111 protein-coding genes and 1 tRNA gene (2 of these 112 only partly in view) are annotated in these 115343 nt (G+C 37.2%); 66 read left to right on the forward strand and 46 right to left on the reverse strand.

Features of this window, described 5'->3' with window-relative positions:
* The 14 genes from ABLB96_RS12610 to ABLB96_RS12675 form a co-directional block, all read right to left on the reverse strand.
* Positions 1 to 505: the 5' portion of a TetR/AcrR family transcriptional regulator gene (locus ABLB96_RS12610; RefSeq protein WP_000375838.1), read on the reverse strand. The gene continues 104 nt to the left of window position 1, outside the view; 505 of the gene's 609 nt are visible here — the first part of the coding sequence; its start codon is at positions 503 to 505; its stop codon lies off the left edge, out of view.
* 37 nt (positions 506 to 542) lie between these two features.
* Complete coding sequence (locus tag ABLB96_RS12615; protein ID WP_348897168.1) at positions 543 to 1316, reverse strand: TatD family hydrolase; 774 nt, start codon at positions 1314 to 1316, stop codon at positions 543 to 545.
* Positions 1317 to 1333: 17 nt separating this feature from the next.
* Positions 1334 to 1675: a PilZ domain-containing protein gene (locus tag ABLB96_RS12620; RefSeq protein ID WP_348897169.1), complete on the reverse strand. Its 342-nt coding sequence runs from the start codon at positions 1673 to 1675 to the stop codon at positions 1334 to 1336.
* 11 nt (positions 1676 to 1686) lie between these two features.
* Entirely contained in the window at positions 1687 to 2667 is a 981-nt protein-coding gene (locus ABLB96_RS12625; protein WP_348897170.1) for a DNA polymerase III subunit delta', read from the reverse strand.
* 11 nt (positions 2668 to 2678) lie between these two features.
* Positions 2679 to 3440 carry a 3-deoxy-manno-octulosonate cytidylyltransferase gene (gene kdsB, locus ABLB96_RS12630; RefSeq protein WP_348897171.1) on the reverse strand — a complete coding sequence of 254 codons (762 nt, stop codon included), beginning with the start codon at positions 3438 to 3440 and terminating at the stop codon, positions 2679 to 2681.
* A 9-nt stretch (positions 3441 to 3449) separates the two neighbouring features.
* Positions 3450 to 4460 (reverse strand): tetraacyldisaccharide 4'-kinase, encoded by a 1011-nt coding sequence (lpxK, locus tag ABLB96_RS12635; protein WP_348897172.1) that lies wholly within the window; start codon positions 4458 to 4460, stop codon positions 3450 to 3452.
* A 2-nt stretch (positions 4461 to 4462) separates the two neighbouring features.
* On the reverse strand, positions 4463 to 6190 hold the full coding sequence (msbA, locus tag ABLB96_RS12640) for a lipid A export permease/ATP-binding protein MsbA (protein WP_348897173.1): 1728 nt from the start codon (positions 6188 to 6190) through the stop codon (positions 4463 to 4465).
* The gene (locus ABLB96_RS12645; RefSeq protein WP_348897174.1) at positions 6187 to 6615 is read right to left on the reverse strand and encodes a biopolymer transporter ExbD; all 429 of its coding nucleotides are present in this window, start codon (positions 6613 to 6615) and stop codon (positions 6187 to 6189) included. The genes msbA and ABLB96_RS12645 overlap by 4 nt, the downstream gene beginning before the upstream one ends.
* A gap of 15 nt (positions 6616 to 6630) precedes the next feature.
* On the reverse strand, positions 6631 to 7266 hold the full coding sequence (locus tag ABLB96_RS12650; protein WP_348897175.1) for a MotA/TolQ/ExbB proton channel family protein: 636 nt from the start codon (positions 7264 to 7266) through the stop codon (positions 6631 to 6633).
* Between the two features lie 49 nt (positions 7267 to 7315).
* Positions 7316 to 8203, reverse strand: coding sequence for a ParB/RepB/Spo0J family partition protein (locus ABLB96_RS12655; RefSeq protein WP_348897176.1), 888 nt, complete (start codon positions 8201 to 8203; stop codon positions 7316 to 7318).
* Complete coding sequence (locus tag ABLB96_RS12660; protein WP_002050124.1) at positions 8200 to 8982, reverse strand: ParA family protein; 783 nt, start codon at positions 8980 to 8982, stop codon at positions 8200 to 8202. Before ABLB96_RS12660 ends, ABLB96_RS12655 begins: the two co-directional genes overlap by 4 nt.
* A 21-nt stretch (positions 8983 to 9003) precedes the next feature.
* Positions 9004 to 9636 (reverse strand): 16S rRNA (guanine(527)-N(7))-methyltransferase RsmG, encoded by a 633-nt coding sequence (rsmG, locus tag ABLB96_RS12665; RefSeq protein ID WP_348897177.1) that lies wholly within the window; start codon positions 9634 to 9636, stop codon positions 9004 to 9006.
* 87 nt (positions 9637 to 9723) lie between these two features.
* Positions 9724 to 10413, reverse strand: coding sequence for an N-acetylmuramate alpha-1-phosphate uridylyltransferase MurU (gene murU / locus ABLB96_RS12670; RefSeq protein ID WP_348897178.1), 690 nt, complete (start codon positions 10411 to 10413; stop codon positions 9724 to 9726).
* The gene (locus ABLB96_RS12675) at positions 10413 to 11426 is read right to left on the reverse strand and encodes a phosphotransferase (protein WP_348897179.1); all 1014 of its coding nucleotides are present in this window, start codon (positions 11424 to 11426) and stop codon (positions 10413 to 10415) included. The genes murU and ABLB96_RS12675 overlap by 1 nt, the downstream gene beginning before the upstream one ends.
* Positions 11427 to 11546: 120 nt before the next feature.
* Here ABLB96_RS12675 and ABLB96_RS12680 point away from each other — a divergent pair, with 120 nt between their 5' ends.
* The gene (locus tag ABLB96_RS12680; protein WP_348897180.1) at positions 11547 to 13988 is read left to right on the forward strand and encodes an LPS-assembly protein LptD; all 2442 of its coding nucleotides are present in this window, start codon (positions 11547 to 11549) and stop codon (positions 13986 to 13988) included.
* Complete coding sequence (locus ABLB96_RS12685; RefSeq protein WP_348897181.1) at positions 13988 to 15298, forward strand: peptidylprolyl isomerase; 1311 nt, start codon at positions 13988 to 13990, stop codon at positions 15296 to 15298. The genes ABLB96_RS12680 and ABLB96_RS12685 overlap by 1 nt, the downstream gene beginning before the upstream one ends.
* A 123-nt stretch (positions 15299 to 15421) precedes the next feature.
* On the opposite strand, the gene fba is transcribed toward ABLB96_RS12685, so the two are convergent.
* The 3 genes from fba to ABLB96_RS12700 form a co-directional block, all read right to left on the reverse strand.
* On the reverse strand, positions 15422 to 16459 hold the full coding sequence (fba, locus tag ABLB96_RS12690) for a class II fructose-bisphosphate aldolase (protein WP_002121428.1): 1038 nt from the start codon (positions 16457 to 16459) through the stop codon (positions 15422 to 15424).
* Between the two features lie 121 nt (positions 16460 to 16580).
* Complete coding sequence (locus ABLB96_RS12695) at positions 16581 to 16823, reverse strand: hypothetical protein (RefSeq protein WP_348897182.1); 243 nt, start codon at positions 16821 to 16823, stop codon at positions 16581 to 16583.
* A 122-nt stretch (positions 16824 to 16945) separates the two neighbouring features.
* Complete coding sequence (locus ABLB96_RS12700; protein WP_348897183.1) at positions 16946 to 18133, reverse strand: phosphoglycerate kinase; 1188 nt, start codon at positions 18131 to 18133, stop codon at positions 16946 to 16948.
* A 138-nt stretch (positions 18134 to 18271) separates the two neighbouring features.
* Here ABLB96_RS12700 and ABLB96_RS12705 point away from each other — a divergent pair, with 138 nt between their 5' ends.
* The 14 genes from ABLB96_RS12705 to putP all read left to right on the forward strand — a co-directional run bounded on the left by ABLB96_RS12705 (position 18272) and on the right by putP (position 31924).
* Positions 18272 to 18655: a DUF2237 domain-containing protein gene (locus ABLB96_RS12705; RefSeq protein WP_348897184.1), complete on the forward strand. Its 384-nt coding sequence runs from the start codon at positions 18272 to 18274 to the stop codon at positions 18653 to 18655.
* Positions 18655 to 19248, forward strand: coding sequence for a Maf family protein (locus ABLB96_RS12710; RefSeq protein WP_348897185.1), 594 nt, complete (start codon positions 18655 to 18657; stop codon positions 19246 to 19248). The genes ABLB96_RS12705 and ABLB96_RS12710 overlap by 1 nt, the downstream gene beginning before the upstream one ends.
* A gap of 30 nt (positions 19249 to 19278) precedes the next feature.
* Entirely contained in the window at positions 19279 to 20442 is a 1164-nt protein-coding gene (locus ABLB96_RS12715) for a cupin domain-containing protein (RefSeq protein ID WP_348897186.1), read from the forward strand.
* 360 nt (positions 20443 to 20802) lie between these two features.
* A complete protein-coding gene (locus ABLB96_RS12720) occupies positions 20803 to 21366 on the forward strand; it encodes a TetR/AcrR family transcriptional regulator (protein WP_348897187.1) in 564 nt (187 codons plus the stop codon).
* 478 nt (positions 21367 to 21844) lie between these two features.
* Positions 21845 to 22153, forward strand: a complete 309-nt coding sequence (locus ABLB96_RS12725; RefSeq protein ID WP_348897188.1) for a metalloregulator ArsR/SmtB family transcription factor — start codon at positions 21845 to 21847, stop codon at positions 22151 to 22153.
* A gap of 428 nt (positions 22154 to 22581) precedes the next feature.
* Complete coding sequence (gene sstT, locus ABLB96_RS12730) at positions 22582 to 23784, forward strand: serine/threonine transporter SstT (RefSeq protein ID WP_348897189.1); 1203 nt, start codon at positions 22582 to 22584, stop codon at positions 23782 to 23784.
* Positions 23785 to 23789: 5 nt separating this feature from the next.
* The gene (locus tag ABLB96_RS12735; RefSeq protein WP_348897191.1) at positions 23790 to 24470 is read left to right on the forward strand and encodes a YoaK family protein; all 681 of its coding nucleotides are present in this window, start codon (positions 23790 to 23792) and stop codon (positions 24468 to 24470) included.
* A 3-nt stretch (positions 24471 to 24473) separates the two neighbouring features.
* Complete coding sequence (locus ABLB96_RS12740) at positions 24474 to 25010, forward strand: DUF2058 domain-containing protein (protein WP_309455670.1); 537 nt, start codon at positions 24474 to 24476, stop codon at positions 25008 to 25010.
* A 375-nt stretch (positions 25011 to 25385) separates the two neighbouring features.
* Positions 25386 to 27233 (forward strand): ABC transporter ATP-binding protein, encoded by a 1848-nt coding sequence (locus ABLB96_RS12745; RefSeq protein ID WP_348897193.1) that lies wholly within the window; start codon positions 25386 to 25388, stop codon positions 27231 to 27233.
* Positions 27233 to 27673 (forward strand): MaoC family dehydratase, encoded by a 441-nt coding sequence (locus ABLB96_RS12750; RefSeq protein ID WP_348897194.1) that lies wholly within the window; start codon positions 27233 to 27235, stop codon positions 27671 to 27673. The genes ABLB96_RS12745 and ABLB96_RS12750 overlap by 1 nt, the downstream gene beginning before the upstream one ends.
* A gap of 108 nt (positions 27674 to 27781) precedes the next feature.
* The gene (locus tag ABLB96_RS12755) at positions 27782 to 28807 is read left to right on the forward strand and encodes a helix-turn-helix domain-containing protein (protein ID WP_348897195.1); all 1026 of its coding nucleotides are present in this window, start codon (positions 27782 to 27784) and stop codon (positions 28805 to 28807) included.
* A gap of 38 nt (positions 28808 to 28845) precedes the next feature.
* Positions 28846 to 29220, forward strand: a complete 375-nt coding sequence (gcvH, locus tag ABLB96_RS12760; RefSeq protein ID WP_348897196.1) for a glycine cleavage system protein GcvH — start codon at positions 28846 to 28848, stop codon at positions 29218 to 29220.
* Positions 29221 to 29318: 98 nt separating this feature from the next.
* The gene (locus ABLB96_RS12765) at positions 29319 to 30026 is read left to right on the forward strand and encodes a Sir2 family NAD-dependent protein deacetylase (protein ID WP_348897215.1); all 708 of its coding nucleotides are present in this window, start codon (positions 29319 to 29321) and stop codon (positions 30024 to 30026) included.
* Positions 30027 to 30433: 407 nt separating this feature from the next.
* Positions 30434 to 31924: a sodium/proline symporter PutP gene (gene putP / locus ABLB96_RS12770; protein ID WP_348897197.1), complete on the forward strand. Its 1491-nt coding sequence runs from the start codon at positions 30434 to 30436 to the stop codon at positions 31922 to 31924.
* 35 nt (positions 31925 to 31959) lie between these two features.
* Here putP and ABLB96_RS12775 read toward each other — a convergent pair whose 3' ends face one another.
* A complete protein-coding gene (locus ABLB96_RS12775) occupies positions 31960 to 32448 on the reverse strand; it encodes an Lrp/AsnC ligand binding domain-containing protein (RefSeq protein WP_309455663.1) in 489 nt (162 codons plus the stop codon).
* A 124-nt stretch (positions 32449 to 32572) separates the two neighbouring features.
* Between ABLB96_RS12775 and putA the strand changes: the two genes are divergently transcribed.
* From putA to ABLB96_RS12795, 4 genes are all read left to right on the forward strand, one after another.
* Positions 32573 to 36325, forward strand: coding sequence for a trifunctional transcriptional regulator/proline dehydrogenase/L-glutamate gamma-semialdehyde dehydrogenase (gene putA, locus ABLB96_RS12780; RefSeq protein WP_348897198.1), 3753 nt, complete (start codon positions 32573 to 32575; stop codon positions 36323 to 36325).
* A gap of 105 nt (positions 36326 to 36430) precedes the next feature.
* Positions 36431 to 36904 (forward strand): GrpB family protein, encoded by a 474-nt coding sequence (locus ABLB96_RS12785; protein ID WP_348897199.1) that lies wholly within the window; start codon positions 36431 to 36433, stop codon positions 36902 to 36904.
* Between the two features lie 106 nt (positions 36905 to 37010).
* Complete coding sequence (trmA, locus tag ABLB96_RS12790; protein WP_348897200.1) at positions 37011 to 38096, forward strand: tRNA (uridine(54)-C5)-methyltransferase TrmA; 1086 nt, start codon at positions 37011 to 37013, stop codon at positions 38094 to 38096.
* 248 nt (positions 38097 to 38344) lie between these two features.
* A complete protein-coding gene (locus ABLB96_RS12795; RefSeq protein WP_002050077.1) occupies positions 38345 to 38575 on the forward strand; it encodes a hypothetical protein in 231 nt (76 codons plus the stop codon).
* Between the two features lie 35 nt (positions 38576 to 38610).
* Here the strand turns inward: ABLB96_RS12795 and ABLB96_RS12800 are convergent, their stop codons facing one another.
* A complete protein-coding gene (locus tag ABLB96_RS12800) occupies positions 38611 to 39357 on the reverse strand; it encodes a phosphodiester glycosidase family protein (RefSeq protein WP_348897201.1) in 747 nt (248 codons plus the stop codon).
* 188 nt (positions 39358 to 39545) lie between these two features.
* Between ABLB96_RS12800 and ABLB96_RS12805 the strand changes: the two genes are divergently transcribed.
* Positions 39546 to 40136 carry a lecithin retinol acyltransferase family protein gene (locus tag ABLB96_RS12805; protein ID WP_348897202.1) on the forward strand — a complete coding sequence of 197 codons (591 nt, stop codon included), beginning with the start codon at positions 39546 to 39548 and terminating at the stop codon, positions 40134 to 40136.
* 45 nt (positions 40137 to 40181) lie between these two features.
* Here ABLB96_RS12805 and ABLB96_RS12810 read toward each other — a convergent pair whose 3' ends face one another.
* On the reverse strand, positions 40182 to 40763 hold the full coding sequence (locus tag ABLB96_RS12810; protein ID WP_348897203.1) for a YceI family protein: 582 nt from the start codon (positions 40761 to 40763) through the stop codon (positions 40182 to 40184).
* 215 nt (positions 40764 to 40978) lie between these two features.
* Here ABLB96_RS12810 and ABLB96_RS12815 point away from each other — a divergent pair, with 215 nt between their 5' ends.
* Positions 40979 to 41386, forward strand: coding sequence for an OsmC family protein (locus tag ABLB96_RS12815; protein ID WP_348897204.1), 408 nt, complete (start codon positions 40979 to 40981; stop codon positions 41384 to 41386).
* A gap of 63 nt (positions 41387 to 41449) precedes the next feature.
* Here ABLB96_RS12815 and tkt read toward each other — a convergent pair whose 3' ends face one another.
* Complete coding sequence (gene tkt / locus ABLB96_RS12820; RefSeq protein ID WP_348897205.1) at positions 41450 to 43438, reverse strand: transketolase; 1989 nt, start codon at positions 43436 to 43438, stop codon at positions 41450 to 41452.
* A 524-nt stretch (positions 43439 to 43962) separates the two neighbouring features.
* Between tkt and metK the strand changes: the two genes are divergently transcribed.
* Positions 43963 to 45129, forward strand: a complete 1167-nt coding sequence (metK, locus tag ABLB96_RS12825; RefSeq protein ID WP_002049844.1) for a methionine adenosyltransferase — start codon at positions 43963 to 43965, stop codon at positions 45127 to 45129.
* Between the two features lie 120 nt (positions 45130 to 45249).
* On the opposite strand, the gene ABLB96_RS12830 is transcribed toward metK, so the two are convergent.
* Positions 45250 to 45498 (reverse strand): hypothetical protein, encoded by a 249-nt coding sequence (locus tag ABLB96_RS12830; RefSeq protein WP_004702072.1) that lies wholly within the window; start codon positions 45496 to 45498, stop codon positions 45250 to 45252.
* Between the two features lie 258 nt (positions 45499 to 45756).
* Between ABLB96_RS12830 and ABLB96_RS12835 the strand changes: the two genes are divergently transcribed.
* The gene (locus tag ABLB96_RS12835; protein WP_348897206.1) at positions 45757 to 45933 is read left to right on the forward strand and encodes a hypothetical protein; all 177 of its coding nucleotides are present in this window, start codon (positions 45757 to 45759) and stop codon (positions 45931 to 45933) included.
* A 69-nt stretch (positions 45934 to 46002) separates the two neighbouring features.
* On the opposite strand, the gene ABLB96_RS12840 is transcribed toward ABLB96_RS12835, so the two are convergent.
* Entirely contained in the window at positions 46003 to 46563 is a 561-nt protein-coding gene (locus ABLB96_RS12840) for an FxsA family protein (protein WP_348897208.1), read from the reverse strand.
* 397 nt (positions 46564 to 46960) lie between these two features.
* On the opposite strand from ABLB96_RS12840, the gene blaOXA reads away from it, so the two are divergent.
* Positions 46961 to 47785 (forward strand): class D beta-lactamase, encoded by an 825-nt coding sequence (gene blaOXA / locus ABLB96_RS12845; protein WP_348897209.1) that lies wholly within the window; start codon positions 46961 to 46963, stop codon positions 47783 to 47785.
* A 79-nt stretch (positions 47786 to 47864) separates the two neighbouring features.
* Here the strand turns inward: blaOXA and ABLB96_RS12850 are convergent, their stop codons facing one another.
* The gene (locus tag ABLB96_RS12850; RefSeq protein WP_348897210.1) at positions 47865 to 48410 is read right to left on the reverse strand and encodes an N-acetyltransferase family protein; all 546 of its coding nucleotides are present in this window, start codon (positions 48408 to 48410) and stop codon (positions 47865 to 47867) included.
* The gene (locus ABLB96_RS12855; protein ID WP_348897211.1) at positions 48407 to 49000 is read right to left on the reverse strand and encodes an XRE family transcriptional regulator; all 594 of its coding nucleotides are present in this window, start codon (positions 48998 to 49000) and stop codon (positions 48407 to 48409) included. Before ABLB96_RS12855 ends, ABLB96_RS12850 begins: the two co-directional genes overlap by 4 nt.
* 227 nt (positions 49001 to 49227) lie before the next feature.
* Between ABLB96_RS12855 and ruvC the strand changes: the two genes are divergently transcribed.
* Positions 49228 to 49773: a crossover junction endodeoxyribonuclease RuvC gene (gene ruvC, locus ABLB96_RS12860; RefSeq protein ID WP_002121356.1), complete on the forward strand. Its 546-nt coding sequence runs from the start codon at positions 49228 to 49230 to the stop codon at positions 49771 to 49773.
* A gap of 5 nt (positions 49774 to 49778) precedes the next feature.
* Here the strand turns inward: ruvC and ABLB96_RS12865 are convergent, their stop codons facing one another.
* The gene (locus tag ABLB96_RS12865; protein WP_348897212.1) at positions 49779 to 51239 is read right to left on the reverse strand and encodes an NAD(P)H-hydrate dehydratase; all 1461 of its coding nucleotides are present in this window, start codon (positions 51237 to 51239) and stop codon (positions 49779 to 49781) included.
* Positions 51240 to 51265: 26 nt separating this feature from the next.
* On the opposite strand from ABLB96_RS12865, the gene queG reads away from it, so the two are divergent.
* Positions 51266 to 52366, forward strand: coding sequence for a tRNA epoxyqueuosine(34) reductase QueG (gene queG / locus ABLB96_RS12870; protein ID WP_348897216.1), 1101 nt, complete (start codon positions 51266 to 51268; stop codon positions 52364 to 52366).
* Between the two features lie 87 nt (positions 52367 to 52453).
* Positions 52454 to 53443: a biotin synthase BioB gene (gene bioB, locus ABLB96_RS12875; protein WP_309455644.1), complete on the forward strand. Its 990-nt coding sequence runs from the start codon at positions 52454 to 52456 to the stop codon at positions 53441 to 53443.
* Between the two features lie 48 nt (positions 53444 to 53491).
* On the opposite strand, the gene ABLB96_RS12880 is transcribed toward bioB, so the two are convergent.
* Both ABLB96_RS12880 and ABLB96_RS12885 read right to left on the reverse strand, forming a co-directional pair.
* Positions 53492 to 53704 (reverse strand): hypothetical protein, encoded by a 213-nt coding sequence (locus ABLB96_RS12880; RefSeq protein ID WP_348897213.1) that lies wholly within the window; start codon positions 53702 to 53704, stop codon positions 53492 to 53494.
* A gap of 66 nt (positions 53705 to 53770) precedes the next feature.
* Complete coding sequence (locus ABLB96_RS12885; RefSeq protein WP_348897214.1) at positions 53771 to 54121, reverse strand: hypothetical protein; 351 nt, start codon at positions 54119 to 54121, stop codon at positions 53771 to 53773.
* A gap of 446 nt (positions 54122 to 54567) precedes the next feature.
* On the opposite strand from ABLB96_RS12885, the gene ABLB96_RS12890 reads away from it, so the two are divergent.
* The 7 genes from ABLB96_RS12890 to ABLB96_RS12920 all read left to right on the forward strand — a co-directional run bounded on the left by ABLB96_RS12890 (position 54568) and on the right by ABLB96_RS12920 (position 63312).
* Positions 54568 to 55104: a fimbrial protein gene (locus tag ABLB96_RS12890; protein ID WP_348898539.1), complete on the forward strand. Its 537-nt coding sequence runs from the start codon at positions 54568 to 54570 to the stop codon at positions 55102 to 55104.
* 70 nt (positions 55105 to 55174) lie between these two features.
* Positions 55175 to 55915 carry a fimbria/pilus periplasmic chaperone gene (locus ABLB96_RS12895; RefSeq protein WP_348898540.1) on the forward strand — a complete coding sequence of 247 codons (741 nt, stop codon included), beginning with the start codon at positions 55175 to 55177 and terminating at the stop codon, positions 55913 to 55915.
* Between the two features lie 51 nt (positions 55916 to 55966).
* Entirely contained in the window at positions 55967 to 58504 is a 2538-nt protein-coding gene (locus tag ABLB96_RS12900; RefSeq protein WP_348898541.1) for a fimbria/pilus outer membrane usher protein, read from the forward strand.
* Positions 58501 to 59520, forward strand: coding sequence for a fimbrial protein (locus tag ABLB96_RS12905; protein WP_348898542.1), 1020 nt, complete (start codon positions 58501 to 58503; stop codon positions 59518 to 59520). The genes ABLB96_RS12900 and ABLB96_RS12905 overlap by 4 nt, the downstream gene beginning before the upstream one ends.
* A gap of 712 nt (positions 59521 to 60232) precedes the next feature.
* A protein-coding gene (locus ABLB96_RS12910) for an IS4-like element ISAba1 family transposase (protein ID WP_085947913.1) occupies positions 60233 to 61323 on the forward strand; the annotation gives its coding sequence in 2 pieces (ribosomal slippage) (positions 60233 to 60773 and positions 60773 to 61323; 1092 coding nt in all).
* Between the two features lie 260 nt (positions 61324 to 61583).
* A complete protein-coding gene (locus ABLB96_RS12915; RefSeq protein ID WP_348898045.1) occupies positions 61584 to 62588 on the forward strand; it encodes an AraC family transcriptional regulator in 1005 nt (334 codons plus the stop codon).
* A 97-nt stretch (positions 62589 to 62685) separates the two neighbouring features.
* Positions 62686 to 63312: a sterol desaturase family protein gene (locus ABLB96_RS12920; RefSeq protein WP_348898044.1), complete on the forward strand. Its 627-nt coding sequence runs from the start codon at positions 62686 to 62688 to the stop codon at positions 63310 to 63312.
* A 77-nt stretch (positions 63313 to 63389) separates the two neighbouring features.
* On the opposite strand, the gene ABLB96_RS12925 is transcribed toward ABLB96_RS12920, so the two are convergent.
* Positions 63390 to 64241, reverse strand: a complete 852-nt coding sequence (locus ABLB96_RS12925) for a LysR family transcriptional regulator (protein WP_348898043.1) — start codon at positions 64239 to 64241, stop codon at positions 63390 to 63392.
* Between the two features lie 95 nt (positions 64242 to 64336).
* Here ABLB96_RS12925 and ABLB96_RS12930 point away from each other — a divergent pair, with 95 nt between their 5' ends.
* The 3 genes from ABLB96_RS12930 to ABLB96_RS12940 all read left to right on the forward strand — a co-directional run bounded on the left by ABLB96_RS12930 (position 64337) and on the right by ABLB96_RS12940 (position 67510).
* Positions 64337 to 65266 carry a DMT family transporter gene (locus tag ABLB96_RS12930; RefSeq protein ID WP_348898042.1) on the forward strand — a complete coding sequence of 310 codons (930 nt, stop codon included), beginning with the start codon at positions 64337 to 64339 and terminating at the stop codon, positions 65264 to 65266.
* A gap of 113 nt (positions 65267 to 65379) precedes the next feature.
* Positions 65380 to 65844: a hypothetical protein gene (locus ABLB96_RS12935; protein WP_348898041.1), complete on the forward strand. Its 465-nt coding sequence runs from the start codon at positions 65380 to 65382 to the stop codon at positions 65842 to 65844.
* A gap of 250 nt (positions 65845 to 66094) precedes the next feature.
* On the forward strand, positions 66095 to 67510 hold the full coding sequence (locus ABLB96_RS12940) for a cytosine permease (RefSeq protein ID WP_348898040.1): 1416 nt from the start codon (positions 66095 to 66097) through the stop codon (positions 67508 to 67510).
* Positions 67511 to 67570: 60 nt separating this feature from the next.
* On the opposite strand, the gene ABLB96_RS12945 is transcribed toward ABLB96_RS12940, so the two are convergent.
* Complete coding sequence (locus ABLB96_RS12945; RefSeq protein ID WP_348898039.1) at positions 67571 to 68008, reverse strand: PACE efflux transporter; 438 nt, start codon at positions 68006 to 68008, stop codon at positions 67571 to 67573.
* An 89-nt stretch (positions 68009 to 68097) separates the two neighbouring features.
* Here ABLB96_RS12945 and ABLB96_RS12950 point away from each other — a divergent pair, with 89 nt between their 5' ends.
* Complete coding sequence (locus tag ABLB96_RS12950; RefSeq protein ID WP_348898038.1) at positions 68098 to 68997, forward strand: LysR family transcriptional regulator; 900 nt, start codon at positions 68098 to 68100, stop codon at positions 68995 to 68997.
* A 595-nt stretch (positions 68998 to 69592) separates the two neighbouring features.
* Here ABLB96_RS12950 and ABLB96_RS12955 read toward each other — a convergent pair.
* Positions 69593 to 70804 (reverse strand): integrase family protein, encoded by a 1212-nt coding sequence (locus ABLB96_RS12955; RefSeq protein ID WP_348898037.1) that lies wholly within the window; start codon positions 70802 to 70804, stop codon positions 69593 to 69595.
* A gap of 158 nt (positions 70805 to 70962) precedes the next feature.
* Between ABLB96_RS12955 and ABLB96_RS12960 the strand changes: the two genes are divergently transcribed.
* A tRNA-Ile gene (locus ABLB96_RS12960) sits at positions 70963 to 71039 on the forward strand.
* Positions 71040 to 71233: 194 nt separating this feature from the next.
* On the opposite strand, the gene ABLB96_RS12965 is transcribed toward ABLB96_RS12960, so the two are convergent.
* Complete coding sequence (locus ABLB96_RS12965; protein WP_348898036.1) at positions 71234 to 72097, reverse strand: hypothetical protein; 864 nt, start codon at positions 72095 to 72097, stop codon at positions 71234 to 71236.
* 277 nt (positions 72098 to 72374) lie between these two features.
* On the opposite strand from ABLB96_RS12965, the gene ABLB96_RS12970 reads away from it, so the two are divergent.
* The 3 genes from ABLB96_RS12970 to ABLB96_RS12980 all read left to right on the forward strand — a co-directional run bounded on the left by ABLB96_RS12970 (position 72375) and on the right by ABLB96_RS12980 (position 74553).
* Positions 72375 to 72938 carry a TetR/AcrR family transcriptional regulator gene (locus ABLB96_RS12970; protein ID WP_348898035.1) on the forward strand — a complete coding sequence of 188 codons (564 nt, stop codon included), beginning with the start codon at positions 72375 to 72377 and terminating at the stop codon, positions 72936 to 72938.
* Between the two features lie 159 nt (positions 72939 to 73097).
* A complete protein-coding gene (locus tag ABLB96_RS12975; protein ID WP_348898034.1) occupies positions 73098 to 73643 on the forward strand; it encodes a 1-acyl-sn-glycerol-3-phosphate acyltransferase in 546 nt (181 codons plus the stop codon).
* Positions 73644 to 73803: 160 nt separating this feature from the next.
* A complete protein-coding gene (locus tag ABLB96_RS12980) occupies positions 73804 to 74553 on the forward strand; it encodes a YebC/PmpR family DNA-binding transcriptional regulator (RefSeq protein ID WP_016141260.1) in 750 nt (249 codons plus the stop codon).
* 43 nt (positions 74554 to 74596) lie between these two features.
* Here the strand turns inward: ABLB96_RS12980 and ABLB96_RS12985 are convergent, their stop codons facing one another.
* From ABLB96_RS12985 to ABLB96_RS13010, 6 genes are all read right to left on the reverse strand, one after another.
* Positions 74597 to 75067: an Lrp/AsnC family transcriptional regulator gene (locus ABLB96_RS12985; RefSeq protein ID WP_348898033.1), complete on the reverse strand. Its 471-nt coding sequence runs from the start codon at positions 75065 to 75067 to the stop codon at positions 74597 to 74599.
* 157 nt (positions 75068 to 75224) lie between these two features.
* Positions 75225 to 75968 (reverse strand): amino acid ABC transporter ATP-binding protein, encoded by a 744-nt coding sequence (locus ABLB96_RS12990; protein ID WP_309455624.1) that lies wholly within the window; start codon positions 75966 to 75968, stop codon positions 75225 to 75227.
* A gap of 13 nt (positions 75969 to 75981) precedes the next feature.
* A complete protein-coding gene (locus ABLB96_RS12995) occupies positions 75982 to 76659 on the reverse strand; it encodes an amino acid ABC transporter permease (protein WP_348898032.1) in 678 nt (225 codons plus the stop codon).
* 2 nt (positions 76660 to 76661) lie between these two features.
* Positions 76662 to 77504: an amino acid ABC transporter permease gene (locus ABLB96_RS13000; protein WP_348898031.1), complete on the reverse strand. Its 843-nt coding sequence runs from the start codon at positions 77502 to 77504 to the stop codon at positions 76662 to 76664.
* Between the two features lie 93 nt (positions 77505 to 77597).
* Entirely contained in the window at positions 77598 to 78491 is an 894-nt protein-coding gene (locus ABLB96_RS13005; RefSeq protein WP_004709208.1) for an amino acid ABC transporter substrate-binding protein, read from the reverse strand.
* A 536-nt stretch (positions 78492 to 79027) separates the two neighbouring features.
* The gene (locus tag ABLB96_RS13010; protein ID WP_348898030.1) at positions 79028 to 79792 is read right to left on the reverse strand and encodes a glutathione S-transferase family protein; all 765 of its coding nucleotides are present in this window, start codon (positions 79790 to 79792) and stop codon (positions 79028 to 79030) included.
* 344 nt (positions 79793 to 80136) lie between these two features.
* Between ABLB96_RS13010 and ABLB96_RS13015 the strand changes: the two genes are divergently transcribed.
* The 7 genes from ABLB96_RS13015 (at position 80137) to ychF (ending at position 87772) form a co-directional block, all read left to right on the forward strand.
* Positions 80137 to 81372: an SfnB family sulfur acquisition oxidoreductase gene (locus tag ABLB96_RS13015; RefSeq protein ID WP_348898029.1), complete on the forward strand. Its 1236-nt coding sequence runs from the start codon at positions 80137 to 80139 to the stop codon at positions 81370 to 81372.
* Between the two features lie 12 nt (positions 81373 to 81384).
* A complete protein-coding gene (locus tag ABLB96_RS13020) occupies positions 81385 to 82608 on the forward strand; it encodes an SfnB family sulfur acquisition oxidoreductase (RefSeq protein ID WP_348898028.1) in 1224 nt (407 codons plus the stop codon).
* Positions 82608 to 84020: an LLM class flavin-dependent oxidoreductase gene (locus ABLB96_RS13025; protein WP_348898027.1), complete on the forward strand. Its 1413-nt coding sequence runs from the start codon at positions 82608 to 82610 to the stop codon at positions 84018 to 84020. The genes ABLB96_RS13020 and ABLB96_RS13025 overlap by 1 nt, the downstream gene beginning before the upstream one ends.
* A 14-nt stretch (positions 84021 to 84034) precedes the next feature.
* A complete protein-coding gene (locus tag ABLB96_RS13030) occupies positions 84035 to 84865 on the forward strand; it encodes a MetQ/NlpA family ABC transporter substrate-binding protein (protein WP_199965265.1) in 831 nt (276 codons plus the stop codon).
* A gap of 5 nt (positions 84866 to 84870) precedes the next feature.
* Complete coding sequence (locus tag ABLB96_RS13035) at positions 84871 to 85947, forward strand: methionine ABC transporter ATP-binding protein (RefSeq protein ID WP_348898048.1); 1077 nt, start codon at positions 84871 to 84873, stop codon at positions 85945 to 85947.
* Positions 85928 to 86587, forward strand: a complete 660-nt coding sequence (locus tag ABLB96_RS13040) for a methionine ABC transporter permease (protein WP_348898026.1) — start codon at positions 85928 to 85930, stop codon at positions 86585 to 86587. Before ABLB96_RS13035 ends, ABLB96_RS13040 begins: the two co-directional genes overlap by 20 nt.
* Before the next feature lie 93 nt (positions 86588 to 86680).
* Positions 86681 to 87772, forward strand: coding sequence for a redox-regulated ATPase YchF (gene ychF / locus ABLB96_RS13045; protein ID WP_004642544.1), 1092 nt, complete (start codon positions 86681 to 86683; stop codon positions 87770 to 87772).
* Between the two features lie 46 nt (positions 87773 to 87818).
* On the opposite strand, the gene ABLB96_RS13050 is transcribed toward ychF, so the two are convergent.
* Positions 87819 to 88340: an Mpo1-like protein gene (locus ABLB96_RS13050; protein ID WP_348898025.1), complete on the reverse strand. Its 522-nt coding sequence runs from the start codon at positions 88338 to 88340 to the stop codon at positions 87819 to 87821.
* A 92-nt stretch (positions 88341 to 88432) separates the two neighbouring features.
* Here ABLB96_RS13050 and ABLB96_RS13055 point away from each other — a divergent pair, with 92 nt between their 5' ends.
* Complete coding sequence (locus ABLB96_RS13055; protein WP_348898024.1) at positions 88433 to 89140, forward strand: Crp/Fnr family transcriptional regulator; 708 nt, start codon at positions 88433 to 88435, stop codon at positions 89138 to 89140.
* A gap of 161 nt (positions 89141 to 89301) precedes the next feature.
* A complete protein-coding gene (locus ABLB96_RS13060) occupies positions 89302 to 89616 on the forward strand; it encodes a hypothetical protein (protein ID WP_348898023.1) in 315 nt (104 codons plus the stop codon).
* 74 nt (positions 89617 to 89690) lie between these two features.
* Here the strand turns inward: ABLB96_RS13060 and ABLB96_RS13065 are convergent, their stop codons facing one another.
* Positions 89691 to 90161, reverse strand: coding sequence for a hypothetical protein (locus ABLB96_RS13065; RefSeq protein ID WP_348898022.1), 471 nt, complete (start codon positions 90159 to 90161; stop codon positions 89691 to 89693).
* A 119-nt stretch (positions 90162 to 90280) separates the two neighbouring features.
* On the opposite strand from ABLB96_RS13065, the gene ABLB96_RS13070 reads away from it, so the two are divergent.
* The 6 genes from ABLB96_RS13070 (at position 90281) to dapC (ending at position 97070) form a co-directional block, all read left to right on the forward strand.
* Positions 90281 to 91003: an AzlC family ABC transporter permease gene (locus ABLB96_RS13070; RefSeq protein WP_348898047.1), complete on the forward strand. Its 723-nt coding sequence runs from the start codon at positions 90281 to 90283 to the stop codon at positions 91001 to 91003.
* Between the two features lies 1 nt (position 91004).
* Positions 91005 to 91346, forward strand: a complete 342-nt coding sequence (ygaH, locus tag ABLB96_RS13075; protein ID WP_348898021.1) for an L-valine transporter subunit YgaH — start codon at positions 91005 to 91007, stop codon at positions 91344 to 91346.
* Between the two features lie 128 nt (positions 91347 to 91474).
* Complete coding sequence (locus ABLB96_RS13080) at positions 91475 to 91864, forward strand: tautomerase family protein (protein WP_348898020.1); 390 nt, start codon at positions 91475 to 91477, stop codon at positions 91862 to 91864.
* A gap of 103 nt (positions 91865 to 91967) precedes the next feature.
* Entirely contained in the window at positions 91968 to 93185 is a 1218-nt protein-coding gene (gene purT, locus ABLB96_RS13085) for a formate-dependent phosphoribosylglycinamide formyltransferase (RefSeq protein ID WP_348898019.1), read from the forward strand.
* Between the two features lie 26 nt (positions 93186 to 93211).
* Positions 93212 to 95875, forward strand: coding sequence for a [protein-PII] uridylyltransferase (gene glnD, locus ABLB96_RS13090; RefSeq protein ID WP_348898018.1), 2664 nt, complete (start codon positions 93212 to 93214; stop codon positions 95873 to 95875).
* 25 nt (positions 95876 to 95900) lie between these two features.
* Entirely contained in the window at positions 95901 to 97070 is a 1170-nt protein-coding gene (gene dapC, locus ABLB96_RS13095; protein WP_348898046.1) for a succinyldiaminopimelate transaminase, read from the forward strand.
* Positions 97071 to 97130: 60 nt separating this feature from the next.
* Here dapC and ABLB96_RS13100 read toward each other — a convergent pair whose 3' ends face one another.
* From ABLB96_RS13100 to msrB, 4 genes are all read right to left on the reverse strand, one after another.
* The gene (locus ABLB96_RS13100; RefSeq protein ID WP_348898017.1) at positions 97131 to 97763 is read right to left on the reverse strand and encodes a LysE family translocator; all 633 of its coding nucleotides are present in this window, start codon (positions 97761 to 97763) and stop codon (positions 97131 to 97133) included.
* A 64-nt stretch (positions 97764 to 97827) separates the two neighbouring features.
* Positions 97828 to 98664 (reverse strand): AraC family transcriptional regulator, encoded by an 837-nt coding sequence (locus ABLB96_RS13105; RefSeq protein ID WP_348898016.1) that lies wholly within the window; start codon positions 98662 to 98664, stop codon positions 97828 to 97830.
* Positions 98665 to 98674: 10 nt separating this feature from the next.
* Entirely contained in the window at positions 98675 to 99160 is a 486-nt protein-coding gene (locus ABLB96_RS13110) for a glutathione peroxidase (RefSeq protein WP_348898015.1), read from the reverse strand.
* Positions 99157 to 99576 carry a peptide-methionine (R)-S-oxide reductase MsrB gene (gene msrB / locus ABLB96_RS13115; protein WP_348898014.1) on the reverse strand — a complete coding sequence of 140 codons (420 nt, stop codon included), beginning with the start codon at positions 99574 to 99576 and terminating at the stop codon, positions 99157 to 99159. The genes ABLB96_RS13110 and msrB overlap by 4 nt, the downstream gene beginning before the upstream one ends.
* Positions 99577 to 99809: 233 nt before the next feature.
* Between msrB and ABLB96_RS13120 the strand changes: the two genes are divergently transcribed.
* The 8 genes from ABLB96_RS13120 (at position 99810) to ABLB96_RS13155 (ending at position 113375) form a co-directional block, all read left to right on the forward strand.
* A complete protein-coding gene (locus ABLB96_RS13120; protein WP_348898013.1) occupies positions 99810 to 101240 on the forward strand; it encodes a pyridoxal phosphate-dependent aminotransferase in 1431 nt (476 codons plus the stop codon).
* A 465-nt stretch (positions 101241 to 101705) separates the two neighbouring features.
* Complete coding sequence (locus ABLB96_RS13125) at positions 101706 to 103013, forward strand: dicarboxylate/amino acid:cation symporter (RefSeq protein ID WP_348898012.1); 1308 nt, start codon at positions 101706 to 101708, stop codon at positions 103011 to 103013.
* 683 nt (positions 103014 to 103696) lie between these two features.
* Entirely contained in the window at positions 103697 to 104764 is a 1068-nt protein-coding gene (locus tag ABLB96_RS13130) for a type II asparaginase (RefSeq protein ID WP_309455599.1), read from the forward strand.
* Between the two features lie 213 nt (positions 104765 to 104977).
* Positions 104978 to 108544: a DNA polymerase III subunit alpha gene (gene dnaE, locus ABLB96_RS13135; protein WP_348896996.1), complete on the forward strand. Its 3567-nt coding sequence runs from the start codon at positions 104978 to 104980 to the stop codon at positions 108542 to 108544.
* A gap of 14 nt (positions 108545 to 108558) precedes the next feature.
* A complete protein-coding gene (locus ABLB96_RS13140) occupies positions 108559 to 109398 on the forward strand; it encodes an RNA methyltransferase (protein ID WP_348896997.1) in 840 nt (279 codons plus the stop codon).
* Positions 109391 to 110206: a serine O-acetyltransferase gene (cysE, locus tag ABLB96_RS13145; protein WP_348896998.1), complete on the forward strand. Its 816-nt coding sequence runs from the start codon at positions 109391 to 109393 to the stop codon at positions 110204 to 110206. The genes ABLB96_RS13140 and cysE overlap by 8 nt, the downstream gene beginning before the upstream one ends.
* Positions 110207 to 110311: 105 nt before the next feature.
* Positions 110312 to 111253, forward strand: coding sequence for an ABUW_2363 family tetratricopeptide repeat lipoprotein (locus tag ABLB96_RS13150; RefSeq protein ID WP_348896999.1), 942 nt, complete (start codon positions 110312 to 110314; stop codon positions 111251 to 111253).
* 115 nt (positions 111254 to 111368) lie between these two features.
* Positions 111369 to 113375 carry an alpha/beta fold hydrolase gene (locus ABLB96_RS13155; protein WP_348897000.1) on the forward strand — a complete coding sequence of 669 codons (2007 nt, stop codon included), beginning with the start codon at positions 111369 to 111371 and terminating at the stop codon, positions 113373 to 113375.
* Between the two features lie 52 nt (positions 113376 to 113427).
* Here ABLB96_RS13155 and ahpF read toward each other — a convergent pair whose 3' ends face one another.
* Together ahpF and ABLB96_RS13165 are read right to left on the reverse strand one after the other, a co-directional pair.
* Positions 113428 to 114993: an alkyl hydroperoxide reductase subunit F gene (gene ahpF, locus ABLB96_RS13160; RefSeq protein WP_348897001.1), complete on the reverse strand. Its 1566-nt coding sequence runs from the start codon at positions 114991 to 114993 to the stop codon at positions 113428 to 113430.
* A 179-nt stretch (positions 114994 to 115172) separates the two neighbouring features.
* Positions 115173 to 115343 carry the 3' portion of a chromate transporter gene (locus ABLB96_RS13165; RefSeq protein ID WP_348897002.1) on the reverse strand. 351 nt of this gene lie beyond the right edge of the window, so 171 of the gene's 522 nt are visible here — the last part of the coding sequence; the start codon falls outside the window, past its right edge; it ends in the stop codon at positions 115173 to 115175.

Below are 115343 nucleotides of genomic sequence, written 5' to 3' on the forward strand. Positions count from 1 at the left end.
AATTTAAAATCGCTGCAGCTCCGTGGGTAAGCGACCAAATTGAAGCCAAGTAATCTCGTGTAGTCATATGACTTTGGATGGATTCCAAATAATGATCAGTCATACGAATAATGATACGTAAGCGCTGCTTTCGTACTTGGTATAGTTCATTAAAAAGATGATGTACACCTTGTGCTGTAATAGAAAGCTTTTCTTCGATTTGGTGAAATAACACAGTCCGTTCCGGATGGTGCAAATGATGCAGCATAAAAAAAGCCAAATGTTCTGGAAAGGCTTTTTCAGTGTCTTGAACCATTTCGAGTAACATCCGTTCATTACGAATAATCAACAACATGTACAGTTCATCTTTGCTTTGAAAATGCTTGTACAGAGTACCTTTTGCCAAATCAAGCTCAGCAGCCAACACATCAAGTGTCATTCCGGCTTCGCCATTTTCTAACAACAACTGTTCCGCAACCTGAAATATTAACGCTTCTCTTGCTCGGAACTGAGCTTGACGGTCCATCTTCACGCAATTTCTCTCTTTATATAGTTTCTATAAGTTAAATCGCTTTGAGTAAATTTTCAAAATTTTGCGAGGTAATTCTTGCAATCTCCTCAACCGATTTATCATATACATCACTAAGTGCTTTCGCTACATAGGGTACATATTTTGGTTCGTTTGTTTTACTACGATATGGCACTGGAGCCAAATAAGGACTATCAGTTTCAATCAAAAGTCTGTCTAAAGGTACTTGCTTAGCAACATCTCTTAAATCTTGAGCATTTTTAAATGAAACAATCCCTGAAAAGGAGATGTAGTAGCCGCAGTCCAATACAGCTTTCGCTGTTTCCCAGTCTTCAGTAAAACAGTGCAAAATCCCATGTGTAGATTGTTCAGCTCGAATAATATCAACCGTATCATGTTTTGCTGAACGTGTATGAACAACAACTGGTTTTTTTACATTTTTAGATGCTTGAATATGTCGAGCAAAACAAGCTTTTTGCTCACTAATAAAATCAGTACTGTGGTAATAATCCAGTCCTGTTTCACCTAGTGCCCACACTTTTTTTGATTGAGCTAATTCAGTCAAATATTCAGTTGTTGCTCGAGCCATGGTGTCAACATCTTCACATGGATGCACACCTACTGTATACCCAACATCTTTATGACGCTTTGCTATTTCAGCTAAAGTAATATGGTCATCAAGATCAACGGAAATTGCCATAAACTTAGACACGCCTTCAGATCGTGCAGCAGCAAGTGCAAGATCTAAATCACCGTTATATGGTGTTAAATCCAACATGGTTAAATGGCAATGGGTATCAACAAACACTATTATTTCCTATCTGCTTACATGGTATAACTTGGACGATCTAAAGACATACTACCAGCTAAAATCCGTTCAACCTCAGCTTTATAGTAAATACCTTTATCTCCACTTAATTGAATTGCAAACCCTTGAGGTTTAAAACCGCTTTGTTTATGGGAAATCCACACCACTTTACCAGTTAAAGGAATTTTTTGTGATTGTTCAGGTAAGGTTGCCAAGATAAAAATTTCCTGACCCATTTTCACTTTTTGTTTCGATGGTACGAACAAGCCACCACCCTGAACGTATCCCATATAACTTGCTTGTAAGGTTGCTCTATCAGGAATATTAACCTGAATAATTCCACCCATTTGTGGTTGCATTGAATTTCCCCTTAAACATTCATTAATTTTATAAAAAGTTGATCGACGATGAGTTGTGTTTGTACATTTTGCTCAACTAATTTTTTAGATTGCTGCAATTCCTCATACAGACTGAATAAACTTTCTAACTTGTAGTTTTCTGCTAATTGATCGAACTGTAAATCGATATTTTTTTGTGGTTGATTGAGCTTGACACAAATTAAATCCCCTAACAAGTATTCAAAAAGCATCATAAAATCACTAAAGTTCAGCTCTTTCTGCCATTTAGCCGAATAAAATAAAGGCATATTTTTTTGATTTACTACTTTGGCCCAATCATCTAAAAAGAGCTGCCTTTTGACAAACCAATCACTTGTTGCAATTTCAACTGCTTGCAAAGGCATATCATTAGAAAGTCCTAATAATAGTTCAGGCGATACAGACGCAATTTCAGTTAGATGTTCATTAAGATAAGTAGTGGCTTGTTCATATGAAATACGATCTAAAGCAAAATGCTGTAAGCGACTTCGAATGGTTGCTGGTAATTTTAGATAGTGATCGGCGAGTAGAATTAAAACAACACGCTCACCCGGCTCTTCTAAAGTTTTTAATAAAGCATTTGATGATGCAAGATTTAAAGCTTCAGCCGGCTCAATCACAATAACACGCCAACCTTCACCAGTTTGCTGAACAAAGGGTAATAAATCACGAATTTTTTCTATTTTAATTTTTGCATTTTGTTTTTTATTTTCTTCATCTGTCGTGATATGGACGTAGTTCGGATGAGTATCCGATTTTAACCACTGACAGCTACTGCACTCGCCACACGCACCATTTGGCTGTTTATTTAAACATAGCACCCATGCTAAAAAATGCTTGGCAAAAGCGTGCTTACCACAGCCTTGTTTACCATAAAAGAGTAAACCATGCCCAATATTAGGAAAACGTGTTGTTAACGTTTCCCATATTGTTTGTTGCCATGGATAAATTTTAGAAGTCACATTCTGATTCATTAAATTAACGCTTACTCAAAACATTCAACGGGCATATTATTTAAACGATCAAGATCCGCTTGAGTATCAACACCTGGTGGCAAATTCGCTTCTGCTACCGCGATTGCAATACGGTGTCCATTTTCTAAAACACGTAATTGTTCAAGGCTTTCTAACTTTTCAAGATTACCCATTTCCCATGTAACATATTCTTGTAACAAATTCACTCGATAAGCATATAAACCTAAATGACGAAATGCTTGTGTATGCAAAGATGATTCAGCTTGTTGAGCACCATCTCTGTCATAAGGAATCGTTGCACGACTAAAATATAAAGCCTCATTATATTTGGACATAACTACTTTTACGATGCTATCACGCTGAAACTCATCTAGCGCATGAATAGGCTCACACAATGTAGACATTGAGCAATCTGGCTTATCTAGTAAAAGTTTTGCCACCTGTTGTACAAGTTGAGCTGGTAGTAGAGGTTCATCACCTTGTACATTTACAATAATGTCATCAGCAGCCCACCCCTTAATACGAGCTACCTCACTTAAACGGTCAGTACCCGATGGATGATCGGCACTTGTTAAAACAACATCAATTCCTTCTGCATGGCATATGTCAAAAATGCGTTTATCATCTGTCGCCACACATAAGTCATCAAAACCTTCAACTTTCTTTGCTTGATCTACCACGCGCAAAATCATAGGGCGATCATGAATAAGTAACAATGGCTTACCTGGCAAACGCGAACTTGAGAAGCGTGCTGGAATAACGATGTGTTTCATTTTTTCTTCCTAAGATATTTCAATATCAAGCTTTTGCAATTGCTGGTTTAAAACCTGATAGCATTCTTTAGACAAAACAGCTTTAACAGGTACGACCCAAATAGACCGTTTAAATTCTGGATGTTTTTCGAGTAACGGCAACAACTTAACCGCATCCTTTTCAGTCGTAATAATAGGCAAACCATCATTAAAAATGAGATCACCGATACTGTAGTCATGATGATCCCGAAAAGCATGCTCTTGAAATTGTTTTACTCCTAAGTCTTTAAGTGTTTGATAAAAACGTTGAGGAAAACCAATACCTACTACTGCATGGTAATTATTTTGAGTATTAAATAATAATTCATTTGTCGAAGATGGATTTAGTAAATAAGGTTGCCCTGCTTCAAGATGCATATGCATTGCTGTTGATGGTGCAAATGCATGTTCGATTACTGTACCAGCTTTTAAACGCTCAGCAGGTTCACGCAAATAGCCTTCTGGTAATAACTTACCATTTCCAAGTCCACGATTTTGATCAAGCACGATCCATTCTATTTGACGACCTAATGCCCAATGCTGCAACCCATCATCACTAATAATTAAATCTAATTTGTTAGATGCTAGTAATAACTCAATCGCCGCTTGTCTATTTGGCCCCACTGCCATAGGCACACCTGTCGACTGTACGATTAAAGCAGGCTCATCTCCTGCTTCAATAGCCTGACTCGCTGATGTTACTAGCATAGGAAAAGGACCAGTTCCACCATAGCCCCGACTAATGACCCCTACTTTTACATTGTGCAGTTTTAAGTAATTAACCAGTTCTATTAATAACGGGGTTTTGCCACTACCACCCACAGTAATATTGCCAATCACCATAACCGGTACAGGTGCATTATAAACTTTCTTTAAACCTGCAGTATAAAAATGATGATTTAATAAGAACCCAGCACGATACAAACATGACAATGGACGCAGAACAATCAACCAATTTGATTGTTTATTCCATGCATTTTGTATGAGCTGGGCTAAAGACATGCTTAGTTGTCCTCAAAATTACGCTGATGTAATTGATAATAAGCACCATGCTTAGCAAGTAATTCTTGGTGAGTACCTTGTTCAACAATTTGTCCGCGATCCAACACAACAATACGATCTGCATTTTCAATAGTTGATAAACGATGGGCAATCACAATTGTTGTACGGTCTTGCATCGCCTCATCAAATGCTTGCTGAATAAAATGCTCAGATTCATTATCAAGCGCACTTGTCGCTTCATCTAAAATAAGAATTGGTGCATTTTTCAAAATCGCACGAGCAATGGCGATACGTTGACGTTGACCACCTGATAGATTTAGACCTTGAGCACCGAGGAGAGTATCATACCCGTTTGGTAAATTCATAATAAAGTCATGAGCATAAGCGGCTTTTGCTGCTGCAACTACCTCTTCATCGCTCGCGTCATGTAACTGACCATAAGCAATATTTTCACGTACAGTTCGGTTAAATAAAACAACTTGCTGATTTACCATCGCAATTTGTGTACGCAAACTCGAAAGCTCTATATCACGTATAGGCAAATCATCTAAATAAATTTGGCCACTTGATACTTCCTGAAAACGTACTAGCATATTCACTAAAGAGGTTTTACCAGCACCAGATCGGCCAACTAATGCAACCGTTTCACCAGGACGAATATCTAAAGAAAAATCTTTAATGGCTTGAGTACCATCGGCATAGTTCAGCACAACATGGTCAAAACGAATTGCACCATGTAACTGAGGCTTAAGCTGCCCGCTATTTTCTTCTTCTGGTAAATCTAATAATTCAAAAACTGAATGAGCTGCTGCTAAACCACGTTGCAACTTCTCATTAATGTCCGTTAAGTTTTTAACAGGTTTAGAAAGTAAACCCGCTGCCGTGATATATGCTACGAACTCACCAGCACTTGTATTCCCTAAAATTTGTGGTCTTAAAGCTAACCATACAATTAAAGCCATTGCACATGCCATTACAACTTGAACAACAGGGCTATTTAGGTTTTGCACAATAACCATTTTTAAACCGCGTTTTAAGTTCTCTTCAGATGACTTATAAAAACGCTCTTGCTCTGCTTCTTCACCAGCAAAACTTTTAACAACTGCACTACCACCAATACTTTCTTGCACTACATGGTTAACATCACCCATAGTGTCTTGAACTTGTAGCGAAAGTTTACGCATTCTTTTTGATGCCTTACGTACCAAAATACCAATAATAGGTAAGAACACCATAATACAAATGGTTAAACGCCAATTTGTGTAAAACAAATAACCTAACAATCCCAACGTAATCATGCCGTCTCGAATAATCGTTTTTAACGACTCCGATGAAGCAGCTGTCAGTTGTTCAACGTTATACATAATTTTGGCTGTAATATGTCCCGAAGAGTTATCGAGATAATATTGAGCAGGTAGTCTTAGAAGTTTTGCATACACCTCTTGGCGAATACTAAAAACCAAACTACGTGAGATTACGGCAGTATAGTAGCCGCCCATGAATAGACCGAGACCACGGAAAAAAACTAACAAAATAATTAGTGCAGGAAACCAATCCAGATCCGCTCTACTCGAATTTTGTATGGCATCAATAATAAATTTAATGAGTTTAGCAACAGAAACTTCTGTTGCTGAGTTCATACCGAATCCGATAAGAACTAATAAGGCCACGCCCCAATAAGGTTTTAAATAGGATATGAGACGTAAATAAACCTTAAAATCTTGATTCACTCAGAAAAACCTCTAGAAGGAACTTTGGTACTAATATTGATGTTAACAAAACCGAGTTGTCCTGCTACATCCATAACACGAATAACATCCTGATGAGACGCTTTAGCATCAGCAGCAATGATAAACATAAAATCTCGTCGCTCTTGAGCAGCTTGCTTAATTGCAGTACTCAAATCAGCCACATCTTTAGAAGATAATGCCTGACCATTTACGGCGTAATGACCGCTAGAGTCTACCACGACTTCAATTTTATGATCGTACTGTTTTGGTGGGACACCTTGCGCATCTGGTAATGTTAAATTGATGCGACTTGGCTGATTAAAAGTGGTAGATAACAATAAAAACACCAGAATGAACAACAAACAGTCAATCATGGGCGTTAAATTGATATGAATGTCTTCAACTTGAGAACGTTTAAACTTCATATTGGCATCTACCCATTAACCAACACGGCGCTGTTCTTGCGCTGTTGGTGAGCGCTTGTAGAACAATGATGCATGAAAGAGTGTAGATTGCTGTTCTAGCTCAGCAATATAATTTTGAACCACTCTTTGAAAATAACGATAGGAAATCAGCGCAGGAATTGCAATGAGCATTCCCACTGCTGTTGTAATTAGAGCTTTAGAAATACCAGGGATCATTAAACTTGGACTACCTGCCGAACCAAAATCGATGACAAGAAAAGATTCAATAATTCCAACAATTGTTCCGAGTAGGCCTAACAAAGGGGCAATCGCACTTAAAGTTCCCAAAAAGTTAATATTTTTTTCTAAATAAGAAATTTCTTGAGAAGCCATTGCCTCCATTTGAGCCCGAGCAAATAGCTCACCATGTTCCTGATGTTCAAAACCAGCTTTTAGGATATTTCCTAATGCAGTACTTTCTGCATTAGCATTTTGCTCTAAGTAGGTCATGATGTGAGAAATATCAGCAGTGCCATCACTCATAAGATCTTTAGGTAAAACTTGTGAGCGTCGTAACCTTATAAAACGCTCAATGCTAATAGCAACCGTTAAAATTGAACACAAAATTAAAGGCAGCATTAACCAGCCGCCCGCTTTCACAAGTTCCCACATATTTTCTTCCCCAAGAATATAAATTAGAAATATATGACCTAACTTAGAATTACTCTGGTAAACAAATATTCAAAATACCATCTAACTCATCAAGTGAGTGATAATGAATAACAAGCTTACCTTTACCTTTCTGGTTATGATCAATTTTAACATTGGCACCAAAACGTTCAGATAATTTCTGTGTCAATTGCTCAATATCTGGTGCAACAGCAGCTTTTTCCTTTTCCTGCTTAGGTTCATTCCAATCGCGCACTAATTGCTCGGTTTGACGAACAGACAGTCCTTTTTCAATAACAATTTTGGCAACTTCAAGCTGCTCTTTACCTTTTAAAGTCAGTATGGCGCGTGCATGCCCCATATCAAGCTGACCTTGCTGCATGAAATCTTTGATGTCATCAGCTAAGCTCAATAGACGCAACAAGTTACTAACCGTAGTTCTTGCTTTACCTACAGTCTCAGCAATTTCTTGATGACTTAAACCAAATTCATCATGGAAGCGCTGTAATGCCAAGGCTTGATCAATCGGGTTTAAATCTTGACGCTGAATGTTTTCAATCAGTGCTAAAGCAATAGCAACCTGGTCATTTAAATCACGAACAATTGCCGGGATTTCAGTTAAACCAGCAATTTGCGCTGCACGCCAACGACGCTCACCAGCAATAATTTCGTAAGGATGTGCTTCATCATCTACAGGGCGAATAACAATTGGCTGCATTACCCCATGTTTTTCAATAGAGGATGCCAATTCTTGTAAATCATGCTCATGAATAAAACGACGTGGTTGATATTCACCTCGTTTCAACAGATTCACATCAATTTGCTTTAATTGCCCATGATCAAGTGCCTGAGCTTCGAGTTGTAATTTTTCTTTTTGAATTGAACCAAGTAATGCATCTAAACCACGTCCTTTCGCCAATCCGCGTTTTTTGATGCTCATACTTTACTTCCTTTCTTTACTTTACTTTTCTTTAACATCTCAGCTGCAAGATTTAAATATGCAACTGCACCCTTTGAACTTTTTTCAAAATAGATTACAGGTAAACCGTGTGCTGGTGCTTCTGCCAATCGAACATTACGTGGAATCACAGTATCGTAGAGCTTTTTACCAAAATACTGCTCTAACTCAGCAGATACATCACGCGTTAAAGCATTACGCGCATCATACATGGTGCGCAAAACACCAATAATTTCCAAATCAGGATTTAATGCTTTTTGAATACGATCGATGGTTTGAGTTAAATCTGCTAAACCTTCCAATGCATAGTACTCACATTGCATCGGAATAATCACGCTATCTACCGCTGCTAGAGCATTCACTGTAATCAAACTTAAGCTAGGTGCGCAGTCAACGATAATGTAGTCAAATGAATTTCTAATTTCGTTCAAAGCATTCTTTAAAATAAACTCACGGCCTTCTTGTTCTGCAATAGCCAGTTCGACACCAGACAATTCACGATTTGAACCCAAAACCTTGTATCCAACCTCTGCCTTTTGAATTGCAGTTTCGATTGGCACTTCACCCAATAAAACATCTGTGATTGAGTAAAGTAGATCATTCTTTTGAATACCAGACCCCATCGTGGCATTACCTTGCGAATCTATATCGACAAGCAACACACGTTTTTTTAATACAGCCAGTGACGCTGCAAGATTTACTGCAGTCGTTGTTTTACCAACACCACCCTTTTGGTTTGCAATCGCAATAATTTGAGCCATGGTAACCCTAATACTTTTTATTTAAATTCGTTGAAGTAAAAGTAAATGACGTTGTTCATCAAGTCTTGGTACATGCAGTTCAACCACTTTACATGAAAATTCCTGCTTAAGCTCTTCCATTTCTTCAACTGGAATCAGTCCTTTCATCGCAGCAATTATACTCTGCTCATGTAAATATGGACGTGCAGCATCAACAAAATCAGTGAGTGATGCGAATGCACGACTTGTTATTACATCAAATTGACCAAGCTCATCAATTGTATCTTGATTTTCAACGCGTGTTTGTACAGCCACTACGTTTTTAAGCTTAAGGTCAGCAATAAACTGTTTCAAAAAACGAATTTTTTTACCATTTGAATCAAGCAATACACAAGAGCGCTCTGGCTGACATAATGCAATGATCATGCCCGGCATACCGCCCCCAGTGCCTACATCGAGTAAACGTCCAGCTGGTAAATCTTTCAAAATACTTAGGCTATCTAACAAATGCTTCACTAACATTTCTTTCGGATCACGAATCGCTGTTAGATTATAAGCCTTGTTCCAAAGTACCAAAGCATCTTGATACTTCAACAATAAAGTCAAAGTTTCATCGCTAAGCGATAAACCTAATTTTCGACTACCCTGTTGTAACTCTTGAAAAAACGGATGCATAAACAGATAACATCTAAGTAAAATTTAAAACAAAGTATACCCATTTATGCATCGTGGAACACTATTTAACGATTAGCGATTACGCAGTTAATCGTAGAAGCCTTCACGAATTTGTAAATCCAGCTCCATTAAGCGCTCTGGCGTTCCCACATCGACCCATGCACCCTGAAGTTTTTCAGCGGATATCTTTTGATTTTGCATTGCTTGCTTCAATAGTGGGGCTAATGGACGTTTACCAGATTCCAACCCATCAAAAAGCTTAGGATGGATAACAGACACACCACTAAAAGTGAGGTTCTCACCTTTCATATCTTGATCGAATGTAAAAGCACGTCCATCCAATAACGTAAAGTCGCCGTTAGGATGCTGGGTAGGATTATCAACCAACACGAGATGAGCTAAATCATCAGTTAGCTTAATATCTCGTAGAGCTTCAAAATCCATTGTGGTCCATACATCTCCGTTCACCAGAATAAACGGATCGGTCCCAAGCAGTGGTAAAGCATTAATAATTCCACCAGCTGTTTCTAGCCCTTCTTCTTCTCGTGTCCAACGGATGTCCACACCAAATTGAGAACCATCTCCTAAGCTACTGATAAGTTTGTCAGCCAACCATGCAGAATTGATGACTATTTCAGTCACACCAATTTTCTTCAGTTTTTCAATATGCCACACGATAAGCGGTTTACCGCCCACCTCAAGCAAAGGCTTTGGTGTATATAGCGTGAGCGGACGCATACGATTACCCAAGCCAGCGGCAAGAATCATTGCTTTCATTATGCTGCCACCTCATAGGGGCCATATTTTTCAATAAATTTAGGCATAACTGAATTACGAATGAACATCATGAAGTCATCAAGTTCAGCGTAACCACGGCTTTCTTCAAGTAAATACCACATCACTCGTGGTAAATCTTTCAAATAGCCAGATTTACCATCTCGTACAAATAAACGAACGAAGATACCTAAAATTTTAATATGACGTTGAATCGCCATTAAATCAGCATCACGTTTAAATTGATCAAAACTTCGATTTTGTTTAGCTGACTCTGGCAACAACTCATAGAAGACTTTGAACCACTGATATACATGCTCAGCATTCCACTGCACATATGCATCACGAGTAATCGAAATTAAGTCATATGTATCAGCACCAATAACAGCATCTTGGAAGTCAATTACTCCAAGCTCTAGTTCATTTTCAATTTTCATTAAGTTACGGCTATGAAAATCACGATGCACAATAACTTGAGGTTGAGCCAACGCTGCTTGAGCTAAAAACTCAAAGGCGTTATCAATGATTTTCTTTTGCTCAGCCGTCGGATGGATATCAAGTGATGGTAGCATCCAATCCGTTAATAACTGCATTTCTGACACTAGCTTTTCATAAGAATATGCCGGGAAATGATCAGTACCATTAATTGATTGCAAATGAGTTAGCTGTTTAAAGCTTTGTTCATAGTATTGATCAACTGTTGCATCATTTAGCAATGTCGACAACAGCACATCGCCAAAGTCTTCTAACAAGAGAAAACCCTGGGTCAAATCTTTTGCAATAATCTGAGGTACTCGAACTCCATTACCTGCAAAAAACTCATCAATAGTTACAAATGGAACACAGTCTTCTTTTTCAGGAGGCGCATCCATAAGCATATACGTTTTGTTTTGTAACTGGATGCGAGCATATCGGCGAAAGCTTGCATCCCCAGCTAAATAAGCGATCTGAAATTGATCATTTTCAAGAACAGATGTAAGCCATGTATGTATCAATTGTTCACGTTGTGTATTCATTTGCAATAAAATCTAAAACAAGCTGAGATTTTTGAAGGGTTAAGTGTAGCCACTTATAAACTTTTTCTCTATGATGCGACAATAATTAATTGTGAATTAGCATACTTGGTTAATGAGACAATGAAGCATCAGTTTAAATTTAATCCTTTAGCGACCGCTATTTTTACGCTCTTATGTAGTGGCTCCATACAATCAAGTTATGCTGAGTCAGCTGATGTTGTCTCCAACATAGACAATAATCAACTTAAGGCGAGTATTAAGGAAGCCTATCCAGGGCAGGAATTCTTTCAACAGTATTATGTTGATAAATCCGCACCTGAGGCGCAGTTGCGCAATAATAAATATTTGAGTTCAGCATTTTGTCAAGGAACTTGGATTACACCCATTAATCCTGAAACTAAAGCGTTAGATGCAGATAAAACCTCTTCAGTTGTAACTGCTGATTATGGTCACTACAACCCTGCTGGCGACTCTGTGTTACAAGGAAATGTGGTGATAGACCAAGAAGGCCGTACTGTTCGCGCCGATAAAGTCACCATCGATAAAACTCAAACATTTGCCCATGCACAAGGTCGAGTACAGTTAGCTCAAGGGGGCTTACTCTCTCAAAGTGACGAAATTGATTACAATCTAAAAACTCAGACTGGTAATTTAGACAATAGTTTTTATATTGCTGAACAACAGCATGCTCATGGTCATGCTGGAAAAATCGAAAAAACCTCTCCAAATGTGATGGTTCTTAACGATGCGACATATACCACCTGTCCACCAGGTCAAAAACCAGCATGGAAAATCCAAGCGAATAAAATTGAGCTGAATCAGGAAACTGGTCGCGGTGTTACACGCGGAACAAAAATCTATGTTAAAGATGTTCCTGTTATAGCCGTTCCGTATTTCAATTTCCCAATTGATGACCGACGAACCACAGGCATTCTTACCCCCCAGTTTGGATTCTCAAACGATGGTGGTGTTGAACTTTCAGTACCGGTTTACTTAAACCTCGCACCTAATTACGATGCAACGATTACTCCACGTTATTTAGCTGACCGTGGTGCCATGTTCCAAGGGTCTTTTAGATATTTAACTGACGGCTTCGGTTCAGGCCAAATCTGGGGTGGCTTACTTCCATCTGATAAAAAATATGATGACAAAGATCGTAAAAACTTCAATTTCCTTCATAACTGGGATATTAACGATCAGTGGTCTACCAACCTTGAATATCGCTATGCATCGGATAAAGACTATTTTGCAGACCTAGACAATAGTCCTAACTCTAAGACAGATCTTAACTTACGTAGAGCTTGGGAACTTAACTATCAACACGGTATTCCAGGCTTAAAAGCTCAGCTTAAAGTTGAAGATTTCCAAACGCTTGACCCTCTAGTCAAGGATGCAAATAAACCTTATGCGCGCTTACCACAGTTCTTATTAAATTATGTGACTGGTAACCCATTAGGTTTACAATACGAATTTAATAACGATACGGCATACTTCAAAAAATCAATTAATGATGGTTCTGCTCAAGAAAGTAGCGGTACCCGTATTTATAACCAGTTCGCAACACGTTATAACTATCGGACACCAGCGGCTTTTGTTATTCCAGAAGTATCTGTACGTTCTATCCAAACATTCTATGATAAAGATAGTATCGCCTCACAAGGTCTAGATGCTAGCTCAGAATCTAAATCAGTCGTTGTACCTCAGTTTACTTTGGATACCGGCCTAACTTTTGAACGAGAAGGTAAATATCTTCAGACAATTACCCCTCGTGCATTTTATGCATATGCTCCTTACAAAAACCAAAACGGCTATCCAAACTTTGACTCAACTTCAGCATCCGTTAATTACGATCAATTATTTAACCCTTACCGCTTCTACGGGCATGACCGCCTTGAAGACAACAACTTCTTATCACTTGGTGTAAGCTATAGTTTATTTGATACTGTAGGCTTAGAACGCTTACGTGCAAGTGTAGGCCAAAGTTATTACTTTGAAGACCGCCGCGTTACATTAAACGAACAAGATGAAATTGATACAGAACGCAATACAGGGCCAGTGGTAAGCTTAACAAGCCAACTCAACCAAAACTTTACTATTGCAGCCAATTCGGCTTGGATGTCAAACGGTGATAATGCTCAGCGAGACTTCCAGGTTTACTATACAGGTGACAAAGGCAACTTATATAACTTAGGCTACTTCTACCGTAAAGACATTGCTGGCCGTCAAGATGCTTACGATCAAGTTGTTGCATCGTTTATACAACCAATTAAAGACAATTGGCGTATTATGGGCCACGTACAATATGACATCGACAATGATGTTGCCCGTGAAATTTTACTCGGTGTTAACTACGAATCATGCTGTTGGGGTGTCTCAGTCTACGGTCGTTCTTACTATAACGATCTAGATGATCCGAAAGCTTCAAATGTTAGCGAAAAACGTGCGATCATGGCTGAAATTACACTCAAAGGTTTAGGTGGTTTAAACAATAAACTCGCATCTTTACTTGAAAATCGCGTGTTAGGTTTTAACAAAATTAATCAATCTTGGACACAACGTTAATGAAGACAAAGCATCTTAAACAGTTTTTTAAAGCAACAACCCTTGCTGTATTAATATCTTCATCAATGCATAGTTTTGCCCAACCCAGTGATGAAGTTGTGGCAATTGTGGACAATAGCGTAATTTTAAAAAGCGATCTTGAGCAAGGAATGGCAGAAGCTGCCCACGAATTGCAAGCACAAAAAAAAGAAGTCCCACCTCAACAATACCTACAATTTCAGGTTTTAGACCAACTGATTTTACGTCAAGCTCAACTTGAACAAGTAAAACGCTATGGTATTAAACCTGATGAAAAAAGTTTAAATGAAGCGGTACTTAAAGTAGCGAGTCAATCTGGTAGTAAAAGCTTAGAAGCCTTTCAACAAAAATTAGATGCAATTGCACCGGGAACTTATGAAAGCTTACGTAGTCGTATTGCTGAGGATTTAGCAATTAATCGTCTGCGTCAGCAACAAGTTATGTCTCGCATTAAAATCAGTGATCAAGATGTCGATAACTTCTTAAAATCACCACAAGGACAAGCTGCTTTAGGCAATCAAGCACATGTAATTCATATGCGAATTGCGGGTGACAACCCTCAAGAAGTTCAAAATGTAGCAAAAGAAGTTCGTTCAAAACTTGCTCAAAGCAATGATTTAAATGCTCTTAAAAAACTTTCAACTGCTACTGTAAAAGTTGAAGGTGCAGATATGGGGTTCCGTCCTCTTTCTGATATTCCAGCTGAACTCGCAGCTCGTATTACCCCACTGCAAGATGGTCAAACCACTGATTTAATCTCAGTGCGTGATGGCGTTCATGTTCTAAAACTTTTAGAACGCAAGCAAAATGAACAAAAAGCACTTGTACCGCAATATCAAACTCGCCATATTCTTATTCAACCATCTGAAGTGGTAAGTCCTGAAAATGCGAAACAAATTATTGATAGCATTTACAAGCGATTAAAGGCTGGTCAAGATTTTGCAACACTTGCAGCGACTTATTCAAACGATACTGGATCAGCGCGCGACGGCGGTAGTTTAGGATGGGTTACACCAGGTATGATGGTCCCTGAGTTTGATAAAAAAATGCAGGAAATTCCTGTAGGTCAAATTAGTGAACCTTTCCAAACTCAATTTGGATGGCATATTCTACAAGTAACAGACAAGCGCGAAAAAGATATGACACATGAATATCAAGAGCGTATGGCACGTCAAATCTTAGGCGAACGTCAATTTAACACTGAAATTGATAGTTGGTTACGTGAAGTACGCGCCAATGCTTATGTAGAAATTAAAGACCCAAGCCTCGACAAGAAGAACTTACAGAAATAAGTTAAGTCTTTATTATCAAAACCTGTGTTTATTACAGGTTTTTTTATAAATAAAATTCACTTAATAAAAAAACCGGTTATTTACTAAATAACCGGTTTTTTTTAAATTAAACCCTAACGGGAATTATTTATAACGATCAACCATTTTCTCTAGAGAAATTGGACGGATCTTGTCAGCATTACCCGCTGTACCAAAAGCTTCATAACGATCGATACAAATTTGCTTCATTGAATCCACTGTTTTAGCGAAGTATTTACGTGGATCAAATTCTGCCGGATTTTCAGCCATAAACTGACGAATTGCACCAGTAGATGCTAAACGTAAGTCTGTATCGATATTAATCTTACGTACACCATGTTTAATTGCTTCTACAAGCTGTTCAACAGGCACACCATAAGTTTCTTTAATATCACCGCCAAACTCATTGATTACTTTCAACCATTCTTGTGGTACAGAGCTTGAACCATGCATTACAAGATGAGTGTTTGGCAATGCCGCATGAATTTCTTTGATACGATCAATTGCTAAGATATCGCCTGTAGGTGGACGAGTGAATTTGTAAGCACCATGTGAAGTACCTACAGCAATCGCCAATGCATCTACATTAGTATCAGCAACAAATTGAGTCGCTTCTTCAACAGAAGTAAGAAGTTGTGAGTGATCAAGTACACCTTCAGCACCGACACCATCTTCTTCACCAGCCATGCCAGTTTCAAGGCTACCTAAACAGCCAATTTCACCTTCAACAGAAACACCACATGCATGCGCTAAAGCAACAACATTACGAGTTACATCAACATTGTATTCGTACGATGTAGGTGTTTTACCATCTGTACCTAGTGAACCGTCCATCATCACTGAGCTAAAGCCAAGCTGAATTGAACGCTGACAGATATCAGGGCTTGTTCCGTGGTCTTGATGCATTACCACTGGAATATGCGGCCATTCCTCAATTGCAGCCAAAATAAGATGGCGCAAAAATGGAGCGCCTGCATATTTGCGAGCTCCAGCCGATGCCTGAACAATTACAGGTGAATTGGTTGCATCTGCGGCAAGCATAATTGCACGCATTTGTTCTAAGTTATTTACGTTAAATGCTGGTACGCCGTAGTTATGTTCCGCAGCGTGATCCAAGAGCTGGCGCATTGAAATGAGTGCCATAATATCCTCCCAGGTAGTGCGGCTTATTCTACCTTGTCATTTATTTCAATTCAGCAACAAATCACAGTATTTCAAAAAAAATCCCTGCATTTGCAGGGACTTTTTAACAAAATACAACAAATTAATGAGTTTCTGAAGTAGCGGCCTCGCTAGACGCACTACCTTCAACCACATCTGTATTCTTTTCATCTAAAACTGGCTTATCAAGCGAATCAATCGTAGCTTGCTGTTCAGGAGTTACTTTATCAGAAACCGCTGTAGATGCCGCATCTTGGCCTGCTTTACCTGACTCTTCTTTCTTAGCACAAGCAGTCAACATAATGGGAGCAATTAACAAAGCAGCAAGGGTAAGTTTTAAATTCATCACTATTTTCCACAATTGGTGATTTAGTGCTCATTATTTTATTTCAGAAATATGACAATTTAATGACTTATCCATGAAAAAAGGGGTTGAACTCAACCCCTTCTTATTTTTACATATAAGTATTATGCACGTTCTAAAAGAACAGCAACTGCCGGTAAGGTTTTTCCTTCAACAAATTCAAGGAATGCACCACCGCCTGTTGAAATATAGCCAATTTGATCAGCAACATTATATTTATCAATCGCAGCTAAAGTATCTCCACCGCCAGCAATTGAGAATGCATCAGATTGAGCCACTGCAAGAGAAAGTGCTTTAGTCCCTTCGCCAAATTGATCAACTTCAAATACACCAACTGGACCATTCCAAAGAATTGTTTTTGAAGTAGTTAAAATATTTGCAAATGCTTTAGCTGTATCTGGACCTACATCTAAAATCATATCGTTTGATGTTACGTCTTCAACTTTTTTAACAACTGCTTGCGCTGCTGCTAAAGAACCCAAGAAATCTTCAAAGTTAATTTGAGAAGCATCAGCTACAACAACATCTGTTGGAAGTGGAACACTTACTTTAGCCGCAATTTGTTTTGCAGTTTCAACCAAGTCAGCTTCGTACAAAGATTTACCAACGTTGTAACCTGCAGCCGCCAAGAAGGTATTTGCAATACCGCCACCAACGATAAGTTGATCACAAATACTAGATAATGAATTTAAAACATCAAGTTTTGTTGAAACTTTAGAACCTGCAACAATAGCCACCATTGGCTTCTCAGGTGTTTGCATTGCACGGCCAAGCGCATCTAATTCAGCAGCCAATAATGGACCAGCAGCAGCTACAGGAGCAAAGCGTGCCACACCTTCTGTAGAAGCTTCAGCTCGGTGAGCAGTACCAAAAGCATCCATGACAAACACATCGCATAAAGCAGCATATTTTTGTGCAAGTTCAGGATTATTTTTCTTTTCGCCAGAGTTAAAACGAACATTTTCAAGTAAAACCACTTGTCCTGCTTGAACGTCCACACCATCAAGGTAATCAGTCAACAATTTAACTTCTTGACCTAATGCTTCAGTTAAGTATGCCGCAACTGGAGCAAGCGACTGTTCAGGCTTTGGCTCACCTTCCACAGGACGACCTAAATGCGAAAATACCATTACAGCAGCGCCTTTTTCTAAAGCAGCTTTTATTGTTGGAAGTGCTGCACGTAAACGAGCATCGCTGGTAATTACGCCATTTTTAACGGGAACGTTTAAATCTTCACGAATAAGTACACGTTTACCTTCTAAATTAAGGTCAGTCATGCGCTGAAAATTCATGTAAAGCTCTCTTTATGATTTTAAAAACGCGCCAATTTTAAATGATTACATCAAAAAAGGTTAGTTTTTTTGCATAAAAGCTGTAGAAAGCCAAAGTTTTGATTATGATAGACGTAGTAATCTAATATTTCATCCATTATGTCTATTCATCCAGATCCACAAATCAATCGTTTAAATGTTTTAGGTGAACCTTTAGCAAGCTGTTGTTTTGACCCTATTACCGGTTATTTTCGAAATGGTTTTTGCCATACGGCTGTAACAGACCTGGGACAACATACTGTATGCGCCCAAATGACTTCCGACTTTTTAAATTTCTCACAAAAAATTGGAAATGACCTCATTACCCCTCTACCGGAAGCTGGCTTTCCCGGTCTACAACCAGGTGACTTTTGGTGTATTTGCGTTACGCGTTGGGTAGAAGCATATCAAGCTGGTCAAGCGCCACCTGTTAAACTTCATGCCTGTCATCAAGCAGTATTAAGTTATGTTCCATTAGATGTATTAATGGAATTTGCAGTGTAATGAAACAACCCAAAATTATTTTGGCATCGAGTAGTCAAACACGTAAAGATTTGATGAATCGGTTAGGTATCGAATATATCTGCATTAGTCCAGATATAGATGAAAGTCCTCGCGGCGAGACTCATGCTGATGATTTAGCAAAAAGATTAGCGTTTAACAAAGCACAGTTAATTGCTCAAAAACATCCTGACGCAATTGTCATTGGATCAGATCAGGTTGCATGGCGAGAACATGCACCTCATGATTTTATTGGCAAACCATTAACTATTGAAAATGCTAAAGCTCAGTTAACAGCAAACTCTGGCCGAACAGTCTTTTTTAGTACGGCTTTAAGTGTGCAGTGTGTTGAAAAGGGTTTTGAACTCACTTTAGTCGAACATTATCAAGTTAAATTCCGCACCTTAAGCGAGCATGAAATCGAAAGATATATCGCTATAGATCACCCCCTTCATTGTGCAGGAAGTTTTAAGTGTGAAAGCCTTGGTATTAGTCTATTTGAAAAAATGATAGGCCAAGATCAAACCACACTAATGGGTTTACCCATGATTCAGCTTTGTCAGATTTTAAGACAGCTTGAACTACAAATTCCTTAATATCAATTCGTTTATTAATAGGCTATCTCCATGACAGAACCTTTAACTGTTTTAGGTAATATTACTGCTGAGCAGTTTTTAACAGAATATTGGCAGAAAAAACCTTTACTCGTACGCAATGCCTTACCTGAAATCGTTGGCATGTTAGAGCCAAATGATGTGAAAGAACTTGCTATAGAAGATCACGTCAGTGCTCGCCTTATTCGTCAAAAAGACAAAAATCCAAATGAATGGCATGTAAAGACTTCTCCTCTAACTAAAGGTGACTTTCAAAAATTACCAAAACTATGGACGCTCTTAGTACAAGCAGTTGATCATTACTCATTTGATTTAGCCGAATTGTGGAAAAAATTTCCTTTCATCCCACAATGGCGTCGTGACGATATTATGGTTTCTTATGCACCTAAAGGTGGTTCAGTTGGAAAACATTTTGACTTTTACGATGTTTTTCTTGTTCAAGGACACGGTCATCGTCGCTGGCAACTCGGTCAAATGTGTGATGCAAGCACTGAATTTGTAGCTAATCAACCATTAAAACTATTACCTGAAATAGATGTTCATTTTGATGAAGTATTAGCTCCGGGCGACTTATTATATGTTCCACCAGGCTTAGCACATTATGGTGTTGCCGAAGATGATTGTTTAACTTACTCTTTCGGTTTCCGCATGCCTAACATTTCAGGCATGATCGACAGAATTAGTGATCAATTTGCTACTGATGAATTGCTACAAAACCCAGTGATGGATATTGCCCGTAAGAATATTCCTCAAATTGGTGAAATTAATGCAGAAGAATTGGCTCATTTAAGAAATTTAGTTTTAGCTCAATTACAGAATTCATCAGTTCTTGATGCTGCCATCATGTCTCATATGACTGAACCTAAATATCCAGACAATATTCCTGAACCCGATGAAATTGAAATTGAAGATCTCAATGCCATTTTGTCAGAAGGCTATGAACTATTGCTAGAACCAGCCTCTCGACTACTTTATACAGAACAAAATGGTGTTTTAAAGTTCTGGGGAAATGGAGAAGATTTACCAATTGTGGAAGCTTTTGCCAATCAGCTTAAGGCTATTGCAGATGGAGCAAGTATTCCCTTCAATAACGAGCTTAATCGTGTAGATATTTTAGAAAACATTGTTCAATTACTGAATGATTCAATTCTTATGCTGTTGCCTCCAGCAGAATAATATTATTTAAAACCATTAAAAGGAGAAATTTATAAAATTTCTCCTTTTTTCTTTTATAAATACATGCTTAAATATACCAATCTTTAAATATATTTTATGGTTAATTGCCTATGTTATAAATTTCTCTTACTAAATCAAAAAAATATCTTCTAAATGTGTCGATTACGACCTAGAAAATTTTTTAATAAATATAAAATTTATACTTAGAGCATCAAGCTTTGTGCTTTTATTGTTTTTAAAAAACCTATTTTTTCCTATCAATAACCATCAATACAATGTAAAATTGCGCGTTCGTGCTTTTTATTTATACACTCGACCATTTAGGCTAAGAGCAAAATATTTGTGTGAGGCTACTAAAATATGTCAAAAAAAGATGACATCATTACCACTGCTTTAAGACTTTTTAATTCATATAGTTATAATTCTATAGGGGTTGATCGTATCATCAGTGAGTCTGGTGTAGCAAAAATGACATTTTATAAATACTTCCCCTCAAAAGAGAAACTCATTGAAGAGTGCTTATTATTAAGAAACTCTCTCTTACAGAACTCTCTTACTGCTGCGATATCTAAAGAAGACGAAAACCATCCATTAGCGCGCATTAAAGCAATCTTTTTATGGTACTCAGACTGGTTTAATAGCGACGACTTTAATGGTTGTATGTTCCAAAAAGCCTTAGAAGAGGTATTAAAACAATATCCTTCAACTCATCAACCAGCAACTTTATACAAAATATGGTTAACGCAGTTAATGCAAGATCTTCTTATTCAACTTAAAATTGAAGAGTCTCGCCCTCTAGCTTTGCTGTTAGTTAACATTTTGGAAGGCATGACAATTCAAGCTCAAGTTGAACATGGTTCAGTAAAAATTAATGACTACTGGAAACGAGTGGAAAAGCTAATTGAGTTTGAAAAAATTGCCTAATAAAAAATAAAGCGTGATATCATTCTTCTTATGTTGTTGAATCTTCTTCTTATTCATCACGCTGCGTCTGAAAGTCAATCTAGTTTAGAGTTAGACATTTTTTTTGGACTATCATACTAAACTAGAATATACAGACCTGTCTGTACAAAATCAATTATATCCTTAAAACATAAAAACTCAATCTTTTTTTAATGTCTTTTTATAGATAAATCAGAATTAACTATTTATAAGGCTAAAAATAGGCTTTATTCCCTTTGACTTTGTTTCATTTATACTTAACAATTACGCTTCTCACACAACGCAACACTTTTGACACAAAACAAATACAAATTCTTGTTTTACCTTAATAATGTTATATATTTATCAATTACACTTATAAACCTTTTCAACAAAAACAATTGGATTGATTAGTTTTGCTACATTCATTTTCTTAAGATCAATCTATACTATGCCGGCCATATTGATATAGGTATAAAGTATGAAAGATGGACTCCAAATTGAAGAAATGAAAAATGCGGCTGACTCAGTCGTTGGAACATTAAAATCATTAGCGAACACTGATCGCTTATTAATTTTATGTCACTTAGCTCACGAGGAGTTGAATGTCTCTCAAATCGAAGAGAAAACCCAAATCACCCAACCCACCCTTTCACAACAACTAATGATGTTACGTAAAAGTGATGTCGTATCAACACGTCGTGATGGTAAACAAATTTTCTATTCTATTAAGGATGATAAAATGCATTCCATTTTGAATATGCTTTATCAGTTATACTGTATAGATTAACTGCTCTGAACTGATAAAATTATAATAATATTAATGTTTTCCTGAAATATGCGATTTTTCAACTTGGTAGCTGGTAATTTCCGAGCAAAAAGAACTGAAAATTCGCGTAGTTTTTCTAGCAATTAGCTTTATTGAAAACAAAAATAGTCTCCCTCCCATTTCTTTTTATATCTTTATTTCGCGTTCGAATTACTTCCTAAAGTAAAAAATCAATAATGTTAGACTCTATATTGAGTGCAATATAAACAAAACGTCATCTTTTATACTTTCAAAGTTTCATTTTAATATTTTAAAAACAAATACTTAATATTACCATTTTTTATTAATCTGATTACTTGGTATAAAAAAGCTTAAGATTCCCATCACTTAAGTATAAAATACTCCGCTTGTTCAACCTTTAGCCACGAATAGGTTAATAAGGCTTTTATATGCTTGAATTCTTTTCTCGATTAAGCTTAGTCACCAAAATTATTATTGCCATTATTTTAGGAATAGGTGTTGCACTCTTATTTCCAAACATTACACCCTACCTAAGCTTGTTTGGTGAACTGTTCATTAAAGCATTAAAATCGGTTGCTCCTATTTTAGTTTTTGTTCTGGTTCTTTCCTCAATTGCTAACTTCCAAATGGGCCACAATGCAAATCTTCGCCCAGTACTATTGCTATACGTTGTGGGCATGCTATTAGCAGCATTTACAGCTGTTATCGTAAGTCTGTCTTTTCCAAGCACGCTTTATCTCAATACTGTTTCACATAACAGTTTACAGGCCCCTGGTAGCCTCGCTGAGATATTAAAAAACTTACTTTTAAGTTTTATTGCGAATCCAGTACAAGCAATCAGCGAAGCAAACTTTATTGGTATTCTCGCTTGGGCAATTGGTCTTGGCTTAGCTATGCGTCATAGCTCAGATACCACCAAACAAGTAATGCATGATATTTCACATGCAGTCAGTGCCATTATTCATAAAGTGATTGCATTTGCTCCTGTTGGTATTTTTGGTTTAGTTGCAGTGACATTCGCTAGCGCAGGTCTTGCTACACTTGAAAGCTATATACAATTATTGGCTGTGCTACTAGGTACTATGTTCTTTGTTGCCTTAGTAATTAATCCAATTTTGGTAGGCTTAACAATCCGTGGTAATCCATACCCACTCGTTTTAAAATGTTTAAAAGAAAGTGGAATCACAGCATTCTTTACTCGTAGTTCAGCAGCTAATATTCCAGTTAACCTTGACTTGGCAGAACGTTTAGGTGTTAATCCATCTACTGCAAGCGTTTCTATCCCTTTAGGTGCAACCATTAATATGGCAGGTGCTGCAGTTACGATTACTGTACTCACTTTAGCAACTGTACATACTTTAGGAATTCATGTTGATTTAGCGACTATGATTATTTTATCAGTCGTGGCTACCATATCTGCATGCGGTGCTTCTGGCGTTGCAGGTGGTTCACTTCTTTTAATTCCAGTGGCATGTAGTCTATTTGGTATTTCATCAGAAATTGCAATGCAAGTTGTTGCAGTTGGTATGATTATTAGTGTATTACAAGACTCTACGGAAACCGCTCTTAACTCATCTACCGATGTTTTATTTACAGCAGCAGTTGATATTCGCTCAAGACAAAACTCTTAAAGAACATGCCATTTCAACATTTACCAAACTGGTTCCAAGTAGGTGCCTTTTTACTGGCAATCAATGCCGGAATGATTAATGTATTAGGGTTAATTACCCTATTACATCAATCAGTTTCACATATGACTGGCAATGTCAGCATGCTTGCGATGAGTTTGGTAAACTGGCAATTTGAACATATTCTATATTTGGTCCTTGTTATCCTTTGTTATGTGTGTGGATCATTTTATAGTGGCTTTATTTTAGGTAATAGCCATTTCAGACTAGACCGCCGATATGGTCTCCCTTTAAGTCTCGTTGCACTATTTATTTTTCTCTGTTGGTTATTATTGCCGTATTTTCCTAGATATGGCCTACTATGGGCTTGTGTTGCTATGGGTTTACAAAATGCCATGGTGAGCCATTACAAAGGAACTATTATCAGAACCACTCACTTATCGGGTGTTTTGACAGATCTTGGCCTTGCACTTGGCTATATGGCACGGGGGTTAAAAGTAGAGAATCGCAGAATTATTCTACATTTACTTATTTTTTCAGGCTTTCTTATTGGTGGTATACTTGCCGCTTCAGTACATCCCTATTTAAAATTGCAATCATTTTTACTTCCAGCAATTTTAAGCTTAACTCTCAGTATTTCATATTGGGTCATTTATTTTCATCGTTCATCCTCTTCAGATTCGGATTAAGTCATGGTTAAAAATGCCTTACAAGCTCAGTTACTCAAAGCCGGTTTAGTTGACAATAAAAAAGCCAAAAAACTTACTAAACAAGCGCAACATGAACAACGTATCGGTCAAAGTAATGAAGCAGAAATTAAAGCAAATATTGAAAAGGCTCAAAAAGAGAAGCTAGCGAAAGACCAAGCTTTAAATTTAGAAAAGCAGCAACAACTTGAAGAAAAAGCCCTAAAAGCGTCTATCATTCAAATGATTAAGCAACACAAAATTGCAGATTTTGCTGGGGAAGTTGTTTATCAATTTATTGATGAGAATAAAATTAAGAAAGTATATCTATCTCAGCAAGTCTACAATGCCTTAGTTACAGGTAGTTTAGTCATTGCCAAAGATCAAGATCAATATGCTTATCTTCCAAAAGCTTTAGCTGAAAAAATTGATCAAAAAATGCAAGGTTTTATCTTAATTAATAATGCTGAAAAGAATGAGCAAACGACCGATGAAGAAGATCCATATGCAGCTTATGTCATTCCAGATGACTTAATGTGGTAAACATGTGTAAGCCTTTATCAATATTCTGATAAAGGCTTTAACTGCTTATGGCAATAACTAATATTTTATCGTCTATTAAAAAAATTATAAAAATTACATTCAGATCAAATTCGTTCACCACTTCATCTATTATTATCGATATAATGAATAAAACATTTTGTCTTTGCGTTACCTTTTAAGGTTTCTTCCCGAGTCCAATTTCATGTCTTGACTAAATTAAATAAGCTTTAGTCAAAGATATACAATATAAACTTTCATGTGTATCCACACATACCCAACAGATCAATGTCTTTATTGAGTTTGATCTAACTGACTTTATTGCAAATTAAATTGCGAAATTTTAATAAAGTAGCTGATGTATAAAGGTAGTCATTCATGCTGAAGTGGTTTGAAAAACTTGTAGATCCTTATCCAACAAAAGGTCTGGATGAACCCTTACCGAAACGCTTTTTTCCATTTGTTTGGCAAGCTACCGAAGGCGTACGTCCTTATTTATTACTACTTATTATATGTACAGCAGGCGCAGCTACATTTGAAGCCCTACTCTTTTCAAAAATTGGGCAACTTGTAGACTGGCTCAGCCACAGTCAGCCTGAAAGTTTTTTAAGCCAACATGCTTCCAATATACTTATTCTAATTAGCGTTTTATTTGCTAATATTTTATTTGTTAATATTCAATCCATTATAAAACATCAAATTTTATATAGTACTTTTCCTATGCGCTTACGCTGGCGCTTTCACAACCTTCTGTTAAAGCAAAGTCTAGATTTTTTCCATAATGATTTTGCTGGACGCCTTTCGGCCAAGGTGATGCAGACGGCTTTAGCTATCCGTGAATTCTGGATTATTTTGGGCGATATGTTGGCCTATGTGAGTATTTACTTTATTACGGTTAGTATTGTTCTTGGGGCAATTTCTCCAACTTTACTCATCCCACTCATGGTTTGGTTAGGGCTATTCTTATTAAGTGCTTGGTTCTTTATCCCACGTTTAAGCAAAATCTCGCAACAACAAGCGGACGCCAGAGCTGTGATGACTGGCCGTGTCACAGACGCCTACACAAATATTCAAACTGTTAAGCTATTTGCTCATGCTGGTCGTGAAAGCCAATATGCTAAAGCTTCAATGAAAGAGTTTATGTCTACCGTCTATGCGCAAATGCGTTTAGGTACACTTTTTGAAGTCAGCATTAATATGTTGTCTGCTGTTTTATTTGTTGGCGTGATTGGTACCGCAGTTTGGTTATGGACCCAAGGTTTAGCAGCTTTAGGTGTCATTGCTGCGACTACTGCCATGATTTTAAAACTCAATAGCATGGCTGAATTTATGATGTGGCATATGTCAGCATTGTTTGAAAATGTGGGTACCATCCAAGATGGTATGCAAACACTAGGCAAGAAAATCAATATTCAAGATAAACCAGATGCAAAACAACTTGATGTCACTCAAGGTGAAATCGTATTTAAAGATGTAACCTTCGCCTATAACAATAAAAATGTCATCGATCACTTTAATCTACACATTAAAGCAGGTGAAAAGATCGGTATTGTTGGCCGTTCAGGTGCAGGTAAATCAACTCTTATCCAATTACTATTACACTTCTATCATCTTAAGGAAGGTGCAATTTTAATTGATGGGCAAAATATTGAAGATGTAACGCAAGATAGTCTAAGAGCGAATATTGCTTTGGTTACTCAAGATACTTCTTTACTACATCGTTCAGTTGCTGAAAATATTAAATATGGCCGTCCAGATGCAACTGATCAAGATATGCAAAGTGCTGTACATAAAGCTAAAGCGGCTGAATTTATTCCTCATCTTGTTGATTTAAAAGGTCGTTCAGGCTACGAAGCCCAAGTAGGTGAACGCGGTGTAAAACTGTCAGGTGGTCAAAGACAGCGTATTGCTATTGCACGTGTATTCTTAAAAGATGCGCCAATTTTGATATTAGATGAAGCAACAAGTGCATTGGACTCTGAGGTTGAAGCAGCTATCCAATCAAGTTTAAATGACCTTATGGTAGATAAAACGGTTATTGCAATTGCTCATCGATTGTCTACTATTGCTCAAATGGACCGTTTAATTGTTCTTGATGAAGGTAAAATTGCAGAACAAGGCACCCACGAAGAATTAATTGCAAAAAATGGTATATATGCGCAATTGTGGAAACGTCAAACAGGCGGCTTCCTTATTGAGCAAAAAGCAACACAGGGTCAAGATTAATGCTTTATTTAGAAGATTTGAAAATTGGTGATCGTTTTATTAGTCGTGAATACGAAATTACACTAGACGAAATCAAACAATTTGCAAATAGCTATGATCCTCAACCATTCCATACCGATGAAGCGCTAGCCAAAGAAGATCCTATTTTCAAGGGTATTGCTGCCAGTGGGTGGCATACCTCTGCAATCACTATGCGGTTATGGACAGAATGTATGCCAATTTATGGTGGCTTAGTGGGTTCAGAGTCTAGTCTACGATGGCCACGCCCTACTCGACCTGGTGATCGGATTCATGTTGAAGCGGAAATTTCCGCGATTACACCATCCAAAACAAAATTAGATCGTGGTATTGTTAGTTACGTTACGCAGGCCTTAAATCAACATGGGGATGTTTTGCTTATTTCAACAACGAAAATCGTTGTCTTTAAAAAGAATGTTTAATGAATCGTTGATATGATTGTCTAACAGTTTTTATAAACTCAAATTATATTTCATGACAAGATGTGTAAGAAATGCACGTAGAGAATTGATGAGAGCAACGGAACGCATATGAAAATTACCTCAGCTCGTCAAGATCAAGGTATTCCAGGAGTCTATGGCTTATTGCTATTAGATGTCGTTTCACGTTGGGGATACAACGATGAAACGTTATTTGCTCCTTTTCATCTTACTAGTGAGCAATTGGCAGATCCTGAATATCGTATTTCAACACCTGTAGCGAATGAGCTAGTTAAACATGCCTTAAATCTAACTGGTGAAAGTACGCTGGGTTACCATATTGGCACCCAAATGCGTATTTCAATTCATGGATTTATTGGCTATGCAATTATGACAGCCAAAGATATTACAGAAGCTATTGCCCTTGCTGCACGTTTTATCCAATTACGTTTACCCTTTTTACAACTCTATTTTTCTACGTTCGGTCCGAAAGCCACATTACAGCTACAATGTGATATTGAACTAGAACCACTTCGTACCGAAATCGTTTTAGGCTTAACCATTGGTATCATGACCATGGCAAAAGCGATGACAGGTATTGAAGATTTAGCGGGCGATGTCGATTTAGACTTTCCAGAACCTGAGGGTTTTGATAAATATAGAAATAAACTAAGCAGCATTATTCGCTTTAATCAGCCCCATTTAATCTCTAGTTTTGATAAAAAATATTTAGGTCTTAAATTAATTAATTCAGACCCAATTGCCAGTCAAGTTGCTATTAATCAATGTGAAGCCGAACTATCTGCTTTGGGTGAGCGCCGTCGTTTGGCAATGCGTGTACGTGATATTTTAAGTAATTCTGAACAACATTACTTAAGCATAGAAAATGTAGCAGAATACTTACATATGTCAGATCGTACATTAAAACGACAATTGGCAGCTGAAGGGACTTCATTTTCAACATTAGTAGACGAAGTAAGATATCGTCATGCGACTTCACTACTTTCACGCACAGATTATAGTCTTGAACAAATTGCAGATGAACTTGGATATTCCGATGTCGCCAACTTCAGCCGTGCTTTTAAACGCTGGAGTGGCCGTAGTCCGAGTAACTGGCGCAAAGACCCCTATTTATAATGTTATTAAAATATTAGACACATGCTTAAGGAGTTGTCATGAACCACCCTTCAGAATTGAAGTATGCACGTACACATGAGTGGGTAAAAGTTGAAGGAGACCTCGTTGTTACGGGGATTACCGACCATGCGCAAGATGAGCTTGGAGACCTGGTCTATGTTGAAACTCCTGAAGTTGGCAGTAAGGTAACAGCTGGTGAACAAGCTGGAGTAGTTGAATCAGTTAAAACTGCTTCTGACATTCACGCTCCTGTTTCCGGTACTGTAGTAGAAGTAAACACAGACCTTGAAGATGATCCAGATTTTGTAAATGAAGACCCATACGGTAAAGGCTGGATATATAAAATCAAACCAGACAATATTGCAGATGTTGAAAAACTTTTAACAAATGCAGAATATGAAGCTGGCCTATAATATAGGTATAGTTTTTAAAGTTTAAAGAACCAGTTTAAATTTTAACTGGTTTTTTTATATGTATGAGCCAGTTTTTAAAAAACCTAATGAATGAGTAGATAATTGATATGACCAAACTTGTTGTATTTTCCGGTGCGGGCATGAGTGCAGAAAGTGGAATTAGCACATTTCGCGATAGCAATGGTCTATGGGAAAATTATGATATACAGCAAGTTGCCACTCCAGAAGCATGGGCAAAAGATCCTGCTTTAGTTCAGCGGTTTTATAATGCACGAAGAAAAAATATTTTAGAGTCTCAACCAAATGAAGCTCATCAATATATTGCAAAATTACAAAAGTATTTCGATGTGCAGGTCATTACACAGAATATTGATGATTTACACGAACGTGCCGGTAGTCAAAATGTCTTACACCTCCATGGTAATATTCGACTAGCGAAAAGTTCTGGACCCAATGCACAATATACAACTCAATTTTATGAAATTAATGGTTGGGAATTAGATTTAGCCCGTGATCTCTGCCCAGAAGGTTATCCACTTCGTCCTCATGTTGTTTGGTTTGGTGAAGCAGTTCCTGCTTATGAAGAAGCAATAAAGCAAGTACAAGAAGCAGATATTTTCATTGTTATTGGTTCAACCTTAAGTGTCTATCCTGTTGCAGGCTTAGTTCATGAAATTTCTAATTACACCCAAGCTTATTATATAGATCCGCAAGCAGATCATTATCGTGTTCCATCTCAATATAAACTGTTAAAAATGACGGCTACGCAAGGTATGCAAGACCTATTTCATAAATTGACGGACTAATATTTTTGCTCTTTATAGATATATTCCATTTTTAAACTAGATTTTTCGCAAGAAATTGACTGGAAAACATTCACTTTAAATCACAATTTTTCCATAGCCTTGTCTATCACAGTTAATTTTGTAACCAAACATACTGATATTTTTCCGAAATTTCTTATTTTTCTAATTTTTTAAAAGATCACTAAACTATTAGATTAATCTAACTCTTTGATTAAATATATTTAAATTCAAATTGTAAACAAAATTACAGTCGTTTACATAAAAATACACAAAATACAGCATAAATTTAACAGAGCAAAAAAATTCTTTTGTGGTTGAATCTCAACCTCTTGAAATGCCGTACAAGAAAACAGCGACCTGGATTAGGTTACAATCACGGATTATGGATATAAGGACACACATCCATTATGAGTTATTTTGATCCCACCCTCATCATGTTTATGGTGTACATCGTAGCAATGGTACTTATTGGCTTATTTGCCTACCGTGCTACAAGCGACTTCTCTGATTATATTCTTGGTGGTCGTAGTTTAGGCAGTTTTGTTACTGCATTATCCGCAGGCGCATCAGACATGAGTGGTTGGTTACTCATGGGCTTACCAGGAGCGATTTATCTTTCTGGTTTATCTGAAGCGTGGATTGCTATTGGTCTAATTATCGGTGCTTGGCTTAACTGGTTACTGGTTGCTGGTCGATTACGCGTTCATACTGAAATCCAAAATAATGCACTCACTCTGCCCGACTATTTTACAAGTCGATTTGATGACCAGAAAAAAATTCTTCGTATTTTCTCTGCCGTTATTATCTTGGTTTTCTTCGCAATTTATTGTGCTTCAGGCATGGTAGCTGGTGCCCGTTTATTTGAAAATTTATTCGGCATGTCATATACCACTGCAATTTGGTTAAGTGCTATTGCAACAATTAGTTATGTTTGTATTGGTGGGTTCTTAGCTATTAGCTGGACCGATACTTTCCAAGCTGGCTTAATGATTTTTGCTCTCTTACTGACTCCAATCGTAACTTACCTTGCAATTGGTGACACAACTCAGTTTGTGACGCTTATTGAAGCTGCTCGCCCACATGCATTTAACATCGTTTCAGATTTAAGTGTAGTGGCTGTTTTATCTTCCATGGCTTGGGGTTTAGGCTATTTTGGCCAACCGCACATCCTTGTACGTTTTATGGCTGCTGACTCTGTAAAATCAATTCCTGCTGCTCGCCGTATTGGTATGACTTGGATGATTTTATGTCTAGTTGGTGCAGTCGGTGCTGGTTTCTTTGGTATTGCTTATTTCCAGCAACACCCTGAACTTGCAACAGTTGTAAGTAAAAACCCTGAAACTGTATTTATGGAATTGACTAAAATTTTATTCAATCCATGGCTTGTCGGTGTCATTCTAGCTGCGATCTTGGCTGCTGTTATGAGTACATTAAGCTGTCAGCTTTTGGTGTGTTCAAGTGCGCTAACTGAAGATTTGTACAAAGGTTTCATCCGTAAAAATGCATCTCAAAAAGAGCTTGTATGGGTTGGGCGTATCATGGTTCTTGCAATCGCAATTCTTGCAATTGTGCTTGCAGGTAATCCAGACAGTAAAGTTCTTGGTCTCGTTTCTTATGCATGGGCTGGGTTTGGTGCTGCATTTGGTCCACTCATCATCTTGTCATTGTTCTGGAAACGCATGACATTAGAAGGCGCTTTAGCAGGCATGATCGTAGGTGCAGTTGTTGTGATCGGCTGGAAAAATCTTTTCGCAAGCACTGGTGTTTACGAGATCATTCCTGGCTTTATCTGTGCATTTATCAGCATCATTGTAGTGAGTTTAATTAGCAAAGCTCCAAACACTGATGTAACTGATCGCTTTGAACAAGCAGATAAACTTTACAAAGAAAGTGTATAAAAATGAATAAAATAAAAAGGGGCTTCGGCCCCTTTTTATTTATTTTTCGCTTTGATTTTAATTTTTGAAGTATCTTTGACGACTTGCATCACAGGATAGCTACGGGTTTCTTTCACACCCGGTAATTGCCACAGCACCTGCCCAGCAATACGTCTGAACTCCTCCATACTGCCACTTCTTAACTTAATTAAAAAATCAAATCCCCCACTGACCATGTGACATTCAACAATTTCGGGATAGTGCACAACTGCATCAATAAACTCATCCAAAACATTCGGTGTGGTCTTGTCCAGTAACACTTCTACAAACACCAGAAAATTTGCATTTAGCTTGATTGGGTTTAATTTAGCTTCATAGCCCAAGATAAATTCATCTTTTGTTAACTTCTGCACTCGAGCCATTACAGCAGTGGGTGACAAGTTTACCATTTCGGCTAATTTACTATTAGAAATTCGCCCATCTGTTTGAAGAATATCCAAAATTTTTAAATCAGTGCGATCAAGGCTTAATAATGGGCCATTCATCTGAATTTTCCTCTAAAAAATAGGCTAAATATAGTGAGTTATTCGGTGTTTCTTCTGTAATGATAAATTATCTAAACCTCTCTACTCAAGATGGGAGTACGAGAGTCGGTTGTCGGAAACAGATATGAACACAATGGATACTTTTCATCAAATGGATAAATCTCACCAAGGCTATATCACCGAATTCAACGATAAAAGTGAGTTTGAAAAACGTATTAATACAGCTTGGCGACGTGCCGAACCAGAAGCTGTAGAAGAGTTATTACAAGCTGCCGCGGTATCTGATGATTTAGATCATAAAATTTATGATCTTGCTTTTAATCTTGCCCATAACTTACGTGAACGTAAGACCTCTTCGGGTAAAGCTGGTATTGTTCAAGGGTTATTACAAGAGTTTTCTCTGTCTTCACAAGAAGGCGTGGCGCTCATGTGTCTTGCCGAAGCTTTGCTTCGTATTCCGGACTCAGCAACACGTGATCTACTCATACGCGATAAAATTAATCAGGGGAACTGGAAAGAACACGTTGGCCAAAGCAGCTTAATGTTTGTAAATGCGGCTGCATGGGGTCTCATGTTAACTGGCAAGCTTATGGAAACTCCAAAGCAAACCAGTCTTTCAAGTGTACTAACGGGTCTTTTAGCACGCAGTGGGCGTGGCATTATCCGTAAAGCAGTTGACGTTGCAATGCGTATGATGGGCGAACAGTTTGTAACTGGTGAAACCATTGAAGAAGCAGTAGACCATGCGAAAGTTCTTGAAGATAAAGGCTTTCGCTATTCCTACGACATGTTAGGCGAAGCAGCTTTAACTGATCATGATGCTGAACGTTATTTTAACGACTATACACAAGCGATCCATGCAATTGGTAAAGCCTCTAATGGTAAAGGCGTTTATGATGGCCCAGGCATCTCGATTAAGCTTTCTGCTTTACACCCTCGCTATCAACGCGCCCAAATTGAACGTGTTCATCAAGAACTCTACGGTAAAGTATTTGAACTCGCTCTCTTAGCTAAACAGTACAACATTGGTTTAAATATTGATGCTGAAGAATCAGAGCGTTTAGAAATTTCTCTTGAGTTACTTGAACGCCTTTGTTTCGAACCAGAGCTTGCAAACTGGAAAGGCATTGGTTTCGTTATTCAAGCTTATCAAAAACGCTGTTTCTTCGTGGTTGATTATATTATTGACCTTGCTAAACGCAGCCAAAAGCGCCTCATGATCCGCCTTGTGAAAGGTGCGTATTGGGATAGCGAAATTAAGAAAGCACAAATCGAAGGTATGGATGACTACCCTGTTTTCACGCGTAAAGTTCATACAGATTTATCTTATATCGCTTGTGCTAAAAAATTACTTGCAGCGCCAGAGTTTATCTATCCACAATTTGCAACTCACAATGCTCAAACATTGGCAACGATCTATCATTTAGCTGATCCAAGCAAATATTATGCTGGTCAATATGAGTTCCAATGCTTACATGGCATGGGTGAACCACTTTATGAACAAGTGGTTGGTCCACGTGAGCAAAATAAATTAGGCGTGCCATGCCGTATTTATGCTCCTGTTGGTAACCATGAAACTTTATTAGCTTATTTAGTTCGTCGTTTACTCGAAAATGGTGCAAATACTTCATTCGTTAATCGGATTGCCGATAAAACACTTAAAGTTGAAGATCTTATTCAGTCTCCAATTTACGATATTCGTAATACAGCTAAAATTGAAGGTTCAGTTGGCTTAAAACATCCATCAATTCCATTACCTTTAGATATGTATGGAACACTCCGTAAAAACTCTAAAGGTTATGACTTAGCAAACGATACTCCACTTGCAGCTTTAGATAGCACAGCTCAACAACTACGTAATCGTGTTTGGCAAAGTCATCCTTTATTGGCAAGTAACGATGCGCTAGAACAAGGTCATTCTGTTGCAATTACAAACCCAGCACAAAATGACGAAATTGTTGGCTATGTGCAAGAAGCTGATCTTAAGCATGTTGAAATTGCACTTAATGCAGCTGAACAAGCACAATCAGAATGGTCAAATACACCTAAAGAAAAGCGTGCTCAATACTTAAAACATGCAGCTGACCTGATGGAAAGCCGCATTCAAGAATTGATGGTTTTACTCTGCCGTGAAAGTGGTAAAACTTATGCCAATGCGATTGCAGAAGTTCGTGAAGCTGTAGATTTCTTACGTTATTACGCAACTCAAGTTGACAATCTTCCTGCGAATACAACTATTCAACCTCTAGGTACGGTTCTTTGTATTAGTCCATGGAACTTCCCTCTTGCAATTTTCTCTGGTCAAATTGCCGCAGCATTAGTTAGTGGTAACTGTGTTATTGCCAAACCTGCTGAACAGACGCCATTGATCGCAGCTCAAGCAGTACAAATTTTATGGGAAGCTGGTGTTCCACATGGTGCTGTACAGCTACTTCCTGGCCGAGGTGAAACAGTAGGTGCACAGCTTAGCCAAGATAGTCGTATCGATGGCATCATGTTTACTGGTTCGACTGAAGTTGCAAAAATTTTGCAGAAGACCGTTGCAAAACGCTTATCTGATAATGGTCAATCCATTCCTCTCATTGCAGAGACTGGCGGCCAAAATGCCATGATTGTGGATTCATCAGCCTTGACTGAACAAGTCGTACTTGACGTGGTAAGTTCAGCTTTTGATAGCGCAGGTCAACGCTGCTCTGCTTTACGTATTTTATGTGTGCAAGAAGACAGTGCTGCAACCGTTATTAAAATGCTTAAAGGTGCGATGCAGCAGTTAATCGTAGGTAATCCTGCTATTTTAAAAACTGACATCGGCCCTGTAATTGATGATGAAGCAAAACAGACCATCGATCAGCACACCCAAAAAATGAAATCTAAAGGCTATCCCGTACATCAGTTGATGTTCGGTGCAACAAGCCAGAATGAATTAGATAAAGGAACTTTTGTTGTACCAACAGCAATTGAACTTCCTAACCTTGATGACTTACAACGCGAAGTTTTTGGTCCAGTTTTACACATCATTACCTATAAATATGGTGAACTTGAACAACTGATTTCACGCATAAATGCCAAAGGTTATGGTTTAACAATGGGTCTACATACCCGTATTGATGAAACTATCCAAACAGTCATTCAACATGCGGAAGTTGGTAACCTTTATATTAACCGTAACATTGTTGGTGCTGTAGTTGGTGTACAACCTTTCGGTGGTGAAGGCCTATCTGGTACAGGTCCGAAAGCTGGTGGCCCGCTTTATATGTATCGCTTAATGCAGCAGTGTTCAAACAAAGTATTAGCAACACCATTTGCTATGAAGACTGAGCAAACTACTTTTGAAGGCTTTAACCGTGAGGTTTATCAAAGCTTACAAAATTGGGCAAATGAGCATTTACCTCAAGCAAATCGTAATATCGAACCATTTGGGGTTGGTAAATTCTATGAGTTACAAGGCCCTACTGGGGAAAGTAACCAATATATTATTTTGCCGCGTCACCGTGTGCTTTCAATCGCTGATAATGAACAAAATCAATTGCATCAGTTGCTTGCAATTTTTGCAGTGGGCAGCCAAGCGGCCGTAATGCCAAATAGCCCATTCATGGCGAAACATAAACAAACCTTACCAAAAGATGTGCTTGCTGCAATTACTACGGTTAAAAACATTACATCAGATGATTTTGATGCAGTTTTACATCATGGTAACCGTGAAGAGATCTTCTCATTACAGCAAGAAGTTGCTGCACGTTCTGGTGCAATTGTGGGTATTACCCATGTTGAGCCAAATGAGACTATTCCTCTTGAATGTTTAGTGATTGAACGTGCAATTAGCGTGAATACAGCTGCGGCTGGTGGTAACGCAAGCTTAATGACAATGTCTGATTAACGTATAGTTTTCTAAAAAAGCCCAAATCTCAGTATTTGGGCTTTTTTATTTAATAAATTAACCTATTCTTAAATATATAAATTTCATCAATTCGAGATTCTAATAATGATCTTTTTAGAACCAGAACAATATCAACAAAGATGCACTCAACTTTTTAATTCATATCAAAAAGACATTTCTACACTTCTACCATTTGCCAAAATTGAACATATAGGTTCATCTGCAATACCAAATGCGATTTCAAAAGGTGATTTAGATATTTATATTGAAGTTATGCCTGATCAATTTGAATTCGCAATAGAACAGCTAAAAACTCTTAATTTTATAGAAAAGCAAAACACGCTAAGAACACATGAGCTTTGTATGCTCGAGTCGCAGAACAACGATGATGTCGCATTTCAAATTGTAGTAACTGATTCAGTATTCATATTTTTCTTAACATTTAGAAATAAGCTTATAGAGTCACCAATGTTAGTGCACGAATATAATCAATTAAAATTAATGTGTAGCCATTTAGACCAAGATCACTATAGAACCATAAAATCAGATTTTATTAATTATGTTTTAAATCAACGCTAGTTTAAGTAGTCTTTGCGCTTATAAATATCTGATTAAAATTGGCTCCTGTAAGTTCAATTTTTTTGATACCATTCACTATTTGATTCTGTCTAAATTTTCTTTGTCTATGACCTCTTCTTATCGTCAACAACTTCAAGCTAAAATTGATCGCATTACTACTCAATTTTCTGAATTTACCCCACCTACATTAGAAGTGTTTGAATCACCTGAACAGCATTTCCGTATGCGTGCTGAATTTCGTATCTGGCATACAGAAAATGATATGTTCTATGCCATGTTTGAGCGCAATGATGACGACAAGCAAAAGACCGTTGTACGTATAGATGAATTCCCTATTGCAGATCAAAGCATCAATGATTTAATGCCTCGCCTTTTAGCCGAGCTTAAAGCTGAACCTAAGCTTTCTACCCGTATATTTGAAGCCGATTTTCTTGCAACTCTTAGCGGCGAAATGTTAGTTACTCTAATTTATCACCGTAAATTAGATCAAGAATGGGAACAAGCAGCTAAAGCACTTGCCGATAAGTTAGATATTAAAATTATGGGCCGTAGTCGTGGCCAAAAAATTATTATTGGTGATGACTTTGTTGTTGAAGAGTTTGAACTTTTAAACCGTTCATTTAAATACAAACAAATCGAAAGCAGCTTTACTCAACCGAATGCACAAGTTTGCAAAAAAATGCTGCAATGGGCATGTGAGGCAGCTGAAGGTTCTAAAAAACACTTATTAGAACTTTATTGTGGTAATGGCAACTTTACTCTTCCGTTATCGCTAAAGTTCGAACGCGTACTTGCCACTGAACTTGCAAAATCATCTGTTTATGCTGCTCAATGGAACATTGAACAAAACCAGATTGATAACATTCAGGTAGCACGTCTATCCGCTGAAGAGTTTACTCAAGCCTACCAAGGTGAACGAGAGTTCCGTCGTCTACAAGAAGCGAATATTGATATCCAGAGTTACGACTTTGACACGGTATTTGTAGATCCACCTCGTGCTGGAATTGATGACGAAACCCTAAAACTTTTACAGGGTTTTGAACGTATTATCTATATTTCATGTAACCCTGACACTTTATATGAAAATTTAAAAACGCTCACAAAAACTCATCGAGTTACTAAGTTTGCTTTGTTCGATCAGTTTCCTTATACGCATCATGTAGAGTCAGGTGTATTGCTTGAGAAGATTTAAACAAAATTTTTCAATGTAACAACATTTTATAAGGAGATTAAATATCTCCTTATTTTTCAAGGTTTTTTAATTAATTATTTAAATTTAAAAAAAATATCAAGTCATCTATTCGTCATAATTTCGTTTAACTCAACCATTACTATCGAAAATTCTCGAGTTCAACTGGTGGATTTATCACTTATAGAGGCTTGTATTTTAATTTAAATTGGCTATATTTCGATCTATGTTAGGTTGTATATGAAGGCTCTATGAGTTTTTGGCAAAAGCTGTTCTTAGCAGATCAACAGCATAACGAGCATAAGAATCAAACTGCTTGTGTTGAAAATGACTGCTCATGTAAAACTAATGAACAACTTCTAAGTGCGCTTGCACAAGCAACAGATGAAGATGTCATTATGGGAATAAAAAAAGTTCTTATTTCCCGTGGGTATAGCCGTAAAGAGTTAAATGAACTCATTCAAAAACCATCTATTCATTAATTATAAAGCCAGTCTTGTACTGGCTTTTTTGCATTTTAATCAACTGCACAATTTACGTGACTGACCGAACCAATAATAGGTCCCATATAAAATTTTCTATCATTACGATTATTTTTAGACAAATATAAACTAGAGATAGAGCCATCAAGATAAAGAGCTTGTTCTACTTTTAGATTCTTTTGAAAAAATTCAGCAAATTTATAAAAATTGACTCTATTTTTAGATATCACAAAATATAGCCTATTATTTTTTATACCTACCCCATTACGTATTTTATTTGAATCACTATTTGCTAGAAATAAGGGATTTATTTTCCCATTGATCACCAACATAGGACCGGATTGGGTAGCATAGTCAGCGTTAAAAGCTTGTGCTTTATATTGTTCAGTTGCCAATATAACAGCATGTTTTTCGTTCCATGCTAAAACACCATTGGGCTGTAAAAAGAAGTTTCCCCATCCTTTTTGTTCATTTAATGCCTGAATAACTTTTCCTTGTTCAATATATAACCCTACCGGAGAAAATCCGGAATGAAACATTCCACCATTCATTGCAAAATTAAGCTGTTCACATGCTTTTAATTGATGCTGAAGATTATCAAAACTTCTGTAATATTGATCAGTTTCAGGATTCTTCAAAAATAAACGTAACTGTTTTAAATTAGAAATTTCAACTACCTCAAATTGATCATTGGTAGTATTTTTAGACTGTCTATACTCTAATGCTAAAGCAGACTGTGTAAGGGCTATAAAGCTTACGATGTACACTATTAGTCTTTTCATTAATGACCAACCTCATATGTCATTTTCAGTTCATAAAGCTACTTTATGAGATAAAAAAGCTTTTATGTGATGTATACCTAAAAGTCGCTTATTCCATCTAATCATTACACTAGAACACAACTATATTGGTTATAATAGTGAACAGCTTTTAATAAAAGTGATCAAAACTTTATTGGATCAGCGTGAATATGCAACAAACAAATAAACGCTACCCTTTAGGGGCTCATCTTATTGTAAAACATCTCGGCTATAGCCATCATGGTATCTATGCTGGGAGAGGCCGAGTCATTCATTATTCGGGCCTAGCACATTTTATTAAAAAGCGTCCCATTGAAATCACGTCAATAGATGCATTTTCACATGGTAAAAAAATTCATGTGCGTTCTTACGAGGCTCCACGCTACAAAGGAAAAGTCGTGGTGCGACGTATGCGTTCACGTATGCACGAAAACCATTATCATTTGATCATTAATAACTGTGAACATTTATGTAGTTGGGCAATTACTGGTATAGAAAGTAGTACTCAAGTTGAACGTATGATGCATCGCTTAACCACAATAGGCTATGTAAGTTCGATTATGAGCTATATGAATGGCATGATGCTGACCATTGCAACGACCTGTTTTGCCCTTGTTCTCTATATTAAAAAGAAATTACGTGATCAGGCAAAAATGAAAGTTCCGACTTATCAATTTTTAAGAGAAAAAGCCGAAAAAAGAAATGTAGATCCAGATCAACCTTTAGTTTTTATAGAACCAGATAAGAAAGAACCCATATAATTAAAAAAGTCCTCATAGTTGAGGACTTTTTAGAAAATTTACAACTTATTTTTTATCAGCTTTTGCTTCAGTCGTAATGTTTACAGTGATCTTATCACCCACATTTGGCACATAGCTGCCTAAGCCAAACTCAGAGCGGTTGAACGAAGTTGTCGCGTTGAAACCAATCGCTGGAACTTTTGCCATTGGGTGTTCACCCTGTTTGTTTAAAACCGCATCAAGTACGACTGGTTTAGTTACACCTTTAACCGTTAGGTCACCAGTAATTTTGAAGTGCTTTTTATCTTTAGTTTCTACTTTCGTACTTTTGAAAGTGATATTTGGGTATTTAGCTGCATTAAACCAAGCTTCTTGTTGGAATTCTTTGTCTAAAGCAGGTACGTTTGTATTTACGCTGCTTAAAGGAATCGTTACATCTACAGAAGAATTTGCTGGTTTAGCATTATCAACTTTAATTACACCTTGGATGTCAGAGAAGTTAGCACTTGGAGTTGAAAAGCCAAAGTGATTCCACGAGAAAACTGTAGCCGTATGTGTTGGGTCAATTTTATAGTCCACTGGCGCAGCTAAAGTCACTGAACTAGCTAACGCTACTGCTAAACCGAAGCTTAATGTTTTAAGATGCATTTTTCGTATCCTTTATTGATATAGTCGTTAGTGTATACATCAAGTAATTTAATTCACTATTCTTTATAAAACGATATGTTTCATCCATGCAACAATAAAAGCGTTACAGTTGTTATTCAAAAGCCATATTATAAAAGTATAGATATTTTTCTATTCGAAACTTTCAGATTTATTGGTTTTTACTTCAATTTTATTGATAAATAACAAGGTAAAACATGGTTAACACTGTTCAAGCACAAAGCACTTCTACTCCTTACCGAGTAACACTTACCGATCCATCAGGTCATCAATGGTTTGCGGATGAACCAACCGATAAAGGTGGGCAAGATACAGCTCCAAATCCAGTTCAGCTTTTGCTATCCGCTTTAGGTGCTTGTACGACTATTACATTAGAAATGTATGCAAATCACAAAGGGATTAAACTTGAGCATGTACAAGTCGATTTAGCATTAAATCCAAATGGTGAACCAGAAGCAGGACAAAATAATATTGAACGTAAAATCACACTCAAAGGTGACTTCACCGAAGATCAGCATAAACGTTTACTTAAAGTTGCTGAAAGCTGCCCAATTCATAAGTTATTGACTTCGAATATTTCGATTCAAACTGAGCTTAATATTTAAATGTGTTTATAAAAAAAAGCGCCCCCTATCGGGACGCTTTTTTAATTCTGCTTAGCTAAATAATTAAGCAGTCAATTCTTTAACCGCAGCAATAACCGCTTCAGTTGTAATACCAAAATATTGGAACAGGTCTTTCGCTGGTGCTGATTCACCATAAGTTGACATACCAATTACCTTGCCATCAAGACCAACAAACTTCCACCAGTAATCAACATGAGCAGCTTCAACTGCAACACGGGCACGAATGTGAGCTGGCAATACTGCTTCACGGTATGCAGCATCTTGTTTTATGAATTCTTCAGCACATGGCATAGAAACAACACGAACACCTTCAAGTTGAGCATAAGCTTCCATTGCTAAAGAAACTTCTGAACCAGTCGCAATAATAATCGCTTTTAACTCACCCTTCTCTTGAGCAAGAACATAACCACCTTTTGCAGCGTTTTGAATTTGCTCTTCATTGCGCGTTTGGAATGGTAAGTTTTGACGAGAGAAAATAAGTGCTGAAGGACCATCTTTACGCTCTAGAGCAGATTTCCAAGCAATTGCTGTTTCTACAGTATCAGCTGGACGCCAAGTGTTTAAGTTTGGTGTACCACGTAAAGAAGCAATTTGTTCAATTGGTTGGTGTGTTGGACCATCTTCACCGAGACCAATTGAGTCATGTGTATAGACATGAATCACACGCTGTTTCATCAATGCAGACATACGTACCGCATTACGTGCATATTCCATAAACATTAAGAATGTTGCAACGTAAGGAACAAAACCGCCATGTAATGCAACGCCATTCGCGATTGCAGTCATACCGAATTCACGTACGCCATAATATACGTAGTTGCCTGCCGGGTTCTCTTGAATACCTTGGCAACCTTTCCAAAGTGTTAAGTTTGAACCTGCTAAGTCAGCAGAACCACCTAACAATTCAGGCAATAAAGGACCAAATGCTTGTAATGTATTTTGGCTCGCTTTACGTGTAGCAATTGTCTCGCCTTTTGCATTTGTTTCACGAATGAAAGCATCTGCTTGAGCTGAAAACTCTGCTGGTAAGTCACCGCTAATACGACGAAGCAATTCAGCTGCTTCTGTTGGGTATTTTGCTTGGTATTGAGCAAATACTTCATTCCAAGCTGCTTCAGCTTCTTTACCTTTTGCCTTAGCATCCCAAGCAGAATATACATCAGCAGGAATAACAAATGCTTCTTCTGTCCAACCTAGTGCTTCACGAGTTAAAGTAATTTCATCTTTACCTAATGGCGCACCGTGGCAGTCTTCTTTACCTTGTTTATTTGGAGAACCCAAACCAATAATTGTTTTACAGATAATAATCGTTGGTTTTTGAGCTTCTGCTTTAGCTTGAACTGTTGCTTGACGAATAGCATCAGCATCATGGCCATCTACACGAAGAACTTGCCAGCCATAAGCTTTGAAACGCTCTTCAGTATCATCACTGAACCAGCCTTCTACTTCACCGTCAATCGAGATGCCATTGTCATCATAATAAGCAATCAATTTACCAAGCTGTAAAGTACCTGCTAATGAACATACTTCGTGAGAAATACCTTCCATTAAACAGCCATCACCCAAGAAACAATAAGTGAAATGATCAACTACTTTTAAATCATCTTTATTGAACTGAGCAGCTAAAGTCTTTTCTGCCAATGCAAAACCAACAGCGTTAGCAATACCTTGACCTAAAGGACCAGTCGTTGTTTCGATACCAGGCGCATAACCATATTCAGGATGGCCAGGAGTTTTTGAATGTAATTGACGGAACTGTTTTAAATCTTCAATTGAAAGATCATAACCTGTTAAATGAAGCAAAGCATATTGCAACATTGAGCCATGGCCATTTGACAAAACAAAACGGTCACGGTTTGCCCATTGTGGATTAGTTGGGTTGTGATTTAAAAACTCGCGCCAGACGACATCAGCAATATCTGCCATCCCCATTGGAGCACCTGGATGCCCTGAGTTTGCCTGTTGCACAGCATCCATTGCCAATACACGAATTGCGTTTGCAATACGACGTTCGTTTAAAGGGGTCGTCATAGATCAGAATCCAATTTTAATAGATTGATGAAAAGAAGAAGATGAATAACCATTCAGTGCCGCTATATTGTCTTAAAAAAATAGCTAGGGGTAAACCCCAACACTGTATATTTCTTCATTTTTAACCATTTCTTGGTTACTCAAAAAACATTTAGATTCTTAAGTTATATAAAACAATACTATTTAGACTTACTCTTTAACCCTTTACTACAGGCTTGTGGGTCGTATAGTGAGAATATAAAGATGGATTTGTCTTTGTGATTTATCTTTTTCACTTCACAGTTAAAATTTCGTCATTTAATATTTTATAAAATCAAATGTTTGAAATTTACACACTTTATAAATTCCTTAATATAAAAATAATTAATTTTCAGGCCTCTATATCAATTTTACTGATACACTTATCAATTAAAACATAGTAGAAATGAAATAAATTCATGCTTTTTAGTCAGTATGAACTAGTCCTCAAGCTCAAGTCGATGTAACATATTATGTCTTTTTGAAATAACCAAGATAGGACTTTCATGCGCGAGTACGCTGTTTTTACCTCGGAATCTGTAAGCGAAGGTCATCCCGATAAAATGGCCGACCAAATTAGCGACGCTATTTTGGATGCAATTTTAAAAGAAGACCCATACGCACGTGTTGCTTGTGAAACACTGGTAAAAACAGGCGCTGTTGTACTTGCTGGTGAAATCACAACAACTGCGAATATTGATGTAGAAGCTGTTGTTCGCCAAACTGTTAACGGTATCGGCTATCACCATTCAGACCTAGGCTTTGATGGTTCAACTTGTGCTGTCATCAATATGATTGGTAAACAATCTCCAGAGATTGCTCAAGGTGTTGATCGCCAAAAACCTGAAGATCAAGGTGCTGGTGACCAAGGTTTAATGTTTGGATATGCAAGTCGTGAAACTGACGTGCTTATGCCTGCGCCTATTTCTTATGCTCATCGTTTAATGGAACGTCAAGCTGAACTTCGTCGTTCAGGTGCACTACCATGGTTACGCCCAGATGCGAAAAGTCAGGTTACTTTTGCATATGAAAACGGTAAACCTGTTCGTTTAGACGCGGTAGTACTTTCTACTCAACATGATCCTGAAATTACTCAAACTCAGCTTAAAGAAGCTGTAATTGAAGAAATTATCAAACCGATCATTCCTGCTGAAATGTTCCATGCAGCAACTAAATTCCACATTAACCCGACTGGTATGTTTGTTATCGGTGGTCCTGTAGGTGACTGTGGTTTAACAGGTCGTAAAATCATCGTTGATACTTACGGTGGTATGGCTCGTCACGGCGGTGGTGCTTTCTCTGGTAAAGATCCGTCTAAAGTAGACCGTTCAGCTGCTTATGCTGGTCGTTATGTTGCTAAAAATATTGTTGCAGCTGGTCTTGCTGACAAATGTGAAATTCAAGTGAGTTATGCAATTGGTGTTGCAGAGCCAACTTCTATCTCGATTAATACGTTCGGTACTGCAAAAGTTTCTGATGAGTTAATTATCCAATTAGTGCGTGAACATTTTGATTTACGTCCATTTGGTATTACTCGTATGCTTAACTTGATTCAACCAATGTATAAGCAAACCGCTGCTTATGGTCACTTTGGTCGTGAAGGTTCAGACTCCGCATTTACATGGGAAAAAACTGACAAAGTTGAAGTACTTAAAGATGCTGCGGGCCTCTAAGCCCAATATATTAAAAGCCCGCTTATTGCGGGCTTTTTTATTATTATTTATATATTATTAAAATCAAACATAAAGCTTTAGACATGCGTTATTTAAACACATACAGTAAATTAAGTAATCTTACTGTTTTGTGGTTTTATCACCTTCATTTAGTACATCTAACAAAGTCGACTGTGTAGGCGTATCCTGATGATTCTGGATATAAATATGGACAACTTTGAACACAACAACCACTGCCAAACAAGCCATCACACAAAACATCCATAACCCATATGGACTTCGGATGTGGTGTGAACCACAGTATGGACACGATTTATCTGTTGATGCCACAACTTTGTCACAACAAGCACAATGATATTGATATAGCATAGGTAACCCTCCTTCCCTCACTTCAACCGTTGTTGTTTTAATAGGTTTGCTACAATTTTTAATTTATACATCCTTTATATTTATCCTATGTGAAATGAAAAGATAATTCAATCTGAATGAACAATCGGTTCATTTTAAAAAATTAAAATAAATACAATGAGATAAATTAAATATTATTTTTTTAGCACTATTTTTCTTATTTTGATCTTTTGCCAAGTTTGTTAAAATGAACGAATAAACTACTTTCTAGGCCAATCTATGTCACATACACAGCTCATTAATAAGGGTGGCTTTCGTGAAAGAGCCAATAGAAGCCGGAAATATCAACAATCTGAAAATAAGCAAACCACTCTCCCCTCAAATCAGTATCAACCTCAAACTAGACCACAAGAAAACCAAACTGAGGTAGAGCTCTCCGAGTCATCACCTAAATAATTAACAGAGTAGAATTAAAAAAGGCCTAAACCTGAAAGGTTTAAGCCTTTGAATTTTATAAAGGATTAATTAATCCTTATTTTTATATTCGATTTTCTTAGGGTCCGGAGTAACTTCTCGTGCTTCACCATCAATAATGCTTGAATCACCACGGTATTGACCACCACCTTGCTGCCCCTGCATGTCTTGCATTTGACGCATTAAATCAGCAAATGGATTTTGACCAGCACCTGTACCACCCATGCCACCCATCATTTTTTCCATCATTGCTTGCTGGCGTTTTGCCAGTGTTCTCATTGCGATATTACGGAACGCAGTTTGTACGCCCGGAATTAAAATTAAGAGCGCTAAAACATCTGATACCAGTCCAGGAACCATCAATAAAAAACCCGCAAAAGCATATGCTAGTTTTTTAGTCACGGTCGGATCACTACCTAATTGCCCAGTCATCTGCATTTGTTGTAATTGCGGCATAATACCAGCCGTACTTTTACGAATAAGCGTTAGACCAATAAAGAAGGCAATGATGAACCAGAAAAACACATACCATCCACTGATGAAATGTGCTACACCAATCCATACGGCAATTTCAAGAATCGCGCCCAGAACCACAATAAGAAGTAAATTCATGTAAAACTTTATCTATCTCAAAAAGAAAATTCATTGCATTTGTCACTATTTGATCTAATTTACCCACATTTCAATTGAATAGATGGATCAAATAAGTTTCAAAGCTTAGACAGTGTTTTCTTATCACCTAGAAATCACAGCCAAACCAAGATTCTGCAATACTATAAATAAGACTGATTTTAACTCAATAAAACAGTCATACTTTATTATTAATGTGTGCTCTATCAACTTTATCAAGGGCTTTTTCCACAAGATTGCAATTTTTTCATAAATTGGCCAATCTTTTTATCTATATGAGGCTATTTGATAAAATGTAACTTACATTTTTGATATCTCATATTTGATCTACTCAAGTTACATTAATTAGCTAAACTTTAAATCTAATTTTATAAACCACATGAACACTAAAGCACTTTTACTGGTAACAAGCACTCTTTTTATTTCAGCCTGCTCACCTTATATCGTCACCGCTCATCCAAACAATAATGCTTTAAAATCTGACGAGAAAGCAGAGAAAATTAAAAATATATTTAATGAAGCGCACACTGCTGGTGTTTTAGTTATTCAAAAAGATCAAACACAGCAAAGCTACGGAAACGATCTCACTCGAGCTTCGACAGAATACATACCTGCTTCAACTTTTAAGATGCTTAATGCTTTAATCGGCCTCGAACATCATAAAGTAACTACCACAGAAATATTCAAATGGGATGGAAAAAAGCGACTCTTTCCTGAATGGGAAAAGGACATGACGCTCGGCGATGCCATGAAGGCTTCCGCTATTCCGGTTTATCAGGATTTAGCTCGTCGTATTGGTCTTAAGCTCATGTCTAATGAAGTAAAGCGTGTAGGATATGGCAATGCAAACATTGGCACACAAGTCGATAATTTTTGGCTTGTCGGTCCTTTAAAAATTACTCCTCAGCAAGAAGCACAATTTGCCTATAAATTAGCTCATAAAACCCTTCCATTTAGTCAAAATGTACAAGAGCAAGTTCAATCAATGCTATTTATAGAAGAAAAGAACGGAAATAAAATTTATGCAAAAAGTGGCTGGGGTTTTGATGTAAATCCTCAAGTAGGATGGCTAACCGGATGGGTCGTTCAACCTCAAGGAAATATTGTAGCGTTCTCACTTAACTTAGAAATGAAAAAAGGAATGCCGGGCTCGGTTCGAAAAGAAGTTGCTTATAAAAGCTTAGAACAATTAGGTATTTTATAAATTTAAGCTTTAAGGCCCAGTTCTTTTGTTTACACTTTTGAGCTGGGCCAATTTTATGCTTCAGATATTAAAATTTAATTTATCCATCAACTGGTTCAAACGGCGTATTTAGGTTTAACTGATAAAAAGCAGCATCTAACCATTGTCCAAACTTAAAACCTACCTGTTTAAAAGTCCCAACATGAGTGAATCCCATTTTTTCATGAAGACCAATACTGGCTTGATTAGTCGCATCTATACAACCAATCAATACATGAAGCTCAGCTTCTTGAGCCCGTTGAATTAATGCTTGCATTAAAACTTTACTTAAACCACAACCACGATGTTCATGATGAATATAAATACTGTGCTCAACTGTATATTTATAAGCAGGAAAAGCTCTAAATGTTCCCCAACTTGCAAAGCCCAATAATTTACCTGACTCATCCAAAATACCAATCACAGGAAAGCCCTTTTCTCTTTTTACAGAAAACCAAGTTTTCATTGACTCAAGTGGACGCGGTACATAGTCATACAATGCTGTAGAGTTAATAATAGCTTCATTCAAAATCTCTAATATAGCTGCCGCATGTTCTGCTTCATTACAATCAATTAGACGAAATTTAGAATCGAGGGAATAGGTCATAAAGATTCCTTAACAGCAGACAAGAGTTGATTAGAAACGACTAAAATATAACGAGCGATTTGAGATGAATTATTGCTATATATAACAGGTTGATCTAATTGCATTGCCAAGCAATCCCCTTGGCATAATGCATAAGAATTTTTACCTAATTGAATATCAATTTTTCCTTCAACGACCCAAAGTTGCTGTTGTACAACTTTGGTACTTTCACTAATTTCATAAGTAATTCGAGAATGCGGCGGAAACTCAATTTCAACAATCTGAAATGGCAATTTTAAATTAGGTGGTGAAACGGTACGGCGAATATAGCCAGTTTCTGGATCTTGCCATTGGGCTTGTTGGTCACGGTGAATAAGCGGTTGAGGTGAGGGGCTACTTGTTTCATTTGTAAAAATTTGAGTTAAAGGCACTTCAAGCCCAATTGCTAACTTTTCAAGTACAACTGCGGTTGGACTAGTTTCCCCTCTTTCAATTAAAGAAATAGCTGAGCGGCTTACTTGGCATCTGGCTGCAAGTCCATCTAGCGTATATCCACGAGCCAAACGTAACTCTCGTATTCGATGCGCAATCCTGATGTTGATATCATCCATATAATCAGCCTTAATTCCATAATTATGGATAATTATTCCACTAAAATAGATATACATCAAATGATTTCAGATAATAATCTTGAGCGTTTCAAAAACGTCAAGAAAGAATAAAACTGTAGGGTTAAAACCGAAAAATAACCATTCATGACTGCATTCTTTAAATTACTCATGCAGAACCGTTTTGGCTATGTAACAATACTCCCTAAATTATTTATATAAGTCTTCACATGGCATTGATTATTGGAATTGACCCAGGTTCACGCTTAACAGGTTATGGAATCATTGAAAAAGATGGTAGTAAGCTGCGTTTTGTCGATGCCGGTACAATCCGAACTGAAACTCAAGAAATGCCAGAACGCTTAAAACGTATTTTTGCTGGTGTTGAGCGCATTGTGAAATTTCATGGGCCTACTGAAGCTGCAGTTGAGCAAGTTTTTATGGCTCAAAACCCAGACTCTGCCTTAAAACTGGGTCAAGCCCGTGGTGCTGCCATAGCCGCATTAGTTAATTTAGATTTACAAGTTGCTGAATATACCGCCCGTCAAATTAAACAGTCAGTAGTTGGTTATGGTGCTGCGGATAAAGAGCAAGTACAAATGATGGTCATGCGATTACTTAATCTGACCATTAAACCTCAATCCGATGCAGCCGATGCCCTTGCTGCTGCCATTTGTCATGCGCATGCCTCGGGAAGTATGAGCAAACTATCTGTTCTTAATGCTTTAGGTGGTATGGCACGTGGACGCAGTCGCTCTAGTAGCCGTAGACGTTAAAAGCCTTATTGATTTACGACTTGAGTAATTGCCTGATTCATCTCAAAAGCCTGTAAACCACGCATACCTTGTTGTGCAAGTCGGTCACCTGCCTGAGCATGCAGGGTAACAATTTCATGTAATGTAATTCCTTTGTGGAACTGGGCTTTTAAGCTTGCAATCATGCCTGCTAAAACATCTCCCATTCCACCAGTTCCCATGCCCGCGTTTCCTTCGGTACAGATATACAGATTATCGTCTAAAATTAAGCTACCTGCCCCTTTAAGCACCCATTGGCCAGCATATTTGTGTTGTAAAGCATAAATTGTAGCAATTCGGTCATTTTCAATTTGCACTGTAGAGCAACCAAGTAATGTAGCAGCTTCACCAGGGTGAGGTGTTGCATAAATGTGTGAGCTCAATTTTTCAGGTTGTTGAGCTAGAAACCACAATGCATCTGCGTCTAACACAGTCTCTAGTTGCTTACTTTGATTTAACGAATTAATCCATTGTTGATAGATTTTTTCGGCCCAATCATCTCGTCCTAGTCCCATTCCAAAGCATACTGCATCAACTTGAGACAAAATATCTTTGATGTCATTTTCATCGAACTTATTAATATCACGGAGCATAATATTAGGAGCTCGTGACAAAATCGCCTGATGATGGTTACGATGACAAATTACCGTCACTTTACCTGCTCCTGCATGAAAAGCAGCTTCAGCAGCCATAATGACAGCACCACCCATTTGCTCATGACCACCAACGACCAAAACATGCCCATAGCTTCCCTTGTGCCCAAATGCCATACGTTTAGGAAGTTTAATAGGTGCAGATGACAAATAAGCTAGAGCTTTCAATTCTTGGTCTATTGGAATTAATTCCATTAAATGAAGTTGCCCAGCGTATTCTTTACCTTGACCAGTAAATAACCCTGCTTTAAGCCCTAAAATAGTAAATGTATGATCAGCCCGTATTGCGCAAGGCAAGGTAGATCCTGTATTTGCATGTAATCCACTCGGTATATCAATCGAAATTTTCAAACCAGTTTGTACATTAAATTGGTGAATCGTCTGTTGCCAATAAGTATTTAGCTCCCGATTTAAACCTATTCCAAATAACGCATCAATATGGCAATCAAAGGTTTTATTCACTTCAAAGCTCTGATGTACTTGTACATGATTTTCTTTTGCAAAATGGACAGCATGGCGTAAATCGATTGAATCGCCCAATTCAGCCGCAAATATTTCTACATGAAATCCGGCTTGCTTCAGATAACTTGCTATAAAGTAACCATCGCCTGCGTTATTACCCTGTCCACACCATACAGCAATTTGTTTAATTGAATGATTTTCAAAAAGTATGATGAGTTGTCGAGTGATTGACCAAGCTGCTTGCTGCATTAAGCCTAATGATGAGTTTTGCGCAGCAAACCAACGCTGCTCCCATGCCTGAATATCTTGGCTATGATAAACTACTCCCTGCATATTATTATCCTCTTGCATTTTGGTTTATGACATCTTCCAACACATCACGCATTGCAGTGCAACAAATTGATCCTTATGAACTAAAAGCATGGATCAAGACTCAAGCATTAGACTTGGGTTTTGCTGATTGTGTCATTGCAAAACCAGATGCTCAAGAGCAAATGCCACGTTTTTTAGAATACCTTGAACGTGGTTATCATGCAGATATGACTTATTTAGAAGAAAATCTAGAAAAGCGAGCTGATCCGACCTTATTAGTTCCTGGCACAAAAAGTATTATTTGCGTCCGCATGAATTATCTTGTGGAATCTCCAAAACCTCGATATGTACCTTTCGAACCCAACTCTGCCATTATTGCCCGATATGCACGTGGTCGTGATTACCATAAAGTCATGCGCGGCAGATTGAAAACTTTAGCAACGCGGATTCGTGAAAAAGTGGGAGATTTTGAGTCTCGTCCCTTTGCTGACTCGGCCCCTATTTTCGAGAAATCACTAGCAGAAAGTGCTGGTATGGGATGGACGGGTAAACACACATTGCTCATCCATAAAAAATCCGGTTCTTTTTTTGTATTAGGGGAGCTATTTACATCTCTAGATTTACCTTTTGATGAGCCTGCAACAGCACATTGTGGTTCGTGTAGCGCATGTATTGATATTTGCCCGACACAAGCAATTGTTGAGCCTTATATGCTTGATGCAAGACGCTGTATTGCATATTTAACCATTGAATATAAAGGAATCATTGCAGAAGAATTACGCTCAGGTATTGGTAATCGCATCTTTGGTTGTGATGATTGCCAATTAATTTGCCCATGGAACAGTTTTGCCAAAACTGCATCTATTACCGATTTCAATCCTAGACATGGCTTAGATAATATTAATCTGCTTGATATCTGGCAGTGGGATGAAGCTACTTTTTTAGCAAATACCGAAGGTAGTCCGATTCGCCGAACAGGCTATCAATCGTTTAAACGTAATATTGCCATTGGCTTAGGAAATGCCCCTTATTCAAAAGAAATTGTAGATCAGCTACACAACGGTAAAAATTTACATGACGAAATCGTCAATGTGCATATTGATTGGGCAATTGAACAACAACTTCATCAACTTGAGCTATCAAATTAAAAAAATGATGTTTTTTGCCCTATAGCTTTAATACGAATTCTGTATGATTATGTACAGTGAATTAATGCCATCATCATGGATATGACAATGACTCTACGTAATGATTGGAATCGTGAAGAAATCCAAGCTTTATATGAACAACCTTTTTTGGATTTAGTTTTCAAGGCTCAGCAAGTACATCGTGAGCACTTCACTGCCAATACAATTCAGGTCAGTACCCTTTTATCGATTAAAACGGGTAAATGTCCTGAAGATTGCAAATACTGCTCACAATCGGCACATTACGAATCAAAACTAGAAGCAGAAAAACGTATTGCTGTTGAAAAAGTGATTAGCGAAGCAAAAGCTGCAAAAGATTCGGGTTCATCTCGTTTTTGTATGGGTGCTGCTTGGCGCAACCCACATGAGCGCGATATGCCTTATGTACTAGAAATGGTGCGCGAAGTTAAAGCATTAGGTATGGAAACCTGCATGACTTTAGGTATGCTTAACCAATCTCAAGCAGAACGTTTAAAAGACGCTGGTTTAGATTACTACAACCATAACCTTGATACGTCTCGTGAATACTATTCTCATATTATTAGTACCCGTACTTTTGATGATCGTTTAAATACACTTGATTATGTTCGTCAAGCTGGCATGAAAGTATGTAGTGGCGGTATTGTAGGTTTAGGTGAAAGCCGTGAAGACCGTATTGGTTTGTTACATGAATTAGCTACCTTACCTATTCATCCAGAATCTGTGCCAATTAACATGCTTGTTCCAATTGAAGGCACTCCATTAGCTGATGTTGAAAAACTAGACGTTATCGAGTGGATTCGTACAATTGCTGTAGCACGTATTGTTATGCCACATAGCTATATTCGTTTATCAGCTGGTCGTGAATCTTTAAGTGATTCAGATCAAGCTCTAGCATTTATGGCTGGTGCAAACTCTCTGTTCTCTGGTGATAAATTGCTTACCACTCCAAATGCAGGCGAAGGTAAAGACCAAGCCTTATTTAACAAACTAGGTTTAACTGCTGAAAAACCAAAACCTACAGTTTCTGATTTGTCAGTAGATGCAATGAGTGCTTAAGGCAGCTAAACACATTAAAAAGCCCTGATTATTCAGGGCTTTTTTCATTTATATAGAGGTTACTAATATTCCGTAACTCGCATTCAGAAAAGTTCCAACTCGAATGATATCCCTTCCTGCAGCATGTGTAACTGATAATTCTTGGCTTAACACATCAAAGTGAAAAGTTTCAAAAACATCTTGATGGTTTAAAAGCCATAGAATGGTATCTGAAATATTTTCATCCGCGATATAAGTCAAAGCTTTATAGTCTTTGCTCATGAATAACTCTAATAAAAAAACTTGGTAAATTTTATAGGAGATATTCAGAGCTTAAAAGAAATTTCCTTACGCCGCTTTAGGATTTACGAGTGAATGTCCAGACAACAAGCTCGTAAGCGCTTTAGGTGAGAACTCTAAAGAAAGTACATGATTCTTTAAATTAATCGAATGTCGACTAATCAAAGGCAATAACCCTTCCTCAGTTTCTAATACATACTCATCAGCAATATTTAGAATGCCCTCTAAATTGGTTGTACTAGACGCTAAGTCATGACTAAAAACATCGTAAATTGTTTGTAAATTAAACGTCGCGTTTTGTTCTGTAGGATGATGAAGTAAATAGTCTCTTAAAAATAAGACTAATTTATGGGCAAAGAAAAAGTAATTTGGTTTATAACTATATTTCATGTTGTTCATGGAAACAAACTCCAGACGATGTTTTATTGAATTACAACTAAAACACTAGGAATTAAACCTTAAAAAATTCTTAAAAAAATAAATATATTTATATAATATTAACAAATGAAGTTTGTCCATAAAAAACAAATACTTAAATATAATAAAAATATATAATTTATATTAATTTTTTAAAGAAAAACTTAACTTAATTAAATTCAATTACTTAAATTAAACTCAATATGAAATTATTTTAAATAAAATAAATTTATAATATTTTACCATCTGGTATAAAATAAAAATTAACTCAAATTAAATACTAAAAAATAACCAAACAAAATATGTAAAAATATAATGTAATTCTTGTTTTTTAATTGAAAGCTGCTATATTTCCACCGCATTACTTAATCAGAATAAAAGTACTGTAAAGTAATCTATCTATTTTAAGAGTACGTTTCGGGGATTTCATGAAAAAATTTATTTTTATTGCGGCTACTTCTCTTTTTAATATTACAGCAGCACAAGCAGCGGACGGTACAATAACGATTAATGGTTTAGTAACAGATAATACATGTACGATTGACACAGGAGATAAAAATCTTACTGTAAACCTACCAACTGTATCATCTCAATCTTTAAAAAATACTGGTGATGTTGCAGGCCGCACACCCTTTCAAATTAATTTAACGAATTGTGCATCAGCAGGTAAAGTTGCTACCTATTTTGAACCAGGTGCAACGGTCGACTTTAATACTGGTCGCTTATTAAACCAAGCTACATCTGGTGCAGCTGCTAATGTCAATATTCAGTTATTAGGAAGCAACAATGCAGTAATTCCTGTACTGGCTAAAGGAGCTTCAGGTGCACAAGATAATTCACAGTGGGTGAATGTTTCTGCTGGTGGTAATGCTGATCTTAACTATTATGCTGAATATTACGCTACGGGTGCATCTACTGCTGGTACTGTAACCTCACAGGTTAAATACACCATTATCTATCAATAAATAAAAACCAGCTTCTATTACTAAATAGAAGCTATATCTCATCTATTATTTATTATTGAGAATATGACTCATGCTTTTTTGTGGTCGTCAGTTTTTTTGGGGAATGGCTTTTCTACATGTAGCAATTGCTACTACAGCCCATGCCGAAATAGTACTTCATGGTACACGCGTTATATATCCATCAGACGCTAGAGAAGTGAGCTTACAACTCAGCAACAATGGTACTGCACCCTCTCTTGTTCAGGCATGGATAGATGATGGCAATGCTAAATCGACGCCCGATGAGTCAACTGTACCTTTTATTATTACTCCTCCTATTTCGCGCGTAGAACCGACTAAAGGACAAACCTTAAGAATTACAGCATTACCTAATGCATCTCAGTTAAATCAAAATAAAGAAAGTGTTTTTTGGCTTAATGTTTTAGATATTCCTCCAAGACCCGAAGGTAAAAAACAAGACAATAATGAAGTATTACCTAATAACTTCCTTCAATTAGCGATTCGTTCACGGATTAAATTCTTTTATCGACCAGTGAATTTAAAAGAAGCTATTGATACATCCAGTGAAAAAATTCAGTGGAAGAAAAATGATGAAACGTTGCTTATTAAAAACCCAACGCCATATCACATTACAATTAGCTCAATTTTTCAGGACGTAAACGGCAAAAAAATAGACTTATTAAAACAAGGTTTAATGCTATCCCCTTTTTCTGAAGACCAAATAAAACTTAAAAATAACAATATAAACAATATGAGCTTTATTTATATAAACGATTACGGCGGGCGAATTGAGCAAAAAATAAGGCTGTAATTTATCTATTTTTAAAATTTGAATACCTATCCATGAATAGGCCTAAAGACTATGTCAAAATGGTTCATACCCCGTATATGCTTTAAAAAGCGCACTACATATTATGTAGTATGTACTATAGCCATTAATGTGCCCTTAGCTGCATATGCTTCAGACAATATAACTGGGGTAAATGTCTTAAAAGCAGACTTTGATACTAATTTTTTAGTAGGCAATGCACACAAAATTGATATTGGTCGATTTAAATATGGTAATCCCATTTTACCTGGTGAATATAGTCTTGATGTCTATATTAATGGACTGTGGTTAGGCAAACGTAAGTTTCTTTTTAAAACAACAAATTCTAATGAAAATGCAAAGACCTGTTTTACAGTAAATATGCTTTTAGAGTACGGGGTCAAACCTGAGGTACTCCATAAAGAAGCAACTCACTCAGCTACTTGTAATGATTTAGGTGAATGGATCAAAGATGCTTTTTATTTATTTGATAGTTCTCGGTTAAGAATTGATATTTCGATCCCACAAGTTGCTTTACAAAAAAATGCTCAAGGATATGTCGATCCACATTTATGGGACCGTGGTATCAACGCAGCTTTTTTTGCTTACAATGCTTCAGCCTATCGTATTGTAAATAACAATCATGAAACAAATCATGCTTTTATGGGTACGAATGTCGGTATAAATCTTTATGACTGGCAATTACGCCATACTGGGCAATGGAAATGGCAAGATCACAACGAAATCCAGAATAAGATCTCTTCTTACACATCAAATAATACATACGCCCAAAAGGCATTTCCTAAACTCAATAGTGTCGTCACTTTAGGAGATTATTTTACCAATAGTAATTTTTTCGATGCCCTACCTTATCGCGGAATTAATATAGCAAGTGATGACCGCATGCTGCCTAATAGTTTGCTTGGATATGCTCCTCAAATTCGAGGTTATGCAAAGACTAATGCAAAAGTTGAAGTCCGCCAGCAAGGAAATTTAATTTATCAAACGACTGTTACACCCGGAAGTTTTGAAATTAATGATCTTTATCCCACAGGCTTCGGGGGTGAATTACAAATTTCCATATATGAAACTAATGGTGAAGTTCAAAAATTTTCTATTCCCTATTCTTCAGTCGTAGAGATGCTACGCCCAAAGATGAGCCGATATTCTTTTACTTTGGGACAGTTCAGAGATGCCAATATCAGTTTAAAACCATGGTTGTTACAAGGTAAATATCAAAGAGGTATTAATAACTATTTAACAAGCTATGCAGGGTTTCAAGCAGCTGAACATTATCAATCTTTTTTAATAGGCAGTGCATTTACTACCCCAATTGGTGCAATTGCATTTGATGTGACTCAATCAAAAGCCGAGTTTGATCAAATGCCAACACTGACAGGACAAAGTTACCGTTTAAGCTATAACCGCTTATTTGCTCCAACGAATACCAATTTGACTTTAGCCACCTATCGATACTCAACTGAAAATTATTTGAAATTAAGAGATTCAATTTTAATTCAAGACTTACAACAGCGAAATATTGATAGTTTTTCAGTTGGAAAACAAAAAAGTGAATTTCAGATCACATTAAATCAAAATCTTCCAAATCAATGGGGCAATTTTTACCTAGTAGGTTCATGGATTAATTACTGGAATCAACCCACTCGTAATCAACAATTTCAATTTGGATATAGTAATCAATTTAAGGATCTAACTTACAGTGTTTCGGCCATTACTCATGAACTTGACCAAGAAAATCAACGTTCAGAACACGAAACACAATATTTGTTGTCTTTATCTTTTCCACTTAAATATAAGAAAAATACGGTTAATTTTAACAGCTCTATATCCGAAGATAACCCAACTTTGGGCATGAGTGGTTTCATTGGAAACCGCTTTGAATATGGCTCATCAGTTTCATATCAAGACCAAGGCCAAACAAGCGTAAATATTAATGGGACTTATCGTACTAACTATACAACGGTGGGTGCTTCATTTAGTCAGTCTGATGCATATCAACAAGAAATGATTAATTTAAACGGAAGTGTGGTTGCGCATTCTCAAGGTATTTTATTTGGCCCGGATCAAGCTCAGACCATGGTATTGGTCTATGCACCTGAAGCTACTGGTGCACGGGTTGGCAATACAACAGGACTTAGCATTAATAAAAAAGGATATGCAGTTATCCCCTATGTTACCCCTTATCGTTTAAATGACATTAGCCTTGATCCTCAAGGAATGCCATCCAATGTTGAACTTTCGGAAACCAGTCACCGTATTGCACCGTATGCAGGCTCAATAACCAAAGTCAATTTCTCAACAAAAACAGGCTACGCTCTCTTTATTAGTACCCAAATACCTAATGGTGGCCATCTACCATTTGCCGCACAAGTTTTTAATCAAAACAACGAAGTGGTTGGAATAGTCGCTCAAGGAAGTCGAATTTACTTACGTACCCCACTAACCCATGATCATCTTTATGTGAAATGGGGAGAAAGTAATACCGAAGAATGTCAACTCGAATATGACATTCAATCAAAAATCTCACAGGAAAAACAATCAATTATTATGACAGAGGCAATCTGCAAATGAAAAAAATAGTTATAAGAAGTGGTTTATTGATCACTAGTTTATTTATTTATAATCAAACCTATGCGAACTGTACTTTAAGCAAAGGGTTTACCACAGTCGATATTCCAATAACCATTGGTACGATTGTAGTTCGCCCAACCGACCCAATAGGAACAGTTCTACAAAAGAATACTTTTAACATTTCACCAAATAATTCTACTGCAACGTGTAACCGTCCCGGTGACCAAATTACAGCGGCTCTACCTCTAAATTATCCAATTAGCTCAATAGGCAATAATGTTTATGCAACCAATATTCCGGGTATAGGCATTCGAATTTATCGTGAGGCAACTGACTCATCAAATTCTTCTGGCTATTACCCTTACAAACTTACATTGACACCTCATACCGCATATACACTTTCACCAGGCTACATTGTCCTAGAAATTATTAAAACTGCTGCTACTACAGGTTCTGGCGCATTGGTGGCTGGCCGTTATAGTACCTACTACGTAACAGGACAACAAAATCGGCCCTTTTTAACAACTACAGTGTTAGGTGGCTCGCCTATTCTCATTGCGTCTTCATCTTGCGAAATTCAAAGTGGTATAGATACGGTTGTTGAGCTTCCTACTGTGACAAAATCAGGTTTTAGAGCGATCGGCTCCACTCAAGGCGAGAAAAACTTTAACCTCTCCATCCTTTGTAATGGTGGTGAGAATAACTCTGGTGTTCCTACAAGTAACACATTGAGCTTAAGCTTTGACTATAATTCTGATACTTCAAACAGTCAGGTTATTAACAACAGCGCGGCTGAATCAACCAAGGCTAACGGTGTTGGTGTTGAGCTTCTATGGAACATGAATGGTGCAAATAATACGATTCAAAAAGGAAATAAACTAGGTATTGGTACAGTAGGCTCCAATCAAACAGTTCAATATGATGTGCCATTAACTGCCAGGTACTATCAAACCGCGACTAATGTAACCGCTGGTGAAGTGAAAGCAAATGCAACGGTCACGATTCAATATGATTAGATCAATTTCGTACTTTCTGCCTACTGAATCTTAAGAGGATATAATGAGAGATATTGAATGAATAAATTTATATGATTAATTTTTAATTAAGACTAAAAAAGCTAACTTTTAATGTGAATTATTTTTTAAATTTTACTAACAAATAAATTAAAAAAATGCTCATAAGCGAAAAAAGCTAATGAGCATTAGTGATAACCACTTAACCTGAAATACAAATTGTGGGAAATAGATCACAATTTGCATGACTATAATTTCAAAATTCAGCTTAAATATCAAGTCTTTTTTTTAATAAAAGGTTGATAAAACAGCTTAAGTAGCTAATTTTAAATAAAAATAAATTTAAAATATAATTTGTTAGCCCTATTCTACAGACTTTCTAAAGAATTATCATTCTATTAATGAAGAAAATATGAATTTTATAGAGACAACCGTGCAGTATAATTAAAAAATCTCTCAAGTAAGAAGATTGAGTAAAAAGTAAAACTTCTTATTATGCAATTCTATAAATTATAAAGTTTTACATAACATATAAGAAAAAAAACATAAACAAATCTAGAAATACTCTTCAATTACCATCTAACTTCAAGTGTTTACAACAAAACAGCATGCTTATTTTTTGGAAAATATTGTGTATTTTATTACTCTGTACACGACAAAAATAGATAACTCATTGAAATAATGTCATAATAATTGTTTTCTAACGACGAATACTATGACACATCTCAATGAGTTATATCTTATCTTAAACAAATCTCTAAAATGGAACAAGTCACATTTAAAGTGCTTTGCGCTCATCATGCTTGTGATTATTTTAAAGCAAACATGTAATCTTTCTTCTGCATCTAAAGCCTTGCCCATCAAGTGCTTACCACAATCATTTTATCGACGTATGCAGCGCTTCTTTGCAGGTCAGTATTTTGATTATCGTCAAATTTCTCAGTTGATTTTCAATATGTTTTCATTCGACCAAGTGCAACTGACTTTAGATAGAACCAATTGGAAATGGGGAAAACGAAATATTAATATCCTGATGCTCGCAATCGTTTATCGTGGAATAGCGATACCTATCCTTTGGACATTGCTTAATAAACGTGGAAATTCAGATACGAAAGAGCGCATTGCTTTGATTCAACGCTTTATAGCCATTTTTGGTAAAGACCGTATTGTGAATGTGTTCGCAGACAGAGAGTTTATCGGTGAGCAGTGGTTTACATGGTTAATTGAACAAGACATCAACTTCTGCATTCGTGTTAAAAAAACTTCATTGTCACCAATCATTTAGGAAAGAATCATAAAATTAGTGATTTATTTCGCCATCTTAAAGTTGGTCAAATTGAATGTCGTAAACGACGGATTTTGGTTGGTCGGGTGAAACTATATATAAGTGCACTACAGTTAGAAAATGGAGAGCTTTTACTCGTCGTTTCTCCTCAGTTTAATGCCAATGCTATTCAGGATTATGCATTACGCTGGGAAATTGAAACCTTATTCAGTTGTCTCAAAGGACGCGGGTTTAATCTTGAAAATACGCGCTTGACAGACCCTAGACGAGTGAAAAAATTGATTGCGGTGTTAGCTATAAGCTTCTGTTGGTGTTACTTAACGGGTGAATGGCAACATGATCAAAAAAAAGCGATAAAAATAAAGAAGCATGGACGACTCTCAATGAGTTTATTTCGCTATGGTTTAGACTATGTTCAAATGGCGATTCAGCGTTTAATTGGTTTTGGGAAAAAAGAAGAGTTTAAGGAAATTTTGGCAATTTTAAGAAGGCAGAATCCTGATAGGATAAGGGTTCTGTGAAATTTGTCGTGTACAGAGATTTTATTATTAAGTTTAGGGGCCTCGGCAATTGGTTTTGGTATTAGTCATTTAGATTTTTTCTTATTTTTTATTGGTTTACTTTTTTTAATATGCTTTATTTTAGCCCTAAAACAAGGTCGGGAAGATGCAGGCTATTTTCCTGAATGATCAATACGTTAAGTAACCTGATAGCCAGAAGTACAAAAGAGTGATTGAATACGTCTAAAATTAATTTAAATAAAAAGGATTAACTTTAAAGTATGTCTAGAAAATCCTCGGATGCGGGCATCTTTTTATGGATGACTTATCAAACAATGCAGAATATGGGTTTAGATGCTGCATCTATTTTTGCTAGTGTTAATTTGCCCAATCAGCCTCCAGATAAAAATGTTCGCCGCGATAATTCAACACAAAATCGATTTTGGACAGCAGCCGAAAAAATTAGTAAAAATAAAGATATAGGCTTACATGTTGGGAATCAAATGCCTACCTTTAGAGGGTTGGTTATTGAATATCTTTTCTTAAGTAGCCCTACGTTTGGCGATGGTTTAAAAAGAGCATTAAAATATCAAGCTCTACTTACAGACGTCTTTAACCTTTCACTTACAGTTGAGCAAGATAAAGCTATTTTATCGGGCTTTGATCACCCAGTAAGACACTATCTAGAAGCAGCAATAGGTATATTTATCAGTTTTTTTAAATATATTACTCATAACCATTTTAGCCCCATAGAAATTCATTTAACTTTTCCAAATGGAGCTGCACCTGAAACTTATACAGAAATTTGGCAATGTCCTGTAGTTTTAGGCCAACCATCAGGATCTATCATTTTTTCTAGTACTCTTTTAACTCAAGCCTCACCTGCCGCTGAACCAGAATTACTGAGAGTCCATGAAAATATTGCTGAGCAACAATTAATAAATTTAGAAAAACATCAATTGATCGACGCAATAGAACGTTTGCTTGGAAATGGGCTTCTTGAGTCTGGTCAATTTGACCAAAATTTTATTGCTGAGCAGTTAAATCGAAATCCTCGAACACTTCGTGCTGATTTACACGCCATTAATACGACTTATGAGCAAATTTTAAATCACTACCGAGAAAAGCTAGCGAGAAAGTTACTCGCAAATACTCAAGAAACTATTGATCAGATTGTCTATTTAACTGGCTTCTCTGAACCTTCAGCCTTTACAAGAGCTTTTAAGCGTTGGACAAATGAAACTCCAAGTGCTTACCGACAACGCAAACAAAAAGAGTCAAATTGATTCTAAAGGCAATGATTGTATTGCCTATTCGGTCAAAGAGATCGAAGTTTCTTCTTTTAGAATGACTTTAAATTGTAATTCATGAGAAGTCACTATTATGCTTGGACTCCCTGTAGGTATTTTCGTCGCTAATGGTCTTGAATGGTATTTTCATAAGGTTTGGCTACATGAATATCCGAGTCAGTATCGTAATAGTCCATTTTTTACCCATATCGCACATCATAAACGCGCTCGTTTAAATGGCTTTCAAGATGAGGGTTATGCTGAATCAATGTTTAAGAATGCCGAAATGTATAATGAAAAAACAGCATTACTCGGATTAGCTGGAGCCGCTACTATTTTTTTACCAGTTGCCCCTTTTTTTACGGCTGGGCTTTATTACGGAATATGGAATTACTGGCGTGTACATTCAAAGTCCCATTTAGACCCAGAATATGCAAAAAAGCGGATTCCTTGGCATTACGATCATCACATGACCAGCAATCAGAATGCTAACTGGTGCGTTACCAAACCTTGGTTTGACTACATTATGGGAACAAGGGTAACAACTGAAATGTCTCAAACTGAAACCAACCCTTTAGGTATCAAATTACCAAGGTTGATAGAGAAACCGATTAATTTTGTTGCCCGAAGCATACTTGCCAAAGCGTATACTAAAATTGATTTAAATTCTGATCGGGACCAATCTAATTTACGTAAAGGGATAGAGGTAAGTCTAGATTAAATATTTATCGACTTGGATAAGCTGCTAAACCCTAGCAGCTTTTAGACTGATATAAGTTCGTTTTTAATTCAAAAAAGCTAGACTCTAAAAGACTCAAAACAACCCATAAGAAAATCCATTACTACGCGTACAGCCGGACTATGCCTTAAATCCTCATGTGTTACCAACCAGATTTCTGCACTCATCGGTTGATCATCCGGAAGTCTCACCAAGTTGCCAAGTCCTCCTAAAAAATCAGGTAATACAGCTAAACCTACTTCACCGCATGTAGCTCTCCACTGCAATTCAGGATGATTAGTAACCATTATTGGCGCTTTATTATTTAATCTTTCTTTTAATTTTTGTTGTTTCTGCCCATGTACTCCCCCAACCTCCGCACTAATCCACTCATAATTTTCTTGATCTGTTGAAGCTAAATAATTTGGTGCAGCATATATTCCAAACGGAATTTCCCCAACTTTACGAGCAACTAAATATTCATCTTTAGGTCTGCCAAACCGTACAGCAATATCAGCTTCACTATGCTGTAAAGATACATAATGGACATCTCCCAGTACACGCAATTTTAACTGTGGGTAATGTCGATAAAATTTTCCAAGATGAGGCATGATTAAATGAGCAGCCGTTAATGGAGGCATACTAATAGAAACAGTACCCGCAACCTCCTGCTGTCCAGCCTGAGCAAGTCGCTCAATGGAAAACGTTTCTTCCATCATACGAGCTACAACTTGGGCAAGCCGCTCTCCATCTGGAGTAAGTATGTAGGTACGTGGCCTGCGATCAACTAACTTTAATTTTAAATTATGTTCTAACTGCGCGATTCTTCTTGCAACAGTGGCATGGTCTACGCCTAATTTTCTTGCCGCAGCTGAGAGTGATTTCTCTTCAGTAAAAACTGAAAAGTAATGTAGATTTTCCCAATCAATCATTGTGCAAATTTTCACATCAGAGATGAATTAATATGGAATTGTACACCTTTAAGTGATTATTCAAAATAAAGACATTCTTTTTTCGGAGCCCAATCATGAATAAAACAATGATCTATGCCTACATCGGTGTTGTGGTCACAATGCTGTTTTGGGGCTCAGCATTTAATGCTATGTCTTATATTATCCAACACATGCCTCCGCTTTCAGCAGCGGCTGAACGTTTTACAATTGCAAGTATTGGCCTATTTATTGTTTTTTCAATCATGGGGAAATTACGTTGGGCGGCTTTACGGCAGAATTTATTTATCTATTTGCTTATTGGAGTTATAGGGATTGCTGGTTTTAATATAGGTTGTTTCTATGGCTTACAAACCACATCGGCGGTTAATGGTGCTTTAATCATGGCAACTACCCCATTGATCACTTTACTGTTAGCCATTTTACTTGATGGTGAAAAACTAACTCTTCCTAAGGCGATTGGCGTCATCTTTGGGTTAAGTGGTGTACTCTTTGTTATTAGTCATGGTCATATTTCAACTCTATTGCATTTAAAAATAGCAATTGGTGATCTATTTATTTTATTGGGTGGTATTAGTTTTTGCTTAGCTAATGTGCTATCACGCCTTTATGTAAAGAATGCAACTCCTTTAGAAACGACCACTTTTTCTATGATGTTCGGTGCAGTAACTTTAATTATCTTAAGTTTAATCTTTGAACATCCTTTTAAAGCTATATCGATGGCCCCTATTACAGCGCATCTAGCTATGGGGTATGTCATTATTTGCTCTACCATGATTGCTTACTTATTTTGGTTTAATGGTATTCAAAAATTAGGTGCAAGCCGAGCATCAATCTTTTTTAACTTTGTTCCAGTTTTTAGTATGTTAGTTGCACTATTGGCTGGTCAAACATTAAATGTTTGGCAACTTATAGGGACTGCTTTAGTGATGTTAGGCGTTATGTGTAGTGGAGGTTTTATTCGAATCAAGCGCCCTACACTTATTACCACCCCTTGCACTAAATAATGATCACACAAATTCATCTTAATTATTGCGTTGTAACAAACAATGTATGTTTCTTTAAAACTTAACAAATGGTTGCCATATATAGTTTTAAAACACAACAAGGAGAAATTAAGATGAATTTGGATTTCACAACAATCGAAAAGCAAGCGAAATTGCTAAAAGAAGAGCAAGAGAAACTAGAGCAACAAGATCATGATTTTCAGTTAGCCTTAGACAAGCATCGAGAATCTTTAAAAAATTTATTTAAAGAGCTTTTTCATGATCGAGAAATTAAAACCGAGAATGGAGGTCAGTTTTGTGTCGTATTTGGTGATTTTAAAATATCTTTATTAATTGAAACTGCCAAATTTGAAAATGGTGTACCCGTCAAACTGAACTCTGTTAACCCAATTATTGTCAAATTTAAGAAAGATAAAGCCGTTGCAAAAGCTCAATTCTCCGATGCAACTCAATACCTCGATAACGCTTTAGAAACACCACATTATCAGTACTACTACAAACATGAAGACAAAACTCAACTAGTTCAATTTTCGGAATTACCTGCATTTTTTCAAGCTATTCTTAATGCCGAAGTTTGAAAATCAGCCCTCACTAGAGGGCTTTTTATTAACTTCTTTTACGGCTTAAACACACTCATCTTTATAAAAAACCTCATAACTCTGTTCTAGTTTTTTAGCACATCTCAATTTATAAGCCCAAAATTTTATAGCAATGATTTAAGCAAACCCATTGCTTCTTTTTTAAATAACTTGTATATACATGTTTGTATTTGTTTATACAAAATGGATTCTAATAAAAGATAAGCTCTTAAAGGATAAGGAGAGTGACATGGACTCATCAACTGGGAAATCGAAAAGTGGGTTTGTTGAGAACCGAAGTATTGACTTCATTCCAGAAAATGAAAGACACGGCAGTATATTCGCCCAATTTACACTTTGGTTTGGTGCCAATTTACAAATTACAGCTATTGTGACTGGTGCATTGGCCGTTGTCTTAGGTGGGGATGTATTTTGGTCGATCATTGGACTATTCATTGGTCAATGCTTTGGTGCCGCTGTTATGGCTTTACATGCAGCTCAGGGACCAAAACTTGGCCTTCCCCAAATGATTTCGAGTCGAGTGCAATTTGGAGTCTATGGCGCATGTATTCCAATTATTCTCGTTTGTCTTATGTATATTGGTTTTACCGCTACGGGTGAAGTCCTAGCTGGTAAAGCACTTGCCCACCTTGTACAAGTGAGTAATACAGCAGGTATTTTAATTTATGCTTGTTTTATTATTATATTTGCAACGATTGGCTATCGATTAATTCACTGGGTAGGAAAAGTCGCGAGTATTATCGGTTTAATTGCATTTATTATCATTCTTACTCAAATTTTAGCTCTCTCTAATTTTTCAGAATTACTCGCGGTACGTCATTTCAGCTGGTCATCATTTTTATTAGCTGTATCTCTTTCTGCATCTTGGCAAATCTCATTTGGTCCTTATGTTGCAGATTACTCCCGCTATCTTCCTACAAAAACCTCTTCAACTCGGGTGTTTTGGGCAGTTGGTTTGGGGTCTTTAGTAGGTTCACAAATTTCTATGATGCTAGGTGTATTCATTGCTCAAGTATCAAACGGGAGTTTTGTTGGAAATGAAGTTCAGTATGTCGTAGGTATGAATCCAATTGCTCTTGTAATCACTTTTTTATATTTTAGTATTGCATTTGGAAAGGTCACTTTATCTACACTCAATGCTTATGGCAATTTTATGTGTATTGCCACTATTTGGAACAGTTTTAAGCCAACCGGACAGATTTCCAAATTAACCCGTCTTTCTATTGTTCTTGTCATGGTTCTCATCTCGACATTTATTGCAGTTGTCGGTGAACATACATTTTTAAGTGCATTTAAAGCTTTTATTCTATTTCTTCTCACTTTCTTTATTCCATGGAGTGCAATTAATTTAGTTGATTACTATTTTATTTCTAAAGAAGAATGTGAGGTAGAGGCACTATACGACCCAAATGGTAAATATGGTCGCTGGAACACGATTGGTATTGCTTGTTATTTTATTGGGATTTTACTTCAATTACCTTTTATTGATAGCAAATTCTATAAAGGTCAAGTTGCTCAAATGCTAGGTGGAGTTGATTTATCTTGGCTAGTCGGTTTGCTATCGACTGCACTTTTATATTATGTGTTAGCCAAAAGGGCTCAAATAAAGGTTTCAAAAAACCTTGAGCTTGAACGAATCAAATAATTTTAAATTGAGATATCAAAGCCTCATAAATATAGCTTTGATATCTCGTTAAAACAGTCTTTACTCTTGAACAGTCTGATTTTGTGCAGACAGCGGCAGTCCAAATAATTTATCGAATGTCCAGTTAAATATAAATGTATAAATTGGAATGATAATAATAAATGCAACATCTAGCCAGAATGCAGCAATCAGAGAAATATTCATCCACCAAGCAATAAGCGGAATTAAGAACATGACTAATGTAATTTGAAAGCCGATCGCATGCACAATTCTTCGTTTAACAGTGCGCACCTTATTTTCTTGGCGAGCTTCCCACTTTTCATACAGGATGTTATAGATAAAATTCCATGTAACCGCAATGGTGGTAATCATGACTGAAAGTGGTCCAGTGTGCTCTACACTGTCTCCAGCCAAAAGTGCCAAACCGACTGATGAAATGACCATGCCAATAATTTCATATGATGAAACATAGACTATACGACGCTTTATACCTTGCATAACTAATCAACTTTACTTACTTCTTTTTATTTTAGTTTCAGTTAAAATCACATATAAAGTTAACTGCTTTCAGTTCCACTGATACCAAAATGAATTTTAATAGTGAAAATATCGAGCTTTTTCTAACTGTATTAGATACTGGATCTTTCTCGGCAGCCGCTCGTAAGTTAAATCGTGTCCCTTCGGCAGTCAGTATGGCCGTTGCCAATATTGAAGCAGAACTAGGCTATCCCTTATTTGAGCGCACACACCGCAAAGTCATCCCTACCTCGGCAGCTTTAGCCTTAGAACCTCAAGCACGAATTATTGCAGAACAACTTAGGCTATTAGGCACACATGCATATGAACTCTCCTTAGGGCTTGAAAGTAAGCTAAAAATTGGTGTTGTTTCAGATGCGAATACTGATTTACTTTTTCAAGCAATAAAAAAACTGGCTGATAAATTTCCTTTACTTAATATAGAGATTATTACAGCGCCTCAAGATGATATTCTTAATTTGCTCTATACAGAAAAGATTAGTCTTTGTCTGGCGGGCTCAAATCTCAATATCAAAATGCGTGAAAGCTTACAATTGGTAATGACGGAAACTGTGGTTGCTACAATTTCAGCTCAACATGCACTTTTAAAACAAAAAAATAGGAAATTCTTTATTGAAGAGTTAATTAATATTCGGCAAATTGTAGTTTCAAGTAGTGAATTAGAAATGCAAGATGCACGTTCAATTGTTGGAGCAATGTATTGGAAAACCAATAGTTTACAAACAGCAATTAATATGGTCGAAGCTGGTTTAGGTTGGGGGAATTTTCCGTTATCTTTAGTGAAAGACAAAATTGAACAAGGACATTTAGTTCAACTCGATTTTAAAAATACCAAAAACCATCTACCACTATCTATCTATCTGATTTGGCTTCAAGATAAGCCTCTATCAAAAGCAGCTAGAGAGCTTGTTCAAATTATTCAAGCAAGTTTATCTGATCCACATGTCTAAAAAAACCGCCATTCAGACGGTTTTTGGGGTGCTTATTTAGATTTATTATCCTCTACGGCTTTATCATTATTGTGCTTATAACAATAACCAAACATTGCACCTGCGCTAAAGAAAAACATTGCTTTTAACATGATGACACTCCTATGCCTCGTTTAGTGAAAATTAAACTTAGCATCAAGACATGTTTCACTTTGGCTACTATATAAATCATTTTTGTTCATAATGAAAAATTACGTGTCAATCCTTTTCAATTTATTAAAAATATAGCTAAGAATATATTTGCTTTATGCGACTACTTTTTAAGCAATTTAGTTTTGTACTATCACCTACCACAAAGCAAAAAGCCTATTCATAGGGAATAGGCTTCTTACTGTATTTCAGGACTAAGCAATAATAATAATTATCAAAAAATACTTTATTAATGTATAAATTCCAAGTGTTTTAGTCAAGTATAAAATTCATGAATTACAAATAGTTGTAAAAAATGTGAAGGAATATTCATTCTTTGTTTTATCAACAAAACTTACTTTAAACTTATCCTAATTTTAAAAGCTCTTGAAATGCTTATTCTTCGTTTCTAAAAGTGAAATTTTTATTAGTTATTCTTCATTTCTGCGATGAGTTGATCTCTATAGGAACCCAGAATTTCTTGCTCAATTTTATTCATTTTATGGCGTACTTCCTGATGCTCAATAACTTTCTTAACATCTAATATTGCTTTCTTTTCATTGGTTTTTTTTATAAATAACGGTTCATCACTTAAGTTATTTGCAACAAAATTAAAAGTTTTACGTAAGTCTTGAAAAGTAAAAGCGATATGACTCTTTTCATTAATTCTATTTCGAACTTTTGAAATATTAACAATATGCCCAGTTTCAGATTTCATAGATGGGAATACCCACTCACCTTTAATTTGTTTTCTCCGTTTTTTCATTAAACTCCAAAGAAAATCTCCCATATAAAGTATATATTCCTCATTATTATAAGTATTTATAAAGGACAGCGTTCCTTTACCTAGATCGATGTTTTCCCAACGTAACGACTCACATTCAGTTCTAAAAAACCCCGTTAGTATGAGCGTCAATAAGAAATCTTTATTTGTTTCATATTCTTGCCCTCTCTCATTATATTCAATTATTGCATGAACCCATTTCTTCAAATTTTCAGTATCGATATAGCTTTTTCGAGGTGAAACTTTATGCCAAAGGTGTTTCGAATTTAAAAAAGCCACTGGATTCATCATAGGTATAATTATTTCATTTTTTTTATTTTGATAATACTTAACTGAAAAACTATAAATAGCTCGCAGTACACGCATACATAAATTAGCCGTTGCGTAGCTGCTTTTAGATAACTCTATGTACTTATCTTCAACCATTTGCTGAGTAAGATTAACGAGCTGAACCTCACCCCAGTCTATTAAATATTTTTCTATCACTTTTTTATAATCGGCTAAAGTTCTTTCTTTTAACTTGTGATGATTTATATATGCATGAAAAGCTTCATTTAGATTTGGTTGATCATTTTTTTTAAGCGAAGTACTTTTAATATTTAGAAAATTTGTATCCGACAAATCTTTTAACTTCTGCTCTGCCAGTATACGTGCATCTTCAAGCGTAATTTTTTCATAGTTCTCTAATTTACAACGAATTGCCCTACCATTTACTTTTTTTTCTACAATATACGTTTTATAAGAATTATTCACACGAAGAGCAAAACCAATAATCTCACTATCTCGATAAATTGCAGGAATGAGTTCGAGTTGATCGATAAATGACTTTGTTAGCTTTACTCGTGAAGTACTCATAAGCTAGAATCCCTACCGCTTGTGGTAATTAACAATATAGCAAAATTTTTTTCAGGTCTACTACGCGTACTTTTGAAAAATACTTGTGTTTGAGAAAAAAATTGATTAGTATTGCAAGCACTGAAAAGCCTTGAGATTAAAAGCTTTTCTTACTTATAGGGCCTATAGCTCAGTTGGTTAGAGCAGCGGACTCATAATCCGTTGGTCCACAGTTCAAGTCTGTGTGGGCCCACCAAATTCGAACCCCAAGAACTTACAGTTTTTGGGGTTCTTTCATTTCAGATCTTTCTATATATGGCTAAATATCTCTATAAGATTATTAAAAAATGTTCATTTAAACTTTAAAAATCTTTTGCTATTTCCATATTGTTGAACAGTCCATTTATTTTTAATCATTATAATTTTTTAATTCAGGGATTTGATATATTTCTAAGCCAAATTCTGTTTAGGCATGGATTTTGAGTTTTCCATTTGAACATCCCAAAACTTTTCCCATAAATCACAATATTCGAGACATAATTTTTCTAAATTGCGGTAGTCGTCTTCAGTACATGCTTGCATTAAAATGAACCAAAGATCTTCCTCATGGTCGTCATCTGCTGCTTCAGCTGTCTCATCTTCAGATATACCATGAACATGGTAATAGCCTCCTCCTTCAACATCTATTCCTACAGCACTCGTTGCTTTTCGTAAAGGTGGGCTATATAGAATCACTTCCTCTTCTGCGACTGCCAATAAAGCTGAAACAGCTTTATAGTTATCATATGAGTTTTCTAAAAACTTCCTCACCTGATCTGCAATTTCTGTGGGTTTATAGTTCAAGCGCTCTTGCTCAGTCACGCCAAAGTCATTAAGTACATCTTCAAATAATGGATAATGTGCATATTCAGGATTACCTTGGTAATAACCATCCCGATCGATTCCTGGCCTGAACCCAAACTCATCAAATATGTTGAGGCTTAAAAGAAAACGTGGAAACATTTTTGCTCCAGCATGCAATCTAGGCTCTAATTGCTTTGTTTGATATTGAGCAATCAATAAAGCATCTGTAAATGTTTGTACAATTGCATGACGATATTCTAAGTGAATACGTTTTAAATGTTCTTTATTAACTTCTCCATTGTTCAAAGTTTCAATTGCAGGATGATGAGATACAGGATGTTTCCCAATCTTTGCTCTTAATTGAGTTAAAAAATTAAGATTTTTATCCCAAAGTTCATTTGAAATGCTTTGCTTCATCCCCGCAAGTGCTTTTTTTCTAGGATTATTAAAGTTCTCGAATTTTTTAGGCATAATCCATTCTCATTAAACTTATTAAAGCATAGTGAATTTCAATATTTTATTTTAAAAACAAATGGTTATAATAAAAATAAATCCCATTTCTTTTAAAATCCATATTAGAATTAAAATCATACGAAATCAAATAGAATATTAAAAAAAACTTAAAAATAAGATGTATTATTTTTAAAATATTAACTTGAATCAATTTATGTTTTTGATTATGATCATTTTGATTAAAAATTTTAAATTTATACCAAGCAATAATTATTTTTAACTATATGGAAAGGTAATGTCAAAAAAAGAAGATATTATAAATACTGCTTTAAACCTTTTTAATCAAATTGGTTATAACGCTACAGGTATTGATAAAATTATTGCTGAATCAAACGTAGCTAAGATGACTTTCTATAAATATTTCCCTTCAAAGGAAAGTTTAATTATGGAATGTCTGCAACACCGAAATATTAATATCCAAAATTCAATTTATGAAAAGCTAAATTTACATCCAGATGCAGATCCTATTGAAAAAATACACTTAATTTTTAATTGGTATATAGATTGGATTAATAGTGAAAATTTTAACGGTTGTCTATTTAAAAAGGCATTTGTTGAAGTATCTAAACAATACACTTCAATCCGTGAACCATTTCAAGAATATACTGTTTGGCTCATAAACTTACTTAACAATTTATTATTAGAATTAAATATTAAAGATCCTACTCCTCTTACGCATATCATCATCTCAATTATTGATGGAATTATTATTGACGGAACAATTGATAAAAATATAATTGATCCAGTTAAAAAATGGCAATACATTGAATATTTAATTAAAACTGAAATTTCTGAATAGGTTTATCTTTTCATAAAAGAGTTAAAATATAACATTAATAAATATACAATTTATTTAACTTTTAGGTTGAATCAATAAAATTTAACACGACGATAATTTTCTATCCTTTTAGGCGAACTCATATTAGAATTCCGCAACCTTATTGTCTCCCCTATATCTATGAAAAAATTTTTAGGCAATTCAATCTTTAAAGCAGTTGGCTGGACCTATGATGTAGATCCTACAATTCTTGAGAAAAAACAAGTTATTATTGGGTTCGAACATACTTCTAACCTAGATGCAATCTTATCAATCGCTATGTTTCAAATATTAGATTTAAAAATTCATACGCTAATTAAAAAAGAGCTTTTCAAAGGCCCTATGAAACCTATACTTGAAAAGCTAGGTGGCATTCCTGTAGACCGTAAAGCAAGCAAAGATATTGTTTCTCAAATGGTCGAGAAATTTCAAAGTAATGATACTTTTAATTTAGTGATTGCACCCGAAGCAACTCGCGCAAAAGATGGATCAGATCGCAAACCTATCCGTACTGGCTTTTGGCATATTGCAAAAGCTGCAAATGTTCCTATTGTACTTATGTATGCAAATGCTAAAACAAAAAAAGGCGGTATTTTAGGTAAGATTTATCCTTCAGATTTACAAAAGGACCTTGAAACAATTAAAGAACTTTATGCTCAATATGGTATTGATGTGAAAATTAGCTAGTTGGTTCGCTAAAGATTTTGAGCTTATTTTTTTATCTAAATTTAGCTCTTTTAAGTCGTTTTAATTGGCTAACAAAACGCAGGACAACGGTTTTCAAGAAAACCTTGGCTATGCTAATATTCTGTCACTTTTGCATTTTTTAATTTTTGGAGTCACTTCCATGGCGGGTCATTCTAAATGGGCCAATATTAAGCATCGTAAAGCGAAACAAGATGCCAGTCGCGGTAAAGTTTTTACTAAATATATTCGTGAAATTGTGACTGCTGCTAAACTTGGTGGTGGAGATGCTGCTAGCAACCCTCGCCTTCGTGCTGTTGTCGAAAAAGCTCTTTCTGTCAACATGACAAGAGATACCATTAACCGTGCAATCCAACGTGGTGCCGGTGGTGAAGATAACGATGATTTAAAAGAAGTAACTTACGAAGGTTATGGTGTTGGTGGGGTTGCTGTTCTTGTTGAAACAATGACTGACAATCTTAACCGTACAGTACCAGATGTACGTCACTGTTTTAGTAAAACAAATGGTAACCTAGGAACTGCGGGTTCTGTGTCTTATCTATTTACTAAACGTGGTGAAATTACTTTTGAAGATGTTTCTTTAGAAGATAAAATCATGGAAGTTGCTTTAGAAGCGGGCGCAGAAGATATTGAAGTTTCTGAAGATGAAATTTTAGTAATTACCTCACCAGAAACTTTTGGTGAAGTTCAAGATGCTCTTGCTGCTGCAGGTTTAAAATCTGATAACGCAGAAGTTGTGATGAGTCCATCAACCAAAGCTGAAATTACAGATGTCGACCAAGCAAAACAAATTCTCAAAATGATTGATATGTTTGAAGATTTAGATGACGTACAAAACGTTTATACAAACGTTGAATTCAGTGATGAAGTTTTGGCTCAATTAGATGCTTAAACCATACATGTGAATTAAAAAACGCACCAAATGGTGCGTTTTTTTATAGTTTATTTAATAAGTTATAACAATTAAAAACCTTGTATTCTTTAATAACAAAACTTGAATGTAGCGCAACTACATTGTCAATTTTACCAATACGTCTGAGTAAAATTTCGCTGTAATCGTCCATATTACGTGCGACTAATTCAAGAATAAAATCTGCACTTTGACCCGTAACCAAAAAAGCATTTGTTACTTCAGGAATGGCTTCAATTTCAGAAAGAAATTTATCAAAAGTCTCACTATCATGTTTACTTAAAGAGACCTGTAGCAAAATATGCAAGGTAAACCCTAATTTGCTAAAATTAATTTCTCTTTTAAGCTGCCCCATGATATTGGCTTCAATCAAGTGCTTAATGCGGCGATGAACTGAGCTAACTGAAAGATTAATCCGTTCTGAGAGCTCATTCAAATTCAGGTCTTCATGAGACAAAATTTCCAGAATTTGTTTATCAAAACGGTCTAACTCCATTCTTTGCTCCAGCCAAAACTCTACAATGAGGACAGTATACCTTATAGCTTTAGCTCTGCATTGAAAATACAATGGTTTTATAAAGATACTAAAAGCCGATCAAAATTTAATTTTCATAAAAAAAGAGCCAAGAAGGCTCTTTTTTTATAAAAATTGTTTAATGCATAGCCTGAATTTTCTTCAAGAACAATTTAGCACGGTCATGACGAGCTTCTAAATTATCAAAAAATTCATTGGTTGGACAATCTTCAAGAATTTTTCCTTCATCCATGAAAATTAAACGGTTAGATACCCGTTTAGCAAAACCCATTTCATGTGTAACACACATCATCGTCATGCCTTCATGTGCGAGCTGTACCATCACCTCAAGGACTTCACCTACCATTTCCGGATCAAGTGCCGAAGTCGGTTCATCAAACAACATACAGACTGGGTCCATAGATAGTCCGCGTGCAATTGCAACACGTTGTTGCTGACCACCTGAGAGTTGCCCTGGAAATTTATCTTTATGAGCAAGTAACCCAACTCGTTCTAAATACTTAAGGCCCTTCTCGCGTGCTTCAACAACTGAACGCTTCAATACTTTGACTTGTGCGATGGTTAAATTTTCCAACACAGTCATATGAGGAAACAGTTCAAAATGCTGGAACACCATCCCTACACGAGAACGAAATTTGGCAAGATCTGTCTTTGGATCTTTTAATGAAACTCCATCAACAATAATGTCACCTTGTTGGAAAGGTTCTAAAGCATTTACAGTTTTGATGAGTGTTGACTTTCCTGAACCAGATGGTCCACAAACAACAACGACATCACCTTTTTCAATACTCGTCGTGCAATCTGTTAAAACCTGAAAATCACCATACCATTTAGAGATATGTTGGATGTCTATCATTGGCATTTAAAATCTCCAATTAGCGAATGATGGCAATTTTTTTCTGTAAACGTTTGACTAATTGCGATAGCACAAACGAGCTACAGAAATACACCACAGCGACGATTAAGTAGAATGTTGCTTTTGTTTCAGGTCCATAGGTATTAGCCAATGTATCTGCACGCCCTAAAAAGTCTGGTGCACTAATGACATAAACTAATGACACGTCCTGAAATAGAATAATAGTTTGAGTGAGTAATACTGGGAGCATATTACGGAAAGCCTGTGGTAACACCACATAACGCATAGATTGCCCATAGGTAAACCCTAAAGCATAGCCTGCATTAACTTGACCTTTTGAAATAGATTGAATGCCTGAACGCACAATTTCCGAGAAAAAGGCAGCTTCAAAAATAGCGAAAGTTACAACACTCGAAAATAATGGCCCCCAATAAATATCAGATTGAAACTCAAATATTTTTGGCAACAAAAAATAGAAAATAAAGATGACCTGAATTAACGGAATACCGCGAAATAAGTCTACATAGAACTTCGCAAAATTACTTGCAATGGCGTTATTAGATAAACGCATCATTGCCAATGGAGTTCCGATCAGGATTCCCCCCATCATTGCAAGCACGGTTACAGTCAACGTGAAGATAAAGCCTTCTTTTAATGCAGCAATAACATCAGGATTATGTAATAGAGAAAAATCCATAATTATTTTCCTCCTGAACCTAAACCTGGCACAGCCATACGTTTTTCAATCCATGCCATCACAAATTTAATTGTATAGGTAATGATTAAATAAACAGGTGTAGACAGAATAAGAATGATAATGTCCTGTGATGTCTCTTCTCGCATCGTTTTCGTGTAAGCAAAGAAATTTAAAACACTTAAGGCATATAAAACTGCCGAGTTTTTAAAGACGTTCATTGCCTCAGAAGTAATCGTTGGCCATACTGTACGGTAGGCAACCGGTAAAATCACATAACGATAGCTTTGCGCTGTTGTGAAGCCCACTGCAGAAGCCGCGAATTTTTGTCCGCTAGAAACTGTGTTAATCCCCGCTCTTATGTGTTCAGAAACACGCGCTGCGGTATACAGGCCTAAAGCAAAAACACCAATGACAGCAGGATGATGATTTAAAATGTTTTTCCACCATCCACCTGCTACAACATCCCCACTTCCGGCACTTAAACTATCTGGTAAGAACTCCGGAAATACAAAGGCCCAGAAGAATAACTGTACAATTAAAGGAATATTACGGAATATTTCGACATAGCAATTGCCGATAAAAGCGAGTGGTTTATTGGGTAAAGTACGAATTACCCCAAGGAGAGAACCTAATAAAAATGCGATAAGAAAAGCTACAACGGCAGTCCATACCATAGTAAAGACACCAGAGCCTAACATTTGTAACCATGTGGGCGCCTCAGAATAGGCATTGTAGCTAGAACTACCAATAACCTTACAAACTGATTCTGCCCATGCAGCCTTATCGACACCATATTCATTAGACTCCGCACAGAATATAGTCCAGTTTAGCGAGCCGACTGACATGTTTGCCCCTTAAATGAAAATCTTAGTAAATAGACCACTTGTGCAAATGAAGCTTTACATTTGCACAAGTAAATTTAGGACAAAAGGATCTGCTTAGATTCCTGCATCTGTTGGGTGAGCTTTAAGTTTTTTGTAAGATGAACTTGGTTGCATGTTCAAATTTGTATTTTTTGGTGGGATTGGCGATAAGAACCATTTCTTATACAAAGCATCCATCTGACCTGTTTTCCATAAATTATTTACGGTACGGTCTGCAATTGCTTTAAATTTCGGATCGTCTTTTGCAATCATGATGCCATAAGGTTCTGATGAAAGGACTGGCCCTACAATTGCAAATGCTTTTGGTGTAGACGACTTAGCAATTAAACCAGCTAAGATATTGTCATCCATTACAAATGCTGCGGCTCGACCAGATGCCATCATGGCAAATGAGTCAGAATGGTCTTTACCATAAATGTTTTGTACATTAAGTGACTGACCTTTTTCATTCATTTTAATGTACTTGTCAGATGTTGTACCTTGGGTAGTAACAACTGCCTTACCATTTAAATCGGCCAAACTTTTAATGCCGGAATTTGCTTTAACAGCCATGCGTACTTCTGTTGCATAGTAGTTCGTTGAGAAACCAACTTGCTGCTGACGCTGTTTAGAGTTTGTGGTCGTACCACATTCCATATCAATATTGCCGGCTAAAAGCTCAGGAATACGTGTTGATGAAGTCACTGCCTTGTATTCAACTTTTAAACCAGGCATTTTCAATTCTTTTTTAATGTCATTTGCGAATTGGTTACAAATATCGACTGCATAACCTACAGGTTTACCGCCAACAACATATGAAATTGGGTCAGATGACTCTCGGTGACCAATGACAATTTTTCCAGTACTTTTAATTTTAGCTAATGTATCTGCTGCCTGTATTTGAGAAGTAGCACCAACCGTACAAAGCATAATTGTTGAAACAATGAGAGAGGTTGCAGAACGTTTCATAAGAACTCCTTGATGATCATTCTCCCTATTTTCCTAAAGAATCATTCTTATAGAGAAATAGAGCGATTTATTATTAAATTGCAATTATCGAGCCAACTTTTCCAAGCAGGACTCCATCCATTTGCTTCACTTATTATTTATCAGTTTCGCAGAATTAATACCTTTAAAACTGCTCACATGTTTCTACTTTAATCTATGTTTTAATCTTCTGTCTATTATTAAGCTCATCTATTTACACTTAAATGTGGCAATTATTGATTACAATGTAAACACATGCACAATAAAGTATCTTAAATTTTTCTAAAAACTGTTTTTAGAAAAGTTAGATTTTCTGCAAAAACAAAAATGAAAGTTATTAAATAGTTAGATTAAGGTGAGTTATTGGCCATAAAAACAAGATAGAGAGTCTAAATAATATATATAAATGTTTTAATAAAAATCATTTAATAATTTGATAGTAATATTTTTGTAATTAAAAATTTTCTAAAAAATGAAAAAGGCCCGATTTTCTTCGAGCCTTTTATAAAATCTATAGTTTAAATTCCTCGCCAATCTACCCGAGCGTTTCTTTCAGTTTGATATATTCTTAAAACATATTGGCCAAGAGGTAAATCAAGCAAATATTTTTGATAGTTGCTCCATTCCTCAGAAACCTCTTCTGCTTCTTCATGCTCCCACGGCGTACCTTTCACTTCTAATAGTGGTGCAAGCATAGAACAGACTGAAATATCAGCAAGACTGAGCCTGTCGCCCACCATATAACGAGCTTGGTTTTCAATGAGGTAATGGTTTAACTCATTAATGAGTTCATCCATACGTTCTTTTGACTCACTCACCACCTCTTCTTGAAGCTTATAGTTCTTCTTTACTAAAGTTTTGAGAAAAGGTTTTGATATTTTTTCAAACTGGCGTAGGTAACCTTGTTCACCCATCATAATCTCTAACGCATGGTCTCCATGGGCTAAAGTATGAGCAAGTGCCCAACGACGTACATGTACACCAAGTTCATCTGCCAAACTATCAATCTTAAGTGTTTGTTGTCTAAGCTGTTCATCACGGCGCAAAAGCGCATGTTCCGGATAAGTATCATCCAGATAAAGTGCAATCTTAGTTGATTCAGCAATCCAGCGATGATCATCTTTCAAAATGGGCAATAAATTTTGCCCTGTTTTGAGTTGTGCAAATGCACGATGAAAGCCAGGAATCAAATTATGAGCAACATAATCAAGTTCTTTATGGTCTAACAACCAGCGAGCTTTTTCACAATAGTGAGACAAAGGAAACTGATACAAAACCCGCATAAAATCTCCACATTTATTTTTATTTGACTATTCGTACAAAATCGTCTTCGGTAAGTAGATACTTTAGAAGCTATTTTTAATGAAAACAATGGATATTGTGCTCATTTTTCGCTGTTGATTAGGTCTATATTTTTTATATCTTTTTTTACCGTACTTATAGCTCTTTTTCATATTAAAACTGTTTCAGTTATTCACCTTAGAGCACAAACAATCAAAATATTGATTTTTAATGGTTTTTTATATCTCTATTTATCCTTTAAAAATCAAAAAAAATGCTTTGCACTTTTATTCATAAGCTGAGCATAAGTCCTCGTTTAGTGGAAAAATATTTCTTTTGTAAGGTAATGACAGCAATACAAGGTGTCATTATGTCTAATTCTCTATCTAAAACGACGGCATACGTCCAAGTCATTCAAAATGATCAACAAGCGATTAATGCTGCTTATCAAGTGGCTGATTTTGCTTTAGAGGGTCGTAATACACGAGATCAACAACGCTTACTACCTCATGAGCAAATCGAAAGCTTTAGCCAAAAAGGTTTAGGCGGAATTCGCATTGCAAAAAAATATGGCGGAGCTTTTGTTTCCAATAAAACCTTAGCTCAAGTTTTCCGTATTTTAAGTAAGGGCGATGCCAATGTTGGCCAGATTCCACAAAATCAGATTAGCCTTCTAAACCTGATCGAAATCATGGGCACAGAACAACAAAAACAATTTATCTTTTCAGAAATATTAGCAGGTAAACGTCTTGCTAACGGCGGCCCAGAGCGAAATACGCATGACTCAAAAACATTAGAAACTACCCTTACCATTGAAAATGGCAAATATATTCTAAACGGTGAAAAATTCTATTCGACAGGTACAAGTTTTGCGCATTGGCTTGCAATTAAAGCGGTTCATCCCGAAGGTCATATTGTTTTAGTGATTGTGAATTCGGACGCTCAAGGTATTGAAGTCATTAATGACTGGAATGGCTTTGGTCAGCGTACAACTGCAAGCGGCACAGTTAAATTAAATCATGTTGAAGTTAATCCTGAACTTATTTTTGATGAGCGCTTATTGACTAAAGCACCTACATATCGTGGTGCCTATTCACAATTATTACAAGTTGCAATTGATGTCGGCATTGCAGAAGCCGCTTTTGAAGATACCTTATCGACTATTCATAAAGCCCGTCCAATTATTGATGCAAATGTTGAAAAAGCCAGCTTTGAACATTACACCCTGCAAGAAGTCGGTAAGTTAAATATTTTGCTCGATGCTGCAATTTTATTACTTGATGAAGCTGCTGAATATTTAGATGAACTTGACCAACTTCAAGATGTGACCGATGAGCAAGTAGCAAAAGCTTCAATTTTGGTCGCAGAAGCAAAAGTCTATGCCAATGATGCGGCTCTACAAATCTCTGAAAAACTATTGGAACTGGGTGGAAGTCGTTCAAGTTTAAGCCAACATAATTTAGATCAACATTGGCGAAATGCCCGTGTACATACCTTACACGACCCTGTTCGCTGGAAATTACATGCCATTGGCAATTATTACCTTAATAGTCATTTCCCTGCCCGCCATGCCTGGATTTAAGGAGAAATTGTCATGACTTCATATCAATCAGTTCAAACCAAACAAACCTCGGCATCTGGTCAAGCACATATTATTCAAAATGATGCTGAAGCATTAGAAATTGCAAAACAATTTGCCGAACAATTTAAAAAAACCGCAGTTGAGCGAGATGCCAAGCGAATTTTACCGTATACCGAAATTGATGCTTTGAGCCAATCTGGTCTTTGGGCAATTACAGTACCAAAACAATATGGCGGTGCTGAAGTTTCAAGTCATACTGTTGCTAAAGTAATTGCTCTTTTAAGCGGTGCAGATGGTTCAATCGGACAAATTCCACAAAACCATTTTTATGCTTTAGAAGTGTTACGTAATACAGGCACAGAAGCTCAAAAACAACGCTTATATGGTGAAGTATTAAATGGTACTCGCTTTGGTAATGCACTTGCCGAGTTTAAAACCAAAACTTCAACCCATAAACAAACCAATATCCGTCCGCATGAAAATGGATATCTCATTCAGGGTGAAAAGTTTTACTGCACAGGAAGTTTATTTGCTCATCGTATTCCAACTTTAGTTTTGGACGATGTAGGTCGAGAGTATCTAGCGTTTGTAAAAAGTGGTTCACAAGGTCTAAAACTTGTAGATGACTGGTCTGGCTTTGGTCAAAAAACCACAGGCAGCGGTACAGTTAAATTTGATCAGGTTTTTGTCGATGCAGATGATGTTATTCCTTTTGATATCGCATTTTTACAACCAACCTTAGTTGGCCCTTTTGCACAAATTATGCACGCCTCGATTGAAGTAGGTATTGCACGTGCAGCCTTTGAGGAAAGCTTACAAAGAGTACATCAAGCTCGCCCATGGATCGATTCAAATGTAGAAACGGCCAACCAAGATCCTTTAACAATTTATGAGTTAGGACGTATTGCTGTAGATGTACGAGCAAGTGAAGTTTTATTAAAACAAGCTGCCCAATCAATTGATGCCGCAAAAATTGAAACCACACCTGAAAGTATTGCTAAAGCTTCAATTGATGTAGCTAAAGTACGTGCGCATAGTAGCGATACAGCACTAAAAGCGTCATCTAAGCTGATTGAACTCGCAGGAAGCCGTGGTAGTCAGTCACAAGATGGCCTAGACCGTTTCTGGCGCAATGCACGTGTACATACCCTGCATGATGCTGCACGATGGAAGTATTACTTTATTGGGAACTATGTTCTTAACGGTGTTCTACCACCTCGTCGGGGGACATTGTAATGACAGAATTTAAAGCGAAAGAAATTTTACTCAATGCTTTTGATATGAATTGTGTTGGGCATATCAATCATGGTTTATGGACACATCCACGTGATGAATCACACCGCTTTAATGAGCTCAGCTATTGGACAGAACAAGCAAAAACCTTAGAAAGCGGTTTATTTGACGGCTTGTTTATAGCCGATATTACCGGTGTATATGATGTCTATCAAAACGGTATTGATCTGACTTTAAAAGAGTCCATTCAGCTTCCGAGCCATGATCCATCTACACTCATTTCTGCTATGGCGGCAGTCACTCAAAACTTAAGTTTTGGGGTCACTGTGAACTTAAGCTATGAGCATCCGTATCAGTTTGCTCGTCGCTTTGCGAGTCTCGACCATTTAACTCAAGGTCGTATTGGCTGGAATATCGTGACAGGTTATCTAGACAGTGCCGAACGCTTAATTGGTCAAAAAGGTTTAAAAGACCACGATGCTCGCTATGAACAAGCCGAAGAATTTTTAGAGCTTTGCTATAAATATTGGGAAGGTTCATGGGAAAACGACGCAGTAAAAAAAGATAAAGTACAGCGTGTTTTTACAGATCCATCTAAAGTTCACACCATTCACCACCACGGAAAATATTACCAAAGTGAAGGTGTGTTTCAGGTGTCTCCTTCTGTGCAACGCACTCCAACATTGTTTCAAGCAGGTGCATCACCAAAGGGTATGCAGTTTGCGACTCGTCATGCTGAATGTGTATTTATTGGTGGAGACAAACCCGAAAAAATACGTGAACAAGTGAAAAAGATTCGTGCTCTTGCAGAACAGCAAGGCCGTTCAGCGGATGACATTAAAGTCTTTGTCGGTATAACCGTTGTTGTTGCCGAAACACATGATCTCGCTGTACAAAAACTGAATGAATATCGTCAGTATGCAAGTCCTGAAGCAGGCTTAGCGCATTATGCGAGTTCAACTGGCATCGACTTAAGTAAATTTGCCGACGATGAAGCGATTCCTTATCAAAAAAGTAACAGTATTGTTTCGATTACCGAAAAATTTAAAGAGCAACAAATCACGAAAAACGACTTAAAAGCTCAGCATGTCCTAGGTGGTCGTTATCCACTTATCGTGGGTAATGGCGAAGAAGTTGCTGAATACTTAATTCATCTTTTAGATGAAACTGATATTGATGGCTTTAATTTGACCCGCACTGTTGCACCTGAGTCTCACCACGACTTTATTCGCTTGGTCATTCCTGAGTTACAACAACGTGGTCGCTATAAAACTGCATATAAAACAGGTTCACTACGGAACAAAATCTTTAATCGGGGTGATCAATTACCAGAACAACACCCTGTTCAAGCGTTCCGATGTAGTCCCTATAACAACAGCAAAAACTTAACAAAAATTGAAGAAATAACTGCTTAAATTTGGAGATAGACATGGCTCAAACCGCCTCTAAAAAATGGCTAGGCGTAGGCTTAGTCGTTGTAGTCCTTTTTGTTGCTTTATTCTTTTGGAATAAACATCGTCAAAGTGGCTCAAATGAACTTGTGATTGGTATTAGTCCACCATTTGCAAAAACCTTACAAGCTGCTGCCGATGAAGCAAAGCAACAGGGTCTAAATGTGAAACTGGTTGAGTTTTCCGACTGGAACACACCAAACATTACCTTAAATCATGGGGATATTGATGCGAACTTTTTCCAGCATCAACCTTTCTTAGATAATGTAATTAAAGAAACTGGCTTTAAATTAAAGGCATTTGCAGTGGGGGCCGCATCACATGTTGGACTTTATTCAAAGAAATATAAAAGCTTAGATGAATTGCCCCAAAACGCACGTGTCGTCATTCCAAATGACCCAGTGAACCAAGGTCGTGCCCTACTACTTTTACAGCAAGCTAAATTAATTACACTTAAAGATTCAAACAACCATTTATCTGCACTTAAAGATGTTGTTTCAAACCCTAAAAACTTGCAATTCATTGAGGTTGAAGGACCACAAACTGCTCGTGCAATTGATGATGTTGACTTGGCTTTTGGCTACCCACATTACTTGCGTTTAGCAAAAACAGCTGACCCTGAAAGTGCGCTTTTACTTGATGATAATACAAATAAACGTTATGCCATTTTGTTTGTAGTGCGTGATGACTACCAAGATAAGGGCGACAAATTAAAGAAATTTGTTGAGATCTATCAAAACTCGCCAAAAGTTAAAGCTGTTTTAGATGCTGAAATTGGGCCAAAACTTTGGTTCCCTGGCTGGAAGTAAGGAGAATAACCATGGTGAGTTTTGGATCACAAGTTGATTTTTCTCTACCCCATATCAAAATTCGTGGTTTAAATAAGTTTTACCAGTCTCAAGGTCAAAAACTGCATGCTTTAAAAGAGATTAACCTTGATATTCCTCAAGGCAAAATTTTAGGCATTATCGGTAAAAGTGGTGCGGGAAAATCTTCCTTACTCCGTACTTTAAATGGCTTAGAACAAGTAAATACAGGCAGTATTCATATTCATCAACAAAACATTGCTGAATTGAGTCATGCCGAGCTTATTCAAACCCGTCAACGAATTGGAATGATTTTTCAACATTTCAATTTAATGTCTGCAAAAACGGTCTGGGAGAATGTGGCATTGCCCTTAAAAGTTTCCCATTACAACAAAGCAGATATAGAAAGCCGAGTAAATGAAGTTCTGGCACTCGTTGGTCTTGCAGATAAATCTGGCTTTTATCCGTCCCAACTATCAGGTGGGCAAAAGCAACGTGTCGGTATTGCACGTGCCCTGGTTCACCACCCTGAAATTTTACTTTGCGATGAATCAACTTCGGCACTTGATCCAGAAAGTACGGCCACTATTTTGGCTTTACTTAAAAAGATTAATCAGGAACTTGGTCTTACCATTGTACTCATTACTCATGAAATGCAGGTGATTCGCGAAATATGCGATCAAGTCGTGGTGATTGATCAAGGTGAAATTGTAGAAGCTGGGCAAGTCTGGTCGGTATTTTCACGACCAGAACAACAAATTACTCAAGAATTACTGAACCTTGAACAGATCAATCTACCTTTTAAAATCAGCCCTCTACCCGATGAAGATTCGACTCATATTATTGTAAAACTAAAATATGAAGCAGAGGCTCATCAGGTTCCAGATATTCAAGAACTCCTTGCTAGATTTAGAGCGCCCGTCAATTTATATCAAAGTCAGGTCGATACCATTCAAGGACATATCATTGGTTCACTTTTATTCGGTATTCCAAACGTAGAAATTGATTTTGCATCTATACGACAAGATGCATTAACCGCAATTGCACAATTTGAGGTACTTGGCTATGCACGACCAGCTCATTGATTTATTAATTACTGGAACTGTAGATACCTTACTTATGGTAGGTGCATCTGCGTTTATTGCTTTTTTAATTGGCTTACCGATTGCAGTTGTTTTAGTCAGTACTTCAGAACATGGTATCCATCCTTCACAAAAGCTTAATCAGGCTTTAGGTTGGATCATTAACATTACTCGCTCAGTACCTTTTCTTATTTTAATGGTTGCTCTGATTCCGCTTACTCGCTGGATTGTCGGTACAAGTTATGGCGTTTGGGCAGCCGTTGTTCCACTAACTATTGCTGCAATTCCCTTCTTTGCTCGTATTGCAGAAGTTAGCTTACGTGAAGTCGATCAAGGCTTAATTGAAGCAGCACAGGCCATGGGTTGTAACCGCAAACAAATTATCTGGCACGTGCTTTTACCAGAAGCTTTACCGGGTATTGTTGCGGGCTTTACCGTAACTATTGTGACTATGATTAACTCATCAGCAATTGCAGGTGCCATTGGTGCAGGTGGTCTAGGAGATATCGCATATAGATATGGTTATCAACGTTTTGATATGCAAATTATGGTCGCTGTCATTTTAGTATTAATTGTTTTAGTCATGCTGGTACAAGCGACTGGCGATGCATTAGCCCAGCAACTTGATAAACGTAAAGTTTAAACGCAATACAACCCTGCTCTAGCCATGACTTTGTCATGGCTTTCATGTAAAATCAGCGACAATTTTTAATTTACACATTTGTGAGTGGTTTTCATGGGTTTTAATTGCGGTATTGTTGGTCTGCCAAACGTAGGGAAATCTACCCTTTTCAATGCATTAACGAAAGCAGCGATTGCAGCGGAAAACTTCCCTTTCTGTACCATTGAACCAAACACAGGTATTGTTCCTGTACCAGATCCACGTTTAGACAAACTTGCTGCGATTGTTAAACCACAGCGTATTTTGCCAACTACAATGGAATTTGTGGACATTGCAGGTCTTGTTGCTGGTGCATCAAAAGGTGAAGGCTTAGGCAACCAATTCCTTGCTAACATCCGTGAAACTGATGCAATCGCTCATGTTGTACGTTGTTTCGAAGATGAAAACGTGATTCACGTAAATGGTAAAATTGATCCGTTAGACGACATTGCAACCATTAATACTGAACTTGCGCTTGCCGATCTTGAAACTGTTGCCAAAGCAATTTTACGTTTAACTAAAGTTGCTAAAGGCGGTGACAAAGAAGCTGTAGCAACTAAAGCAGTTTTAGAAAAAATCCAACCTTTACTTGACGAAGGTAAACCAGCTCGTGCAGCTGATTTGTCTGATGACGAACGTAAATTAGTTCGTGGTTTTGGTTTAATGACTTTAAAACCAACCATGTATATTGCAAACGTTGCAGAAGACGGTTTTGAAAACAACCCACATTTAGATGCAGTTAAAAAACTTGCGGCTGAAGAAAACGCTATCGTTGTTCCTCTTTGCAACCAAATCGAAGCTGAAATTTCATTATTAGAAGATGAAGATCGTGCTGAGTTTTTAGAAGCAATGGGCATGGAAGAACCAGGCTTAAACGTGGTTATTCGTGCAGGTTATGCGCTTTTAGGTTTACAAACTTATTTCACTGCTGGTGTACAAGAAGTACGTGCTTGGACAGTAAAAGTTGGTGCAACCGCTCCTCAAGCAGCTGGTGTTATTCATACTGACTTCGAAAAAGGCTTTATCCGTGCTGAAGTTGTTGCATACGATGACTTCGTACAATATAACGGTGAAAACGGCGCTAAAGAAGCTGGTAAATGGCGTTTAGAAGGAAAAACTTACGTTGTTCAAGATGGCGATGTAATGCACTTCCGTTTTAACGTTTAAGTTTAAACTTAATAAAAAGCCCCAGCATATTGGGGCTTTTTTATATTTAATGACTTAAATCCATCATCTCACGTTTACTGCGTGCTTCTTGTAAAATACGCGCATGTAAAGGCTTTCTAAAACCTAGCATAAATATAAATTCTGCCAATACAAATAGTGGTCCTATCGCAAGTCCTATTACGTCATCTACAAAAGCAGGTTTTTTCTTTTCAAAATAATGCCCCACAAACTGAAAGACCCAACCCACTACAAAGAAGCTAATACTTGCAGTTAACCATTGTCCTAAAGAAAGCTCGGCAATGTGGCTAGCCAGTGGATAAACAGCGACTAAAATAATGAGCATGAGTAGCCCGAAAAATTTATCTAGAAATAAATAATAAATTGAGCTAATTACAATCAATACGATGGCTAAAGTCAGTTTAAAACTATTTATATCCATCCCAACTCTTGCAGTTAAGCATAAAATTGAAAACACGATGAGTGGGATACCCACAAAATGCGTCAAAATATTCTGATGGTTTAAGTGGTAAGCCGCGTATTGGCTAAGTTTTTGCTCCAGATTTGACATGAGTCATTCCCTATTCACCTATCTATAGTCATACTGTACAAATAAAGAAAACTTAAAGTTGTCAGCTATTTGACAAAGTAATGATTTTTTTCATGGATGGGCTGATATTGGACCTTGTTTATATTAACCGATTAAAAGAAAACACATGGTTTAGTGTGCTTCCAAAGGCATTCCAAGATTTTATTTTAGAACATGGCAAGCAAATCACCTTTGAAAAAAATAGCTATATTTTTCGTGCGCAAGATGAATTTAATGGCATTTATACTGTGCTTGAAGGCTCAATTAGCTTAGGTTACGTCGATGTAAATGGTAATGAAGCATTATCTGCAATAGCAGAGCCCATTATGTGGTTTGGAGAAATATCACTGATTGATCATGAACCACGCTCCCACGATGCAATTACTTTGAAAAAAAGTACAGTTCTACATATTCAGGCAAAACCATTAAATGATTTACTCAAAGAAAATCCATATTATTGGTATTATTTTGCTCGGTTAACTAGCCAAAAGCTGAGATATGTTTTTTTAGAACAAATTGCGATACAAACACGCAATATTTCTCAAAGACTTGCTCAACGCCTGCTATTTATTTTGGAGGGTTATGGGAACCATGTTATTATTCACGAAAGAGAAATTCATATTTCTCAGGAACAATTAGCCAATATGTTAACCACTTCCCGACAAACGGTTAATCATGAATTAAGTCTATTAGAGAAGCAAAATATTATTAAAATTGCGTTTAGAAAAATTGAAATTTTAGATATCGAAAAGCTAAATTTAATTGCAAAATCTAACACTTAAAGGTGCTATATAATAAAAACTTAAAATTAAATTAAAAAAACAGATAACACTGCAAAATAAAACATTGTTCAAACTCTATTTCACAAAATAAGTATTCCAAAACAGAAAATTTCATTTTACACTCAGACTGAGCAATAATACTCAACAAGGCGCTGATTAACATGAAAAAATTATCAACAATTCTTACAGCAGGCGTATTGGCAATGTTAAGTGTTTCGGCATTTGCATGTCCAAAGGGAACTCAACTCCAAGGAGGAACTGGACCACATCATAAAGGCGGTAAATGTGTTGCTGTAAGCGGCAAAACTACTGCTCAAAAAGCAAAAAAAGAAGCTAAAAAAGATATGAATGAGCAGAAACATGCTGCAATGACTAGCGCAACTCACGCTAAACAAGAAGCAAATCAAGCTACTCATCAAATGAAACAAGATGCTGTAAAAACTACGAACGCTGCTAAAACTGCGACAAAACCATAATTAATTTTGATTAATTTATAGGTTCAAAATAAAAAAGCGAGATTCAAAATCTCGCTTTTTTATATCCAGAAATTTTATTTAGGAGAGGTATTTCCTAAATTTGGATTATCAATTGCGTCTTTACACTGAGCTTTATCACGTTCATAGTCAGCCTGTTTTTGAGCAACAGAAGCTGTATTTTCTAAAGTTTCACGCGCCCATACATCTAAACTCGTTAAGGCTTTACGACAAAGCGCATATTTCCCTTCTGTCACTGAGTCTGTCATCTTCACGTTGATACGCCAATCCGTACTCAACTGGCGTAGTGGTTTACGAACATTATCATTGATTTGACTGAGCTGTTTTTCATAGACCAAGTGTTCAACGTTATTAATTAATGTCCATGCTTTTTGCGCATAAACCGTTGCATCATTGGTTAATTTCGGCGCTGGTTTAATTTCAACTTTTTGGTCTGGATTTTGATTACCATTATCACAGCCTTGCAATATAAATACGCTCGCACTCAAGATGGCGATATAAACTAAACGAGTCTTTGACTTGAACATATCAAACTGCCGAATTAAACATTTCGGCACTATGCTATTAAATTCGGCTACAATACTCAATCTTTCAAGTTTTTATAATTGTTTTCCTGCCAAGGTGCATTGTGTCAAATCAACAACAGATGGCTGCTCAAACAGCAACTTTTTGGCAAGGTGCCAAAGATAGTCAAGCCATCGTACTTACCTATTTACCCGTTTCTTTTGCTTTTGGCGTTTCAGCATCTCAGTTTGGTTTTAGCCCATGGGAAGCTTTTTTTCTATCTTGCTCCATGTATGCCGGCGCTAGTCAATTTCTGGTTGTGGCACTTCTAGCTAGTGGTTCATCTATTTGGCTAACAGCTCTTACTGTTATTGCACTTGATATTCGCCATGTCCTTTATGGGCCAGCACTCTATAACCTAATTCCAAATAAATTAAACTTAAAAAAGACAGCTGTCTGGGCTTGGGGTCTTACAGATGAAGTTTTTGCAAGCGGAATGATTCAGCTTTCTCAGCGTAAGCAGCAATGGTCTGAATCTTGGATGTTAGGCTTAAGTCTGTTCAGCTGGGTGTCTTGGGCAAGTGGTTCATTGTTAGGTGGGTTATTTGCAGATCAAGTTGCTCACCTTCCAAAATTTTTACAAGCCGCGCTAGACTTTTTACTGCCAGCTTTATTTTTAAGTTTTCTACTCGCTGCTTTTGAACGAAAGCATACTTTGGTCGTCGGTGTATCCTTAGTCGTTTCAGCTTTGGCATGTTATTGGATTAATTTGTCTGCTGCTATTTTTATCGGTATTTTTTCAGGCATTTTAGCAGGTCTATTCAAACATTATGTACTAAAACAATTTGATGAGGTTGGAGCTTAAGATGAACCTAGAAATTATTTTGGTGGGTATTATTGTTGGTATTGCCAATTTTGCTTCACGCTTTGGGCCATTCTTTGTTATACAAAAATTACAAGGTACCGAGCAAAGGCGTGGTTCTGTCTGGATAAAAATTGCTTTAGGAAGTATTGGTATATCTGCTATTAGCGCCATGCTTATGGTTGCCACCCTTCCGCCTTTACTTGAAACCCCCAATAAAAGTTTTGCCATGCTTATCGGCTTTCTGGTTTTAGCAGGTCTTTATTTTAAATTTAAGAAAATTGTTCCAGCAACCTTAACTGCTGCGCTCGTTTATGGCTTGATCTACACTTATTTACCTTTATAAATAGATAAACTCATCAATCTTATATAATATATAAATGCTAGAAGTGATTAAGAAAAATAACTTCTAGCCTATAAAACCTATTTTGAAATTTATTAAAAGATAACACCATCTAGCGATTAGAGATAAAAATGTCACAAGTTAAAATTTATGCAAATGAACAAACGATTATGCAGTATCGAGCTCTACTTTCTCATGCTATTCATCAATCACTCATTGAAGAGTTGAAATACCCAATCGAGAAAAGATTTCAAAGGTTTATTAACCTTAAACCGGAAAACTTTATCTATCCTTCAGATCGAAGCCAACACTACGTTATTATTGAACTATCAATGTTTACTGGCCGAAGCACTGAAGCCAAGAAAAGATTAATTCAAACTTTATTTCGTAATATTGAACAGTATTGCAGAATTGCTCCACAGGACATTGAAATCACTATTTTTGAATCACCTAGAGAAAATTGGGGCATTCGTGGTCAAAACGCTGATGAGTTACGTCTAAACTATCAAATTAATGTTTAAGTCATTGCCCGTTTCATTGTCTGACAAAATTAATGTTTTTATGCGTTATAAGGCTTAACTCCACCATAAGTTCTGCTATGCTTAAAAAAATAATTTTGTCAGGATGATTCGCATGAGCGTGACACTCGGAACCCCACTTCAATCTTCGGCATTTAAAGTTTTATTGTTAGGTTCAGGAGAGCTTGGCAAAGAAGTTGTAATTTCTCTACAACGCCTTGGTGTAGAAGTCCATGCAGCCGACCGTTATGATCACGCACCAGCTATGCAAGTTGCACATTTTTCTTATGTGTTAAATATGGCTGATCCATCTCAATTAAAACAACTCATTGAAAAAATTAAACCGAATTTAATTGTCCCAGAAATTGAAGCCATTGCCACAGAAGTATTGCTTGAAATAGAAGCGAGCAAAACTGCAACCGTTATTCCTTCGGCAAAAGCTGTAAACCTAACCATGAACCGTGAAGGCATTCGACGTCTAGCGGCTGAAGAGCTTGGTTTGCCTACGTCTGCTTATCGCTTTGCCAACTCTCTTGAAAGCTTCCGTGCAGCTTGTGATGACATTGGTTATCCTAACTTTGTAAAACCTGTGATGTCTTCTTCGGGTAAAGGTCAGTCTCGTGTAAAAAGTTTCGATGAAGTCGATGCAGCATGGGAATATGCAATGCAAGGTGGCCGAGTTAACCAAGGTACTGTCATCATTGAATCTCAAATTGACTTTGATTTTGAAATTACCTTACTTACCGTTCGTGCTAAAAATCCTGAAACTGGTGAAATTGAAACTCACTACTGTGACCCAATTGGTCATCGCCAAGATGCTGGTGATTATGTTGAAAGCTGGCAACCTCAACCCATGACTGCTGCGGCTCTTGAAGAAGCAAAACGAATTGCGAATAAAGTGACCATAGCGCTTGGTGGCTGTGGTATTTTTGGTGTAGAACTGTTTATTAAAGGCGATAAAGTTTGGTTTAGTGAAGTCTCACCTCGCCCGCATGATACAGGACTCGTAACTTTAGCGTCGCAGTTTCAAAGTGAATTCGAACTTCATGCACGTGCCATTTTAGGTTTACTTGTAAATACAGCACGTCACAGTGTTGCTGCAAGCGCCGTAATTTATGCTGGAGTAGATGCTAATAATTTAAGTTATAGCAATCTAAATGTAGCCTTAGCTCATCCTGATACTGACTTGCGATTATTTGGTAAGCCCGAAGGTTTCAAACGCCGTCGTATGGGTGTCGCAACTGCTCGTGCTGAAAATACTGATCTTGCACGTACTTTAGCGAAAGAAACTGCTGATCAAGTTATCGTTCAAACAAACTCTTAATTTTACTTTTTGGTAGACCCATTTTCATGATCAATACATCGCCGTTGTTGAACTATGTCTCAAGTCATCATGATATTAAAGCCATTAATCAATGGCGAACGGATGTAGAAAAACAGTTGCAAGATTCATATGAAAATGGGCAATCTATTCGTGAAATTATTAAAGCCCGTTCAGATCTAGTCGACGAAGCACTCATCTTTTTATGGAAGCATGCCGAACTCGACCAGACAGGACTTGGTCTTTTTGCTGTAGGTGGTTACGGGCGCCGTGAAATGTTGCCCTATTCCGATGTCGACATCATGATTTTGTCCGAACATGAAATTAGTGAAGAAAATGAAAAGCGTATTTCTACCTTTATTTCTTCATTATGGGATGTTGGCAATTTCAAACCCGGCATAAGTGTTCGCACGATTCAAAGCTGTGTTGAGCAGGCGGCTACCGATTTAACTGTTGCCACGACATTAATTGAAGCTCGTTTAATCACGGGTAATACACAGCTTGCCAAATGGCCGCGTCGTATTGTTTCACAAACATGGACAGATAAAACATTTTATGACGCAAAAATGGCGGAACAAGCCAAGCGTTATCACCAGCACAACAATACTGAAAGTAATTTAGAACCTGACATTAAAAATGCTCCGGGCGGTATTCGTGATATCAACCAAATTGGCTGGATTGCCAAACGCCACTTCCGTGTAAACCGTATTTATGACTTAGTTCATTTAGGCTTTATTTCAGAATTTGAGTTAGGTGTTTTAGAAGAAGCAGAAAATTTTCTTTGGGAAATTCGGCACCATTTACACCGTTTAGCTAAACGGGATGAAAACCGTTTACTCTTTGATCATCAAAGAGAAATTGCTGCTAAATTTGGGTATACTCGTCAAGAAGGCCAGCCGGTAAATTACGGGGTTGAGCAGTTCATGAAACGCTACTACCGTACGGCACAACAGGTTTCAACACTGAATGAAATGCTGCTAGCATATTTTAGCGAATCAGTTATTTGTCCTCGACTACCTAATTACGAACGCAAAATTGAAGTGATTAATGACCACTTTAAAATTGTCGATAATAAACTTGCGGTACAGCACCATAAAATATTCGCAGAACATCCAAGCGCAATTTTAGAGCTATTTTATATTTTAGCGAATAGACCTGATATTGAAGGTATTCGTGCCCGCACTTTGCGCTTACTCATTCTTGCAGCGAAAAGAATTAATCAAAGTTACCGCAATAACCCAGAAAACCAAGCACTGTTTATGTCGATTATTCGCTCACCGTATCGTCTATACGATACCTTGGTTGCGATGAAGCGTTATGGTGTTTTAGGAAACTATATTCCTGCTTTTGGTCAAATTATGGGTCTTATGCAATATGACCTGTTCCACATCTATACAGTCGATGCTCACACATTGTTATTGCTACGCAACTTAAACCGTTTTAGAGAACCTGAGTTTGCTAAAGAATTCCCTGTAGTAAGTTCAGTTTTCCAGCGTCTTGCCCGTCAAGATATTGTGTTTATTGCTGCGTTATTCCATGACATTGCAAAAGGCCGCGGTGGTGACCATAGCGAACTGGGTGCCGAAGATGCGATTGAATTTGGCCGTGCACATGGTTTCACAGAGCGTGAATGTAAGTTAATTGCATGGCTGATTCAAAACCACTTGCTCATGTCATTAACAGCGCAGAAAAAAGATATTTCCGACCCTGATGTCGTGAAAGATTTCGCTGAAAAGCTTGGCGATATGGAGCATCTTGATTATTTATACACCTTAACGGTTGCAGATATTAATGCAACCAATCCAAAACTTTGGAATACATGGCGCGCATCACTTATGCGTCAACTTTATACGCATGCCCGTGATGTAATCCGTACAGGTTTAGGTCGCCCTGTTGATTATCAAATGCTAATTGAAGACACCAAGTTTGCAGCAAGTGAATTACTGGTGAATAACTTTTCATTGGCAGATGTCGAAAAGGTATGGCAAGAACTGGGTGATGAATATTTCATTAAAGAATCGGCTGATGAAATTGCATGGCACACACAAGCAATTTTGAAACACGGCGATAATCCAGAGCCGCTTGTACTTTTACGTGCTCACCGTAAAGCAGCCCAAGATGCAGTACAAATCTTTATTTATACACGCGATCAACCTAACCTGTTTGCGACCACTGTAGCCGTTTTAGACAGAATGAACTTAGACGTTCAGGACGCAAAAATTATTACGGCAAGTACGGCATTTAGCTTAGACACTTATGTTGTACTCGATCGTTTTGGTACGTTGCTTACCGACCCAGAACGTGAAGAAACGGTTAAAAGTGCATTAGTAAAAGCACTTAGTCAGTCAGATCAATATCCTGGCCTTATGCAACGTCGTATTCCGCGCCAATTACGTCACTTCGATATTGAAAATACAGTCGACGTTACATTGAATGAGGCCTTACAACAAAATATGGTCGAAATTTCAACACTTGATCATCCTGGCCTACTTGCACGTGTAGGTGGATTATTTATGATGCAAGGTTTAGACATCCATTCAGCCCGAATTGCAACTTTAGGTGAACGTGCAGAAGATATTTTCTTTGTCACCAAAAAAGATGGAAAACCGCTGAATAACGAAGAGGTCAAACTCTTCTCGGAAAAACTGAAAGCTGCATTAGATGAAGCATCTAATCAAATTTGTCAGCACTGAAACTCAACTACTTGGTAACTGTTTAATGAACTCTAGCTTGTCGTTATTACACCCATATCCATTTGAAAAGTTAAACCAACTTTTTCAGGATATTACTCCAGCGAACCTTCCCTTGATTCCATTATCAATTGGCGAACCGAAGCACCCAGCACCAGAGTTTGTTAAACAGGCTATTATCGATAACTTCAAGCACCTATCAACTTACCCAAATAGTAAAGGCATACCTGAACTTCGCCAAAGTATTGCAGACTGGCTCACAAAGCGCTTTAAATTGAATAGCATTAGTGCTGAAAACCATATTTTACCCGTATCTGGTACGCGTGAAGGTATTTTCTCTTTTGTACAGGCTTTAATTAACCGCGAAGATGCGCCATATGTGGTAATGCCAAATCCTTTTTATCAAATTTATGAAGGTGCGGCGTTACTTGCAGGTGCAAAACCATACTTTATTAATTGCACAGAAGAAAATAGTTACTTAGGTGATTTTGATGCAGTGCCAGCCGAAGTATGGGAAAAGACTGCCCTTCTTTTTGTATGCACACCGGGCAACCCAACAGGTACCGTACTTTCTAAAGAACAATTTAAAAAGCTGATTGCGCTATCTGATCAATATAATTTTGTTATTGCTTCTGATGAATGCTATTCGGAGCTTTGGTTTGATCAAGCGCCTACAGGCTTACTAGAAGTTTGTGCGGAACTTGGACGTGATGACTACAAAAACTGTATCGTGTTTCATTCACTTTCAAAACGCTCAAACTTACCAGGTATGCGCTCAGGTTTTGTCGCTGGTGATGCTGCTTTATTAAAGCCATATTTGCAATACCGTACTTATCATGGTGCAGCTATGCCAGTACAACACCAACTTGCTTCAATTGCAGCATGGAACGATGAAAACCATGTTGAAGAAAACCGTAAGCAATATCGTGCAAAATTTGACTTATTCCAATCTGAGCTAGGCCATTTGCTCCCATTACAAAAACCTGACGCTGGTTTTTACTATTGGTTAAAAGTTGATAATGATGAAACTTTTGCCAAAATGCTGATGGAAAAAGCACACATTAAAGTTTTACCAGGCCGTTATTTATCTCGTGATACGGAGCAAGGTAACCCTGGCGCTAACCATGTGCGTATGGCTTTAGTAGCTGACTTAGCACAATGTGAAGAAGTGGTTAAGCGTTTAAAAGCGATTCTTTAAGCCTCTTTTTACCAGTTGTATAGTCTTTTAATAATGAAGGCTATACAACTGAGCTACACACTATTTGTATGTAATCAAAAGCAGAGCAAAAACAATAAAAGCCACGCCAGAACAATAGTACAAGCCTGTCGCAGAACGCTTAATTTTGTCTAATATCCGCCCCTGAGCAAGTAATCTAACCAGCAGAATATTCCAACCAAGAACTACGCCTACCATCCATGTACTTATGAGTAGTTTTTGAGTTAAGCTAAACTTATATTGCACGAGAAGCATTAAGCTACTATAAAACATAATATTTTTAGGATTTAAGAGACTAGACTGCACGCCTAAAATTAAACTTTTAATTTTATTTTGCTTAAGTTCTGCTTGATCATTTAAATTATTTTCTTTAGTAGAGAATGATAAAACATTAGATCTGGCCGCTTTAAAGCAAAGCAAACTCAAATAAACCAAATAGGTCGCACCAAGCCATTTAAATAGCAAAAGTACAATACTGCTTAAATTTCCAAGCAGCATAAAACCAAACAAACATGCGACTAAGATCAAAGCATTTCCTAGAGTAATGCCTAGGACAATACCATAAGTATAACGGCGTCCTTTTTGCAAAAGGCTCGTGAGTATAAGAAAGAAATCTGGCCCCGGTGATAAGAGGGCCAAGAAATGAGTAAAGGCGATAACTAAAAAAACTTCCATAACAGCTTCATCTATAAAACAATCTGGAAAATCTTAAAAATAGAAGCCAATTATTTCTTGTAAATTATTGCGCGGCTGCAAGTTGGAACTGTCGAGGAGTAACTCCCGTATGAGCTTTAAATGCTTTATGAAAATGACTTTGGTCACTAAAGCCTAAATTGACCGCCAACTCTGCGAGTGAAATTCCTTGTTTAAGGAGTTCTCGAGCTTGGTTAATCTTTAAATTTATTTGAAAGGCATGTGGTGTTAAACCAACATTTGCTTTAAATAGCCGTATGATTGCGTATCTGCTCAAACCAACCTGCTGGGCAAGCTCTTCTAATGAAATAAAATTCTCAGAAGAAGTAATCACTTGAACCAAATCTAGAAAATCTTTATATAAGTACTGAGGTTTTTGTATTTCTTCTAAAATAAAATGCGGCAGTAACAGATGTATAAGGCAATGGAGCAAAGATTGCTCTTTTTCAAAAATCAACTTTTCTGAATCAAATAATGTCTCATTCATATCAGAAAAAGCTTGATATAAAGATTCATCTTTTATAATAAGAGGCTTATGCTGAGGTAGATGTAAATCAAGATCTTGTTCTTGAAATTCTGTATACAACTGCTTTAACCATGATACATCTAGATGCAACATCTGGTAACTCCACGCCTGCTCTGGTATGGGATTACAAGAATGTTCAATATGTGCAGGCACAATAACTAAACTACCAGTAGAGATTTTTTGTGGAGTGCCAAAAGAACTTTGAAAAACGCTATTCCCTTCATCTACCGCACCAATTGAAAATGTTGGATGGCTATGAGTCTTATAACATGTTCGGCTAAAACATGACCTCCGAGTTTCAACATAAGGCATTCGCCGATCTTGCCAAAACTCGAAAGTTTGAGGAATAGCGTTCATTAAACTTAAATTAAGACGCTAATGCTTTTTCAATATCAGCTTCTAATGCTTCAGGCTTGGTAGTAGGTGCATAACGGTTTAATACCGAACCATCTTTACCAATCAAGAATTTAGTAAAATTCCATTTAATACTACTGCTGCCTAAAATTCCTTTTGCTTCACGTGTTAAATACCTAAAAATTACGTGAGCTTCTGGTCCCTTTACATCTACTTTCGCAAACATAGGGAACTTCACCCCATAATTTCGCTGACAGAAAGTACCAATCTCTTTATTACTTCCCGGATCTTGCCCACCAAACTGATTGCAGGGAAATCCTAAAACTTCTAATCCTTGATCTTTATATTTTTCATAAAGTTTTTCGAGGCCCGCAAACTGTGGGGTAAAACCACATTTACTTGCAGTGTTCACAATTAATAAAACTTTACCTTTGTAATCAGCGAATTGTTTAATATCACCTTCTAACAATTCAGCTTCAAACTGATAAATGTTACTCATGGATAGGTTTCCTCATCATTTTTTTCTTGTGTTTTAAGTTGTAATGATGCCGAGTTCACACAATAGCGCAAACCTGTCGGCTGTGGTCCATCTTCAAAAACATGCCCAAGATGAGCTTCGCAATCATGACAAACAATTTCCATTCTGACCATACCATGCGTTAAATCTTCATGTTCATCAATAACAGTTCCATTGACTGGGCGAAAGAAACTTGGCCAGCCACATCCGCTATCGTATTTTGCATCTGATGAAAACAATTCGGCACCACAACAACGACAAACATACGTACCATGTTGCTTAGTATTCCAGTATTGCCCCGTAAATGCTGGTTCAGTGCCCTTTTGTCGCGTTATCCGATATTCTTCTGGTGATAACTCTCTTTGCCATTCCCGGTCTGTTTTATTAACTTTTCCCATGAGCTGCACCTTTTATTCTGATGTAAACATAAATCGTGTTTTATATTTACGCCATTCATCAAAAAAACACTAGTCTCTGAACGTAAAATTTGTTGGATTTTAATCATCTAAGTAACAGAAAGCAAAAAGTAAGCAAAATATAAAAGCAAAAGTAAGCATATTTCTTTACCCACCTCTTTTAAGGAAGCAAAGATGGTGCTATTCTTGTTTGGCACGGTTGTATAGGACAAAACATGTCTCAGAAAAAAAGTGTGCTTTTCCAGCAACTATTACCAGTTATCAAACAGTATCAGCAATCGGGTTTTACCCACGAAAAAATTGTTGAATTACTAAAAGATCAACATGATTTGAATTTGGTAACAGTTAAAACATTTAAAAGTTATTTATACCGATATGCAAAAGTGAATCCAGCTATGTCTAAAAATACTGCTACTCTCCAATCCATGCCAACTTCTCGAGAAATTAAAAAATCATCGAAGCTTGAGCATGTTTGTTATGACATTCGTGGACCCGTATTACGAGCCGCCAATGAAATGGAAGAGCAAGGACATAAAATCATCAAGCTAAATATCGGCAACCCTGCACCATTTGGTTTTGAAGCTCCACAAGAAATTATTAATGACGTTGCTTTAAATTTACCAAATGCAATTGGATATGTTGATTCCAAAGGTATTTTCCCTGCTCGTAAAGCGATCTGTCAGTACTACCAACAAAAAGGCATTCTAAATATGCACGTTAATGACGTGTATGTTGGTAATGGCGTATCTGAACTTATTGTAATGGCTATGCAAGGCCTGCTTGATGATGGCGATGAAATGTTAATTCCAATGCCGGACTATCCGCTTTGGACAGCAGCCGTTAATCTTTCAGGCGGTACTGCCATTCACTATAAATGTGATGAAGAAAACAGCTGGTATCCTGACATCGCCGATATTGAAAGTAAGATCACCCCGAATACACGCGGTATTGTAATTATCAATCCAAACAATCCGACTGGCTCGGTATATCCACGTCATGTGCTTGAACAAATTGTAGCGCTTGCCAAGAAATACGACCTGATTTTATTTGCCGATGAAATTTATGACAAAATCGTTTATGACGGAATTGAGCATGTTTCTGTTGCCTCTTTAGCAGGTGATCAGTTATGTATTTCGTTTAACGGTTTATCAAAAGCTTACCGTATTGCGGGTTTTCGTTCAGGCTGGATGGCAATCACGGGCGATAGAAGCCGTGCATTGGATTATATTGAAGGCCTAGACATGCTAGCTTCAATGCGTCTATGTGCAAACGTACAAGCTCAATATGCAATCCAAACTGCACTAGGTGGCTATCAGTCTATTAATGATTTGATCCGCCCGGGTGGTCGCTTATATGAACAGCGTAATATTGCATGGGAAATGTTAAATGAAATTCCAGGGGTAAGCTGCGTTAAACCAGAAGGTGCAATGTATTGCTTCCCACGACTTGACCCTAACATTTACCCAATCGAAGACGATGAAAAATTAATGTTAGATTTACTTCGTGCCGAAAAAGTACTTTTAGTACAAGGCACAGGTTTTAACTGGCCAACATCAGACCATTTCCGTGTTGTTTTCTTACCAGCAGAAAATGAATTACGTGAAGCAATTGGTCGATTAGGTCGTTTCTTAGCCAATCGTCGTTAAAAATTTGCATAATAAAGAAAGCATCTAAAATAGATGCTTTCTTTTATTTTATATTATCCTACAGCTTATTAATAAGCTTAATCTATTTATACCCAAACAGATGAAAAATAAAATATTACTTATTGATTTTTAAATATTTCTAAAAAAATCCATAGGAATTTTAATTTTTAATCAACGCTATTAATATTTTTTACCATTTGTTTAAATTATCGTATTTATCCTTTATTTCATCTCTAGTTATTATGCAAAAAATGCATGAGTGTATATTTTTTTGCATTTCACACTGCTTCAAAATCGAGCAACAATCCCTTTCCATAACAACATCCCATATTCGATTCGGTTAATACTGATGCAGATTTAGGAAGATGAAATCAGTTAAAGGACCGAACTGAACTTATAAGGAAAGCTTTTCAATCATCTCTAGCCCATCTAAAAGATGATTGAACCCAAAGGATAGAGGTTCATATGAAGCAAAAGAAATTGCTCAAGTATATTGTTGTTGCTATTTTACTAGGCGTATTGACAGGTTGGATTTGTCACCACTTCTTTAACGTCGGCGAACAACTGAAGCAAATTGCGTCTTATTTTAATATTGTCACAGATATCTTTTTACGTCTTATCAAAATGATTATTGCACCATTGGTATTTGCCACAATTGTATCTGGCATTGTATCTATGGGTAAATCAACTTCTATTGGTAGTATCACACTTAAGTCAATGACTTGGTTTATTACCGCATCGTTTGTATCACTTGCAATCGGTATGGCCTTAGTCAATTTTTTTCAACCTGGTGCGGCATTAAATTTAGTATTACCAACAGCTCAAGAACTCAGTAGCGCCTCTCTCCCAGCGACTACTGGTTTTACACTACAGTCATTTTTAAGCCATGTTTTCCCACGCAGTATTGCAGAAGCAATGGCAAATAATGATATTTTACAAGTACTTGTTTTTGCTATTTTCTTTGGTTCAGCACTTGCTTATGTAAATCAGGGTAAAGAAAAAGACTCCGTTATTATTCGCCTAACAGATGAACTCAGTAAAATTATGTTCCGTATTACTGATTACGTCATGAAATTTGCACCTGTAGCAGTATTTGCAGCGATTGCATCGGCAATTACCGTACAAGGTTTAGGTTTGATTATTGACTACGGTATTTTAATTGCAGAATTCTACTTTGGGCTTTTATTACTCTGGGTAGTTTTATTCTCGGTTGGTGCAATCGTACTCAAAAAAGATATCTTCCGTTTAGGTAAGTTAATTCGTGAACCCGTAACACTTGCTTTTGCTACAGCTTCGAGCGAATCGGCTTATCCTAAAGTGATGGATGCCCTAAATAAGTTCGGTGTACCTAAAAAAGTGACCAGTTTCGTTTTACCTTTAGGTTATTCATTTAACTTAGATGGCTCAATGATGTATACCACCTTTGCCGTACTCTTTATTGCTCAGGCTTACCATATCGATCTTAGCTTCACTCAGCAAATCTTAATTTTGTTAACTCTCATGGTAACAAGTAAAGGCATTGCGGGTGTTTCGAGAGCTTCTATTGTGGTGATTTCAGCAACACTGACGATGTTTCATTTACCTGAAGCTGGCATTTTGTTATTGCTTGGAATTGACCAATTCTTAGATATGGGTCGCACCGCTACAAATGTAGTAGGTAATAGTATTGCTACTGCGGTAGTGGCAAAACTTGAAGGTGAAAAAGTCGCTGATATTGAAGAATCACCAGAGCCTGTATTAATTAAAACAACACAAGAACAAACGATCGCTTAAGTTTCTTTTTTCTCCCACTCTCCCAACTAAAGAGCAATTTTATATGACCAATAAAATTGCTCTTTTTTTATTTAAAAACTAAACAATAAAACTTTATCTTTATTTTTCTACAAAATAATGTACTCAATTAAATAGCTTTACTCACTATTCATTTTTTAAAAGCAAACCTTAAAAGTAGAATAAAAATTAATCGAATAAAAAATATTTTCTTAAAAATAAATATCAACTGTCTAAATTTTAATTCACTTTGTAAGAGATTAGTTATATTAAATTATTGAAAATATTATTTAGTTTATCTATAAAAAATTATCATTTAATTTATTATTTTATCTTTTTATTAAAAATCAATTATTTAAAAATAACAAAAGGTAAACAAAAACCCTAGTTAGACTATTATTTTTTATTTTTATAAAGATAAAAAAAGCATTTACTCCTCTTATATTAAAAAGTAAACAAATCACGATAAATTAGAAAAACTTAATAGATTTTTTATTTTATTCATGATATTTATTAGCGCTGAATAAAAGCAATGACTAAATAATTGTTGTTGAAACAAAATGCTATTCAGGGATGCTTCTTATTCAAACAAGTTACGAATATGTTTTACATGGTATGTATTTTGCTTAGGAAAAGCAGGCGTATTCGACAAACTTTTACTTCGTCACTTCATAAGGATATTTTCGATGTTGACTAAAACTGTTAAATCTTTAGGTTTAGCGATGGGCTTATTGGCCTGCTCTCTCCCACTTTATGCAAAAAACAATGTTGTTGTCGTTGCTACTGGCGGTACCATCGCAGGTGCTGGCGCAAGCTCAGCAAATAGTGCAACGTATACAGCAGCAAAAGTTCCAGTAGATGCTTTAATTAATGCAGTTCCACAAATCAAAGATTTGGCGAATGTCACTGGTATTCAAGCATTACAGGTCGCTTCTGAAAGTATTACTGACAAGGAATTATTACAAATTGCTCGTCAAGTAAATGATCTTGTGAAAAAGCCATCTGTTAATGGTGTCGTGATTACTCACGGTACAGATACTTTAGAAGAAACAGCATTTTTCTTAAATTTGGTTGTTCATACTGATAAACCAATTGTACTTGTTGGTTCAATGCGTCCTTCAACTGCTCTTTCAGCAGACGGACCACTTAACCTTTATAGCGCAGTTGCTTTAGCAGCTTCTGATGAAGCAAAAAATAAAGGCGTTATGGTTCTTATGAACGACTCTATTTTTGCTGCACGTGATGTAACTAAAGGCATTAACATTCATACCAATGCTTTTGTTAGCCAATGGGGCGCTTTAGGTACATTAGTTGAAGGTAAACCATACTGGTTCAGACAATCTGTAAAACGCCATACTAATGCTTCAGAATTTAATATTGAAAATATTAAAGGTGATGCACTTCCAATGGTACAAATCGTTTACGGCTCAGACTCTATGCTTCCAGATGCTTATGAAGCATATGCAAAAGCTGGTGCTAAAGCGATTATTCATGCAGGAACTGGTAATGGTTCTGTTGCGAGCTACATCGTTCCAACTTTACAAAAACTTCATGATAAAGACGGAATTCAAATTATCCGTTCATCACGTGTACCACAAGGTTTTGTTTTACGTGATGCAGAACAGCCTGACTCTAAATATGGTTGGGTAGCAGCTCATGACTTAAACCCTCAAAAATCGCGTCTTCTTGCAGCCTTAGCTCTTACTAAGACTAATGATGCTAAAGAAATTCAACGCATGTTCTGGCAGTACTAAGTTTCTCGACCAGTCCAAATAATTTTGGGCTGGTTCTCTCCTCCTGTCTTAATTGCCTCCTTTAAAATACACACCATCTTTGATCAATCTTTCACTTTAATGTTCTAAACATTTGCCTAAATACTAAAATCCATAACAGTTTGCCAAAATATTAAGCATTTCCTTTGAACTTTGCGTGCTAAACTATGCTGCGGTCGTATTAAGGATTGGTTTATGCAGTTTGTTCATCTCGGTATTTATACAGAATTTTCGATTACAGAGTCGATTGTTCGCATACCCGACTTGGTCAAGGCTGCTGTAAAAGATGAAATGCCAGCTCTGGCAATTACAGATTTATCTAACCTTCACGCTGCGGTAAAGTTTTATAACTCTTGCCTTAAAAAAGGTATTAAACCTATTTTAGGTAGTACCATCCGTCTTAATGATGCTCAGCATCGTGTAACTTTACTTGCAATGAGTAATGTGGGCTGGAAAAGCCTGACCGAAATCGTTTCACGCGGTTTTATTGAAGGTCAACAACTTAGTATTCCGTGTGTACAAAAAGAATGGGTGCTTGAACAGCATCAAGATATTATTGTTTTACTTGGTCAACATAGTGATGTTGGTCAAATGCTTTGTTCATCTAACCCTCAAAAAGCGGCTCCCCTTTTAGAAGCATGGATTGAAAAGTTTGGTAATCGTGTTTATCTTGCTTTAACACGTACTGACCGCCCCGGTGAAGAAGACTTTATTCAAGAAGCGGCCAAACTTGCTGCCCAATATAATGTTGGTGTAGTTGCGCATAATGATGTGCACTTTGTAGAAAAAGAAGATTTTGAGGCACACGAAGCACGTGTTTGTATTGCTGATGGTTATGTATTAGCAGATGATCGTCGTCCGCGCTTATATAGTCCTGAACAGCATTTTAAAACCTCCGACGAAATGATCGAGTTGTTTTCCGATATCCCAAGTGCAATCGAAAACACCTACAACATTGCAAAACGCTGTAATGTTAGCCTACAACTTGGCACCTACTTTTTACCTGATTACCCAATTCCAGATGGCTTTACCATCGACACTTACTTTGAGCATTTATCAAAAGTAGGTTTAGAAGAACGCTTAGATTATCTTTATCCTGTTGAAAAACGTGGCGAAGACTGGCCAGAAATTCGTAAACCCTACGATGAACGAATTGATTATGAAGTTGGAATTATCCTTAAGATGGGATTCCCTGGTTACTTCCTGATCGTCATGGACTTTATTCAGTGGGCTAAAAATAATGGTGTTCCTGTGGGGCCTGGCCGTGGTTCAGGTGCAGGTTCACTGGTTGCATATAGCTTAAAAATTACCGACCTTGACCCACTTCGTTATGACTTGCTCTTCGAACGTTTCTTAAACCCAGAACGTGTATCGATGCCCGACTTTGACGTCGATTTCTGTATCGCAGGTCGTGACCGTGTGATCGACTATGTATCACGTACTTATGGTCGTGAAGCAGTTTCTCAGATTGCAACCTTCGGTACAATGGCTGCAAAAGGTGCGATTCGTGACGTTGCGCGTGTTTTAGGTAAATCTTACGGTTTAGCTGATCGTATTTCAAAAATGGTGCCTACTAAGCCACTTGGTGTAGATTTGGCAACTGCTATTGAGATGGAACCTCAGCTTAAAGATATCGTCACTAACCCATCTAACCCAGATAATGATGATGCCAGTGAAATCTGGGAAATGGCATTAAAACTAGAAGGTATCACTCGAAATACTGGTAAACACGCCGGTGGTGTTGTCATTGCACCCGGTAAGATTACCGATTTCTCGGCTGTACTTTGTGATGAAGACGGAACCAGCCGTGTTGCACAATACGATAAAGACGATGTAGAAGCCGCAGGTCTCGTAAAATTCGACTTCTTGGGTTTACGTAACTTAACTGTTATTGAAGACGCTATTCAAAATATTAATAAAAACCGCGATAGCAATGACCCTCTAAACATATCTCACGTCCCACTCGACGACGCTAAAGCATATTCAGTGTTTGCTGATGCAAATACTACCGCGGTATTCCAGTTTGAATCCGTCGGCATGAAACGGATGCTTAAAGAAGCACGACCAAGTAAATTTGAAGAAATTATTGCCTTCGTATCCTTGTACCGTCCGGGTCCGATGGACCTGATTCCTGACTTTATTCATCGTATGCATGGTGGAGATTTTGAATATCTGCATCCATTGCTTGAAGGTGTATTAGAACCAACTTACGGGATTATGGTTTATCAGGAACAGGTAATGCAAACTGCACAGATTTGTGCGGGTTATACGCTCGGTGGCGCTGACTTACTACGCCGTGCAATGGGTAAAAAGAAACCTGAAGAAATGGTGAAACAGCGCCAGATCTTCCTTGAAGGTGCGGGTCAAAAAGGTATTGATGAAAGCACCGCGAACCATATCTTTGACTATATGGAAAAGTTCGCAGGCTATGGTTTCAACAAATCACACGCAGCAGCATATGCGCTTGTTGCTTACCATACAGCTTGGTTAAAAGCACATTACCCTGCCGAGTTTATGGCAGCAGTTATGTCATCGGAAATGCAAAACACAGACAGTGTTGTATTTTTGATTGATGACTGCCGAAATAACGGACTCGAAGTTCTACCTCCGTCAGTTAACATGTCGACTTATCATTTCCATGCAAGTGACGATAAAACAATTGTATATGGCTTAGGTGCAATTAAGGGTGTTGGCGAGCAAGCCATGCAGTCTGTTATTGACTCACGTCGTCAGCAAGGACCTTATACCGACCTATTCGATTTCTGCCATCGTATTGATTTGAAAAAAATCAATAAACGAACTTTAGAGGCACTTATTCGTGCTGGTGCTCTTGATTGTTTAGGTATTGAACGTTCAAGTTTAATGGCTCAATTGCCTGAAGCTGTACAAGCAGCCGAACAGGCACGTAGTAACCGTGAAAGCGGTATTATGGATTTATTTGGTGAAGTTGAAGAAGTTCAACGTAAACCTGCAAAACCTGTTAAACCATGGAGCGACGAAGTTCGTCTAAAAGGCGAAAAAGATACGCTTGGTTTATATTTAACTGGCCATCCTATTGATGTTTATCGTCAAGAGCTTAAAGCATTTATTCCTGCAAAACTCAATGAAATTACTGCAACTCGTCGTGGTGTAACGACTGTTTATGCAGGCCTCGTTCTAGATGTAGCGAATTTCCCAAACCGTGTAGTGATCGTACTCGATGACGGAACAGCACGTATTGAAGTCAGTTGTAATCATGAGCGTTTCCAACGCTTTAAAGATATTATTCAAGTTGAACGTGTTGTCGTCTTTGAAGGCGAGATTTATGAGCGTGAAGGCTTTGACCGTCCAATGGGACGTTTGAATAAAGCATTTAACTTAAATGAAATCAGACAAAAACGTGCCAATAGCATTCAAATCAAATTAACCAAAGATTTAATGCAACCAAGTTTGGCAAAAGATCTACAAAATATCTTATTGCCTTACTGTAATGTTGATATGCATCAGCATATTGCACTACATTTACAGATTGACCAACCTTATGCTCAGGCTGAACTTCAGCTTGGCCCACAATGGAAAGTCGCTCCTTTAGATGAACTTCTTGCCAAACTGAGAGACTACTTTGGCAAAGATAATATTCATGTTGAATATCAGGTAAAATCTAAGGCAGCTAAAGCAGCAGAACCTGTTCGTCCACAACCTGTTGTTGCCTCACCTTCTGTGGACATGACTATTGATGATGCATTGGATTCATACCAAAGCGAAGTTTCTCAATATTCGTAATTTCTGGAAATCTTATGAGTTTGTCTGACGACACCGCCGTGTCAAAACAATTAGCACAAGTGCGTATTGTAATGGTCAATACCACTTTACCGGCTAATATTGGCAGTGCTTTACGCGCAATGAAAACAATGGGCTTAAGTAAGTTGGTGCTGGTTTCACCAAAGACCTATCCACATCCAGATATTCAGGCGCTTGCTGCGGGTGCACAAGATTTATTAGAACAAGTTGAAATTGTTGAAACTCTCGAAGATGCGATTAAAGATTGTCATTTAGTGTTTGGAACGAGTGCACGTAGCCGTACTATTCCATGGCCTTTGCTTGATGTACGCCCTGCCTCAAAAGAAGCTGTTAAAGCTGCGTCACAAGGACAACAAATTGCTGTTGTGTTTGGCCGTGAAGATCGAGGCTTAACTAATGAAGAATTGGCACTGGCAAATTATCATTTAACGATTCCAGTGAACTCTGACTATGGCGTACTAAATGTTGCTCAAGCTATTCAAGTTGTTTGTTATGAACTTCGCATGTCAGCATTAGAACAAACAGATGGAGTGTCTGCTACTGAACAAATGCCTCTTGCACAAGGTCAAAGCATGCAATGGGATGAGCCTTTAGTCACCCAGCAACAAATGGAAGAGTTCTATCCCCATTTAGAAAAAATGCTCACCGAAATTGAATTTTTAGATCCGGAAAATCCACGTTTATTACCTTTACGCTTGCGTCGTTTATTTGGTCGTATACAATTAGATCGTATGGAATATCATTTACTTCGCGGTATTTTTAGTCGAGTCCAAGCCCTCACTAGTGGCAAATGGAAAAAAGCATCATCGGACAAGGAGGATCAATCCAATGCTTAAACAGCTTAAAGAAGATATACAGGCTGTATTCGCGCGAGATCCTGCTGCACGAAATACGCTTGAAGTACTCACAAATTATCCTGGTATTCATGCATTGATGTTGCACAGACTTGCCCACGAACTCTGGAAAAAAGATTGCAAAGGTACTGCCCGTTTTGTTTCAACATTTAGCCGTTTTGCAACAGGTATCGAGATTCACCCCGGCGCTAAAATTGGCAAACGCTTCTTTATCGATCATGGTATGGGCGTAGTGATTGGTGAAACTGCTGAAATTGGCGATGATGTTACGCTTTATCATGGGGTTACCTTAGGTGGGACCACATGGAAAAAAGGTAAACGTCACCCAACACTAGAAGATGGTGTGGTGGTAGGTGCCGGTGCAAAAATCTTAGGTCCATTTACTGTAGGTAAAGGTGCCAAAGTTGGTTCAAATGCTGTAGTAACAAAAGCTGTGCCGGCCGGTGTAACAGCTGTTGGTAACCCTGCTCGCTATATTTATAAAGATGCCGACAAAACTAAAGATAAAGATGAAGCACGCCGCCGTGATTATGCTCAGAGTATCGGTTTCGCTCCGTATGCAACGACTGCTGATCAATCTGATCCAATTTTAGAAGGAATGCGCGTCTTACTCGACCGTATTCAACACAACGAAACACGTATGAATAATTTGTGCCAACGCTTATCCGAACTTGATCCAACATTCAAAAAAGAAAATCAAGATGAACAGCCTTTTAGTGATGAAGAGCTAAAAATTCTTGAAGAAGTTCGTCGTGAATGTGGGGCACAAACCAAGACATCAAAAACGTAATATTTTTGATTCATAATGTAACATGCTTATCCTTGCATGTCGGTTTAGGTTTTCCTAGACTTAGCTGTACCAAATCTGACTTTACTAAAATGAACGGAAGATCCTATGAATTTAAAGCCATTGGCGTATTTACTCCTTGCAACTTCTAGTTTAACAGCGTGTACAATGGCACCTGTAAAAGAACAAAAAATTGAACCTTTTGTTTTCAAGGAGCCAGAGCTTACTCCTCCATTTTATGCTTTAAACCCATTTAATTATGATGCTCCACCTGCATTTGAAGTTGCTTTAAAAGAAGCAGCAGCACAGCCTGTAACTAAAATGGTCGTAACTCGTCAGGATGATCCAACCAAATCTCTTACACTTGATACCAATAAACTTATTGTACCGACAATTAACAATTCACAACGTTCAATGAAGTATGCAGTTTTAGCTGGTGATAATGAAATTGATGTGACTGAAATTGATGATTTCTTGCAACTCGTTGAAGGTAAGGCTCGTCACTACCCACCTCGCTTTACCGATCGACAAGAACGTAAAGGTTTCGAAAGCAAACTGAAAGAAGTCACTCAACGTCTTGATACACTAGCTGCTAATCCAAACGCTTCATTTGATATTCTTATTCGTGCTTTTAAAGCAAGTGTACTTGCACGTAACCTTGATTTAGGTACTGCACATACGACTAGATCGTTAGAATATGCTCAAAGACTTTTAAAAATTAACCCAGACGATGCAGAAGCGAATTTCTGGTTTGGTTTTGGTTTGTCTGAAGGTGGTGGCCAACGTGAAGCTATTCCTTACTTAGACAAAGCTATTAAAGGTGATGTTCAAGAAGCATATTTAGCTTCTGCAAATAACTATATTGCAATGGAACAAAAGAAAAACGCAATTCAGACGCTTAAAAACTACAAGGTTAAATATCCTGACGAAGCTGAAGTTGCAGACCGTTTGATTCAAGAAATTGAAAAACAAGGTCGTTGGAATGTATGGCAAGTTTTAACTAACCCTGCTATGGCACCTGCTACTCCAAGCACACCAGCGAAAAAATAAACTTAAGTTTGTAGAAAAGGGCTGATTTGACAGCCCTTTTTTTATATTTGATCAATTGAAAAATACTTTAAAATTTGTATGATCAGCATATTACTGAACCATATATTTGACCATAATGTTTGTTAGAAAAAGAAACTCAGCGCTTTTCACGGTCATGCTCCTCGGTTCAATTCTGAGCGGATGTCAGGTCGTAAATGTTAAGCAACAGGCTCTAAACGTTACTATTGCAAATGAGCGTAATAGTATTCTTACCCAAGATAAACTGAGTGAAGCCAGTCTTAATGTTTTATCTATGTCTGGGCAAGAAGCCAAAACTTGTACTGACTCACCTGACTCTTGTATCAATCAGCTTAAGAATCTTCCCCAAATTTTAGACGAACAGCTTTTATCTGCTGCGAGTGAGATGTATCTGGCAAAAGCTATGGCTTTATCAGATTCTTCTGAGTGTAAAATTAGTCGGTTCACTAAACACAAAGCTTCTGATGAACAAAAATCGATTCAGAATAAATATGATGATTGCTTAGACCAACAATTAAGTTTACTTGATAAAAGCATCCGTTATAGCTATGCCTATCTATTTGCAACCAAACGTCAGCCGAATGACCGTATTTTTGATAACAGACAGGTACAGATACGTGACTTTTATAATCAAGCCATTGCAAAAATGGTCAGTATTTATGATTTAAGATACCCTCAAAAAAATGTGGTTGAGCCACAAATTCATATTGGTAAGAGTGTTTATTCAATTGACTTTGAATTTCATAGACAATTAACAGGTCAAAAATTAGAAAAATTAATTTCAAGTTATAACTTAAATTTCTCTGGTTTAAGAACAATTAACCGTCGTGATGGTTTTGGATCTGAATTTGTTGCCGTGTTCCCTAGTTCAGGAAAAGAAGATGTTAATGAATATATTTTAGATCCACTCAACTACAGTTATAAGAACGGTGTGAATCCAAATATTCACCACGCCCGTTATTTAGCTGCCACTATTGTCGCTGAACCTAAAAATGCTAAAACTGTTCAAGACATTATAAATAACCCTGAGTTTGTGATTCGGGTTTATGACCCTTATCGAACCGATAATATTAATGTGGCTGGCAAGCAGTATCCTTTAGCAGCCAATTTTTCGGCACCTTATGGTCTATGGCTAGCTGAAAATAACTTAGGTGTCGCTGCTTATTTAAGTCTGATTGATCGGGATCAGCACTTAACCATGCCACATTTATATATGCTTGAACCTTATAATCCTAATAAGAAAATTATTGTGTTAGTGCATGGTTTGGCAAGTAGCCCGGAAGCATGGATTGCTCTCACCAACGATGTTATGGGTGATACGGTTTTAAGAGATCACTACCAAGTTTGGCAAGTTTTCTATTCGACCAATATGCCAATACTGGAAAGTCGTTTCCAGATTTATGCGTTGCTTAAACAAGCATTTGGTTCGTTAAACCCAAGTGACCCTGCTGCGCACGATGCTGTGCTTGTAGGTCATAGTATGGGCGGTATTATTAGCCGTTTACTGGTTAGCGATGGTGATATTACGCAACCTGCCTTGAAACTGATGACTGTACGACAACAGAACCGCTTCAAGAAACATCCTATGGTGACTGAGCGATTGCAAATGCATTCAATTGGTAACTTTGATCGTGCAATTTTCTTGGCATCGCCTCACAAAGGTACAGATTATGCAGATCGGTGGTTTACTTTAGCTGCCCGAAAAATCATTCGTTTGCCGGGAGCTTTTTTATCAGCCGTGACAACGTCTCTGACTACTGAAAATCTAGATGTTAAAGATTTCTTGAACAATATTGATAATGGTCTGATTCAAAATGGTCCAAGTGACTTAAGTCATCAATCTAAGTTTATGGAGCTTACTGAAAATATTAATCCTCACCAAGGATTAGTCTTTCACTCCATTATGGGCAACATTACCAAGAGTGATGATCCAAACGTCATTACCGATGGGATTGTTCCTTATAAGAGTGCTCATTTAGAAGGTGCCAAGTCTGAGAAAGTGCTTCCGGGTGGTCATTCAATCCAGCTCACACCTCAAGCTGTACTAGAGCTACGACGTATTTTGCGAGAACATTTAGTAGAACACGGACTTTATAAACCATAAAAGAAAAAGAGCCAAAGGATGACCTTTGGCTCTTTCGTTTTAAAGCGAAATGTTATTGTCCAGAGCGAATGATGTAATCAAACGCAGAGAGCGATGCTTTAGCGCCTTCACCTGTGGCAATAATAATTTGCTTGTACGGCACAGTTGTACAGTCGCCCGCAGCAAATACACCTTGTACATTGGTTTCGTTTCGGTCATTGACAATGATCTCACCACGGTTGGTTAACTCAACCTCACTGTCTTTTAAGAAGTCAGTGTTTGGGAGTAATCCAATCTGTACAAAGATCCCTGCAAGCTCTACCACATGCTCTTCATCAGTCGCACGGTCTTTATACTTAAGACCAGTTACTTGTGAGCCATCACCTAATACTTCTGTACTTAGGGCATTCATAATCACAGTCGTGTTTGGCAAGCTATGCAGTTTGTTTTGCAACACTTGGTCAGCACGAAGTTTGGTGTCGAACTCAACCAAAGTGACATGCTCCACAATCCCTGCAAGGTCAATCGCAGCTTCTACACCCGAGTTACCGCCACCAATCACAGCAACACGTTTGCCTTTGAACAATGGACCATCACAGTGTGGGCAGTACGCAACACCACGGGTACGGTATTCTTGTTCACCCGGTACATTCATTTCTCTCCAGCGTGCACCTGTTGAAAGGATCACGGTTTTCGATTCAAGTTTTGCACCGTTTTCAAGTTCTACTTCAACCAAGCCATTAGTAGTCTGGTTTGCACCTGTGATTTTGCTAACACGTTGTAGGTTCATGATATCGACATCGTATTCACGAACATGGGCTTCCATCTCGGCAGCAAACTTAGGACCTTGAGTCTTTTGCACAGAAGTGAAGTTTTCAATGTCCATGGTATCCATGACCTGACCACCAAAGCGTTCAGCCACGATACCTGTGTTAATCCCTTTACGTGCCGCATAAATTGCTGCTGTTGCACCCGCAGGACCACCACCAATGACCAATACATCAAACGCATCTTTGGCATTGAGTGCTGCTGCATCTTTTTCAGCTGAGTTGGTATCAAGTTTCGCTACAATCTCTTCAAGCGTCATACGACCTTGACCAATATGCTCATTGTCCTGAAACACCATTGGTACAGCCATGATTTTGCGTTGTTCCACTTCATCTTGGAAGAATGAACCATCGATCATGGTTGACGTGGTATTCGGATTATAAATGGCAATCAGGTTAAGCGCCTGTACCACATCCGGACAGTTATGACAGCTTAAAGATACAAACACATCAAAGTTGGCTTTGAGGTTTAAGCCTTTAATCTGGTTAAGCACTTCATCAGAAATCTTCGGTGCATAGCCAGACACCTGTAACAGTGCCAAGATCAAAGACGTAAACTCATGACCCATCGGTAAGCCGGCAAAGAACACACGAGGTTGTTCACCTACTTTAGCCACACCAAAGCTTGGACGACGTGTATTGTTACCATCAAAACGCGCAGTGACCTTGTCAGAAAGTTCAGCAATTTCAGATACCAGTTCTTTAATTTGAGCAGCTTTATCTGACTCATCCAAAGCGGCAACCAATTCGATAGGACTTTCTAAACGTTCTAAATAAGCTTTTAATTGAGTTTTAATGTTTTGATCTAACATCTGTTTTTTCTCCAATGCATCCAAATTCTTTCAATAGATGCATAGTACGTTAAAACATTAAATAGGTGAAACAGTATGTTTTTATGAATTTGATCGGTTTTTTAGATTTTATGATGTTTAATTTGAATAAAAAAAACCAACCTGAACTTATCCCAGCGCAGGTTGGTAAACTGATTAAACTAAAGTAAAACGACACCAAATATAGCCCCTGCAATCAGGACATGTAAGGGATGAACCTTTTTAATTAAAGATAATAAAGTTGCAATGACGACCATAATTATAAGTAAAGTATTTATGGCAGCTGCCTCAGAAATAATCCATGCACTGGCGAGTACCGTTCCCACAGTGAC

Origin of the sequence: Acinetobacter sp. XH1741 (assembly GCF_041021895.1) — a bacterium.
Taxonomy (GTDB): Bacteria; Pseudomonadota; Gammaproteobacteria; order Pseudomonadales; family Moraxellaceae; genus Acinetobacter.

Coding starts and splice junctions, on each gene's coding strand:
- ABLB96_RS13080 (WP_348898020.1), top strand. CDS start 91,475: ATGTCACAAGTTAAAATTTATGCAAATGAACAAACGATTATGCAGTAT.
- ABLB96_RS13130 (WP_309455599.1), top strand. CDS start 103,697: ATGTTGACTAAAACTGTTAAATCTTTAGGTTTAGCGATGGGCTTATTG.
- blaOXA (WP_348897209.1), top strand. CDS start 46,961: ATGAACACTAAAGCACTTTTACTGGTAACAAGCACTCTTTTTATTTCA.
- ABLB96_RS12625 (WP_348897170.1), bottom strand. CDS start 2,667: ATGAATCAGAATGTGACTTCTAAAATTTATCCATGGCAACAAACAATA.
- ABLB96_RS13010 (WP_348898030.1), bottom strand. CDS start 79,792: ATGCGGGTTTTGTATCAGTTTCCTTTGTCTCACTATTGTGAAAAAGCT.
- ABLB96_RS13065 (WP_348898022.1), bottom strand. CDS start 90,161: ATGTTCAAGTCAAAGACTCGTTTAGTTTATATCGCCATCTTGAGTGCG.
- cysE (WP_348896998.1), top strand. CDS start 109,391: ATGCTTAAACAGCTTAAAGAAGATATACAGGCTGTATTCGCGCGAGAT.
- ABLB96_RS12725 (WP_348897188.1), top strand. CDS start 21,845: ATGAAAGATGGACTCCAAATTGAAGAAATGAAAAATGCGGCTGACTCA.
- ABLB96_RS12830 (WP_004702072.1), bottom strand. CDS start 45,498: ATGCTATATCAATATCATTGTGCTTGTTGTGACAAAGTTGTGGCATCA.
- ABLB96_RS12775 (WP_309455663.1), bottom strand. CDS start 32,448: ATGAATGGCCCATTATTAAGCCTTGATCGCACTGATTTAAAAATTTTG.
- ABLB96_RS12710 (WP_348897185.1), top strand. CDS start 18,655: ATGAAACAACCCAAAATTATTTTGGCATCGAGTAGTCAAACACGTAAA.
- ABLB96_RS12935 (WP_348898041.1), top strand. CDS start 65,380: ATGAATTTGGATTTCACAACAATCGAAAAGCAAGCGAAATTGCTAAAA.
- ychF (WP_004642544.1), top strand. CDS start 86,681: ATGGGTTTTAATTGCGGTATTGTTGGTCTGCCAAACGTAGGGAAATCT.
- putP (WP_348897197.1), top strand. CDS start 30,434: ATGAGTTATTTTGATCCCACCCTCATCATGTTTATGGTGTACATCGTA.
- ABLB96_RS12685 (WP_348897181.1), top strand. CDS start 13,988: ATGAAGACAAAGCATCTTAAACAGTTTTTTAAAGCAACAACCCTTGCT.
- ABLB96_RS12975 (WP_348898034.1), top strand. CDS start 73,098: ATGAAAAAATTTTTAGGCAATTCAATCTTTAAAGCAGTTGGCTGGACC.
- ABLB96_RS12810 (WP_348897203.1), bottom strand. CDS start 40,763: ATGCATCTTAAAACATTAAGCTTCGGTTTAGCAGTAGCGTTAGCTAGT.
- ABLB96_RS12880 (WP_348897213.1), bottom strand. CDS start 53,704: ATGAGCAAAGACTATAAAGCTTTGACTTATATCGCGGATGAAAATATT.
- putA (WP_348897198.1), top strand. CDS start 32,573: ATGAACACAATGGATACTTTTCATCAAATGGATAAATCTCACCAAGGC.
- ABLB96_RS12750 (WP_348897194.1), top strand. CDS start 27,233: ATGCTTTATTTAGAAGATTTGAAAATTGGTGATCGTTTTATTAGTCGT.
- lpxK (WP_348897172.1), bottom strand. CDS start 4,460: ATGTCTTTAGCCCAGCTCATACAAAATGCATGGAATAAACAATCAAAT.
- ABLB96_RS12680 (WP_348897180.1), top strand. CDS start 11,547: ATGAAGCATCAGTTTAAATTTAATCCTTTAGCGACCGCTATTTTTACG.
- ABLB96_RS12840 (WP_348897208.1), bottom strand. CDS start 46,563: ATGAATTTACTTCTTATTGTGGTTCTGGGCGCGATTCTTGAAATTGCC.
- fba (WP_002121428.1), bottom strand. CDS start 16,459: ATGGCACTCATTTCAATGCGCCAGCTCTTGGATCACGCTGCGGAACAT.
- ABLB96_RS12985 (WP_348898033.1), bottom strand. CDS start 75,067: ATGGAGTTAGACCGTTTTGATAAACAAATTCTGGAAATTTTGTCTCAT.
- bioB (WP_309455644.1), top strand. CDS start 52,454: ATGACTCTACGTAATGATTGGAATCGTGAAGAAATCCAAGCTTTATAT.
- ABLB96_RS13015 (WP_348898029.1), top strand. CDS start 80,137: ATGACAGCAATACAAGGTGTCATTATGTCTAATTCTCTATCTAAAACG.
- sstT (WP_348897189.1), top strand. CDS start 22,582: ATGCTTGAATTCTTTTCTCGATTAAGCTTAGTCACCAAAATTATTATT.
- ABLB96_RS12745 (WP_348897193.1), top strand. CDS start 25,386: ATGCTGAAGTGGTTTGAAAAACTTGTAGATCCTTATCCAACAAAAGGT.
- ABLB96_RS12850 (WP_348897210.1), bottom strand. CDS start 48,410: ATGACCTATTCCCTCGATTCTAAATTTCGTCTAATTGATTGTAATGAA.
- rsmG (WP_348897177.1), bottom strand. CDS start 9,636: ATGCATCCGTTTTTTCAAGAGTTACAACAGGGTAGTCGAAAATTAGGT.
- ahpF (WP_348897001.1), bottom strand. CDS start 114,993: ATGTTAGATCAAAACATTAAAACTCAATTAAAAGCTTATTTAGAACGT.
- ABLB96_RS12815 (WP_348897204.1), top strand. CDS start 40,979: ATGGTTAACACTGTTCAAGCACAAAGCACTTCTACTCCTTACCGAGTA.
- ABLB96_RS13040 (WP_348898026.1), top strand. CDS start 85,928: ATGCACGACCAGCTCATTGATTTATTAATTACTGGAACTGTAGATACC.
- ABLB96_RS13020 (WP_348898028.1), top strand. CDS start 81,385: ATGACTTCATATCAATCAGTTCAAACCAAACAAACCTCGGCATCTGGT.
- ABLB96_RS13125 (WP_348898012.1), top strand. CDS start 101,706: ATGAAGCAAAAGAAATTGCTCAAGTATATTGTTGTTGCTATTTTACTA.
- ABLB96_RS12755 (WP_348897195.1), top strand. CDS start 27,782: ATGAAAATTACCTCAGCTCGTCAAGATCAAGGTATTCCAGGAGTCTAT.
- ABLB96_RS13120 (WP_348898013.1), top strand. CDS start 99,810: ATGTCTCAGAAAAAAAGTGTGCTTTTCCAGCAACTATTACCAGTTATC.
- ABLB96_RS12980 (WP_016141260.1), top strand. CDS start 73,804: ATGGCGGGTCATTCTAAATGGGCCAATATTAAGCATCGTAAAGCGAAA.
- ABLB96_RS13155 (WP_348897000.1), top strand. CDS start 111,369: ATGTTTGTTAGAAAAAGAAACTCAGCGCTTTTCACGGTCATGCTCCTC.
- ABLB96_RS12705 (WP_348897184.1), top strand. CDS start 18,272: ATGTCTATTCATCCAGATCCACAAATCAATCGTTTAAATGTTTTAGGT.
- gcvH (WP_348897196.1), top strand. CDS start 28,846: ATGAACCACCCTTCAGAATTGAAGTATGCACGTACACATGAGTGGGTA.
- ABLB96_RS12905 (WP_348898542.1), top strand. CDS start 58,501: ATGAAAAAAATAGTTATAAGAAGTGGTTTATTGATCACTAGTTTATTT.
- ABLB96_RS12945 (WP_348898039.1), bottom strand. CDS start 68,008: ATGCAAGGTATAAAGCGTCGTATAGTCTATGTTTCATCATATGAAATT.
- ABLB96_RS12930 (WP_348898042.1), top strand. CDS start 64,337: ATGAATAAAACAATGATCTATGCCTACATCGGTGTTGTGGTCACAATG.
- ABLB96_RS13000 (WP_348898031.1), bottom strand. CDS start 77,504: ATGTCAGTCGGCTCGCTAAACTGGACTATATTCTGTGCGGAGTCTAAT.
- purT (WP_348898019.1), top strand. CDS start 91,968: ATGATTCGCATGAGCGTGACACTCGGAACCCCACTTCAATCTTCGGCA.
- glnD (WP_348898018.1), top strand. CDS start 93,212: ATGATCAATACATCGCCGTTGTTGAACTATGTCTCAAGTCATCATGAT.
- ABLB96_RS12645 (WP_348897174.1), bottom strand. CDS start 6,615: ATGAAGTTTAAACGTTCTCAAGTTGAAGACATTCATATCAATTTAACG.
- ABLB96_RS12620 (WP_348897169.1), bottom strand. CDS start 1,675: ATGCAACCACAAATGGGTGGAATTATTCAGGTTAATATTCCTGATAGA.
- ABLB96_RS13055 (WP_348898024.1), top strand. CDS start 88,433: ATGGATGGGCTGATATTGGACCTTGTTTATATTAACCGATTAAAAGAA.
- ABLB96_RS12950 (WP_348898038.1), top strand. CDS start 68,098: ATGAATTTTAATAGTGAAAATATCGAGCTTTTTCTAACTGTATTAGAT.
- kdsB (WP_348897171.1), bottom strand. CDS start 3,440: ATGAAACACATCGTTATTCCAGCACGCTTCTCAAGTTCGCGTTTGCCA.
- ABLB96_RS12655 (WP_348897176.1), bottom strand. CDS start 8,203: ATGAGCATCAAAAAACGCGGATTGGCGAAAGGACGTGGTTTAGATGCA.
- ABLB96_RS12835 (WP_348897206.1), top strand. CDS start 45,757: ATGTCACATACACAGCTCATTAATAAGGGTGGCTTTCGTGAAAGAGCC.
- ABLB96_RS12885 (WP_348897214.1), bottom strand. CDS start 54,121: ATGAACAACATGAAATATAGTTATAAACCAAATTACTTTTTCTTTGCC.
- ABLB96_RS12715 (WP_348897186.1), top strand. CDS start 19,279: ATGACAGAACCTTTAACTGTTTTAGGTAATATTACTGCTGAGCAGTTT.
- ABLB96_RS12795 (WP_002050077.1), top strand. CDS start 38,345: ATGAGTTTTTGGCAAAAGCTGTTCTTAGCAGATCAACAGCATAACGAG.
- ABLB96_RS13025 (WP_348898027.1), top strand. CDS start 82,608: ATGACAGAATTTAAAGCGAAAGAAATTTTACTCAATGCTTTTGATATG.
- ABLB96_RS12740 (WP_309455670.1), top strand. CDS start 24,474: ATGGTTAAAAATGCCTTACAAGCTCAGTTACTCAAAGCCGGTTTAGTT.
- queG (WP_348897216.1), top strand. CDS start 51,266: ATGACATCTTCCAACACATCACGCATTGCAGTGCAACAAATTGATCCT.
- metK (WP_002049844.1), top strand. CDS start 43,963: ATGCGCGAGTACGCTGTTTTTACCTCGGAATCTGTAAGCGAAGGTCAT.
- dapC (WP_348898046.1), top strand. CDS start 95,901: ATGAACTCTAGCTTGTCGTTATTACACCCATATCCATTTGAAAAGTTA.
- ABLB96_RS12955 (WP_348898037.1), bottom strand. CDS start 70,804: ATGAGTACTTCACGAGTAAAGCTAACAAAGTCATTTATCGATCAACTC.
- ABLB96_RS12920 (WP_348898044.1), top strand. CDS start 62,686: ATGCTTGGACTCCCTGTAGGTATTTTCGTCGCTAATGGTCTTGAATGG.
- ABLB96_RS12805 (WP_348897202.1), top strand. CDS start 39,546: ATGCAACAAACAAATAAACGCTACCCTTTAGGGGCTCATCTTATTGTA.
- ABLB96_RS12995 (WP_348898032.1), bottom strand. CDS start 76,659: ATGGATTTTTCTCTATTACATAATCCTGATGTTATTGCTGCATTAAAA.
- ABLB96_RS12660 (WP_002050124.1), bottom strand. CDS start 8,982: ATGGCTCAAATTATTGCGATTGCAAACCAAAAGGGTGGTGTTGGTAAA.
- dnaE (WP_348896996.1), top strand. CDS start 104,978: ATGCAGTTTGTTCATCTCGGTATTTATACAGAATTTTCGATTACAGAG.
- ABLB96_RS13050 (WP_348898025.1), bottom strand. CDS start 88,340: ATGTCAAATCTGGAGCAAAAACTTAGCCAATACGCGGCTTACCACTTA.
- ABLB96_RS12720 (WP_348897187.1), top strand. CDS start 20,803: ATGTCAAAAAAAGATGACATCATTACCACTGCTTTAAGACTTTTTAAT.
- ygaH (WP_348898021.1), top strand. CDS start 91,005: ATGAACCTAGAAATTATTTTGGTGGGTATTATTGTTGGTATTGCCAAT.
- ABLB96_RS13150 (WP_348896999.1), top strand. CDS start 110,312: ATGAATTTAAAGCCATTGGCGTATTTACTCCTTGCAACTTCTAGTTTA.
- ABLB96_RS12970 (WP_348898035.1), top strand. CDS start 72,375: ATGTCAAAAAAAGAAGATATTATAAATACTGCTTTAAACCTTTTTAAT.
- ABLB96_RS12735 (WP_348897191.1), top strand. CDS start 23,790: ATGCCATTTCAACATTTACCAAACTGGTTCCAAGTAGGTGCCTTTTTA.
- ABLB96_RS12890 (WP_348898539.1), top strand. CDS start 54,568: ATGAAAAAATTTATTTTTATTGCGGCTACTTCTCTTTTTAATATTACA.
- ABLB96_RS12695 (WP_348897182.1), bottom strand. CDS start 16,823: ATGAATTTAAAACTTACCCTTGCTGCTTTGTTAATTGCTCCCATTATG.
- ABLB96_RS12650 (WP_348897175.1), bottom strand. CDS start 7,266: ATGTGGGAACTTGTGAAAGCGGGCGGCTGGTTAATGCTGCCTTTAATT.
- ABLB96_RS12865 (WP_348897212.1), bottom strand. CDS start 51,239: ATGCAGGGAGTAGTTTATCATAGCCAAGATATTCAGGCATGGGAGCAG.
- ABLB96_RS12785 (WP_348897199.1), top strand. CDS start 36,431: ATGATCTTTTTAGAACCAGAACAATATCAACAAAGATGCACTCAACTT.
- ABLB96_RS13100 (WP_348898017.1), bottom strand. CDS start 97,763: ATGGAAGTTTTTTTAGTTATCGCCTTTACTCATTTCTTGGCCCTCTTA.
- ruvC (WP_002121356.1), top strand. CDS start 49,228: ATGGCATTGATTATTGGAATTGACCCAGGTTCACGCTTAACAGGTTAT.
- ABLB96_RS12940 (WP_348898040.1), top strand. CDS start 66,095: ATGGACTCATCAACTGGGAAATCGAAAAGTGGGTTTGTTGAGAACCGA.
- ABLB96_RS12700 (WP_348897183.1), bottom strand. CDS start 18,133: ATGAATTTTCAGCGCATGACTGACCTTAATTTAGAAGGTAAACGTGTA.
- ABLB96_RS12965 (WP_348898036.1), bottom strand. CDS start 72,097: ATGCCTAAAAAATTCGAGAACTTTAATAATCCTAGAAAAAAAGCACTT.
- ABLB96_RS12800 (WP_348897201.1), bottom strand. CDS start 39,357: ATGAAAAGACTAATAGTGTACATCGTAAGCTTTATAGCCCTTACACAG.
- ABLB96_RS12915 (WP_348898045.1), top strand. CDS start 61,584: ATGTCTAGAAAATCCTCGGATGCGGGCATCTTTTTATGGATGACTTAT.
- trmA (WP_348897200.1), top strand. CDS start 37,011: ATGACCTCTTCTTATCGTCAACAACTTCAAGCTAAAATTGATCGCATT.
- ABLB96_RS13105 (WP_348898016.1), bottom strand. CDS start 98,664: ATGAACGCTATTCCTCAAACTTTCGAGTTTTGGCAAGATCGGCGAATG.
- ABLB96_RS12990 (WP_309455624.1), bottom strand. CDS start 75,968: ATGCCAATGATAGACATCCAACATATCTCTAAATGGTATGGTGATTTT.
- ABLB96_RS13110 (WP_348898015.1), bottom strand. CDS start 99,160: ATGAGTAACATTTATCAGTTTGAAGCTGAATTGTTAGAAGGTGATATT.
- tkt (WP_348897205.1), bottom strand. CDS start 43,438: ATGACGACCCCTTTAAACGAACGTCGTATTGCAAACGCAATTCGTGTA.
- ABLB96_RS12675 (WP_348897179.1), bottom strand. CDS start 11,426: ATGAATACACAACGTGAACAATTGATACATACATGGCTTACATCTGTT.
- ABLB96_RS13140 (WP_348896997.1), top strand. CDS start 108,559: ATGAGTTTGTCTGACGACACCGCCGTGTCAAAACAATTAGCACAAGTG.
- msrB (WP_348898014.1), bottom strand. CDS start 99,576: ATGGGAAAAGTTAATAAAACAGACCGGGAATGGCAAAGAGAGTTATCA.
- ABLB96_RS12925 (WP_348898043.1), bottom strand. CDS start 64,241: ATGATTGATTGGGAAAATCTACATTACTTTTCAGTTTTTACTGAAGAG.
- ABLB96_RS13030 (WP_199965265.1), top strand. CDS start 84,035: ATGGCTCAAACCGCCTCTAAAAAATGGCTAGGCGTAGGCTTAGTCGTT.
- ABLB96_RS13005 (WP_004709208.1), bottom strand. CDS start 78,491: ATGAAACGTTCTGCAACCTCTCTCATTGTTTCAACAATTATGCTTTGT.
- ABLB96_RS12895 (WP_348898540.1), top strand. CDS start 55,175: ATGCTTTTTTGTGGTCGTCAGTTTTTTTGGGGAATGGCTTTTCTACAT.
- ABLB96_RS12900 (WP_348898541.1), top strand. CDS start 55,967: ATGTCAAAATGGTTCATACCCCGTATATGCTTTAAAAAGCGCACTACA.
- ABLB96_RS13070 (WP_348898047.1), top strand. CDS start 90,281: ATGGCTGCTCAAACAGCAACTTTTTGGCAAGGTGCCAAAGATAGTCAA.
- ABLB96_RS13060 (WP_348898023.1), top strand. CDS start 89,302: ATGAAAAAATTATCAACAATTCTTACAGCAGGCGTATTGGCAATGTTA.
- murU (WP_348897178.1), bottom strand. CDS start 10,413: ATGAAAGCAATGATTCTTGCCGCTGGCTTGGGTAATCGTATGCGTCCG.
- ABLB96_RS12855 (WP_348897211.1), bottom strand. CDS start 49,000: ATGGATGATATCAACATCAGGATTGCGCATCGAATACGAGAGTTACGT.